The sequence below is a fragment of the Phytobacter sp. RSE-02 genome, from assembly GCF_040578655.1.
Lineage (GTDB): Bacteria > Pseudomonadota > Gammaproteobacteria > Enterobacterales > Enterobacteriaceae > Phytobacter > Phytobacter diazotrophicus.
Genome location: NZ_JBEULY010000002.1, coordinates 517,185 through 632,527, shown reverse-complemented (window position 1 = coordinate 632,527; position 115,343 = coordinate 517,185). Strand labels below are relative to the sequence as shown.

Here is a 115,343-nt window from a genome sequence, read left to right as displayed (position 1 = left end):
GACGAAACCTGGGTGACCGGCGTCAGGGAACGCCTGATGTCGCTTATCGACAACGTCATTGAAAATGCCGTGAAGTACAGCCCGCAGGGCGGACGGGTTGAGGTAGAGGTCCGAACACGCGATGAATCCACACAGTTACGTGTCTCAGACGCCGGCCCCGGTATTCCCGTTGAATTGAGGGAGCGCGTATTTGATCGATTTTTTCGCGATCCCAGGCAGATGCAAAGCGGAAGCGGCCTGGGCCTGGCCATCGTCAAGGCGGTTGCCCAGCAACACAACAGCAGCGTAAGCCTCAGTACATCTGCAGAAGGTGGACTGATGGTGACGATTGATTTCCCAACCCCCAGGGATGCCTGAAACACTACATCTGCTCCCTGCCTGGCGGAGGGCCTCTACCAGAACAATGGAGTTGAAAGTGAAATACCTGTCTCTGGCAATACTGTTCTTTTCAATCTTCATGAGCGGGTGCGCCATCACTGTCAGTGATTTAAAAAGCAGCCAGTCATCTTTTGATGGCAGTTTTACCAGCCAGACGGGGCCCTCCGATACCTATCGAACCTTACGGCACATGGCAAGGCAGTGCCTGGAATATGAGGCCTATTCAGGCAATCCGGTTATCGTATTAAGTGAGTTTGACGCGGAGCACAAAGAAGGTGAGATCAACCCAAAGTTCCTTGCGGATGGGCTGTTGATTAACAACACGCTTATTCAGGTGGAAAGCCAGGGTAGCGATAACGCGAAGGTCAGCTTATATACCACTAAGAACATCCTGAGTGTGGGGATCCGGTCGCCAAAAATAGGTGATATCAAGCGCTGGACCGGCGGGGATAAAACGTGTTAGCTCAACACGCTTGTAGAGATTCAGGCTTGTTCTCAGATGGCGTGGCGGGTCGTCATGCTGTGTTGACTTATTTAAACTCAACGGATTAACCCCGCCAGCAATATCAGGATCGCAAGATGTGCCCGGTTAATGAAAACAGATTTTGCCTATGCTGGTATTTCAGGAAGAAGAAAAATACCCGCAGAATATCCGCTTCTCGCTCATTTCTCCGCTGACATACGCCGGGCCAGCCAGGCACCCCAGAACAGACTGGAAAAGAAGCGAATCGGGGCCTCAAATCCGGCGCCAAAGAGTAAGGCAAAGACATCATCTTCTGACCGGGGTGGCTCTGCGCCCTTTCGCTTCGCCCAGCACGGCAGCGAGCATACATGCAGAAAGTTCGTGGCAGGCATCATATCCGGCCAGCGCAATCCGGCTTTGTTGTGCGTATTCCCCTGCGCGAGTGGCGTCGAATTTAGCAGCAGAATCTTGGGTCATGGCATCTCCAGGCAGTCATCCAGGTAGTAGGTCATTCTCTCTCGTTGACGTAGAATAAAAGATTCTGGGTAATAAAGTTCGGGAAAGACATGATTGAAAGTCTGAATGCTTCACTTTCAGTGAGCCAGTCAGAGTGCGTCATCCGGTGCGGCTGGTGGGCTATCCGGCTCCCAGGAAATAATATCGCCGGGCTGACACTGCAGCGCCTCACAGATTTTTGCCAGCGTATCAAACCGAATGCCTTTAACCTTCCCGGACTTGAGCAGCGAGAGATTCTGCTCGGTGATACCCACAAAGGCTGCCAGCGCTCTGGACGTCATTTTCTTCTCTACCAACACTTTGTCCAGATGAACCACGACAGCCATAATCAGATAAACTCCTTATTTTCTTCTTCCGCTCTGATCCCCTCGACCAGGGAGTGAAACGTCACAAGCAGCAAACCGCCCGCTAATAGCAGAACAATATCGCCAATCAGCAGGGTGACCTGGTAGAAATGTTCCGGCCACCAGACGACCAGAGGGATCAAAAAGCGGCACACTGGCAGGACGATCCCAAGACTTAGCATCACTATCGCAATTTTACGTACACTTTGCGCCAGCGCCTGAGTGAGGATCTGTTTTTGGCGTACCAGTTGCGTGACTTTCATACCTTGCCAGATAGCAAAAGCAAACAGCCCCGTCGGGAAATAGAGAATCACCAGCAAAAGTAGCTGGTTAAGTGACGATACCGTCGTGGTTGGCAAATTATCGCCCTGAATCTCGGCGAACCTGAGCATACTGGAAATAAAAAACGACGAACCCGTGAAGTACATCCACAGCGGCGTAATTACCGCCAGGATGAGAAATAGCGGTAGCACGCCTGTGATGAGCGCCAGGCTGATTTTATTTCTCGCACCTTTCACATTGAACCTTCCTGAATAATACGCACTATTTTAAGACCAGTATGCTAAAGCATGACATAAGCATCAGCGCGATAGCAATCTTGCTGGCGTTCAGACCTTTAGCGCCGCGTTTTAGCCAGGGGTTTGGCCATACGCGGTAGACACCAAAAGCGATATATGATGCCTGAATCGCCCAGGTCAGCATTCTGAATAAGTAACCCGGCTTACTGAGGTGCGTTATTGTCTGCATCATCTCCACGCAGTAAATAATAATGCCAACGGTCAGGATATAATTGACTAAGCGAAGTTTGTAATGCGAAGCCCAGTTTCCGCACACAAACAACATGGTCGAAGCAAAGGCGAGTATTGCCCAGAGAATATCAATCCAGTTCACGGTGTGCCTCTGTTTCAGAAGATGGCTGGGTGAGTAACAGCCGGACAGCCGGACCAATCACCGGCCATCCGGTGTCGGAGAGGATAACCACGGCGCTTTTACGCTGCGGATCCAGGGCGATAGCGCTGGCAAACCCCGAGGACTCGCCGTCATGCCAGGTGATATCGCGCCCATGTATGCGGGTTGTAAACCAGGCATAACCAATCCGTGAATCGGGATCGTCAGTGGCAAATCGCGGCGGCATCGCTTCGCTTCCTGCGAGTTTTCCTGCCAGTAACGCCTGCGCATAATTTGCCATATCGACAATGGTCGATCGTACTCCCGCGGCGGGGGTAAATGCGTGCAATACCCACGGCGCTTCGCTGAATCCGGAAACTGACCAGCCGTGGCTGAATGCGGGGGTGACGGGTGTCGAATCGTCTGCGATGACGGAGCTTTTCATTTGCGCTTGCGCAAAAACCCGTGTGTGCAACAACGTGGCAAAAGATTGATGTGATGCGCGCGCCAGCGCCAATCCCAGCAGGGCATAGCCGGTATTGGAGTAATCAAACTCGGCGGGTTTTTCAACGCGGGTGGTGTTCACCATCTCTATTAATGTCTCGTCATCGTAATTCCAGAAAGTGTCACGCAGGATGATGGCCTTAATCACCTGAATTTTCTGTCGTAATGATGTCGCCAGCGGCGGCAGGCCAGAGCGATGTGATGCCAGTTGCTCAAGTGTTATCTCGCTCGCCGGGCCAGTGATTTCCGGGACGAGTTCGCCTACACGGGTTTGTGCCGTTGCTTCGCCGCGTCGCTGCGCTTCAATCAGCAGGCTGCTGGTCATGGTTTTGGTCAGGCTGGCAATTTCATACTGTTTTGCATAATCACTGTTCCACAGCGCATATTGTACGCCTCGCGGGGTGATGAAGGCGGCGGCAACGCTGCCTCTTGATCCTTTCAGCAAAGGGGTTAAAAACGAAGCTACCGTTGCATCTCCCGTCTGATGCAAAGACGGTGAACTAAATCCGGGTTGCAGGTAGATCCCCGCCGCTATCAGCGACACAAAAGCAGTACCGGCGGCTAACAACCGCGTACGACTGCGCACAGAGTGCTTCTTCATTGTTGTCCGCCTCAGAATTCATACTGAATCAGTGATGACAGGGTGTACTGCATTCGGCTTTTGACCAACGGACTCTTACCCGCCTCATCAAACAAGTATGCCGCGCGACCACTCACCCCTGCGGCTACGTTTTCGCTAATGTGCCAGACCAGCCCGGTAGACACTCCACCAAGCTGGAAACCCGATGACGGGCGATAGACAGAAAAATTAGTGCGTTGCGCCTGGCTTGTGGTGACACCGTAATGGCGCTGCTGATAACCGCCGTTCGCCCAGGTGATATCGCCAGCGACCGAAAAATCGACATCCCGCCAGTGCCATAGCGTTGCCTTCACGCCACTGTTTAACGTCATGCCCGGATCCTGCGTTTCGCCCCCGTATCGGTGCTTTTGTGTTGCACTTAATGCGCGCAACCATACCATCCAGCCCTCACGTTGATACCGCAATTCCGCACCCGCCATGAGGATGTCGGAAAGGTCTCCCATCCCTTGCAAGTCACGGTTTTTTCTGCCGGAAAATGGGTAGTTGAACACCTCTTTTCGCCCCTCATCCGGTGTTAACAGCAGGCTCACGGCAAATGGGGAATCCGCTGGCAGCGTCCATGCCAGACCGTCTGTAGACAGATCCCAATATCCCCAGCCATCACTCTTGAGGCTTACGCCACCTTTGAGTAACGGACCTGGCGCAGCGTGCTGTGACCCCGAATAGACGGGGCTGACTGCAACGCCGAGACCCGCGTACCCGGACAGATCCGCGCTGTGTAAAGGAACACAAAGCATGATTCCCGCAAGCGAAACGCCATATTGCAGACTTCTTTTCATTCGATGCCTCTCCTGGCAAACGGTAGGTTGAAGTGTGTGCAGGCTAGCCTGGAGTTTATCGTTTTACAATAAATTTTTATTGTTTTATTTTAAGTAAACTGAGCGGAAAGATGATTTCAGGAAATGGCGATGCCACGGTGTACAGGTAAGAAATTTATTGTGACAGGCGCGACGCTACACATTGCGCCTGACGAGGCCCATTTGACGGTGCAGTGAGTGTTATCGCTGAAAACCGGTAGCTTAAAAATGGCTAAGCATATGATCCAGAAAAGCGCGTACCGCAGGATTGGAACGTCGACTTTCATGCCACACAGCCGACATATCATGCCGCTCCACCGCGAAATCACAGAGCAGCGAAACAAGCTTTTTGTCGCTTACCCGGGACGCCGCCATAAAATTCGCGGCCATACCGATTCCGGCACCGGCCACAATGGCGGCAATGACGGCTTCGCTGGTATCCGCAATGATCGTTGATGACGGCACAATGTCTATTTCGCGCTCCCCGACGCGAAACGGCCAGCGAAAAAGCTGCCCTGTATTTTGATAACGCAGATTAATCGTCGTATGCCCGGATAAATCATTGGGATGCAGCGGAGGGGCGCAGCGGGCTAAATAGTCAGGCGAGGCATAACAACCTATCTGATAGGGGGGAAGGCGACGCAACAGGAGGTTGGAATCCGCGAGCTCGCCAAGTCGAATGGCAATATCAATATTCTCATCAACGAGGCTTACTCGCTGGTCGCTCAGGCGTAGATCAATCGTCACTTTTGGATGAAGTGCGCAAAAGGCGGGAAGGAGAGGGGCAATCATATGGATACCCACCGGTAGTGACGCCGCAATGCGTAATATCCCTGCGGGCTCCGCGCGAGCGTGTTTCGCTATCTGTTCAATCTCCTCCGCATCCCGTAGCAACCGTAAAGCCCGCTCATGCAGTTCACGCCCTTCGGCAGTTAACACCAGTGAGCGTGTCGTTCGGGTGAATAAGGTAATGCCGAGCTGCTTCTCAAGGCGCTGAATACTTTTACTGATGGCTGAGGGGGAAACAGAAAGCGAACGGGCAGCGGCACTATAGCTACCCAGAGCGCCTGCGCGAGCGAATGCAATAAGACCCGTGAGTCTCTCAAAACCGATTTGTTCCTTCATGGCATAAGTAAAGCGAAATTCAGCCATATTATCAACCTGGGTTATTGATCCTATGCTCTGTCACCTGAGGTCTTTTAGCGCGAGATGATGATGACTGAGATGATGAAAGCGGTACAACTCCATGCGTTTGGCGGGCCAGAAAACCTGCTTTATGAAGATGCACCCAGACCACATGTGGGCAACGACGATGTCCTGGTGCATATGCAGGCGGCCAGCCTTAACCCGCCGGACTGGTATCTGCGCGATGGCTTTCGCACACTGCCACCGGAATGGCGTCCCGATCCCGTTTTTCCCCTTATTTTGGGCACTGACGTATCAGGCATCGTTGCCGCCGTCGGTAAAAATGTGACTGCGTTTCGCCCCGGAGATGACGTCTATTCGATGGTGCGTTTTCCTGAGAAGGTGATGATGGGCGGCGGCGCCTATGCAGAATATGTCAGTGTTCCTGTATCCGAACTGGCACTCAAACCCCAGGGGATTGGGCATGTGGAGGCCGCCGCCGCGCCAATGTCGCTGCTTACCGCCTGGCAGTTTCTTGTCGACACGGGGCATGATGCGGTTAATCCCTTCCAGCCTTTTCCTCATAAAGCCGTGCCATTAAAAGGCCGGACGGTGCTGGTCAATGGCGCTGGCGGCGGTGTGGGGCACCTTGCCGTGCAAATCGCCCGCTGGAAAGGGGCGAAGGTTATCGCTGTGGCCTCTTCGCGCCATGAGGCGGTGTTGCGTGAGCTGGGGGCCGACGAATTTATCGACTACACCACAACGGCAGCCGAGGCGGTGGTCAACAATGTTGATCTGGTTCTCGATGCGGTGGGCGGGGCGCATATGGAACGCTTTCTGCGTTGTATAAAGCCAGGCGGGGCTCTTTTTCTGGTTAACCCTTTGGGTTTTTCCGCAAGGGACGAGGCCGCGCAAAAAGCGATTACGGTCTCTTCCACCCAGGTACGCTCCAGCGGCGCGCAATTAAATGAAGCAGGCCGTCTTCTGGAAAATGGTCTTGTCCGGGTGGTTATTGACAGTACCTATCCGTTAGCCCAGGCCTGCGCTGCCCATCAGCGTGCCGCGATGGGCGGGATTCAGGGTAAAATTGTGCTGACAAACCTCTGATAATGACTCTCCTTACGAGTTAATGAATACATCGTAGGGCTATGCGTCACAGGGGCATGACCCTATACTTATCAACGGTTCAGGTCAGGCTATACCGGGTCTCTGTATCGCCTGGCCTCCTTGCGGCAACAGTGTGTGATGGTGAAAAACAGAAGATCTCAAGACTATGATAACAACCGATGAGATTCACTTTGCTGAATGGCAACTCTGGCCCCAGCTAAGGATTCTGTTGCACCGGGGTAAGCCGGTAAAAATTTCTGCCAGAGCATTTGATGTTCTGGTGGTTCTGATAAGGGCCGACGGTAAAGCGGTCAGTAAAGCGTCTCTCCTGACCCAGGTGTGGGGAAATGAAATCGTCGAAGAGAACAATCTTCAGGCGCAAATTTCAGCGCTTCGCCGCCTGTTGGGGCGAGACCGGCATCTCCTTGTTACTGAATTTGGCAGTGGCTACCGCTTTAACATCAAGAACGTACCGTTGCAGGCATCTCCCGACCCGGAAATACCGGTTCCGCCTGTTACCCCCTTTTTGAGCTCGATTTTAGGGCGCGACCAGGCGGTGCAGGAACTCTGTGCCCTGCTAAATCAGCACCCTCTGGTGACGATAACCGGTCCAGGCGGCGTGGGAAAGACGCGTCTGGCGTGGGAAGTGGTTAACCAGGCGCACCCGCAATTTCCCGATGGCGTCTGTGTGGCGGAACTGGCCCATATTACCGACGCATCCAGCGTGCTCTCCGTTATTTCTCAGGCGTTACATCTTCCCTTAGCCGGTCTTGAACAGGATGCCGATTTACGCCAACAGCTCGCGCGACGTCAGTGTTTGCTGCTTATTGATAACTGTGAGCACGTGACGAGCGAACTGGAACCGCTGATGACGCGGCTTCTGAGACTGGCTCCCCGGATCAAACTGTTATTGACCAGCCAGGTGGCGCTACAGGTTGCTGGTGAACAACAATATTTACTCCCGCCGTTGCAAGTCCCGCAAGAAGAGGGTGCCGATAACGCCACGTTAATCTCTTTTGCCAGCGTCCGTCTCTTTATTGAGCGTGTCCAGGCCAGTGCGCATGATTTCCAACCCTCAGCGCATGAACTGGTGTTGATTGGCGAATTATGCCGTCATCTTGATGGCTTACCCCTGGCTATTGAACTTGCGGCCTCCCGTCTGCCCTTTATGAGTGTGAGTGAGATTTATCAGCGGCTTGAGGACCGCTTCCCGTTATTGAGCAATACCCACCGTTCGCTGGAGCCCAGACATCAGAAAATAGTGACGACGCTGGAGTGGACTTATCAGTTACTCAACGCGCGTGAGCAGCGATTATTCAGAATGCTGGGCATCTTTACCGACACGTTTAGCGTGCAATCCGTCAGTGATTTTCTGCGAACAAAGGACAACCATAGCTGGCAGGTTATTGACGATTTGCAGCGCTTGTTGTCTCTGTCGCTGATTCAGGTCAGCAGCCAGGCGCCTGTTACGCGTTTTCGCCTGCTGGAAACCATGCGCCAGTTCGCCTGCGCGAAGCTCCGGGATGAGGATGAATATGTTGCGCTTGCAGCCGATTTTGCCCATTACAATAGCGTGCTGGTGGAACAGGCGCAGAGGGACTGGCTTAGCTTGCCAACGGAGCAGTGGCGGGAGCGTTATCGTCCCATCCTTAATGATTTGCGACGCGTTTTACAGCAAACATTAACTGAGGGGCGCGATCCCTCAACAGGGCTTGCGGTCTTACAGGCGATGACGCCGTTCTGGATTGAATACTCACTCTATGATGAGTGTCAGCGTCATATTTACCCTCTGCTCTATGAAGATAACGCGCGGGTCGTATTAACGTTACACCAGAGGATGCATCTGTGCGCCGCAGCAGGTAAGGCATCGACCTGGGCAAAAGGCCCGACATCTGAAACCTATTCGGCCTGGCAAACCGCACTGACGCTGGCGGAAAATCTCGACGACAAAGAGATACGTTTACAGGCGCACTATGGGTTATGGCTGTATTGCCTGCGCACGGGCGCTCCTGGTAAAGCGCGTGAACATGCGCAGTCTATGTGCGAACTGGCGCGATCTACCAATGATGCAGAAGCCCATGCCGCCGGGCTGCGTATTCTCGGTGTCTCCCTGCATTTTTTAGGTCAGCATAGCGAAGGCCGCCATTATCTGCTGCAATCTTTGGCCTGGTACGCGCAGGAAAGTATGAGCCACTCCTTCCGTTTTGGTCTCGATCAGGAGACCGCTGGCATGGCTTTTCTGTCTCGTTTGCTCTGGGTTCAGGGGGAGTATAAGGCCGCAAAACAGATGGCGTTGCGCGGCGTTAAAAAAGCCGCGCGTTTGCAGCATGCCTGTTCTCTTTGCTGTGCGCTCGCCGAGGGCGCCTGTATGACAGCGGCGCTTGAACGCCGTCCACGTTGGGTGGTCAGGGCCGCGAACTGGCTTGTTCAACTGGCAGAAAAACATGATTTGTATTTCTGGAAGACCTACGGCGAACTGTTTCTTGTCTGGGCCCAACAGTTCAGTCATATCGATGTCAGTCAAACCACACTGTTCAGTTCGCTGCGGGCGACGGGATTAGACTGGCAATACTCCCCTTTATTGTCAGAAATTGATGGCGCGCTGGCGCAGAAAATCGCCAGCGAGGGGCAAGATAACTGGTGCGCGCCAGAACTGATGCGTCTTTGCGCCACGCAATCACCAAGCCAGGGGCGACGTTTATTGCTGACACAAGCATTGGATAAAGCACGTCAGCAGCAGGCCCACGGCTGGGCTCTGCGTATTGCCTGTTCACTGGCAACCGTTCAGGCCGAAGCCGGGGAAAACGGGTCGGCTAAACAGTTAATTCAGAATGCCTTAAACGATGTCGATGGTTCACACAGGGCGACAGAGGTAAGAAATGCGCTGGCCCTGTGTGCCCGAATAGGGCGTTAATCTTTACGTCCCACGGCAATGAGCATCCCGCTGAGTACGAGAGCGGCCCCCGCAGCAGAAATCAGCGTCCAGCTTTGCGTTGCCTGCCATAACCCGGTGGCTGTCAGGGAACCACAGGCGCCACCAATAAACATAACGCACATAAAGAGGGTGTTCAGACGGTTTCTGGCATCCGGGCGCAACGCGTAAATGGTGTGCTGGTTCGCTATCAGTACACATTGTTCGCCCGCATCCAGCAACAGAATGCCCACCACCATCCCCGCCATACTGTTCCAGCCCCAAAAAACAATCCAGGCCAGCAGCATGAGAATGACGCCCAACATCACCATCCGGAAGGGGCCCTGACGATCGCTGAAACTACCCGCCAGCGGGGCACACAGAATGCCGATTAACCCCAGCGCCGCCAGCGTTCCGGTTACCCCCGCGCCGTAATCGTAGCGATGGGCTAACCAGAATGGGAGGACGGTCCACAGCACGCTGAACGAGGCAAACAGCATGGACTGTGTCAGCGTTGCCTTGCGTACCTGCGGTTCGCTTTTCCACAGTTGCCCGAGCGAACGCAATACCACCAGATAGTTAAATGTTGGCGCAGGCAACGACTGCGAAGGCAAAATGCGCACGATAAAAACGACAGCCAGCAGCGTCATGAGCGCGCCGAACAAAAAGACACCCCGCCAGTCGAAATACTGACCGATAAGACCGCCAATCGCCCGCCCGGCAAGGATACCGGCGAGAACGCCGCTCATCACGGTACCCACGGTTTTACCCCGGGATGACGGCCCGGCGAGAGAGGCAGCCAGCGGCACGATTTGTTGGGCCACGGTTGCAGACATGCCCGTAATAAAAGAGAAAAACACCAGCACGGTAGCCGTTGGGGATAACATCATGCCGAGCAGCGCCAGGAAAAGCACCTGAGCCTGGCGCAGGATCAGCCGCTGACGTTCAATATAATCGCCTAATGGAATGAGAAAGAATAAACCCGCCGCATAACCTAACTGGGTCGCCATGGGGATCAAAGAAACCGCATTCTGTTCATTGGGAAAGGCACCCGCAATCAAATTCAGAACGGATTGATTAAAATAAATATTCGCCACCACGATACAGCAAATAATAGCCAGCATCAGGATCCTGGCAGAAGAAAGCGCGTGGTTGTGGGTCTGCATTGACCACTCCTCACCCTGAATAAAATGTTGCCGCAGTATACGAAGAGGTGCTGCTTAACGCTTTGCGCGTTTTTTTCAGACGTCTGAATTCTGCTGCGCAAGCCCCTGAATGCATTATTTGTTACTCATATTCTTCATCTGGTCATTGTGTTTACTATGAGGAACAACACATGGATTTAAAACTGACAGGAAAAGTGGCCCTGGTCACCGGAGCCCGAACCGGCATTGGTTTTAGCATTTGCGAAGAACTGGCGGTAAACGGGGTGCATTTAGTCATGGTATCCAGACAAGAGTCTGCCCTGATCCTGGCCGCGAAGAAGATTGCCGATAAATATGGTGTTTCGGCGCTGCCTGTTGCCGGGGATGTGACCGATCCCCACCTCCCTGCACGGGTGGTTGAACACGCAGAAACGGTTTTTCAGGGAATTGATTTACTGGTCAATAATGCCGGAAGAGCGCATGCGGGTACTCTGCTCACCACCTCCGAAGAGGACTGGCAATTAATGACGGAGACCAAATTCTCTGCCATGCGGCGCTTTTGTAAAGCGGTTATTCCCGGCATGCAGAAGCGAAACTGGGGGCGCATTGTTAATATTTCTTCCATCGGCGGTATCTATCCAAACCCACAACTTACCGTCTCACATGCCCTGAGTGCGGCAATTAACAATCTGACCCGGAGCTTAGCGTTGAGCGTGGCGCCGGATGGTATCCTGGTCAATGCTATTGGTGTGGGCGCTGTCGCGACCGATAACTGGGCGCAGAATATGCTGCCGAATGTCCGCCATCGGCGCCCTGAACTGGCTGAAAAAACGGACGACGAGGTGATGGCACTGCTGGGTAAAGAGAAAACCCCGGTGGGGCGTTTTGGGCTCCCTGAGGATATTGCGGCGATTACGGCTTTCCTGCTCTCAGACAGAAATCAGTTTGTTACCGGGCAGACAATTGAAGCGTCAGGTGGGGCAGAGCGATTTATGTGATTTTTCCGCGTTTGGCTGAACCGCGCCGCAAAGCCGGGGCGGTTCGTCAGTCGGATGGGGGCAGTCAGTGCAACGTGAATAAAGAAAATCGTTGAGATAGTGCGTTATTTTAAATACGGCTACAATCTCAGGCGTTTCTCGTGCATGACTGACACGATGAATATTTTCGATAGTGAGCAGCAAAAAAGCTCACAGGATGATATTTAATAACATGCTGAACAGTAACCATCGCAATATCCGTAGATAACCAAATATATTATATCTTTTGTTTTTAAGCGTAGCAGGTTGGCCATAAATAACTTTGCAGGCTCATGATTATCACGATAAGAACACCGTAATATGCAGGGGCGTTCACATTATTTATGCAACAACCTTAATTTTCTTAGAATATATTTTCCTCGGATCTTTTTTTTGATTTTTTCATTAAATTAAATGGCATTGTTGACGATAAGTAACGTGATAGCCCACTTTTCTGACTCCTCAAAAAGAAATGAAAAATCGCAATCGAATAAGAAGTCAAAATGAAACTATTTTTTAAATATTAAAAAAGAACACTGAGGATACTGCTATGTCAAAGCTGTTACCGTCAATAAAAAATCTGCCTGTGGCTGCCAAACTTTTTGGCGGGTTTGCAGTTTTAATCGTCATTATTGTTTTGTCCTCACTTATCAGCATTCAACAGTCCGCGAGTATCCGTGAGCATGCCTTAAAAGGTAAATTAATCAATGAAATCAGCACCGAGCTCAATACGGCGCGACGTAACCGTTTAACTTATCAATTAAACCATGATGAGAAATCACTGCAGGCGAATAGAGTCGCCATTGATAAGATGGATCAAAAAGCGATTACGGGTCTCGACTTTACCTGGGACAGCGATGCCCGAGTTTTGTTTGATGAATTGCGCACGACTATTCCTGACTATGCCACCCACCGTGATACGTTCGTTAAACTCGAACAGGTGACGGTCGAAAAAGCGCAGAATTTAACCTCTCCAGCTCTCAAAACCCTGCTCGATAAATTCGGTACCCGCCTTGAGCAGCAGGAAACCATTTCAAAAGATGAAGTCGCGTTGTTCAATCGCCTCAATAACACCTGGGCGGCCGCTTATGCAATTCAGTCCTCTGCCGGTAAGCAGGGGATGGACACCTTCAAGACTCAATACGATGAAGCGGCGAAGCTTATTCATTCCGAAAATGTCACTTTTACAGCCGAAGATAAAGAGATGGCTCAGGCATTCCTGAATGGAATGCAGGAGAATGTCGTTGCCTATATTAATGCCCAGAAAGAGTCGCAGAGTGCCGCGACAGCGCTCACCGGCGTTGCAGAAAAAATTAATACCATTACGAATGATTTGGTAACTGGTCAGACTCAGAAAAATATCGATATTATTCAACGTGTGATGATCATTATGGGCATCGTCGCCGTTTGCGCAGTGCTGACAGGGTTACTGGTTGCCTGGCTGCTTACCCGCCAGATGACCCGCCAGATTAAACACAACCTGACGCTGGCGGAACGCATTGCCGAAGGCGACCTGACCGCGACCATTGAGCCGCAGTCAACCGACGAACTGGGCCGTCTGACAATGGCAATGGGCGTCATGAACGATAAGCTTCGTGACATGATCACCCAAATTAAAGAGTCGGTCATTCACGTGGCGAACGCCTCGTCGGACATCTCCGCAGGCAACACTGACCTTGCCTCCCGCACCGAAGAGCAGTCAGCCGCGGTGGTCGAAACGGCGGCGAGTATGGAAGAGTTGACCTCAACGGTTAAACGCAACGCAGACAATGCGCGTGAGGCCAGCCAGCTTGCAGGCGTGGCGGCAGAGCATGCGCGTTCCGGTGGCAAAATTGTCTGGGACGTGGTCAGCACCATGGAAACCATTACCGAAAGCTCCAACAAAATTACCGACATTATCAGCGTAATAAATGGTATTTCGTTCCAGACCAACATTCTTGCGCTTAACGCAGCCGTTGAGGCGGCGCGCGCCGGTGAGCAGGGGCGCGGTTTCGCGGTGGTGGCGGGTGAAGTAAGAAGCCTTGCCCAACGTAGCGCCCAGGCTGCCAAAGAGATCGAAGGATTGATAAAAGAGTCCGTACAACGTGTGACGACCGGCTCAGAGATGGCGAACAAAGCCGGTACCACCATGGAGCAGATTGTCTCCTCGGTCACCAATGTGAGTGGGATCATGAACGAAATCTCCAGCGCCTCGGAAGAGCAGAGCAGGGGTATCGATCAGATTGGTAAAGCGGTAACGGAGCTCGATTCCACAACCCAGCAGAATGCCGCGCTGGTTCAGGAGTCGTCTGCGGCGTCATTATCACTGGAACAACAGGCCGAACAACTGGCGCAACTGGTTTCCGTGTTCAAACTGAATTCAGAAACGGCGAAGCCAAAATACGCCCCAGCGGCAGCGCGCGCTAAGGTTAGCCTGCGACCCGCGGCATCAACAGCGAACGGCTCTGACTGGGAATCGTTCTGATAACCAGCCAAAAAACGGTGCCCTCTTGAGCGAAGAGGGCACGGCTTAACACGCAACGAGAAGCCCGGAAAACGCCGGGCATTTAACCACTGCGTTGCATCCATCGGCTGAACATACAGCCGGCATTCATCTCAGCTCGTCGGGCCACGCAATAGCGTAGCCAGTATCATTTCTGACAATGTTCGCAAACCCCCTCGGTCCCAGATGCATGCCCGCAATAAGCAGATTTTCACGCACGGCTTGTGCGAGGATTCTTTTGCGCGTGTCTTCGGCCAGCGCGGGGTCGGCATCAAACAAAATCGTCACGGCGGGCTGTGCCGTCTGAATATGCGGATAATGGACAATGTCGCCCCATATCAGCAGGCTTCTTTCATCCGCGTCAATGCGAAACCCGCAATGCCCCGGCGTATGACCCGGTAACCAGACCGGGGTAATGCCCTCTGCGATGTTGTCTGCGCTTAAAAAACGCACATTCTCTGCATAGGCATCCAGCGTTTGTCTGGCCAGACGGAAATTACGCTGGCCGTGCGCACTCGCCTTTTTTAATTTGTCATCATCGCGCCAGTGACTCGCTTCGAGAGGATGCAAAAAGAGTTCCGCATGTTCAAATACAGGCCGTCCTTCGGCATCAAGCAGGCCGCCAATATGGTCCGGATGGCAGTGTGTCAATAATACGCTGTCCACATCGTTATGATTGACGCCGCTAGCCGCGAGCCTGGCTTTAAGCTGGCCCCCCGCGTTGTTCAACCCGCCTGTACCGGCATCAACCAGCATGGTTCGCCCCCGGCCGCGAATAAGATAGCCGTTGATATGGATATTGCCGGGCTCAGCCATTCCGGCCTGGCGCTGAATGGCTGCGGCATCCGCTGCTGCAATGCCTGACAATAAATCCAGGCTGACAGACATATCGCCATCACTCAGCGCCGTTACCTGAAAATCGCCAATCTGACATGTTGGGAAGAAGGGCGCGTTCATCGGTATCTCTCCTGAGGATAAAATTCATTCCACTCTTGCTCGCTCTTTGGATCGGTATATGAGCACTCCACCAAATACAACATTGTCCTGCCTCCGCATGAGTACCAGCAGACAACCATTCACTCTGCTTAATGATTTTTCCTCATGCTATAAGGTGTTTTGTGGCCTGAAAATCGATAATATTTCACCAGTCAGTGATATTTACTCACTAAACGGCATGGTCAGTTGCGAAAGAGAGCACCTTATATGCGCAGAAAAATACCCAGTAGCACTTCCCTGCAGGCCTTTGATGCCGCCGCACGACACGGCAACTTTGCCAGGGCTGCCGAGGAACTCTCGCTGACGGAAGGGGCCATCAGCCGCCAGATAGCGCGCCTTGAATCGCTGCTCAACTGTAAACTGTTTGACCGGACAGGAAGCCGCGTAAAGCTTAATCCTGCCGGAGCACGCTATGCCCGGCATGTTCACGAAACGCTGGAGCGGCTCGAAAGAGACACCCAGTACATCATGGGGTTACCCGAGGGGGGCAAGAGTCTGGATATTGCCGTCCTGCCGACCTTTTCCAGCCGATGGCTGATCCCCCGTCTGCATAGCTTCATGTCGTTGTACCCGGACATAACCTTAAATATTGCCGCCAGCACCGACCCGTTTATTCTCACCGGAAGCGGCTTTGACGCCGTGGTTCATTTTGAACATCCCGCGTGGGCCGGCATGCGCACGCAGTTTCTGTTTCAGGAAACGCTGGTTCCGGTGTGTCACCCTTCGCTGTTATCGCAACAGGATATTTTTGAACAGTTAAACGCACTACCGCGCATTCACCGACGGCAAAATCCCGAGGCGTGGCATCTGTATGCCCGGGAAAAGGGGATAAACCTGGATAACCCAGGGCAGGGGGTTCGCTACGATCTGCACGAAATGGCAATAGCCGCCGTGATGGCAAGGCAGGGCGTGGCGCTGGTGCCGGGGATGTATGTTGAAAATGAGTTGAAGCGTGGCCTGCTGGTTTCACCCTGGCCAGAATCAACAACCCTCAGCAAACGCTTCTGTTTAGTCAAACCGAGCGAAACGGGAGTGAATAACGCCGCATTAGAGGATTTCGAGCGCTGGTTACTTGCTGAAATAGCGCCCCATCCAGACGCATTGGCGAAAAAGCTTTAACAGTAAAAGTCTCTGTCAGAAAGCGTGCAGGGCCGGTCTCTTAGCGTTGTGACACTACAAATATTAGGGATCGGGTGCGGGTAGCTTGCTGTTGACCTCAAGTTAACTTGGGCTTTTATGATGCTGCCACGGACCAAGAGGGAGTTATTCTGGATATGAAAGATATTGATGTTGGATTCACCCATGTTGCTTTTATGGTCAGGGACCTGGAGAAAAGTATTGCGTTCTATCGCCGCTATGCAGGTATGGAGGTCGTACATCAGCGCGAACCCGGCATTCCGGATGCGCGCAAGGTCGCGTGGTTAAGCGATCATACCCGTCCGTTTGCGCTGGTGCTGGTTCAGGCGGACACCGTAACGGATACGCCGCTTGGCCATTTTGGTCACCTTGGCGTTGCCTGTGCAACCCGCGAAGAGATTGACCGCAAAACCGAGATGGCAATCGCGGAAGGTGTATTAAGAAAAGCGCCGGAAAACCTGGGTGACCCCGTCGGTTACTATGTGTTTTTTGCCGACCCGGACGGCAATACGTTAGAACTGTCATTCGGCCAACGTGTTGGGCTTGAAGCGATCGCCTCTGTAGACAGTGGCGCCCAAACGCAGGAACGATAAACACAGATCGTACCGCCTCGCAGATTTTCGTTTGCGGGGCTTGCAACATATCGATGCGGCTCATCGCCCGGATAATTAACGATAAGAGAAGATGCATGACACAGGCGTTGCCGCTACTCACCCCGCGATTATTATTGCGCAAACTGACACCCGCTGATTTACCGCAGCTTGCGCGCTACCGTAACCTGCCCGAGGTCGCCCGGTTTCAGAGCTGGGATCAGTACACTGAGCATGATGCGCAGACCTTATATGCGCAGCAGTGTTCGCTGGCGTTCAACAGCGAGGGGACCTGGTATCAACTGGCCGTTGAGCGGCTGGACGTGGGGGCGCTCATCGGTGATATCGGTATCCATTTCTTTGACGAGGGAAGACAGGTTGAACTGGGGATGACCTTTGATGTGGCGTATCAGAAGCAAGGTTTTGCCAGGGAAGCAATGGGTACCCTCATCGCGATGCTGTTTAATGATTTTGCAAAGCACCGACTCACCGCTGTTGTGGATACCCGCAATACAGCGGCTGTGAACCTGCTGGAAAAACTCGGTTTTTGCCGCGAAGCACATTACCGGCAGAATATTTTCTTTAAAGGCGCGTGGGGTGATGAGTATCTCTATGCGCTGTTAAAGAGCGACTATAGGCAGGCTTCTGCTGCATCGTCCGTGTAAGTCACCGCCACGTCATCATTTTGTCCGGCACGCGTCTTCGATACCAGTACGTTGCCGGACACCCTGCTTACCGGCTGCGGGGCTCTGTTATTTCTCTGGCACAGAGATGCGCCGCTATGGTCATATGAGTCATTACTCATCAACAGAGCGAAAAGCATGCGTAATCTTCCACCTACTGCCACCTTGCGCGCGTTTGAGGTCGCCACGCGCCATGCCACCTTTACCTCTGCCGCCGAAGAACTTTTCATTACCCAAAGCGCCGTCAGCCATCAGCTAAAAAACCTTGAGGAACTCTGGGGGTTGCAACTTTTTCAGCGCGGTAAAACCCTGAGCCTGACACCTGCCGGTGCAGCGCTCGCGCCGCTGGTGCGCGAATTTTTCAGCAAACTGGATACGACCCTTGCCGATCTGCGTGAACAAAATGGTCGGGTAAGATTGCGTGTCAACACCACCTATTCGTTTGCGCTGAAATGGCTGTTGCCGCGCCTGCCCGCCCTGGCGCGGTTACATCCGGAGATTCTGGTGTCGCTGGACAGTTCGGATAAAGCCATCAATTTTGCGGGGAGCGAGTCCGATGTGGCCATTCGCTTTGGTCACGGTAACTATCCTGGGCTCTTTACCGAGTTTTTGTTTCGCGAGCAGATTTTTCCGGTCGCCAGCCCGTCACTTTTGCAGCGTTTTGGTACGCCTGCTGAACCCGCCGAACTGCTGCGCTACCCGCTGCTCACGCGTGACGGCGCTGACCTGGTGCCAAAATGGGACGCCTGGTTTGAGCAAACCGGCGTCAATATCAACGTCCTGCATGAGAGTGTGCGCTTCGCGGATACCAACATGACGATTGAAGCCGCGCTTCTCGGGCAGGGTATTGCGCTGGCGCGCAGCGGACATGTGGAAAAAGAGATTGCCGAGGGGACGTTGACACGGCTTTTTGATATCCGGTTTCCTTCACCGGCCGCCTATTACTTTGTCTGCCCGCAGGGGATTGAAACCCAGCCGCATGTTGTGAAATTCCGCCACTGGTTACTGGATGAGTCACTGCAGGCGCAGCGGCGGTATCGTTAAGGTATGAGTATTTATTCATGGCGGGATGACAACACTTCACTGTTCATCGTGTTCAGGGCTGTTTAGCATCAATGCATGTCTGTAACGATAATTTCGCTGACGCTATTTGCAGCCTTGCTGCATGCCACCTGGAATGCGCTCTTACACGGGGGCGCAGACAGGCTATGGTCGATGACCATCATGTGCGTTGCCATTGCGCTGGCAAGCGCAGCCGCTGCCCTGTTTCTGCCGCTACCCGCTCGCGCAAGCTGGACATATGCGCTGCTGTCCGCGCTGCTGCATGTGGGCTATAACTGGTGTCTGGTACGCAGTTATCAGCGTGGCGAGCTAAGCCAAACCTACCCGGTTGCACGAGGCTCTTCGCCGCTGCTGATCACCTGCGCGGCGGCGCTGTTCGCCGGTGAAAAAATCGCCTTTCATACTCTTTGCGGCATCGTACTCGTTTCGTCCGGGATCCTGATGCTGGCATTCAGACAGCGTCGGCTGGCAATGCCGGGGGTGAAACAGGCCCTGGCGACCGGGGTTTTTATCGCCGCCTACAGCGTGGCTGATGGTATGGGGGTACGGCTTTCCGGCAATGCGCTCTCTTATACCGTGTGGATGAGCATGCTCTGGGGGCTGCTGATGCCGGTGCTTTATATCATCCTGCGTGATAGCAAAAGTTTGCTTCGCTGGCAGCCAGGCTTGCTGAGTGCGGCGGCAGGCGGGCTGGTATCTCTGCTGGCTTACGGCATCATTATTTTCGCCATGGACGCCTCACCGATGGGCGCCGTTTCCGCGCTGCGTGAAACCAGCGTGCTGTTTGTGGCGGTGCTCGGTTACCTGTTTTTCGGCGAAGCGTTGACGTTTAGAAAACTACTGGCGTGCGTGGTGATTGTCACCGGCACACTGATCATGGGCTAAGTGAATCAGGAGAATCAACGATGTCAGAAAATCCGTCCATCGCGCTAATTGGCCCCGGTGCAATCGGCACAACCATTGCTGCCGTGTTGCATGAAGCAGGCCGCGCGCCGCGACTTTGCGGACGTACTGCGCATCCGAAGTTAGTGTTGCGTCACGATGAGGGTGAAATTGTGGTGCCGGGGCCGGTATTGACCGATCCGACGAAGATCGATCATCCCTGCGATCTGGTTTTTGTGGCGGTAAAAACAACCCAGAACGCTGACAGCGCTGGCTGGCTGAGCGCGTTGTGTGATGAAAATACGGTGGTCTGTGCGCTGCAAAACGGCGTGGAACAAAAAAACCAGCTTGCCCCCTGGGTCAATGGCGCAACGGTACTGCCCTCAGTGGTCTGGTTCCCGGCGCAGCGTGAAGCGGATGCCTCCGTCTGGCTGCGTGCGAGCCCGCGACTGACGCTGCCGGATGTCCCACAGGCAAACCGGGTCGTGGAGGCCTTGCAGGGGACGCGCTGCGCGGTTGAGCTGTCGGCAGATTTTCCCTCTGTCGCCTGGCGTAAATTGTTGCAAAATGCGGCGGCCGGTTTGATGGTCCTTGCCAATCGCCGCGCCGGAATGTTCTCCCGCGAAGATATCAGTGAACTGACGCTGGCGTATTTGCGCGAGTGCCTGTCCGTTGCCAGGGCGGAGGGTGCGGAGCTGGGCGACGCGGTCGCGCAGGAGATTCTGGCGGGTTTTAAACGCGCGCCAGCCGATTTAGGAACCTCGATTCTTGCTGACCGTCAGGCTAACCGACCAATGGAGTGGGATATTCGCAACGGCGTCATACAACGTTATGGTCACCTTCACGGTATTCCCGTTCCCATCAGCGATGTGCTGGTCCCTCTGCTGGCGGCGGGCAGCGAAGGGCCGGGCTGATCCGCGCCGGATTGATGATTGACCTCTGCAAGCGCCGCCTCTTTTAAGCCGTCTTCCCCGAAGACGGCCTGGCCGCGCGTCATCAGCGTGAGCTAAACGGCGCATAATCCATCCCGCTGCTGCGACCCGCAAGGGCAGCAGAACTAACCTGCACAGACAGACGTTATCGCCTTCCCCAAAAACTATCCTTTTCCTTTAAAATTATACTGGATATTTAACCAGGTAATTGTATACTAATTCTGCAAGTTGGTTGTTTTTTAGCATAAGTGGTGAACGCTATGGTGATTCCTTTGGACACTCTCAATTTGAACGATCGGTCGCCGAGGATGAGCAGCCGTGAAATCGCAAAGCTGACAGGGATAGCCCACAACGAAGTCAAACGCATGGTCAAAAGCCTCGAGACAACGCAGCGTTTGTCGCAACCGGTACAGATGCAGCTCTATGAACGGGAAGGGGAGATGCGTCAGGAGTTCCTGCTTAACAAGCGGGATTCCGTGTTGACCGTGGCGCGTATCTCACCCGGTTTTACCGCCGATATCCTGGACAAATGGCAAGAGCGCGAGCAAACCATGAATCTGCCGGACTTCACCAACCCTGCGGCGGCGGCTCACGCCTGGGCCGAACAGTATGAAAAGCGTCAGCAGGCAGAAGCGCAGCTCGCGCTGACACTGCCAAAGGCTGAGTTTTTTGACTGGTTCGTCAACGTCGATGAGTCGCTGGGTTTCCGCCAGCTTTGTAAAATGCTCAAGGCAAAAGAGCCCGAGTTTCGTCAGTTTTTGCTGGAGCGCAATATCATGCAGCGCGTCAGCGGGACGTTACTGCCAGCGAAGCAGTATAGCCAGGCGGGCTATTTTACGGTGCACGATGGCGTCGGTGAAAACCAGCGCACCTGGTCACAGGCGCGCTTCACCGCGCGGGGCGTGAAGTGGATTGCCGGGCTGTGGGCCGGGCATCTTGCCTCACGTCAGATAGATCTGCGCCCGCCTGAACGTACTGAACCCAGCGCGCCAGGCCGCAACTGGCTATAAGTGCTGCGCTGGGGTGTCCGTGCTTTTGTGAATGCCCATCGCCATTACCTGCGCCGGGTGGAATAGCGATAAGCTTTCCACCTGCGACAGAAGCAGGACTTTGCGGAAATCTACCGCCGTGCGCACGTCGATATCATGGGCGTCGTACCATGCGCTGTAGTTGTGCTCAACGTGCAGGTCCAGGGTTTCGCGGTCACGATAACCGCTCAGCATCGGGATCAGCACAATGTTATTGGCATCCGCGCTATCGAAGGTGGCGGTATGGATCATGCCAATATAGATGCGCTGCGACGTCAGGGTTATCCAGGCGAGATCGCCTTTCTCCATACACTGATAAACCAGCCCCTCAACGCCGTTGGCGCGGGACAAATGCTTATACAACTCCCTGCGCCCGCTGGTATCAAGGCGGGCGGTTGGCGACCAGTTAGAACGCCACAAACAAAAAACGACGGCGAAGGCCAGCATAATGACTACCGGTGCCTGGATGCCTAAAAAGGTCCAGTTCATAAACGTCATATGCCAGTGGTGATATTCCGGGCCAAAAATGCCGGGTAACGCATTGGTGACGAGTGAGCCTGTCAACAGCGCCAGCCATAAAACGGCGGTGGCCAGCATGCCCTGCAAAACGAACACGCAGCCATACAAGGCGACAAGGAAATAGACATCCCAGCCAAAGCTACGTTTGAATTTGAAACGGGTGGAGAGGTCATGCGAGCTGTACCAGTAACCACAGACCATCAAAACCATAAAAATCGCTGTGCCCATCCCTAAGCCCTCTTTAACGCATCGACATGCCGTTTGAAATCATCCTGCACCTTCTGGCAGTGGATATTCACCGACGTGTTACCATCTGCGTCAACAACGATCCGCTCGCCATCCTCAATGGCGTCCTGAATTTCACTGTGGCTCATCACCTGCAATAAGGCGTCCGGGCTGGCAAATAAAGATTTAAAAAACGTTCTCATCAAAAGACCTCCGGCACTAAGTATAGAGGCAAGTGAAAACTCTTCTGGTTGCAGCAGGCGTGAAGAAGAGGATGAGAAGAAAATCCAGATTATCGCTACCCGGCGAAAATACCGCTTTACTGGTCTTCTTCACGTTTGCGGCGCAGCGCCAATAAAGGCGTCACCGATATGCCATGGATAAATACGCTGAGGGTAACAACCGTAATGGCAATATCCGTCATCCTGTTTGCCTCGCTTCCCGCCAGGCCATGAACCCAGGCATAAGCGATATAGTTCAGACTACCGATGCCCCGGATACCGAGCCACCCGAGGCTTATGCGATGAAACAGCGATTCGTTTGCGCGCCATGTCAGGATGAATACCGCCAGTGGCCGGACGACCACAAAGATAATCAATGCCAGCATCAGGGCAGTGGCGTCCCAGTGTAATGCGAAGGTCACCCCCAGAACGATGACCAGCGTGGCGGCCAGCAAACGCTCCACCGTATCGCCAAAAGACAACGCATCGCCGATGACGAGACCGACTTGCTTTATTGGGTTGCGCTCTTCCAGCGCATGTCGGGTATGGGGATTCACCTGCATTTCCGCAGGTAAATCATGGTCGTCTTCCTCAGAATGGCGTTTCTGCACGCTCACTTCCGCACTACGCAAGCCAACACCTGCGGCAAACGCCGCCAAAAAACCGGACGCACTCACCGACATGGCCAGCGAGAAGCTCAGACAGATAAGGGAAAGCGCGATGAAATCGCTGGGGGCGACTTCCCCTTGCGCATGGCGGGAATGGGTGGCTGCAAGGCCAATGACTCTGCCAAGAAGAAAACCGATCGCTAACCCGCCAATCAGCGCCCAGACCAGATCGACACTCACCCAGCGTAGCCATTCATCGGCACCGATCGTACCGCCTGCTTTATACCAGACCACCGCCAGCATCAGAAACGGCAGGGCGGTACCGTCGTTCAGACCGGCCTCGCTGGATAACGCGATGCGCAGCCGGTCGCCATCGCGGGCGTCGTTGATTGCCACCAGACTTGCCAGCACGGGGTCGGTGGGGGCCAGGATAGCGGCTAACGCCAGCGAGAGGGGCCAGGAGAGATCTGCCAGAAAATGTGCCGCGACCATGATGCCTGCGATAGTTAACAGCATACCGGGCAGGGCCAGCATCCAGCCCATTTTCCAGTACGGGGAGCTGAGCGGCAGGCGAATTTTAAGGCCGGTAATAAACAACGAGGCCGCCATCGCAATCTCGGTTATTCGGCTGGTTAAGGAGGCGTGTTGGACGATATCAAGATTAATCAGGCCAAGACCCCAGGGGCCACAGCCGATACCGACGATAAGATACAGCCCAAAGACGGGGACCGGTACGCGGCTAATCCACCCATAGGACAACGACATCAAAAGTAATAAACCACCGGTTGCTGCGGTCCACGCCAGATATCCCATACACCTCCTCAATCCTCAGCACAGCGTCTGCTCATCGAAAGGGTATAGCCCTTAACCGGGCGTTCTTCCAGGGCGGACAGTGCGTACAAAGAACAAGCAATGACTTCATCTTTTTGAAAGTAAAGGGATTGTATGACCTGGATACTCCTAATTCTGGTTTTAAATACGCCTTATGTGAAATTTCCTAAGCTTTATTGACGCGAATTTACAAAAGAGGTGGGCTGTGTCACAGACTACATCGCCTTTATGGGCGCGCGTCACCGGTGTTCTGGTGACCCTTTTCGGACTCGCATTTTTGCTGCCCGGCGGCTGGCTGGCCTTTATTGGCGGTTCGCCCGGATATCTGCTTTTTGGCTGCGGCTTCCTGTTCAGCGGCGTGTTGTTGTGGCGAAAGCGTCTGGCCGGGGTCTGGATTTATCTTTTCACCTTTGTCCTGTGCGTCATCTGGTCTTTATGGGAAGTCGGCCTGGATGGCTGGCAACTGATGCCTCGTTTACTGCTGCCTGCGGTTTTGGGCGCGTGGGTAAGCATGCCCTGGGTGGTTCGCCCTCTGACGCTCTCTGCGCCAGCCAGACGAAATGGCAGCGCCATCGCCCTGGTGTATGTGGTCGCGATTATCGGCATTTTCTGGAGCGGCTGGCAGATTTCGGATGCGCGTTTTGTTCATCATCAGCCATTTCCGGCGGAGAAAACAACCGCCCTGACAGACGGCGAAAAGGACTGGAAATATTACGGGCGCACTGCTGAGGGGCAGCGATATTCACCGCTGGCGCAGATCACGCCTGCGAATGTCGCGCAACTGAAACTGGCGTGGCGCTTTGACTCTGGCGATGTCATGCAAAAGGGGGAAGACAAAGCCGGGCGTGAATTTAACCTTGAAGTGACGCCCATCAAGGTGGGTAATGCGCTCTATATCTGTACGCCCCATCGCCAGGTGATCGCGCTTAATGCCACGACGGGTAAGATGCTGTGGCGGTTCGACCCGCAGAACGATACCTCGGCCAATGAGTATCTGGCCTGCCGCGGTGTGGCATGGAGCGAAAATACCGATGATACAGTTTGCCCGCAAAAAATTATCACGACCACGGCGGATGCCCGTATGGTGGCGCTCAACGCACAGACGGGTAAGCCCTGTGCAAACTTCGGTAAGAATGGCTTTGTCAGCCTGACCGATCATCTGGGCGATGTGCCGCCCGGTTTCCATTTCATCACCTCACAGCCGATGGTGATGGATGGACGCATTGTGCTGGGGGGCTGGATATACGATAACCAGTCTACCGGCGAGCCCTCCGGCGTTGTCCGGGCCTATGATGTCAACAGCGGTGAACTGGCCTGGGCCTGGGATATGGGGCGTAATCCGCCCACCGCGCCGCTTAACCCCGGTGAGAACTATACGCGCGGGACGCCGAACGGTTGGGGAACCTATACCGCGGATGCTCAACTGGGGTTGATTTATATTCCGTTGGGCAATGCCACGCCCGATTATTATGGTGCGGGTCGACGCCCCTTTGATGACCGTTACTCCAGCGCCATTGTGGCGCTGGATATCCGCAGCGGGGAGGAGCGCTGGCACTACCAGACGGTACATCATGATGTCTGGGATTATGATGTGCCCATTGGCCCAACGTTAATTGACCTGCCCGCTGAGGGTGGTGAAACGGTACCCGCATTGGTGCAGACCACCAAAATGGGACAGTTGTTCTTGCTCGACCGACGAACGGGCACACCGCTGGCGCAGGTTAACGAAAAGCCCGTTCCACAGCATCCCTCGCTGCCCGGCGAGCGTTTATCGGCAACACAACCTGACTCCGTGGGGATGCCGGATCTCTCTCCGGCTGATTTGCGCGAAACCGATATGTGGGGTGCCACCCCGTTTGATCAGCTCTGGTGTCGCATCCAGTTCCACCGTTACCGCTATCAGGGTAAATTCACGCCGCCTGCACAAGGCACGTCCATTGCCTATCCGGCCTTTGACGGCGTGATTGACTGGTACGGCGCCTCTGTCGATCCGCGCCATCATGTGCTGATTGCCAATACCAGCTATATCCCGTTCACCATGCAGGTAATGAAGAGTGAAGAGGCGATTAAGCAGGGATTAATGCAGAAATGGGCCGGTTGGGGAAGTGGAAAACCCTATCCCAAACCGAAAGAGTTTTCCGTCGGGCCGCAATATGGCACCCCCTGGGCGGCCATCGTTAAACCCTGGCTGGGCGCACTGGATGCCCCGTGCAACGCGCCGCCGTGGGGGAAAATCTACGCCATCGACCTGGTGAGCAAAAAGATTATCTGGGAGCGTCCGGCGGGAACCACCCGCGATATGAACATTTTCGGCACCCATACCAATCTGCCCCTGCCGACCGGGATTTTCATGATGGGGGGAAATGTCATCACCCAAAGTGGGCTGATTTTTACCGGCGCCACAGCGGATGATTACCTGCGCGCGTTTGACGAGGCCAGCGGCAAAGAACTCTGGCGCGCACGGCTTCCGGCAGGAGGACAGGCAACGCCAATGACCTATCAGGGCGATGACGGCAAACAGTATGTGGTTATCGCTGCCGGTGGGCATGGGGGGCTGGGAACCCGCTCCGCAGACGCGTTAATGGCGTATGCCTTACCCTGAGTAAGCGTTTATCAGGCCGTCATCCTTTATTTTAATTCTCAGACCTGCTTATTCGGCAGGTCTTTTTTATCGGGCCAGAAAAGGGGGAACTATCGATGTAACTCTCTTTTCTGCTGGTATTATTTTCACAGAGTCTTCATGTAATACTTCAATAAGCGTAACGGTATTTAGGATTTAACATGGCGCTTGCCGCCTGGCTTATTTTCCGTGAGACCGTCTATAGTTAATCTCTTATTGAAAACAGGAGGCGGTTTTTATGCTGTATATTGAGAAAGATGATCCTCGTGAAGCACCAGAGTCTGGTGATAAAAAACCTGATCCGGATAAAAAATAGAAGAGTCTAAAGGCCACGCTGTGTGGCCTTTTATATTTTATAGTCAATGAGTTGTGACTTTGTCGTGAGCGGGCGTCTTACGTTTTTCTGAGGGTGAGCCTGTCTGCGCCATTTAGCTGATTCGGGCATCTATAATCAGATACATTTGCGCGGGAAAATAAACGGCATATTGATGCCATTACCGTAAGCCATTTTCTGTATTGCTCCGGGGCAATTTTACCGCTTCGTTTTGTAACGTTTGGTCATACTCTTTTTTAGAGCGACAATGTTTTTTTCACTACGATTTTTTCACAACAAACAGACAGACGGAATATTCCCGGCTTTGCCACTCGGTTTAGCAAAGACTCTTTTTAACTGCCATAACAGATACGCCACCCATGGCTTTAGTGAGGCGCGTTATTCATCAGGATAAGACGTAACGCATTTTACCAAAACGGGAGTGCGCGTACATGACTGGTCTGAGGAAGCAAAATGAGCCTGCAAAAATGTACCGTCATTTACGACGGCAAGGCCCTTGTCGGCCCGGCGGACATGCCGCTTATCGATTTTCTTGATGCCTGCCATATCACCTTGCCCCACGTCTGCTATCACCAGGCGCTGGAGCCGCTGCAAACCTGCGATGTTTGCTGGGTTGAACAGGAGGGGACGCTGGTCAGAGGCTGTACGTTGCGCAGCCAGGACGGGATGGTCATCAATAGCGCCGACCAACACGCGCGTGCCGCCAGAGAGGAGGGAATGGATCGCCTGCTGGCAAAGCATGAACTCTATTGCACCGTCTGCGAACACAATACCGGTGACTGTACGCTGCATAACACCATGGTGGACATGCATATCCCTATCCAGCGTTACCCTTTCGAGCGCAAGCCTTATGTGAAAGACGAATCCAATCCGTTTTACACCTACGACCCCGATCAATGCATCCTGTGCGGGCGCTGCGTGGAGGCCTGCCAGAACGTTGAAGTCAACGAGACGCTGAGCATCGATTACACGATGGAACATCCACGCGTGTTATGGGACGGCGGTAACCGCATCGCGGGCTCAAGCTGTGTCAGTTGCGGTCACTGCGTCACGGTCTGCCCGTGTAACGCGCTGCTCGAAAAAACCATGCAGCCCGATGCCGGTCCGTTCACCTCAATGCGCCAGTCCCTGAAACGTCCGCTGATTGATGTTATCAAAACGCTGGAGAATGCCACCGGGGCAGAAATTATTTCCGGCATTTCAGTTATTGATACCCATCTGCGACAGCCGGAGATCAAACGCACCAAGACGGTCTGTACTTACTGCGGCGTGGGGTGCAGTTTCGAAATGTGGACCCGCGACCGGCATCTCCTTAAAGTGCAGCCGGTGGTTGATGCGCCGGTGAATGGCATTTCGACCTGTGTGAAGGGCAAGTTCGCGTGGGATTTCATCAATAGCCCGGAACGCCTGACCACGCCGCTTATCCGCGAAAATGACCGTTTTCGCCCGGCAAGTTGGGAGGAGGCGCTCACCCTCGTCGCGCAACGCCTGCTGGCTATCCGTGATGAAACAGGGGCGGACAGCATTGGCTTTATAGGCTCCAGTAAAGGCAGCAATGAAGAGGCTTACCTGACGCAAAAAATCGCGCGACTGATCATCGGCACGAACAGTGTCGACAACTCATCGCGCTATTGCCAGAACCCGGCGACCGAGGGGCTTTTTCGCACGGTAGGTTATGGCGGCGATGCAGGCACGATACACGACCTGGAACAGGCGGAACTGATTGTGATTGTGGGCAGCAACACGGCAGAGAACCACCCGGTTATTGCCTCGAAACTGAAATCCGCCCGCAAACACCGTGGTCAAAAATTGCTGGTTGTCGATCCGCGCCGTCATGAGATGGCAGAACGCGCCGATCTGCATTTGCGTATCCACCCTGGCACCGACCTGGTATGGGCATCCGCGATGTCACGCTACATGTTTGACCATGGTTATGCCGACGAGGCGTTTCTTGCCGCACGCGTGAATGACGTGGAAGCGTATCGCCATTCGCTGGCCCCGTTTACCCTGGACTATGCCGCGCAAATGACCGGTATCCAGGAAAACACGCTGCGCGAAGCGGCGGAACTGATCGGCCAGGCGGGAAGCATGTGCATCCTGTGGGCGATGGGGATAACGCAACACAGTCATGGCGCCGATACCAGTACGGCGTTGTCCAACCTGCTGCTGGTGACCGGTAACTATGCCCGCCCCGGAACGGGGGGCTACCCCATGCGTGGTCACAACAACGTACAGGGGGCCAGTGATTTCGGCTGCCTGAAAAATTTCTATCCGGGGTACGAATCGGTCAGCGACCCGCAGGTGCGCGAGAAGTGGGCGCGGGCATGGGGCGTGGCACCAGAAAAACTCTCACTCGACGTGGGTGAGGACAATTTTATGATGGTCAAGCTGGCGGCCAGCGATCAACTTCGCGCGATGTATGTTATCGGTGAGGAGACCGCCTTTTCTGACGCGGACACAACCAATGTGCATCAGGGCTTTACGGAGCTCGATTTCCTGGTGGTGCAGGATCTCTTTCTCAGCCGCACGGCGCAGTTTGCCGATGTGGTATTGCCGGGGTGCCCGAGCGTGGAAAAAGAGGGCACCTACGTCAATACCGAGCGACGCATCCAGCGGTTTTATCCGGTGATGCCGCCGCTCGGCGACAGCCGACCGGACTGGCTTATCCTCACGCAACTGGCCGCGAAAATGGGGTATGGCTGGGGTTATACCCATCCGGGGCAGATCATGGACGAAGTGGCAAAGATTGCCGAAAGTTTTGCCGGGGTCAGCTACGCGCGTCTGGAAGGCTGGAAATCACAGATTTGGCCGGTGAGCCCTGAGGGCGTCAGTACGCTATTACTTTACACCGAGCGCTTTAAATTCCCCGACGGACGTGCCCGTCTTTATCCCCTGAGCTGGCAGCCGCCTGCGGAAGAGGTTGACGCTGAATTTGACCTTATCCTGAACAATGGCCGCATGCTTGAACACTTCCAGTCGACCAACCAGAGCGGCAGAGGAGGGCGGACGATCAGCCTCTCGCCGGAATGGTATGTGGAGGTGAGCCCCGAACTGGCGGCAGGACGCAGCCTGAATGACGGCGACTGGGTGAGGCTGAGCTCGCGCAGGGGAACGCTTGATGTCCCGATTGTCGTGACGGATCGGGTGCAGGGTAACGTGCTTTTCATCTCTATCCATCAGGGCAAGCCGGGGATTAATCAACTGACCGGCGAACATCACGATCCGGCGGTGAATACGCCTGCCTATAAAGAAATCGCCGTTCAGTTGCAGCCGCTGCAACGGTCTGCACACCCTGGCCCCTTACCCGCACATAATTTCCGCCACGGTAAACGCACCCCCATTAACAAAGTGCCCGTGGAGGAGAAATGGCGTCGTGATGATTATGACGAGCCACCGGCGCATGAACCACATCCGGAGAGATTCTGATGGCGAAATCGATAGAGTATCAGCCGGAACCGGCAAAAATCGGGCCGGACGCCCGCGACGAACTGGAACGTCTGCTGGAGACCCTGCACCAGCATGGTGTATTGCGTTTAGTCAACGATCTGGTGGCAGCGAATAACGAGGTCGCGCAGGTTCTGGTGAAGGGGCTGCAACGGGAAGGCACACTCAATGTTATCCAGAATGTGTCGGTCATTGTTCTGGCGCTCTCCTCTCTACCGCCGGATCGGGTCTATAAACTGGCTTTTGGCCTGCGGGATATGGCGGATGCGCTGAGCCAGCCTGAACAGACCCGGGAGCAAAAGGCGCCCGGCGTACAGGGGGTCTGGAAAATGTTGCAGGATGACGACCTGTGGCGCTCGTTGCAGCCTGTTCTTAACGGGCTTAAGGCCTTTTCCCGCCGGATGGAGGAGCAGGTCGATAAGCCCATCTCTTCATATACCGGCAAACCCAGCGACGCCTAGCATGAGCCCGGAAACCGCACTGCTGCTGGCACGTGGTCAGTTTGCGTTTACCATCGGTTTTCATATTGTGCTGGCCGCCTTTACCCTTGGGCTGGCGCAATTTTTGATGGTACTTGAAGGCCTGTGGCTCTGGCGAAAGCAGCAGGTCTGGCTGAGCCTGTGGCGCTACTGGAGCAAAATATTTGCCCTGAATGTGGCGGTTGGCGTGGTGACGGGTGTGGTGATGGAGTTTTCCTTCGGCACCAACTGGAGCGGGCTTGCCAGCCGCACGGGGGCCGTGCTGGGCCCGATGCTCTATATGGAAGTGCTGGTGGCCTTTTTCCTTGAGGCCGGATTTATGGGGGTTATGCTATTCGGGATGGGCAAGGTACGCCCGTGGGTCCACTTTATGGCGACCTCTATTGTGGCGCTGGGATCGTTTTTCAGCGCCTTCTGGATCCTCGCGGCAAATTCATGGATGCAGACACCGGATGGTTTTGCGATAGGTGCAGAGGGGCGTTTTGAGCCTGTCGACTGGTGGGCGGCTATCATCAACCCTTCGTTTCCGTGGCGGATGGCGCATATGGTCGCGGCCGCCATGCTCGGCACCGCCTGCCTGGTGGCGGCCTGCGGTGCGTGGCATTTGCTGCGCGATGCACGCCATCCGGCAGCACGCCATATGTTTTCTCTCGCCATGTGGATGCTGGTCGTAATGGCCCCCCTGCAAATCGTATTGGGCGATCTGCACAGTGAAAACACGCGCGATCACCAGCCGGTGAAGCTGGCGGCTATCGAAGGCAACTGGAACCCGCCGCCGCCGGGCGAGGGCGAACCGATGCGCCTGTTTGCCATACCGGATATGGCGGCCCGCCGCAACCACTATGAGGTGGCGATACCGGATGTGGGTTCCCTGTACCTGCGCCACAATTTGCAGGGAACAATTCATAGCCTCAATCAGTACCCCCAGGATACGTTGCCCTGGGTTCCTCTGGTCTTCTGGTCGTTTCGGGTGATGGTTGGGTTGGGGCTGCTGATGACCTTTGCCGGGGTTGCCGGCCTGGTGGTGCGCCTGCGCCGCCGTCTGTTTCATGCTCGCTGGCTGCTTCGCCTGATGGTGCTGATGGCCCCGGCGGGGTTTGTCGCCATGCTGGCCGGGTGGGTGGTGACCGAAGCCGGGCGACAGCCGTGGACTGTGTACGGTCTGCTGCGCACGGCTGAGAGCGCCTCGCCCGTATCGCCATCGCTGGTGCTGGGTTCTCTGGTATGTATTGTGACGGTCTATCTCGCGCTATTTGGGCTTGGGCTGTGGTTTTTGCTGCGCATTTTGTCACGCCCGCCGCAACGGGACGAAGAAGGGGCAATGCCGGATGTTGCCAGGCGTACAGGGCAGGGGGGCGCAGAATGAGTGAACTTCTGGGGCTTCCCTGGTTACAGACCCTCTCCGCTGCGGCGCTGGCGGGGAGCCTGTGGGTCTATGTTTTACTCGATGGCGCCGATTTAGGTACGGGCATGTTATGCGCATTCCAGCGCGATGCCGACGCCCGCCATCAGCTTAACCTCTCCTTATTGCCCGTATGGGATGGTAATGAAACCTGGCTGGTGCTGGCGGCAGGGGGCCTGCTGGGGCTGTTTCCGCTGGCCTATGCGATTATTCTTAGCGCGCTCTATGTGCCGGTCTTTATGATGCTGCTGGCGCTTGTGGCGCGCGGCATGGCCATTGAATACCGGCACTATGCGCCACGCCTCTTCGACACGATGCTGGTGGGCGGTTCATTACTGGCAAGTCTCTCTCAGGGCGTCATCGTTGGCAGTCTGATTATGGGGATCCCCAACGACGGTCAACAGTTTACCGGGACGGGGTGGGAATGGCTGAGCCCTTTCCCCCTCTTTTGCAGCATTGCCCTGATTACGGGCTACTGCCTGATGGGGGCGGGATGGCTGAACTGGCGTTGTACGGGCAGTCTGGAATACCGGGCAAGGCGCGCTATTCCCTGGCTTAGCGCCCTGACGCTGGTTCTTGTGACCGGGTTACTGGTCTGGACCTTTTTTCTTCATGAGACCTGGCGGCAGCATCTTCTGAACCCCTGGCTGTGGGGGCCGCTGTTAACCATTGCGGCTGCCGGGCTTGCGGTGCTGTGGATTGGTCTTTCAGGGCACTATACGTTCTTGCCGATGGCGGCCATTCAGATACTGGTCAGTTGTGCGTTCGCGGCGCTGGCCTTTACGTTGTTCCCTTTTATTGTGCCCGTGAATCTCCTGATTCAACAGGCGGCGGCACCGGTGAAGACGCAACAGTTTCTTCTCCTCTGCTTTGGCCTGCTGGCACCGATAACCTTAGCCTATAACACCTGGGTCTTTCGCGTATTTAGCGGCAAGCTACATTAGCTGCCCGCCAATAAAGAACAGACATTTTCGCCATGATGAATAAATAGGCTGATTATTTCAAAATATATTCCGCTGCGCTTGTTGTTTTTATTTTATTGTCTACGGAGAGGAACAATGAATGGAAACTTAATTTTTGTTCTATCCTTTATATTCTTAATGGGTAAATAAGATGGAGCGTAATCGATGCAGCCTTAATAAAAGGCGGCAGATAATTCAGATTAATACCTGACATTTACCGTTCTGTTTATTCAAAGCCGTTAATCAGGAGACGCGCCTATGAAAGCACTCGCCTATCATGGACCTCATAACGTTAAAGTGGATACGATGCCCGACCCTGGTCTTGAGGCCCCGGATGATATTATCCTGCGTGTAACCGCAACGGCTATTTGCGGCTCAGATTTGCACCTCTATCACGGTAAAATCCCGGGCACCCATCATGGTGATATTTTTGGTCATGAATTTATGGGCGAAGTGGTTGAAGCGGGCCCGGAAGTCAAAAATGTCAGTAAAGGGGACCGTGTTGTTATCCCGTTTGTGATTGCCTGCGGCGACTGTTTTTTTTGCCGACTGCAGCAATACTCCGCCTGCGAAAACACCAACAGCGGGAAGGGCGCCGCACTGAACCGTAAGAGCATTACGCCGCCCGCGGCCCTGTTTGGCTACAGTGACCTCTATGGTGGTATTCCTGGCGGACAGGCGGAGTATGTTCGCGTCCCGAAAGCTAACACCGGGCCGTTTAAAGTCCCCGCACATTTGCCGGATGAAAAAGTGCTTTTCCTCTCCGATATCCTGCCAACGGCCTGGCAGGCTGTGAAAAACGCGGAGATAAAAAAGGGGTCAAGCGTGGCCATCTATGGCGCCGGACCGGTAGGATTATTGACGGCGGCATGTGCGCGACTGAATGGGGCCGAGCAGATTTTTATCATTGATCACAATGATTATCGGCTGGCGTATGCCCAACAACGCTATGGCGCCATTCCCATTAATTTCGATAAGAATGATGATCCCGCCGCCTGGATCATTGAAAACACGGCGGGTCACCGTGGTGTCGATGCGGTGATCGATGCGGTTGGCTTTGAAGCGAAAGGTAGCCTGACCGAGACCGTCATGAGCAACCTCAAAATTGAAGGCAGTAGCGGCAAGGTCCTCCGGCAAGCCATCGCAGCCGTGCGCCGTGGCGGTATTGTCAGCGTCCCTGGCGTCTATGCGGGATTTATCCACGGATTTATGTTTGGCGATGCCTTTGATAAAGGGCTGACCTTCAAAATGGGGCAAACCCACGTCCATGCTTTCCTGCCTGATTTACTTGAACTTATCGACCAGGGGCATCTTTCCCCGGAAGAGATTGTGACTCACCATCTTCCCCTTGAAGAGGCGGCGCGGGGATATGAAATCTTCGATAAGCGCCAGGAGGAGTGCCGTAAGGTTATTCTGGTGCCGGGCCTGAGCGCGGAGAAAGCAACCCTTTGATGGCAAACGGCGGTCGCCTGTGCAACCGCCGTTTGCCAGTTGAATGACAGGAGGAAAATAATGACAACACCCGCTTTATCTATCGCCAACGAACTGGGGCGCTTGCTCACTGAAAAGAAGTTACGATTGACGACGGCCGAATCCTGCACCGGTGGGTTAATCGCCTCAGCGCTCTGTGCTTCTGACGATACGCCCTCGTTTTATGGCTGTGGCTTTATCACCTATACGGATGGCGCGAAAATCACGGTGCTGGGCGTCAAAGAAGAGACAATTTCAGCCCATACCGCGGTGAGTGAACAGACGGTGAAGGAGATGGTTTCCGGCGCTATCGCCCATTCCGGAGCGGATGTCAGCCTGGCCGTCAGCGGTTATGCCGGGCCGGATGGCGGTGAAGATGGCACACCGGCCGGGACGGTCTGGTTTGCCTGGCAACTTCCTGACAATGTTGTTGTTGCCAAAGTAAAACGATTTGAAGGTGACAGTGAATCAGTTATAAAGCAGGCGACAAGTTATTCTTTAGGCACCTTAATAATGCTATTAACGGATGAGCAGTAAGCGCTTCTCTTTCGTCAGGTATGCAGACCTGCCATCGTCATCAATAATTTAATCAGTGTGCTGGCGATAAATAATGCCAGCACACTGCCAAACCACAGTGAAATAAACCACATCACTTTTTTCACTGCGCCGCTTTGTTTGCTATTCATCAATGATAACCCTCCCCGTGCTCAATTTTTCCGCGAAACACATAATAGCTCCAGAAGGTATAGACAAGGATGACGGGAATAATCAGTAGCGCCCCCACCAACATGAATCCCTGACTTTGCGGCGGTGATGCCGCCTGCCATAGCGAAATATCAGGCGGAATAATATTTGGCCATATACTGATGCCGAGTCCGCTAAAACCCAGGAAAATTAACCCCAGGGTCAATATAAAAGGCAGGGTATGGTGTTGCGGGTTATGTAAGGTACGCCATAACCCCACGCTTAAAATCAGTACCAGCAACGGAACGGGCGCAAAAAACCAGAGGTTAGGGAAGCTGAACCAGCGCGTCGCGATTGCCTCGTGGGTGAGCGGTGTCCAGAGACTGACAATCGCCATGGCCAGCAGTAAACCGAGAAGTAATGTCCTTGCGGCCACCCGCATTTTTTGCTGCAACGCGCCCGCGCTTTTCATCACCAGCCAGCTTGCACCAAGCAAGCCATAGGTAATCACCAGTCCAAGACCGCAAAACAGGTTGAATGCCGTAAGCCAGTCCAGCGCGCCGCCGCTAAAGGTGCGACCCGTGACGGTAAAACCATTGATCACCGCGCCAACGACTACTCCCTGCGTAAAGGTGGCAAGTAAAGATCCTGCGAGAAAGGCTTTGTCCCAAAAGGGCTTATGGTGGGGTGTCGCTTTAAAGCGAAACTCAAAGGCCACGCCGCGAAAAATAAGGCCGATGAGCATCAGCGTCAGGGGAATAGCCAGGGCGTCGGTGATCACCGCGTAGGCGAGGGGGAATGCCCCAAACAGACCGGCGCCACCCAGCACCAGCCAGGTTTCATTGCCATCCCAGACCGGTGCGACGCTATTGACCATGATGTCCCGTTCCCCCTCGTCCGTGATCAGGGGAAAAAGAATGCCAATGCCAAGATCAAAGCCGTCCATCACGATATACATCAGCGTGGCAAAGACAATAATGACAAACCAGATAAGCGATAAGTCGATACCCATTATTTTCTCTCCCCGGTCTGTAAGCTTTCGCCTGCCACAGAGAGCGGGCGTGCAGGCCTGCCGTCGGTGGGGTGCTCATCCCACGGCTGCGGGCCTTTTTTAATCAGGCGTGCGATATAGCCATATCCCACACCGAAGACGGAAGTGTAGACGATAATAAATGTCGCCAGACTCAGGCTCATCTGCAATGTACTGTGTAACGAGACGGCGTCAATCGTACGCAGGAGGCCATAGACAACCCAGGGCTGGCGGCCTGATTCCGTTGTCACCCATCCGGCAAGCAGGGCGACAAGACCAGCCGGACCCATCCACAGCGAGAAATGCAGAAAGGGCCTTGAGGTATACAAGCGGTGTCGGTATCGCAGCCACAGCGACAGAATACCCAGCGCTATCATCAGCAGCCCCATCCCGACCATCAGGCGGAAAGACCAGAAAACAATAGTGGAGTTTGGCCTGTCAGCCTTCGGGAAGTCTTTTAGCGCCGGAACCTGGTCATGCAAGGAGTGAGTCAGAATCAGGCTGCCCAGCGCGGGAATGGCAACGGCGTAACGTGTGCGCTCTTCCTCCATATCCGGCAGGCCGAAAAGTAATAAAGGAGTGGCTTCGCCTGGCGGGTTTTCCCAGTGTCCTTCAATGGCGGCTATTTTGGCCGGCTGATGCTCAAGGGTGTTGAGCCCATGCATATCGCCCACAAAGGCCTGCACAGGGGCGACGACCAGCGCCATCCACATCGCCATTGATAACATCTTTCTGATGGCGGGGGTGTCATTGCCACGCAATAAGTGCCAGGCCGCAGAGGCACCGACAAAGAGGGCGCTACTTAAAAAGGCGGCAATCGTCATATGCAGTAAACGGTAAGGGAAAGAGGGATTGAAGATAACCTTAAACCAGTCGGTGGGCACTACCTGACCATTTACAATCGAAAACCCTTGTGGCGTGTGCATCCAGCTATTGGAGGCCAGGATCCAAAAGGTGGACATCAGCGTGCCGAGCGCCACCATACAGGTCGCGAAGAAGTGCAGACCGGGGCCTACCTTATTCCAGCCAAAGAGCATCACCCCTAAAAACCCGGCCTCAAGGAAAAAGGCCGTTAATACTTCATAGGTCAGCAAGGGGCCGGTAATACTCCCGGCAAATTGCGAGAAGCCGCTCCAGTTGGTTCCGAACTGATAGGCCATGACCAGACCGGACACCACCCCCATCCCAAAGTTAACCGCAAAGATTTTTAACCAGAAATGATACAAGGCGCGCCAGTCAGGGTTTTTGGTCTTTAACCATAACCCCTCCAGCACCACGAGATAGCTGGCAAGCCCAATCGTGATAGCCGGAAAGAGAATATGAAAAGAGACCGTAAAAGCGAATTGTATTCTTGCCAGATGAAAGGCATCTAATTCAAACATCACGATCCCCTTATCAAAAAAACACCCCTTGGCTAAGGGGTGAATAACACAGGCATGCGACTGCTGATGTTATTTGGGTTGTGGTTCCCCATTTCCGAGTTCGGCACCGGTTAGGGGGTCGACAGAAGGGTCGGATTGGGTACGTTTAGCCATGGCTTTCACCAGTGCCTGCTGCTCTTTGCTGAGCGTGACAGAGGCTAAACCATCGCCACCGTCAACGGCAGGCTGCGGATCGGCAACGTACTCAAAGTTTTCATCACTATTCCAACTGCCACGCGGGTCATCCCCTTCGGACATGTTGTAATAGACGTTGGTGTATTGTTCGATAGGCGGCAATTTGCCCGGCGGGAAATTATTGCGAATCGAATAGAGCGCTTTCTCAAAGGAGAGCATGTGCGCGGCTTCACGGGTCATTAAGAAGCTCAGCGCGTCTTTCACACCCGGATCATCAGTGACGTTAATCAGGCGCTCATAGATAATTTTAGCACGTGCTTCGGCCGCGATATTCGAACGCAGATCTGCCGTCACTTCACCAATGGTGTCAATATACGCCGCCGTCCAGGGATAACCCGCAGAGTTCGTTAAAGCCGGGCCGCCGCCGTAAAGCAGGGAGGTGACATGGCTGTCATTCCCGTTCTGGGTTAACGAACGGTAAAGCTCTGCTTCGTTCTCCGTCCCCTCTGCAAGCTCGCCCTTAGCGCCTTTATTGAGCATTCCCACGAGCGAGCCGATGATTTCCAGGTGGCTCAGTTCTTCGGTAGCGATGTCCATCAGCATCTCTTTGCGACCGACATCATCATCCCCCAGCCCCTGGGTAAAATAACGGCAGGCTGCGGCTAATTCGCCTTGCGGGCCACCGAACTGCTCCAGTAAAAGGTTGGCGAGACCGGGATTCGGCTCACTGACGCGAACGGTATATTGCAACTGTTTAACGTGTCGAAACATAGTCTCTCCTGATGTGTCGTGTTATTTTTTCGCTTCTACGCCGTCGGCGGCGTCACGCAGTAAAAATTGTTCGGTCACATCCGGCAGATGCTTAAGTGCCCAATCGGCCATGGCCTCTTCCTGGGCGAGGATTTGCTCAAAGGTCGCAACGCTTGCGGTATCGCCCACCTTTTTGGCCGCGCTGATTAATGAGGTATAACAGGCGATTTCGAACTGCTCGAAAACGTAGCTGCTAATTGCGCCTTTTACGATCTCATCAGAGGCGAACATGCCGCCCGCGGCCTGACCCATTGCGCTCATTTTACTGGTGGCATCTTTCATGATGGAGCGGTTGATGCCGTTGCGATCAAGCACCTCTTCAAGGAGGGTGATCTGCCCCTGAGTCTCCGTCAGGTGTTGTTCAATTCGCGCACGCAGATCCGGATAATTATCGATACGCTTGCTCATGGCGCTGAGCATTGACTCGGCCTGTTTTTCCATCGCGTGGGCATCGCGCAACCAGTCGTGATAATTCTCTTGTGGGGTCATGTTCTTTTCCTTTCATCGTCGTCATTTTTACTTACCAGTAAGTGAAATTAAGCGAATACATTACGAGGGCATCTATTTGCCTTCGGCTTTTTTATTAATCGATGAGGTGGCAATTTTTGTGAGAAGATTATCGGTGGTTTTTTCTTCTTCAAGCGTCGCGGAAAGCAGGTCATAGGCTTTTTTAAGCCCTAACTGGCTTGCCAGCGTACAGAGCGTGCCGTAAGAAGCAATTTCGTAATGTTCAACTTTTTGCGCAGCGGCAATAAGCCCGGTATCACGAACACTGCCTTTTTCTGTGGCTTCGATAACTTCATTTGCTTCGTCAATAAGCCCTTCCATCGCATGACACTTCATTCGCTTGAGCTTGATATTCGGTTCGGCTTCAATGAGCTGGTCGAGACGCTCAATTTGCCCCTGCGTTTCTTCATAATGTTTTTTAAACGCATCAGCGAGTTCAGCATTCGACGATTCGCGGGCAAGTTTCGATAATGCACGAGTGAGCTGCTTTTCTGCACTGTAAATATCAGACAGGCCATGGATAAAGAAATCAGTCAGTGAATTGATCTGCATAAATATTACCCTCGAGGTCAGCGAAAATAATAGCGAGCCGAAACCGACTCGCTATCTGTATCGCTATTAAACCAAACGTGAAATTTAATAAATCGGTGAAAAATTAGTTACCCGATTTGCGGCCGCCGCCATGGCTTTGTTGACCGCCTTTTTTACCTGCTTCAGAGGCGCGTTGCGGATCATTTTTAAAATTACCGCCGCTATGTTGACCACCTTTACGACCTGCTTCGGATGCTTTTTCACGATTTTCTGCGAAATTACCAGAACCGCCACGATGTTCAGCCATGTTATTTCTCCAGTTTCGTTGTTTAAATAAAACGACATATTTTGCATCTCATGTCGTCGGTGTTCGTATTCAAAACTAGCCGAGTACTGAAATTAGTCAAAGCGAAGCGGGAAACTTATTATCGAATGAAAATTAACCTGCTGGTTTTATTTTAAGCGATAGTGGTATTTATCATATATCTTTTCAAATAAGGGGGTTAAGTCAATGTTCAATGCAAAATCATTAATAACGGGCGTTACTATCTATTAAAACCAGGGATCCAGGTGACTTTTCTTGACATTAATTGACATTTCTCGCCTGTTTTTTGTCTGCGATTGATAACGTATTTTAATCATTTTAAGACTTATCTCAGTAGAGGGGGTGCCCAATAAATTACTGATAAATGACAAAGATACCTCTTTAGGGGTGGTTCATATCCTGCTCCGCAAAGTAAGCGAAACAGCAGAATTGGGTACGATCGCTAATAGAGGCACACAACCGCAGATGCAGAGGGATTTCCCCTGCATCTGGTGGTAATGACATGTTCCTTATGCTGATTAAGCAGGAAACTTACTAGCTGGTCGCATTCGGACAGTGCCTGAACCGGTCAGTAAGAGATAAATAAATGCGTGATGAGGCGCTAATCTGGTCCGGTATGCAATAAAACCAGGCCGTTACAGAATAATAAGGAGAAAGGGGGTGAGAAGAACGCTGAAAACCTGTTGCTTTTATTCTTCTTCATTGGATAGCTTACGATTGGCTAAACATCTCACCAGACGTAACTGCCAGGGGGCAAGACGAAGCGGTATATCATCGTTGTCAGAGTAATGAATAGTGATGATATCGGGTGATTTAACGGCAGTATTATCTGCGCTTACCGTTTCACCCTGTGGTGGCGTATCTTTTGCAGGCATGAAAAGCCCTCTTGTTTTTTACGATTTGGTTGCGTGTACATTGCAGTATCAGAGTCAATGACTTCATATTATAAATTCCTTGTTTGCAGAGGGTTAAGTGTGATCGGTAAAGTCGTCAGTAAGCTTCTAAAAAAAGTAAACGAGCCGTTGCCGACTCGTTTATTGACGCTCAATGAATATTAAGCGTGGTGATAAAATAAACACTATTTTTTATCACCGCTGTGGCTGTTCTGGCCACCTTTTTTACCGGCTTCAGAAGCACGTTCAGGGTCATTTTTAAAATTACCCCCCACTGTGCTGTCCGCCTTTTTTCCCTGCTTCTGATGCTTTCTCACGGTCTTCTGCGAAATTACCTGAGCCGCCTCTATGTTCCGCCATTCTATATCTCCCGTATGGGTTTTTGATATAATCGATACGACAACAAATACCGTATCAATCGCGTTCAGGAATTAACTCTAGCTGTTCGCGTAAATTCGTCAAAGCGCAGCGCAGAAACATTTTGTCGCAAAGAGAGGAGGGTAATTTATTTGATTTCTAAAAATAAAAAGTTGCAGCAAAAATAAAACATTATTGAATCAATAGAGTTGGCGAGAAATTTAATTCCGGAATTTTCATTACATCCGTTATTTGTTGTGGGATGTTGCTGTTTTTTTCTGCCATTAAAGCTGCATATATACAAATCTTTACAAATGTTGTGCGCACAAATTCTACGCTCAGTAAGAACTGTGTATTAAATCGATGGCTTATTGAATATGCCATTCTGCGTTTTTGACGTGTTACGCCTTTTTAGTACGCCGTGGCTGAGTGTGACATCGGAACATAAGAAGTTGATTTTGCGTGAAAGGGCGAATGTCAGATGACGTGAGTCGCTTATCAACATGAGGAGACGAATATGCATTCCGAACATCAAGACTGTATCGATGCCTGTTATCAGTGTGCCATCGCCTGCGAGCATTGTGCCGCAAGCTGTCTGAACGAAGACGACCTTGCGATGATGCGAAATTGCATCAAGCTGGATGTGCAGTGTTCCGCGCTGTGTCGCCTGGCAGCTCAATTTATGACGCTGGAAAGCGATCATATTATGCCGCTTTGCCGTATTTGCGTGGATGTTTGCAGAGCCTGTGCGGAAGAGTGTGGCAGGCATCAGCACGCGCATTGCCAGCAATGCGCACAGGCCTGTCGGGCCTGTGCGCAAGCGTGCCTGCAAATGGTCGCCTGAGATCCCGATATTAAGTTATTCAGGAACTGTGCCTTCCCCTTGTTGGGAAGGCCATTTCCAGTTTTGCACCTCAGGAAGATCCTCACCATATTCCCGAACATATTGATGGTGCGCGGCAATCTTCTGTTGTAACGCCTCCAGAATATCCTCCACATTTCCCTGCAAAGACGGTATGCGCAAAAGTGCCTCCTGGGCCAGATGGAAACGGTCGAGCCCGTTAAGCACCGTCATATCAAAGGGTGTCGTGGTGGTACCTTCTTCCATAAAGCCGCGAACATGGAAATTTTGATGGTTGTTACGCAGGTAAGTGAGGCGGTGAATCAGACTTGGATAGCCGTGAAAAGCGAAGATAACCGGTTTATCACGCGTAAAAATCGCATCAAAAGCCTCTTCACTCAGACCATGCGGGTGTTGCTCCTGCGTCTGTAGCGCCATTAAGTCCACCACATTCACCACCTGGATACGCAGTTCTGGCAGATAGCTACGCAGAAGGTCGACGGCAGCAAGTGTTTCCATTGTCGGCACATCGCCCGCACAGGCCATCACCACATCCGGCGCTTCGCCTTCCGATACCGTACCAGCCCAGTACCAGATGCCCATCCCGGCGGCACAGTGTTTTGCCGCACCATCCAGCGTCAGCCACTGCGGGGCGGGCTGTTTTCCGGCCACAATGACATTAATGCGATCCCAGGTTTGCAGGCAGTGCCCGGCTACGCACAGTAACGTATTGGCATCCGGCGGCAGATAAATACGGACAATCTCGGCTTTCTTGTTGGCGACATGATCGAGAAAGCCCGGATCCTGATGGCTGTAACCGTTATGGTCCTGTCGCCAGACATGGGAAGAGAGCAGGTAGTTGAGGGAGGATATCGGCGCGCGCCAGGGCAGATGGCGCGACACCTTCAACCATTTGGCATGCTGATTGAACATGGAGTCGACAATATGAATAAAGGCTTCATAGCAATTGAACAGACCGTGACGTCCGGTCAGCAGATACCCCTCAAGCCACCCCTGACACTGATGTTCGCTGAGGATTTCCATGACCCGGCCATCGGGCGCAAGTTGCTCATCATACGATTTAAGCGGTTCCAGCCATGTGCGGCTGGTGACGTCAAAAACACGGCTTAGCCGGTTCGATGCGGTCTCATCCGGGCCGAACAGGCGAAAATTATCCGGGTTACGCTGAAAAATACCTGCAAGCCACGCTCCCAGTGCGGCGGTGGATTCTGCCTGGCTATCGCCCGGTGAGGTGACCTCTACGGCGTACGGTGCCAGCTCAGGTATAATCAGGTCTTTGCGCAGCCGACCGCCATTCGCCCAGGGCGAGGCTCCCATCCGTTTATCCCCTGTCGGGGCAAGGGCACGCAGTTCTGGATGCAGGCGTCCCTGCTCATCAAAGAGATCGTCGGGATGGTAGCTGCGCATCCAGTGTTCCAGGATGTGTCGGTGTTCTTCATTTTCGCGGCACGATGAAACCGGAACCTGATGCGCGCGCCAGAAATTCTCCACTTTTTTACCGTCAACCGTTTGTGGACCGGTCCATCCTTTGGGGCTGCGAAGGATAATCAGCGGCCAGCGCGGCACGGACGCTGCGGCACTGCCGCTTCGCGCCGCGTGTTGGTAATCACGAATGGTATCCAGCGCGTCGTCCAGCACTTGTGCCATTTGGTGGTGCATGATTTTTGGCTCGTGGCCGCTAACCAACAGCGGTTCGTAACCATAGCCACGGAATAACTGGCGCAGGTCTTCATCGCTGGCGCGACCGAGAATGGTCGGGTTAGCAATTTTATAGCCATTGAGATGCAGTATGGGTAGAACCGCGCCATCGCGGGCGGCATTGAGAAATTTAATACCGTGCCAGCTTGAGGCGAGTGGCCCGGTTTCTGCTTCACCGTCACCAATGACACAGGCGGCAATCAGCGTTGGGTTATCGAAAACGGCACCGAAAGCATGGGAAAGCGAATAACCCAGTTCGCCCCCTTCGTTAATGGAACCGGGCGTTTCCGGTGCCGCATGGCTGGGGATACCGCCGGGGAAGGAAAACTGGCGAAACAGCTTTTTCATGCCTTCGCCATCGGGGGTAACGTCGGGGTAGATTTCGCTGTAGGTGCCTTCAAGCCAGGTATTGGCCACCATACCTGGCCCGCCGTGTCCGGGGCCGCACACATACAGCATATCGAGATCGCGCTGACGAATGGCACGGTTCAGGTGGGCATAAATAAAGTTCAGACCCGGCGTGGTTCCCCAGTGTCCCAACAGGCGGGGTTTGATGTGTTCTGGTTTGAGGGGCTCGCGTAAGAGCGGATTGTCCATCAGGTAGATTTGCCCGACGGAGAGATAATTGGCAGCTCGCCAGTAACGGTCAAGCAAGGTGAGATCATGGTCAGTAAGTGAGTTTATCTGGGTCATGCAGTTCTCCATGCAAGGGGTTATGCGTGCCACGCAGATTCAGACGCAGTACAGGCCAAGTATAGACAGGGGGATTTTGGCGACGGCATCACGCCGCAAGGATGGAAACATCCGCACCGATGTGCGGATTTGAACGAGGAGAGCTAGCGGTGAGGAAGTTTCGGCTTAAAAGCGGTCAGACGATACTCTGAAAGCCCATCTGCTGAATGGCCTGGTCGCCGGTATTAAGCTGCTGTTGTACCGCATCGATATCTTTTTTCACGTCGCGGTCATCTTTGTCTTCATCACGCATTTTGCTTTTGATCATCGACAACAATGAGCGCAGTTCACGCACGACATCTTTTAATAGCTGCGCATCTTTATGCCGCGAGTCGCTCTCCTGCAACTGTTCACGGATACCACCAGAAAGCGATTGCGTGAGGCCAGCGCTATCACTGGTTTCGCTGTCATCACTCGCTAACTTGTGGTTTTCCTGGTCGTCGTCGGAGGCGTGTTCAGCGGCCACAGCGTCAGTTTTGCTCCCGGCATTGCCGTCTGCCAGGGACTGAATCGCACTGTACGCCGCCGTACCGCTGTTTGTTGTGTCGACGCTATTGCTTGTACTGGCGCTGTCACTTTGCCCGAGTTGCGATGCCGCCTGACCCATCTGGGCCGAGAGTTGTTTGAGCTGTTTAAGGACGTAAGCAGAGGCATTGCCAAAACGCATCAGCAAGGCCTTAAGACGCTCAATTTCTCGCTTTATCGCTTCCAGTTTGGCGCGCGCGTCGGCTTTGCGTGAGGCGGCGCTGAACTCATTCAACCGGTTAACGGCTTCAAGGTCGTTCTGCAGGTTGTTGTAGTAATCTTTCGCCTGTTGGCTTAACGAGACCGTGCTATCCACGGTGGCCGTTGCCTGCTGTGGCAGCGCGGACACTGGATTTTGTTCGCGGTTTCGGGACGTCGTGTCCGATGTCGCGGTGGATAACGAAAAGCTGGCATTACCTGTGAGGGTTGGTCGTAGCATGCGTATCACTCCGGAGGTCCATTCTTTCTATTAACGGCACGCTTTGCGGAATGCTTTAACACTATTCACACCCTCTCAGGGCGTTGCGCCAGAAGAGGATGCGAAAAGGCGGGGAGTCAGGGTTGTGGCGGAAACTGACCTAACTGCATGAACAGTCCGAGCCAGTCCTCCATATGCCAGGTGGCCGTAATACGCTCACCGTTAAGCTGATGCATCTCATGCAGGCGAATGCTCACTTTTTTACCCGTCGCGGCAATCCCCATAAAGGTGCCTTTATGCGTACCGGTTATCTCGGCGCGCACGGCAATCTGTCCCGGTACCTGGATGACGTCATGAATAACGATACGAACATCCGGGAACGCCGCGGTAAACATCGCTATGATTGGCTTGAGTCCTTCCGGTCCTGGCTGCTGGCCGGGCGCTAACGGGATATCGGACCAGTCTGCGGTAACGGCCTCATTAACTAAATCCGGCTGTTGCAGGCTAAAGGCCTGGTAGAGCGTTTCGACGGCTTTACGTTCTGTCAAAAGGCGATGGGCGATTTCTTCATGGTCTGACATGGTTTTACCTCTGGCTGGGACGCTTTTTGGGGAAATGCTTTAATGTGCCGCCAGTATCCCATCGGCAGGTGGTATAAATGAAATAGATAACAGATATAGAGGAATATTCGTTCTATGGATTTTAGAGGGCTTGATCTGAATCTGCTGGTGGCCTTTGATGCGCTGATGGAAGAGCAGAATGTCACCCGCGCGGCTATTCGGGCCTCGGTGAGCCAGCCTGCGATGAGCGCGGCACTGTCGCGCCTGCGAACCCATTTTGCCGACCCGCTCTTTATTCGCAGCGCCTCTGGTCTGGTGCCGACGGCCAGGGCGAAGGAGATTGCGGTCCATGTGACGAAAGCGCTGCAGGAGCTGACAAACCTGCTGACGCCGGATGACGCCTTCACGCCGCAGGAGAAAAAAATCGCCTTTACGCTGGGGATGTCTGAGTACCCAACGCTGGTGTTGCTGCCGGGTATTATGCGCGCTATCAGCCAGCAGGCGCCTGGGGTGACGATCCATGTGCATACGTTTGTTGATCGTGATGAAGCGGTGTCGATGCTGGATGCCGGCAAAGTTGATCTGGTCATCGGCATCGCGCCTACCCAGTCAGAAAGCCGCATCCTCTCACAGCCGCTTTTCAGCGATGAGTTTGTCACCCTGGTGCGGCGTGACAGCGATGCGGCACGCGATGGCATGACGCTCGAAACCTATCTCAGCATGGGGCACATCCTTGTCTCCCCGGAGGGGAGCTATTATGGCCTTGTAGACGAGTGGCTCAGGGCCAAAGGGTTACGCCGGGAGATCCGCCTGACCTTACCGGTCATGGTTGCTGTGTCCTCCATTGTTCAGCAGACCCATTATGTCGCGACGGTGCTCAGGCGTAGCGTGCTCGCCAGCGAGCAGAGCAGGGACGTGGTAATGCTGACGCCGCCCGTTGGGCTGCCCGCCATTGAGTTCAATTTGCTCTGGCACCGCCGTTCCGACGGGGGGAGCGCGCAAAAGTGGCTGCGTAAGCTGATATGCGCCTGTACCAGCGAACTGATGTAACAAAAGGGGGATTACCCCCAGTCCAGTCCGCGCGGTGAGCTGGAAAAACCGATCTCCCGCAGCAGGGTAAAGAACGGCATCTGGCGTACAGGCGTGTCGTTAATCTCTTCCAGCGTGAAGTGCAGACGCGACTCCCGGCGCAGCGCAACCGCCAGCGCACGGAAGACCTGCCCGGCGATGGCCTCGTCATCGTCCATCCAGACAATCATTTTTTTGCCGCCCTGAGCAAGGTAGAGGCGCAGTATGCCCCCGGCAATCACAATCAGCGCGCCATTGCGGCGAGTCGGCACCAGTGAGGAAGCATGGGATGGCCACGGCAGTTGCGTACCGAAGGGGTTCGCCGGATCGCTGGCAGACAGCGCGACAGGCGTGAAGACGGCTTTCTCAGGTTGTGTCGTCGACAGCTCGCGCAGACGGTCAATGGTCAGCCGTTCGGCAAATTGCGTGCCGCCCATCCCGTCTACAAAACGCCCGCGCAGAATACGCCCGGCATCTTCCATATTGCGATAGACGGTCTGCATTGCCGGAAAACCGCCAGGCAGGTTCTCCATCATCACCGCCCGTCGGCTGACTATGCCGTAGCGGTCGAGCATATTGTCTGCCAGCGCAAGTAACCATTCGGTGTCACTGAGTTTATCGGCGAGCAACAACGACCAGCGCCCGGCAAGCGTCGGCGTACTGAACGACATATGCACCGCCCTGGCCGGGTGGGGCGCCAGCGCCGGACGCCCGCGTCGGCTTCGAACGCGACGCTGAGATGACGGGCGGGACGTGCTCCCCGCGCGGGATAATGCGCGCAGAGGCGACCATATATCGGTGGTGATATACCCCAGCCAGACCAGCCCCCACAGCGCTTCATGCAGGGCATCCGGTGTCAGCGTCTCATCGCCTGGGGCGCGGTGCGAATCAATAAGCGCGCTAAGCTGATGGGCGAACCAGGCTCCGCCGTTGGCAAGTGCCGCCAGAATGTCCCGCTGTAGCGGAGAGAGAACCGCGCTGTCTGCGTGCGGCACGCTCAGGGTTTCCGCTGCATACTCCTGGATATGCAGGGCGACCAGCCCGTCATCATCACCGAGTTTTTTCTGCCCGGACCAGATCACTTCGCCCGTTGAAAGCAGTTCATCAAGCATCTCCGGGGCGTAGTCCCGCACGCGCGCGGGTAAAATCTGGCTTTCCCATAGCGTAGCCGGTAAGCCCAGCCCGGCCAGTTGCTCGATAACGCGCAGGACGCCGTCAACGCCTTCAAACACGCCGCCGGATAAGTTGCTATGAAACGCCGGGCTGCCATCAGACCCGGCAAGCAACCCCTGGCGCTCCAGCAGCAGGCGGGTAAAAGCCGTCGCCGGGACCGGACGTGTCGCTTCGCGGGCCGCCTGCAGCGAGCGGATACGCAGGCGACGGAAAATCTCTTCGCCCACCCAGTCTGAGGCGGAGCGCGCGTCTGGCTGTGCGGGTTTCCCGGCGCGCAGGCGCATCACTTTGCCCTGGTCGCGCAATTTTTCCAGCGCCTCTTGCGCCACGGCGACGCCAAGGCCGAAGGCGTGGGCGATCTGCTGGACGGTAAACAACGTGTGGGTCTGAACATAGCGCAAAAATAAGTCAGCGAGCGGGGTCGCCACCGGATTAAGCCAGATGTCGGGCAGAGCCGCAGGCAACCGCACCCCCAACGCATCCCGAAGGCGTGCGGCATCGTCCATAGAGGCGATGCGCTGGCTTTCGCCAATCGTGACCACAAAGGCGCGCCGTTCCGCCAGCAGTTCCTCCAGCCAGAGGTTAACCGCATCGCGGCTCTCCCGGTGGCGCGCGGCGAGATCGTCTGGACTCATCGGGCCCAGTTCGCGCAGCAGGTCAAAAAGGCCTTCTTTGCCACGGGCTTTGCGATCGGGGGTCAGACGCTGCAACTCATCGTCGATCTGTCGAATGACCAACGGATCGAGCAGTTCACCGGGATCGGCCTGGCCCAGCAAGTTACCCAGCAGTTCGCTATCCAGAGACAATACAGAGGCCCGGCGTTCGGCGAGCGGGGCATCGGACTCATACATAAATTCTGCCACATAGCCAAAGAGCAGGCTGGCGGCGAAAGGCGACGGGGTGGTTGTAGTCACCCCGGAAATCTGCACTTCCCCGGTGTTCAGGCGGCGCATCAGCCTGTCCAGCGCGGGCAGGTCGTACACGTCCTGCAGACACTCGCGTACGGTTTCCAGCAAGATGGGGAAATCCGCATAGCCGCGTGCGATCTCCAGCAACTGACCCGCACGCAGGCGCTGTTGCCAGAGGGGGGAGCGACGGCCAGGTGTGCGCCCAGGCATAAGCAATGCGCGCGCGGCGCACTCGCGAAAACGGGCGGCAAATAACGCAGAGTTGCCCACCGCATCCCGGACAAGTCGGCCTAATTTTTCGGGTTCGAAAAGAAATACGTCGGCGTCCGGCGTTTTTCCCTCGGTATCCGGTAGCCTGGCGACGATACCGTCATCACTGGCGACAATGGAGGCGTCTGCCCCCCATAACGCGTGAAGACGTCCGGCGATCGCCAGCGCCCAGGGCTCATGTACCCGACGGCCATACGGCGAATGCAGGATGACGCGCCAGTCGCCCATTTCATCGCGACAGCGCTCCAGCACCAGATGTCGGCTGCCCGGAATGATCCCCGTGGCGCTGCGTTGCTCCTCAATGAGCCCTTTGATGTTGGCAAGCGCGTTTTCATTGTGGCTTAACCCCGGCAAGGCGAGCGCGTTGGGTGAGGTGAGAAATGCCTCGTCGGCAAGGGCATGCATAAAATCGCCGATCAGTTCGCCGAGTTCGGCGGGACGCCCATTCCCTTCGCCGCGCCAGAACGGCAGCCTGGCGGAGCGACCGGGGGCCGGGGTCACTATCACCTGGTCGTGAGTGATTTGCTGGATGCGCCAGGAGGTGGCCCCCAGGGTGATGATGTCATTGACGCGTGACTCGTAGACCATCTCTTCATCAAGCTCGCCCACCCGCCGGGCACCAGGCTGTTCCTCCCCTTCCGGGAGCAGGACGCTGAACATTCCCCGGTCAGGGATGGTGCCGCCGCTGGTTACCGCCAGCAGATGCGCGCCGGGGCGGGCGGTGAGTTGACCGCTCTCCCGCTGCCAGATAATCCGTGGCCGGAAAGCAGAGAAATCACCGGAAGGATAGCGTCCCGCCAGCATATCGAGCGTGGCGTCAAAGACATCCCGTGGCAGCTCTTTCCACGGCGCTGCGCGACAAACGGTGGCATACCAGTCATCCACGTTCAGCGCATCCATGGCAACGGCGGCGACAGTTTGCTGGGCCAGCACATCAAGGGGATTTCGCGGCGGGGTCAGGGTCTCAAGTTTACCCGCCAGCATACAGTCGACCACGACCGTGGAATCAATCAGCTCACGCCGGGTGCGTGGATAGAAAAGGGCTTTCGATATACCGCCCACCTGATGTCCGGCGCGGCCGATACGCTGTAAGCCGCTGGCAACGGAAAGGGGGGAGGCAATCTGAATCACAAGGTCCACTGCCCCCATATCAATTCCCAGTTCGAGGCTTGATGTGGCGACCACGCAGCGCAATTCCCCGGATTTCAGCGCCTGTTCCGTGATGGCCCTTTGTTCTTTTGACACGGAGCCATGATGCGAACGGGCGATAAACACCTGCCCGGTTTGTGCACGGTTGGATGTCGCCCCCGAGGACGAAACAAAGTGCGCTGAGTCGCTTTGTTCTTCGGGCGCTTCTGCCATGCGTGAGGCATAGAGTTCATTGAGCCGGGCAGTCAGTTTTTCCGCAAGACCACGGGAGTTGGTAAACACAATGGTCGAGTTGTGGCTGAGTACCTGGTCGAGGATACCGGATTCGATATGCGGCCAGATGGAGCCTTCTCTGCCCGCGTGGCTGATTTCCCCGGTTCCGGCGCTGGTGGAGAGGACGTCATCGAGATTGGCAACGGGCACCACAATACGAATATCCGGATGGCGAAGGGCCGGTGGGTTGACCACGGTAACCGGACGATCGCCCCCCAGAAACTGCGCAACATCGCCCGGTGAACGCACCGTCGCGGACAGGCCAATACGCTGGGCTGGTCTGGCAAGCAGGGCATCCAACCGCTCCAGGCTGAGGGCCAGATGCGCGCCACGTTTGTTGCCCGCCACCGCATGGACTTCATCGACGATAACCGTTTCGACACCGCGCAATGTTTCGCGTGCCCTGGAGGTGAGCATCAGGTAGAGCGACTCCGGCGTGGTGATGAGGATATCAGGAGGATGGCGCACAAGCGTTGCCCGCTCCTGAGAAGAGGTGTCGCCTGTGCGCATCGCCACGCGGATTGCTACTTCCGGCGCACCGCGTTTTTTTCGCTGTTCGCTGATGCCCTGTAACGGGATCTGTAAGTTGCGCTGAATGTCGCTGCCCAGGGCTTTTATCGGCGAGATATAGAGAATGCGCGTGGTTTTTTTTCTCTCGACCGCCTCCTCAGCGGGGGCGTCACCTTCACGATAAAGTTGGTCCAGGGCGTAGAGAAAGGCCGCCAGCGTTTTCCCTGAACCGGTAGGCGCGATGGCGAGCACATGTTCCCCGGCATTGGTTGCCGCCCATGTCTGCGCCTGTACCGGCGTGGGGTGCTGAAACGCGCAGACAAACCAGTCGCGGGTGGCGGGCGAAAAGATCTCAGCCAGTACGGAGGATAAAATGGTTTTCTTTGACATCTTTCCTGCTCCCTGTGATGTCTGCCGCGGCCGGAATAGTAATTAGGGTAGAAGGATAAGTGTAACGCAGACGCCGGGGGTTGAGCCGATGGGTTTTTGCCCTTAATAACAATGACGTGATGCTTTACGCAGAATTTAATATACCCGGATAGACATTGCGGATATCGTAAATACGGCGTTTATTCGGGATGAGGGTTGAGATGAAGATCTACTGGAGTGGCAAAGATATTCCGGAGCTTGTGGGGCTGCCTGCCAGCGTCGGCCATAAAAATTACAAAGAAGCCCGATCGCGTGCCAACAGTCATGTGGAGACCTGGCTGGGGGGTGTTGTTTATTTAGGGGTGATGGTGGGGCTTTCTGTCGTTTTTGATCGCGTTTTCCCGGGTAAAGGGACATTCGCACACAGTTTTGTGACCATTATTTGCGCGTTGCTGCCTGCCACCTTTATCTGGAATCAGATCACGATTTATGTCATGCGCAAATATTACACGAATATCCTCGTACGCAGGTCGGCGGCGTGCGGAGAGGTAGAGAAAGCGGCGGAACGGCTGATGGATGAAGCTGATGAGCGTGAGTTTCAGCAATGGCGCGTGCTGCGGCGGTTTGGTCGGGGGGCGCTGTTTATCGTGATGCTGGCGGCTATCTGTAGTCTGGCGACATCGGTGTAGCGATACGGCACCCGGATGGCGGCGCACGCGCCTGATCCGGGCTATCACAAGCGTGAAGGTGAGCAGCTAGCCCCGGTAAGCGGTAGCGCCACCGGGGAGTTTCTTGCAGGGCGAGGTTAGTGACCAACCAGCAGAGCGGAAAGACGCGCCTGCACATCGACGCAACCGGCCAGCACCAGATTGCCATTGATCAGCCCGTTGTCGGCGAGAAACGCATTACTGGTACCGCCTGCTTCAACGATAAGCAACAACCCCGCCAGCGCATCCCAGCTATTCATATGCTCCTCATAATAGGCGTGCACCTGCCCGGTGGCGACGTGGGCCAGCATCAGCGCCCCGGCACCAAACCGGCGATACTCCATACCGGCATTGATCACACGGGCAATCGTGCGGGTATAGTTTTCCACCGGCGCGCGGCTGGAGCGCCCCATCCCAATAATCACCGTATCCGGATCCGGTTCGCGCAACGCCAAACGCTGCTCGTTAAGAAACGCTCCCTTGCCACGGCGGGAAAAGAAAAACTCATCACGATCCGGGGCATAGACAATCCCCAGTTCAATCACGTTTTGGCGAACATAAGCCAGCGAAATACACCAGTAATCCATCCCCTGAATATAGTTGGTGGTCCCGTCGATAGGGTCGAGCACCCAGGTACCTTGCTCACCCCCTTGCAGACCACTCTCTTCCCCGAGGAAACCGTCCTGTGGACAGTGGCTGTTCAGCCAGCTTTTAACCTCCTTTTCGACAAACAGATCCGCATGAGACACAAAATCCTGGCGGGCCTTTTTATCGACCTGTAATCCCGCATTACGTAATGCCTGCGCCTGTGCGCCCAACTGGCGAATCAATGCACATAATGACTGCTGCTGTTCTTCCGTCATGGCCTGCTCTTATTGAGATAATGGCGACGTGCGCCGATAAATTAATTGCACATCCACCCATGTCGTGCGCGAAGGCTGTTGCGGATCGTCGGCCCGTTCCAGCAGGCGGGTTAAGGCCTGGCGGGAAATTTCCGCAACATCCTGATGCAGGGTGGTCAGTTGATAACTGTATTGCGCCGTTTGTGGCGTATTGTCAAAACCAATGAGCTGAAAATCGTCCGGGGCGTGTCTGCCGCGCTGGCGCATCCCGTCAAGAAATCCGCAGGCGAGCTGCGCATTGGCACAGAAGATGCCCTCAAGATTCGCATCTGCACTTAAAGCCGCCTGAACACCCCCGTCGTACCCCTCCGTAGGGGCGATGAGCGCCTGCAGATCGTGCGTGGTATCCACACCGAGTGCCTGCAACGCCTGATAAAACGCATCGCCACGCATCCGCCCGGCCCAGGTGGAGTGAGACGTATTGAGCCAGCCGAAACGTCGGCAGCCGTTGCCGACCAGTTGCCCGGCGGCGAGCGTCGCACCGCAGACATTGTCGGAGCAGACATAATCCACAAACGGGATATCCGGCTGACGGTTGATACCCACCACCGGGATCTGTTGTGAAACGCACTCGTTGACCAGTGACTCCGGTGGTTGCCCGGAGGTGACGATGACCCCGGAGACGCGAAACTGGGCAAAGCGGCGCAGCGTGCGGGCCAGATCCTGCTCGCTGCGAATTTCGCTCACCAGTGCCTGAAAACCGCGACGCTGGATCTCGCCAAGCAGAGCGTCAAGCAAACTACTGCGAAACGGATCGCTGATGCGCGAGACCATGACCCCAATCAGATGACTGCGGCGGCGATTCAGCCCCTGGGCGAGGAAATTGACCTGATAGCCGAGCTCCTCTGCCGCGCGCAATACACGCTCACGGGTGTCGGGAGAGATACTGCCGTTATTGCTGAGCGCGCGGGAGACCACCGCCCGCGAGACGCCCGCCCGGAGGGCGACATCCTGCGCGGTCACGCTCTGTTTGCGAGGCAGTGCGCTCATGCCGGGCGTTCCTCACCGTCAATCTGAGACGTATCCAGCGGCAACTGGAGGCCGTCGTGACTGACGAACAGGCCATCCCAGGGCTGACAGGCGGTCTTAAGGTCATCGAGTATCGCGTCATAGCAGTGGTAGAGCCCAAAAGCCGGGATAGCCAGTTGCCGGAAAAGTGCCAGACAGGAGGGGAAATCACCGTGGGAGGCATCGTCGCTGAGCGCGGTCAGTGAGGCACACTCCTGAAAGGCGAGGTCGGCCCCGGCCATTAACGCGATGGATGCCGCCGTCGGGCGACCGTCGCCGCTATAAAACAGCGTCCGTCCGCCAAAGGTAATGCGAATGGCGCGGTTGGTCAGTTCATGCCGGGTTTCGGCGGTGCGAATATGCCAGTTGTGCCAGTGCCATGCGTCGGTGGTGTCGCGCCAGTCGAGATCGAAACTCAGGGTAGTCTGCGGCCAGTTAGCCAGCGCCGCCAGTTGCATCAGTACCGGGCGCTGCTGTGGCTGACAATAGATAACCAGCGGTTTCTGGCGCGAGAAGCTTTTCCAGTAGTTCAGCAAAGCCGTCAGCCCGACGCAGTGATCCGGGTGGACATGGGTGAAATAGATAACGTCGATATCGTTGCTATCCCCTCCGCGCTGCCAGAGTGCACGGGGGATAGTGGGGCCGCAGTCAATCAACCATTGCCGGTTCGCCTCGTCAATGACCCGCAGCGCAGAGGTATTTTGTTCACGGGAGAAAGCGCTACCGCAGCCAAGAACATCGATTTTCATTTTTCCCTCACCAAAAATTTTTTAGGCTTCTGAGCACTGCCCTGGGCCAAACGGACAAATAAAATAGCCTGATGACCAGAGTCTTAATTAAATTGTCACAAATACCCGACAAAGTAGGCTCACATAATGTCGAGTCAACATTGCATTTTTTTTACATTCGAATGAACACGTGTTCATCGGCGTGAAAAAATAAGCAGCGATTTTTTGGGTAGCAAATATGAGTTATTTACAGATAAGCGGTCTTAAAATTAGCTATGGCGATAAGGTCGTACTGCATAATATCGATCTGCAGGTCGAAAAAGGGGAAATGATTGCCCTGCTGGGCCCGTCGGGCTGTGGAAAAACCACTCTGTTAAATGCGCTGTGCGGTTTTATTCCGGTACAAAGCGGGGAGATTGCCGTTGCCCATCGCGATATTACCCACAGTGCGCCAGAGCAGCGCAATATCACCATGGTGTTTCAGAGCTACGCGTTGTGGCCGCATCTGACGGTGGCGCGCAATATTGGCTACGGGTTAAAGCTGCGCAAATGGCGCCGCGACGACATTGACCGCCGGGTTACGGATCTGCTGAACATTGTCAATCTCACCGGCCTTGCGGATGTGAAGGTGACAGAACTTTCCGGCGGCCAGCGCCAGCGTGTCGCCCTGGCCCGTGCCCTGGCGATCGAACCCGACGTGCTGGTGCTCGATGAACCCCTGTCGAACCTCGATGCCAAAGTCCGCCTCAATGTGCGCCATGAAATTAAGGCGCTGCAAAAACGCCTCGGATTCACCTCATTAATTGTTACCCACGATCAGCAGGAAGCGCTGGTAATGGCCGATCGGATTGCAGTGTTAAATAATGGCCGAATCGAGCAAATAGGCACCCCGGAGGATATTTATCAGCGTCCGGCAACGCCTTTTGTGGCCGATTTTATGGGGGCCGATAATAAAATTTCCGCAAACGAACTCTTTGCCGTGCAGGATATTTCCCTGCGTACCCAGGGGAAATATTCAGCCGACGATTTCCGTGACCGCACTCTTTATTTTCGCAGCGCCGATGCGGCGCTCAGTGCATTAAGTCCGGGCACCCCAGAAGAGGGGTTAACGCTCAATGGCGTTGTCGAGCAAAGTGCGTTTCTTGGCAATTTATATCGCCACAGCGTGCGTTGCCATGATCGACTGTTACTGGCGGATTCAACACAGTGCTGGCCCGCGCAGTCAACCGTCCGGCTCCACGTCCCGGCACCCGCGTTACATATTTTTCCATCATCACAAGCAAGTTGACATCATCGTGTTCATTTTGGGGATAGACCATGTTTATTAAAACGAAAGCTGCGGTAGTGACTGCATTATTTCTGAGCTACGGCGCACAGGCCGACACCATCCTGAACGTTGCCACAGCAGGCGATCAGAATATGGTGGATTACGTAAAAACCTGGCTGGGGCCGAAATTTGAAGCGGCGCATCCAGGCGTCAAAGTTCAGGTGGTGGGCACCGGTCCGGGCGATGCCGGTTCGAACAAAATCATTGAGAAACTGACCGCGCAAAAAGAGAGCGATGCGAAGACCTGGGATATTGATGTGGCGGTCGTTCACCAAAAAGCCGGTGGCGAACTGGTGGAAAAAGGGCTGCTTGCGAAATACCGTCAGCAGATCAGCACCGGCAGCATGGTGAGCGCGGATAACGCGAAAAATGCCCTCGGCGTGAATGTCGACGGTTACGTAATGCCGATGTTTTTAAGCCAGACCGCCATCGCCTGGAACAGTGAGGCGATCAAAACCCCGCCTGCCTCCTACGATGAGCTGGTGAACTGGGCGCAGAAAAACCCGCAGGCCTTTGGCTATAACGGGATCAAGAATGGCATGTCCGGCGTGAGCTTTGTGGTGGGCTGGATGTACGCCTATGGTACGGATGCTCAGCGTCTGTCCGCACTGCCTTACGACAAAGGCGTGGAGAAAAACTGGAGTCAGGCGTTCGAGAAGTTAAAGGCATTCAACAAGAACGTGACCTTCACGCCAGGCAATGCCGGGACCCTCGATATGCTCAGCCGTGGCGAGATCACGATGGGGCCGGTGTGGGTGGATATGTTCTATAGCTGGAAAGATCAGGGCAAACTGCCGCCGTCCATCAAACTGACGCTGCTTTCGCCGGGTATGCCAGGGCAACCGATGTACTACGTCACCCCGGCAAAGGCGGCAAATCCGCAGCTTGCGCGTGAGTTTATCGAGCTGGCAACCAGCCCGGACGTACAGGCGCAAGGCATTGTGAAACAGTTTAACTGGTATCCGGGTATTGATGCCGAACATGTGAAGCCGAAGCTGGATCCGGCGACCTGGCAGAAACTGTTTGCGGAAATCTCACCGAAAGCGCTGGCGGATTACGGCAAAAGCTTCCCGATTACCCCTTACTTTGACGACATAAAAGAGGGCTATGAAAGCCAGGTCGCCAATTAATCATACCCGTCATACTTCAAGCTGCAGGTGCGTTGGCTACACGCGTTCACCCGAATCACTTACCGGCGTAAGCGCATCGGGATTTACTCGTTTGCCGCCTGCCTGCAACTGGAATTATTTAGGGTATACCGTCAATGTTCAGGTGCGACACGACGTCGCCCTGAGCTTTTTTTCTGACACCAGGTTTTGCTATGCGCCGTTCGTTGAAAAATGTGTTACTGGTCGCGCCTGCCGCGCTGATGATCGCCGTACTCTTTTTATATCCGCTTGGGTTCTCGCTGATTGCCGCGTTTACTGACGATGCCCGAAAGCTAACGCTGGCCCATTTCAGTAAAGTCTACGCGCTCTATTCCAGCGATATCGCCTTTACGCTGGTGATTGTGCTGGTTTCAGTCGCGCTGCTGGCGGTGATTTCCATCACCCTCTCGGCGGTGATCACCTTGTCACCCTGTCGGCCCATCGTGCGGATGCTGGGGTTTTTGTACCGCCTGCCGCTGTTTATCCCCTTTATTGTGGCCGCGCAGATGATGCGCACTTTTCTGGCGAAAAACGGCCTGATGAACAATGCACTGGTGGCAACCGATCTCTTTACGCCGCTGGAGACCGTCTCCTGGCTGGGCTGGAAAGGGATCATCATCACCTTTGTCTGGAAACAACTGGCGTTCGCCACACTGCTTATCTGCGGCGCGATGGCGGCGCTGGAGCAGTCACAGATACTGGCCGCCCGAAATCTTGGAGCCTCGCGTCCACGTATTCTGTTCGACATCATCCTGCCGCAAGTATTACCCGCCATCGGCGTGGCGCTGGTGCTCTCGACCGTGACCATGATGTCGGTGCTGTCCGTGCCGCTGATGATCGGTGTGGGGACGCCAACCATGATGACCGTGGATATGGCGTTTCGCGTTAACTCCTACGGTGACTATGCCGTGGCAAACGCGCTTGGCGTGGTGTCGCTACTGATTTGTGGCGCGCTGTCGTGGTTCTATCTGCGCCACAGTCTGCAACAGAAGGGAGGCGAATGATGAAAGAGGCAACAATGACATTACCGGAAACATGGCTTACGAAAGGGCGCAGGAAACTGAGCGCCAGCCTGCCTCTGCAAACGCTGCTGTTACTTTTTATGCTGCTGGCGATGTTTGGCCCGTTATTGAATTTACTTATCTGGACGGTGGCGGAGAGTTGGTTTTTCCCTCATACGCTGCCCAGTCAGTGGGGACTCAAATACTGGTATCAGGTGTTCAGCCCCTACAGTGATGTCTCCGGCTCACTGCTCACCAGCGTGTTTATCGCCGTGTTGTCGGTGGCCGTCTGCCTGCTGATTTCGGTCCCGGCGGGGTATGCGCTCTCACGGCGCGGGATGCCGCTGCGGGTGCTGTTTATGCTGCTGTTTTTGATTCCGCAGGCGTTCCCGAACCTGACGGTATATATGAATATCGCCCGGCTGTTCTATCAGTGGGGGCTAAATGGCACGGTAGCCAGCGTGGTGCTGGTGCACAGCGTACACGGCCTGATGTACTCGGTATGGATCTGCGTGGCGGCGTTTTCCACCGTGGATCCGCTGCTGGCGAGGGCGTCACGGAACCTCGGGGCCGGGCCAGTCTACACCTTCTGGCATATCGTGCTGCCGCAGGCCTCGCCGGGCATTATCGCCGCCAGTATTTTTGTCTTCCTCGAATCGCTCGATGAGTTTACCGGCACCTTTTTCGTTGGTGCGCCGGACATCACCACCTTACCGCTGCTGCTGTATAACGCCAGTATGTCGGGAAATTATCAGGTGTCGTCCATTACCGCCCTGATTTTGCTGGTGCCGTCGCTGCTGTTTATGCTGGTCATTCATAAATTTATGCGCCCGGAGATGTTGTCAAAACTGGGGAAAGGGTAAGCCCGAAATGGCCGGGCGGGAAACGGCCCGTGCCATTGCGCCTTCATCAAATAAATCACTACAATGCAAAATTATTATCGACGACAAATTGAGAATTTATGGAGCGTATCAGTGACATTTCGCTTTTCCTGCGGGTGGTGGATTTAGGCTCCATCAGCGCCGCCGCACGCAGTGAAAATCTCTCTCTGGCGGTGGCCAGCAAGCGAATACAGCGCCTGGAGGAGAGCCTGGGAGCCAGGCTCCTCAACCGTACAACCCGGCGTCTTTATCCCACCCCGGAAGGGGAATTGCTGGCATCACAGGGGCGGCCGTTGATTGAGGCGTTAAATGCCCTTGGCGAGAGTTTGCATACCAGCCGCTCCGAAGTGACCGGGACTATCAGAGTCACGATGTCAGCGTCCTTCGGGCGTTTATACATTTCGCCGCTGCTGGCGGAATTTCAGTCGTTACATCCGGACGTCAATTTTGTGGCGCACCTCAGTGATGAAGTGGTCGATCTGGTAAAAGGGGGGTACGACCTCGCTATCCGCATTGGCAATCTTAAAGACTCAAGCCTGGTCGCGCGACGGATCGCGCCAAACCGGCGCGTGCTGGTGGCGTCGCCGTCCTATCTGGCGCAACGCGGTGTGCCGCAGCATCCTGCCGATCTCGAAGCGCATGACGGATTGCTGATGACGGACGCCGACGGGAAGCGGGATATCTGGACATTGCTCCCCCCTGGTGAGGGAACGTTTCGGGTAAAAATAAACAGTAAGATCGAGAGCAACTTCGGTGAACTGTTACGTGACGCGGCGGTATATGGACGGGGGATCTCACTCCAGTCTGTCTGGCATGTTGCCGATGATCTCAAGGCTGGACGCTTGCAGATTGTCCTGCCTGATTATCTGGTGCAGGAGAGTTTTATCCACGCCGTCACACCCACACGGCTGATGCAGACGCCGCGCATTAAGGCCTTTATTGATTTTCTGCTGGAGAAGTTTGCCGAGCCTGCCCCCTGGGAGCGATAAGTCGGGGACAAAGCCAGACTGATTTCGGGTAATAACGCGCTAAATTGCCACGTTTGTCTATTTCTCTTTCTGGATGCGTCAGTCATGGCCCATCCAGACACCTTATTATTTTTGTCACCATAAAACCGATAAAAATAAACTCCCGCTCAACATTCCCTTAAGTCAAATTAAAAAACAATGGCGTTAAAACCTACCAAAAATAAGTAAGTCGTTGTTAAGATTAATCTTAGAGTTAATCGTGAAGCGAATCTCTGTTAGAGATGCCATTATTTTTGACGTAAATTTATTTATAAAAATTATGTTACAAATTCTACGAATTTCTTCACAACAAAGGATGTTTGGCTCATGAAGAGTATAAAACCTGGCGTATTACTGACAGCCTTATTTCTGACCGCATGTGGCGGCGGTGGCGGCGGTGGCGGCGGCGGTGGGGGCGATGACAGAGCGCCTGCGCAAACCACGACACCGGTTCAAACCGATAACGGCAATACCAATACCGGCAGTACACCTGAAACCCCTTCCCAGGCTCCCGCGAGTCTTGCAACCGGCGGGACCCTTTCTGGTTATACCTACACCACGCCGCAAGGGTTTGCCTATACCATGCGTGGTACGGGGATCTCCGCAGGCTATGTGCAAACCCAGAGACTTGTACGCACGGACGGTACGCCCGTTTCGGCAACATCCTGGTGCTGTGGTCGTATGAGCTACACTACATTCGGTACCTGGACAAGTTTCGAAACTGGTCAACATGATGTTTTCTACACCGGTGATGCGACCGCGGTCGCCAATGTACCGACACAAGGCACGGCAACGTACGTTGGTAACGGCCTGCGTGAGAGCAATCGTAGCGATGCCACCTTCAATATTGATTTTGGCGCCAAAACCATCAACGGAAACATTGCCGCCAGCGATACCTTCGGCAGTGCAGTGACGATGCAGGGCAACATCGCTAACGGTGGTTTCTCTGGCAATGCGCAATCAGGCGGGCAGAACGGGACGTTTGTTGGTCATTTCAACGGCCCGGCAGCACAGGAATTGGGTGGTCTTGCCCAGTTCGCCGACAGCAGCAAAAACGCCTCCTTTGGTGCAACACGCCAGTAAATGTGTTTCCGGCCAGCCCGCCTGGCCGGTGATTTCCTGATGGTAAGTAATTTATGAATGTCTTGCGTATTGGGGCACTGAGTGTGCTTTGCCCATTTGGTGCCGCCTTTGCCGCACCGCCAGAAACGAACGCTATTCCCGCCGCTCCCCATTTTGAACGTCTGACGACACCGGATACCTCCACACCATCCCGTGGAAAGACGCGGCATGTGACAAACGTTCAACTGGCTGAACAGCCCGCGCTGGCGATGGCGTTGCTCGATCAGGCCGTGCGGGACGGGCAATGGCAGGTAGTCAGCGCGATTTTGTCGGTTTACGAGGCATCGCCAAACCCGGATAACACGCTGATTCACTTCGCAAAAGCGGGGCTTGCCCGCAGTCAGGGCAATTATGCTCAGGCCATTGACCATTACCGTGCCATTCTCAGCCTGCACCCTGAATTTGCCGCGGTGCGGCTCGATCTGGCACGCGCGATGTTTGAAAATCATCAGTATGATGCGGCGGAATATCAATTTCGTCGGGTACTGCAAAGCAGCCCACCGGATAATATTCAACGTGTTATTGCGCAATATCTTGAACGCATTCAGAAAGGCAACGCGCTAACGGGGACGTTGAGTGTCAGCTATCTCAACGACAGTAACGTGAACAATGCGTCTTCAGGCAAAACGATCCGCGTTGGCGACCGTCTGTTTATCCGTAATAAAGACAGCTTCCCGCAACGGGGAGAGGGGCTGTGGTTTAGCGGTGCGATGCAAAAGGATGTGCAGCTTTATGATCAACACGGGCTGCGCTTTCTGGCTACCGTGAACGGGAAAAGCTATTGGAATAACCACAAGTTTGATGACATCACCAGTCGTCTCTATGCCGGATATCAGTGGCGCGATTTCCGCCAGCAGTTTGCGCTGCTGCCCTTTTATGAAAAACGCTGGTACGGCACCGAGAATTACTCCTCTGGTCCGGGCGTGCGTGCAGAGTACAGCTATCTGTTGTCGCCCACCTGGCAGGTGAGTCAGGCGCTTGAGTATCAGAAATTGTCTTACGATGATGATGCTTACCGTTTTCTTCGCGGCTATAACCGTTACACATCAACGACGTTATCCCATGCATTAAGTAGCCGGGTTTCCACCTATGCGGGCATCGATTTTCTCGATCAACAAACTTTTGTTAAAAGCGAGTCCAGTCACCGGGTGGCCATACGTGGCGGGATACAGGTGGATTTACCCTGGCAGCTCTCGTTTTCTGCCGGTTCAGCGTTTGCGCGCCGGGACTACCAGGCCGACAGCGAAATCTTTGCTACCCGCCGTAAAGATAGCGAACAGATCTATAACCTCTCGGTCTGGCATCGCGATCTCTATTTCTTTGGGGTGATGCCGAAGCTGAATTTCAGCTATAAACATGTGGACAGTAATATCGACTTTTATGACTATCGCCAGCGAAATGTGACGCTGTCACTTGATAAAAATTTCTGAATATCAGCAGGTTAAATGGTAATAGCGGCCACATCATCGCTTGCGCAGAGGCCGCCACAGATTCTGGCAATCGGCTTAACAGGTACACTATTCTCTCCCCGGTAAGCGCCGGGGAACCGGCCAGGCGTTTTTCACCGTCACGGTGAGAAGGTGAGTTTTACAATACCTGGCCGGTAAAAAATAATGTCGCGCCCATACTGGCAATAACAGCATGCTTCTTATTAGCGATTGGCTAATCCCATAATCTCGAAATTTTGTGATGTGTGTCGGTAATACAGAAAATGATTTCCTCCCTATAAAATGATTGCCCCCTGATATGTCGCAACATTCCTATTTCAGTAAAGCGTTAGCAAAGAAGCCCACGATTTCAGGTGCTGAAACGTGTAATTCATGAGTCCCGGAATGAATAATCCTCTGGAGTGCATAGCCACCGGTAATGCCATCATCACCATGACCTGTACAGACTGACTGCATCCCCGGCCTGTCTGGGATTTGAGGCGGTTGGCGTTATTTCTATTGTGGCGTAATGATATTTTTTTATTTTCTTATGGCAAAATTAAAATAGTGAGGCTAACGTTTGTAAGCATTTTTATTTATTTTATTGCTTGTCATGGTTTGCATTTTAATAAATAAAAATAGGAGAAAAGTATGATATTTTATTATTTCGTCATGCATTTGTAGGTCTGGTGTATTTATTAATTTTTCGTCATATTGCGGCAATAAATTAATGAAATGCTCACTTTCGATATAAAGGTGCAGGGATGGTTATGGTTACTCTTCATCGGCGTGTTAATTCAGTGAAACGGTTTAAATCAGGAACCTGCTTATTTGCGGTGAGCATGATATTGCCATTTTTCGCCTATGGCGCGAACCCTGCCTACGATGAGCTGATTATTCAGGCACGAAAAGGGGATCGCCAGCCGCTGCTAACGTATCTCAATGCCCGTGAGCAAACTGCGCCGCTGACGCCAGAGCAAGTTGCCGACTGGCTACAGGTATCCGCTTGGGCAGATAACGATGCACAGACGCTGGAAGTATGGGGCCGCTATCAGGACAAAATGGTCATTCCGGTCCGCGGACAAATCGCCGTGGCACGCGCCTTGCGCAATCTGAAAAAGTGGGATGAATCACTGAATGTCTGGGAGCGCGTTTTACGTGAGGAGCCCAACAACAATGACGCGCGAACCGGATGGATAATGACCCTCGCCGATGCCCGGCGTAACGAAGAGGCCATTACCGCCGCACAGCAGTGGGCAGAGCAGTCTCCGGGGCCAGAACGCGATGCGCTGCTGGCTTATGTTTACAAGGCGCAGGGTAAAAACTGGGATGCGTTACTCGCCGCGACCCGCGTTGATTCGGATTCACCGGCAAGCAAAAATGTGGTGCCGACACTGTTGTCCGCTATGACGGCTAACCGGATAGCCGGCCCCGCGCTGTCGCTTTCCGAGCGTAACCCGCAGTCCGATGCGATCACCCGCCAGCTTGAACTCGATGCCGCAGCCCAGACAGTACGCGCGGCGTTTACGCCCGCCCGCAACGAAGAAGAGCGCTATCTGGTGGCCGATCAAGCGCTTGCCCGCTATGACGGCTTCATCGCTGCCTGGAAAGAGAATCCCGAGGCGCAAAAGGATGTACGGCGCGCCAGAATCGACAGACTGGGTGCCCTGGTGATTCGCAAACGCAGTGCTGAGGTCATTGCCGAGTATGAAGCGCTGGAGGCCGATGGACAACACGTCCCCAATTATGCCCGGCGTTGGGTTGCCTCTGCCTGGCTTGCCGAGCGACAGCCTGATAAAGCGGAATCAATGCTGGAAGCGGTTTTCTACCCGCATGGCCCTGTCGCGGTGATGCCGCTCACCATGGATGACCAGCAAGACCTTTTCTATGCACGTCTCGACAATAATCACTTCGATGAAGCAAAGCAGCAACTGGACACCTACATCAGTAAAAGCCCTTACTTCATCTATTTCGAGGGTTCACCCACACCGCAACCTAACGATAACTGGCTGCTTGGTCAGTCATTGCTTATCGACTATTTCACGGCAACCAATGACTTAGCTGCCGCACAAAAACAAGCGCAAACACTGGTGAGTAAAGCCGCGGGTAATCAGGATCTGCGTATTGCTTTAGCGTCGGTCTTGCTGGCGCGGGGCCTCCCGCACGCGGCAGAACGCGAACTTAAGCTTGCTGAGGTCATTGAACCCACCAACCTGGCGCTGGAGAGACAGCAGGCCTCGACGGCGCTGGAATTGCAGGAGTGGCGGCAGGCCAATGAACTGACCAGTGATGTGGTCGCACGCAGTCCCGATGATTTCGCCACCCGTCAGCTCGAACGCCTTCTGGCGGTACACAATAAAGCGGAGCTGCGTATCAGCGGCACGCAGGGGATTTCGTCGGACAGCCCCATTAGCGGCAAACATGATTTCACCCTGAACACCACCCTGTACAGCCCGCCCATAAACGATAACTGGCGACTCTTTGCGGGCTATAACTTTGCCAGCGGTGAGTTTGAAGAAGGCAAGGGGATTAACCGCGATATCGGCGCCGGTGCGGAGTGGACCTCACGGGATAACTGGGCCGAACTGGAAGTGTCCGGGCATAACTACGGCGACGGGCAGAAAGTCGGTGGACGCCTGTCTGCCTGGCACGATTTTAATGACAACTGGCGGGTGGGTGGTTCGGCGGAGCGGTTATCGCGTAATACGCCGCTGCGTGCGTTACGCAATGGCGTAAGTTCCAACGGCGGCGACCTTTGGCTGCGTTGGTATCACAACGAACGTCGCGAATACCAGTTTTCACTGGCGGGCGCCCATTTTACGGATGGCAATGATCGCCTGGAGTACGGCATCAGCGGCAAAGAGCGGCTGTGGACCCGGCCGCGTTTTACGCTGGATTTCATCCCCGCCATCAACGGTAGCCACAACAGCAAAGACAATGCGCCTTATTACAACCCCAAACGTGACGTTTCAGCCGTTGCGGGCCTGCGCGCGGAGCACGTGATGTATCACCATTACGATACCGTCTGGAAACAGCAGTTTATCGTGGGTGCGGGGGGCTACTGGCAACAAGGACACAATAGCGGTGCCATTACTCAGCTTGGCTACGGGCAGCGCATTCAATGGAATAACGTAGTGGATGCCGGGGTGACGCTCTCCTGGGACAAACGTCCTTACGATGGCAAGCGTGAGCGAAATATCGCCCTCGCTTTTGATCTGAATGTCAGATTTTAAGGACACGCATGTTTAAACACTGGCTACGCATCGTCATTGTGATCGCAGGGTGGATACTGGCAAACGTGTGTGCCAGCGCGCCAGCGCCACGCTACCTTTCCCCCTCCGCGCGGGCGCCACTCTACGCGGAACAGCCCTGGCCAAAAAACAGCTTCCTGGTGCTGGCGTACCACGACGTGGAGGATAACGCCGCGGATCAGCGCTATCTTTCCGTGCGCACCAGTGCGCTTAACGATCAGTTTGCCTGGCTGCATGTTAATGGCTACCACCCGATAAGCGTGCAGCAGGTGCTCGATGCTCACGCCGGCAAGAGTGTCCTGCCGCCAAAAGCAGTACTGCTGACCTTTGATGACGGTTACAGCAGCTTTATCAAACGTGTTTTACCGCTGCTCAAATCCTATAAATGGCATGCCTTATGGGCACCTGTCGGCATTTGGGTAGATGCGCCAGCCAATGTTCCGATTGATTTTGGTGGGCTAAAGACGCCACGCGATAAATTTGCGACCTGGCAAATGGTACGCGAAGCCAGCCAGTCGTCGCTGGTGGAGATTGGCGCACACACCTGGGCTTCGCACTATGGGCAACAAGCGAATCCGCAGGGCAGCCGCGAGCCTGCCGCGGCAAATCGCGGATTCAATGACGCCACCGGGCAGTACGAAACGGATAGCCAGTTTGAGCAACGCATGAGCGCTGACCTTGTGCATATCAGCCGGAAAATTACCGAGGTGACGGGACATTCACCGCGCGCGTGGGTCTGGCCGTATGGTGCGGCGAGTGGTACCACGTTGAGGCTGGCGAAGCAGCAGGGTTATCAGATGGCTTTTACCCTCAATCAGGGCCTGGCCAATGCGGCAAACCTGGACGACATACCCCGTATGCTTATCACCGGTAATCCATCGCTTCGTGAGTTTGCCGATCAGGTCGCGCAGGTCAGAGAGCCTGAATCTATGCGGGTTATGCACATCGATCTGGACTATGTGTATGACAAAAACCCCGCGCAGCAGCGTAAAAATATCGATGCGCTCATTCAGCGCGTCTTTGATATGCATATCACGCATGTATTTTTGCAGGCCTATGCCGACCCGAAAGGGGATGGCAATGTGCAGGCGCTCTATTTCCCGAACCGCTGGCTGCCGATGCGCGCCGATTTATTCAACTTTGTCGCATGGCAACTCCAGACCCGCGCGGCTGTGAGTGTCTATGCCTGGATGCCGGTGCTGGCTTTCAATCTTGATGCCTCTGTTCCACGTGTGATGGCATGGTCGCCGGCCGCCGGGCGGACAGTGCCTGACAGCAGGCACTATGTGCGGCTTTCACCCTGGAGCCCCGTGGCCCGTAAGCGGATCAACGATATCTACGAAGATTTGGCTCGCCACGCCAGCTTTCAGGGCATTTTGTTCCACGATGATGCGTTTCTGACGGACTATGAAGATGCCTCTCCGGCAGCGCTGGACGCGTATCGCGCTGCCGGGTTTCCTCACGACATCGCGCAAATTCGTGCCAATCCCCAGCTACTTGAGCGCTGGACGCGCTTTAAAAGCCGGGCGCTGATTGATTTCACCGAACAACTCACGCAAACCGTTCGATCCATACGCGGCCCGCAGGTGAAAACGGCGCGCAATATCTACGCGATGCCGGTGCTGGAGCCAAAGAGCGAAACCTGGTTTGCCCAAAATTTGAATGATTTCCTTGGCACCTATGACTGGACGGCACCGATGGCGATGCCGTTGATGGAAGATATTTCGCCGAAAGACGCGAACGACTGGCTGGACAGGCTGGTCGGGCGCGTGGCCCGTTACCCTGGCGCAATGGAGAAAACGGTCTTTGAGTTGCAGGCGCGTGACTGGCGCAAAGGGGCAGGGCAGGACGGCATCAGTGATGAAATGCTTATCGGGTGGATGCAACAACTTCGGTTGAGCGGCGCCAAAAACTACGGCTATTACCCGGATGACTTCATCAACGATCAACCCCGGATGGCGGAGATACGCCCCGCTTTCTCATCATACTGGTATCCACAAAAATGACCGATCGCATCATCGCATTCCTGATCCTTTGCCTGATGTTCAGTTTTCCGCTCGGTGTGGCGGTGGTCTTTACGGGTGAAGTGATTCTGGATTTCGTCTTTTTCTGGCCGCTGTTTATGTCTGCGCTTTGGATGAGCGGTGGCCTCTATTTCTGGTTTCATCGTGAGCGTTACTGGCCATGGGGGGAAGGGACACCTGCGCCAACGCTTGCGGGAAATCCGCTGATTTCCATTCTCATACCATGCTTTAACGAAGGGCTGAATGCGCGGGAAACCATCGAAGCCGCCCTGGCCCAGCGTTACGACAATATCGAAGTCATCGCCATTAACGATGGTTCGAAAGACAACACGGGGGCTGTGCTGGATCAATTGGCCGAAGAGTATTCGCGGCTGCGGGTCATCCATCTGGCGGAAAACCAGGGCAAAGCGGTAGCGCTTGCGGCCGGAGCCGCCGCGGCACGCAGTGATTTTCTGGTCTGTATTGATGGCGACGCCTTGCTGGATAAAGATGCGGCGGCATACATGGTCGCGCCGTTGTTAAATCATCCGCGCGTGGGCGCGGTGACCGGTAACCCGCGTATTCGCACGCGATCAACGCTTATCGGACGGGTGCAGGTCGGTGAGTTCTCATCAATCATCGGGTTGATCAAGCGAACCCAACGTGTCTATGGGCAGGTTTTTACTGTTTCCGGTGTTATTGCCGCGTTTCGTCGTCGTGCGCTGGCTGAGGTGGGCTACTGGAGCCCGGATATGATCACCGAAGACATTGATATCAGTTGGAAGTTGCAACTGCGCCACTGGTCTATCTTTTTTGAACCCCGTGCGCTGTGTTGGATCCTGATGCCTGAGACGTTAAAAGGGCTCTGGAAGCAGCGTCTGCGCTGGGCACAGGGCGGTGCCGAAGTCTTTATTGTCAATATGCGTCGCCTCTGGGGCTGGGAATATCGACGCATGTGGCCGTTGTTTATTGAGTTTTGTATGTCCAGCGTGTGGGCATTTGCCTATGCGATGACGATTGTGCTGTTTCTCATCGGGCTTGTCGTCCCTCTGCCTGATTCACTGCATGTTCAGCATCTCTTTCCACCCGCATTTACTGGCCTGATGCTTGGCGTCGTCTGCCTGCTGCAATTCGCGGTCAGCCTGTTTATTGAACGGCGCTATGAAAAAGGCATTGCAGCGTCGTTGTTCTGGGTTATCTGGTTTCCGGTGGTGTACTGGATGTTGAGCCTGTTCACAACCCTGGTGGCTTTCCCGAAAGTGATGCTGCGGCGCAAACGCAGCAGAGCGCGTTGGGTCAGCCCGGACCGCGGTATCGGGAGAATTGAACCATGATCGAACCGTTAATTTTTACTGAACAGCGTCTTTTTCCGCGCATGCTTGATGTGTTTTTAACGCTTGTTGCCTGGCTGGGATTTTGCTGGCTGATCTATAGCGGGCTGGTGGTGGCGATAAAACATGATCCCTTTATGGGCGTCAGACCGTTTTATACCACGCTCAGCACCCTGAGTGTCTATCTGCTGGTGGCCTGTATGATCAGTCTGACACTTATCGGCTGGGCTAAATATAACCAGCTACGTTTTCGCGTTGAGCGTCGTCGGCGTCGCCCCGGCCTTGAAGAGCATGAAGTGGCGGCAAGCTTTAATATCACACCTGAACTCGCGCAGGCGATGATTCGGGCCCAGGTATTTACCCTTGCCCATTATGACACCGGTGCGATTGACCGTGTGTGGATGGCAAAAATGCTGGCAGAAAACTAGGGCAGTCTTGTCGGGAGAATAGATCCACGCCGAAGCGTGGATCTATTCTCAGTGGCCTGTGCCGTTATACGCTAAATGCCGCTAAGTCAGAGCGCGCCTTCGCCTTCGTAAGCCTGACGATAAAGCTCGATGACCTGCTCTTTCGTCGCTTTTCTTGGGTTGGTTAACTGGCAAACATCTTTTTTGGCGTTCTCCGCCATAATGGCGAAGTCTTCCGGTTTAACCCCCAGGCTTTTCAGATCGGCAGGAATACCGACCTGTTTGCTCAGGCGACGAATAGCGGCAATCGCCCTCACGGCGGCTTCATCGGTCGACAGACCGGCGACTTTCTCCCCCATGGCTTCGGCGATATCACGGAAGCGATTAAGATTGCCGATAAGGTTAAATGATTCAACATAGGGCAGAAGAATCGCGTTGCACACGCCGTGAGGAAGGTTATAGAAGCCGCCTAACTGGTGCGCCATCGCATGAACATAACCCAGTGACGCGTTGTTAAACGCAATCCCGGCGAGGTACTGGGCATAGGCCATATTGTCCCTTGCCTTCATATATTCACCGTTGGCTACCGCTTTGGGCAGGTATTGCGTGATCATTTTAATGGCTTGCAATGCGGCGGCATCGGTTAACGGATTCGCCATTGTCGACACGTAGGCTTCAATAGCATGCGTCAGCGCATCCATACCGGTTGCAGCGGTAAGGGAAGGGGGCATGCCGACCATTAATTCCGGGTCGTTGATGGAAATTTGCGGTGTGACGCGCCAGTCGACAATCGCCATTTTCACCTTGCGTTCCGTATCCGTAATGATACAGAAGCGGGTAATTTCAGAGGCGGTACCTGCCGTGGTATTAATCGCCATCAGCGGGATCATATCGTTACTGGATTTATCCACCCCTTCGTAATCGCGAATATTCCCGCCGTTTGCCGCAACCAGGCCAATACCTTTGGCACAGTCATGGGAGGAGCCGCCACCGAGTGAAACAATCCCATTACAGCCATGTTCACGATAGCATTCGATGCCTGCCGCGACGTTTTTATCCGTGGGGTTTGGCTCTGCGCCGCCAAAAATATGCACATCAATACCGGCTTCTTGATAAATCTTCGCAACATTATCAACCATGCCGCTTTTTGCCAGAAATGCATCCGTGACAATAAGGATTTTTTTCACATTTAACGTTTTTGCCAACGTACCGGCTTCCTGAACACTACCTTCCCCAAATACATTGCGTGTTGGTAGAAAATAATATGTCGACATTGATCATCCCCTGTTCATAAATGTGATTGTTTGAGTGTCCATGACTGCTTTTAAACTCCTGGCAACGTATCCCTCTCTCAGATTAACGATACTCTGCTGATGCGAATAAAAGCGCTGACTGAACATGCGCAGGCAATGTTAAGGAAAAGCTGACAGGGAACAGTGAACAACCTCACAAAACGCAGGGCTTTTTAACAAAAAGCATCAATTTTATTTACAGAGAGGGTTTCTAACTATCACTTTTTGTTATTAACTTGTTGTAAAAGAATGGAGTGAAAATGCCTGTTAGCCGGGGGTTTTCTCTTTGCGATCAGAGTGCTTGCGGGTTTTGTTTAACATCGCAGAGAAAAGTTAAACGGGGCGACCAGACGGTCGGTGTGGTGATGCGAGGGTTAGTATAATGCGCTTCGCTGGCTGCTTTAGTCTGCTGAGCGGTTCTGTCGGGAGGTGGAGAAAGTAGGGCCTGGTCGCGTTTAAGTCAATGTGAAGACGTTTGTTTTAATTGCGGAGCAGTGAAAGGCGCTAATTGAGACAAATGGGCGCTCTGCGCAAGGAAATGCATTTCCAAAAAACGCCAAAGAATACATGATGTATACATTGAATGAGATAAATCGATCCTGTTATTTTTCTGCGTTATAAGCCTGTTCGTTACCGGTGCCCATATTGAGCTTGCTTATTATGGCGTGGGGTTGAAACAGTGATTATACGCTGAGGGAATATCACCGTTTTTATTGATCGTGGCGGGGGCAATATGAATAAAACTCACTGGGATGAAAGTGGCTTATTTCAGGCAATCCTCGACAAATGTCCCGTCGGAATAGCGGTAATTGATTATGACGGGCATTATCTGACTGTTAATCCCGCTTATTGCGATATCTATGGCTACACCCAAAGTGAGATGCTGAATCACTCTTTCACCATGATTTTTCCTGCCGCAGATAAACAGGCTGTTCTGCAACGTCATTATCAATTTATCAAAGAAGGCACCCGCCTTGGCGGAGAGTGGCCTGTTCTGCATCATGATGGTTCGCAAATGACGGTCTTTTCGGAGTCCGTGACCTTTTATCCGGCCCAGGGAATGCCCGCCAGGCTGGTCTATGTTCAGAACATCACCGAACGCATAAAGGCGCAGGAGCAAATGAAAATTGCGGCAGCCGTGTTTGAGGCGAGCCAGGAAGCCATTGTCGTGACCGACTGCGACAACAATATTATTAGCATTAACCCGGCTTTTACCATCCTGACGGGATGGTCTTTGGAGGAGGTGAAGGGGCACAATCCTCGGGAATTTAAGTCGGGCCGCCATCCACGTTCTTTTTATACCGAGATGTGGCAGACATTAAACGACACCGGGCAGTGGATGGGGGAGGTATGGGATCGGCATAAAGACGGCACTGAATTTCTCAAAGAGCTGAGCATTTCGGTGATAAAAGATCCTGCGGGCAATGTGATTAATTACGTTGGCATGTTTTCCGACATTACCCTACGTAAAAAACAGGAAGAACTCATCTGGCAACAAGCAAATTATGATGCGGTCACCGGTTTGCCCAACCGTCATTTGTTTCAAAGCAAGCTTGAACAGGCGGCCCGCCACGCCTCGCGCACCCACCGTATCATGGCGCTGATGCTCATCGACCTCGATCAATTTAAATCGGTTAATGACAGTATGGGGCACCGGGCGGGCGATGAATTATTAGGCCGCGTGGCTATGCGCTTACTGGAATGCGCCAGTAATGCCGAATGTATCGCGCGCCTCGGTGGCGATGAGTTTGCGATTATTATCTCGGATATTAACGACCCGTCCGAATGCACGGGTATTGCCCGCAACATTCTCAGGAAGCTGGAGGCGCCTTTTATAATTAACGGCGAGACCATGTTTGTCTCAGCCAGTATTGGCATTTCTCTTTATCCAACTGATACAGAAAACCTCGAAGATTTATTCAAGAACGCCGACCAGGCGATGTATGCGGTTAAAAACGCGGGGCGTAAGAATTTCCGCTACTACTCACGCGCCCTGCATGATGCGATTCATGCGCGTCTGCGGATGATGAGAAATTTAAGAAAGGCGCTCGAAGAGAACCAGTTTGTGGTCTATTACCAGCCGATTGTCTCGCTCGCTACGGGGCAGATTACCCGAATGGAAGCACTGGTTCGCTGGCTCCACCCGGTACAGGGGATTATTAGCCCGGATGTCTTCATTCCGCTGGCCGAAGATACCGGTCTTATCGTCCCACTGGGCAACTGGATCGCAAAAAAGGCTATTACACAACTGGCTTACTGGCGGCAAAAATATGATCCTCAACTCAAAATGGCTATTAATCTGTCACCGATACAGTTACGCAGCCAGGAATTTGAAGACATTCCCTGGATTCAGGATTTGCAGGCCAACAAACTCACGGGTGATGCGATCACCATAGAAATTACCGAAGGGTTGCTGCTTAATTCGGAAACACGCGTCAACTACAATTTAAAAATGATGCACCAGATCGGCATTCAGATTGCCATCGATGATTTCGGCACCGGCTATTCATCGCTGGCCTATCTGAGAAAATTTAATATTGATTTTCTCAAAATTGACCGCTCCTTCGTGGAAGATTTAAAAGGGGTTGGTTTTGAACTCTGTACGGCCATTATTGCGATGGCGCACAGTCTGGGACTCGGCGTGATTGCGGAAGGCGTTGAAACAGAGGAGCAGAAAAAATTGCTGATGGACCTGGGGTGCGACGCTATGCAGGGGTATCTGTGTTCGAAACCCTTGCCCGCCGATGAGATCGAAAAACTACTGGCGCCGCCTTATGTCCGATAAGCCTTCTGTTTCAAAAGGGGCCGCATTATGCTCACCCCCCGCAATGTGAGGAATCTCCACAAAAATGCGAGCACGAATGGTCCCCTCTCCCTGAGGGAGAGGGCCAGGGTGAGGGGGGAAATGCGGCTCTGATGGTCATTCCGTTCACCTTATGTTCCTTGCGTTTCTGTCGCATAAGTGTATGTGTCACGGCTGATGGACAGCCGCGATACCCTGAGCATTATGATTTAACGTAGTCGCTGTAGGCGTTTTGCAAAACAATATGATCGGCAATATATTTCGCGTCATGCCATACGCCGTAAATAAACGAAGAGGCACGGTTGACCAGATTCGGCAGGCCAAGGAAATAAATGCCACGCTCTGCTGAAATACCGCGTTTATGGAACGGCAGACCTTTTTCGTCGAAGGCATCCACCTGCAGCCAGCCGAAATCAAATTTAAACCCCGTCGCCCAGATAATGGTGGTAATACCGGCAGCGGCAATATCTAATTGCGCCAGCGGGTTGAGCAGGCATTCCGGGTCCGGCAGTAACGCCCACGCCTGCGGCTCCGGTGGCAGGTCCAGCCCGTTGCGTTCGATATAAGCGTCCGCATCGCGCAGTACATCAAAATAGGCGTTATCGCCCGCAGCGATATTCTCCGCCAGCCCCTCGGCAAAGCGCAGCACACCGTTATCCCAGCTTTGGGTGATGCCCACCAGCGTAATACCGGTATGCGCCAGGCGTCGAAAATCGACGGTTTTGCCCCCTTCATAACCGCTCACGGCAAAGGCAACGTGTTCTTTCTTCGGCTTTATTTTCACCTCATCCCACAGGCCCAACGCGCCCAGCCACCAGCAGTAATCACGGTCGCGGTAAGTGCGCGGTGGACGATAATGTTCACCGACTGACAGATAAACGTCACGCCCCGACTGGCGCAGCTCCTCGGCAATTTGCGTACCGGACGCGCCTGCTCCAACAACCAGTACGCCGCCTGCGGGCAGTTGCTGCGGATTTTTGTAGACCGAGGAGTGGATCTGATGCAGCCCGGCGCTTTCCGGGACGATCTGCGGAAACGACGGTTTTTGAAACGGGCCGGTGGCGGCGACCACATTGGCGGCTTCAAATTCTCCGCCAGAGGTCACCACGTTGAATCCGCTGCGTCCTGCCAGGCGAGTAACCTGATGCACGTCAACGCCCGTGCGCACCGGGGCATTAATCATCCTCGCATAGTCTTCAAAATACTGTGCCATGCGCTCTTTGGGTGGGAAAGCTTCCTGGGAGATATTGTCGAATTGCAGCGACGGAAAGCGGTCATGCCACGCAGGCCCGTTCGCCACCAGCGAATCCCAGCGTTCAGAGCGCCAGCGCTCAGCAATACGGCTGCGCTCCAGCACGACATGGGGCACGCCCATTAATGTCAGATGCTCGCTCATGGCAATACCGGCCTGACCTGCACCGACAATCACAGTATTTATTTTTTCTGTTGGCATAGTGAATCCCTAAATATAAGCGACCCTCGATATTTTTATCGCTACGCGGCATCGGGGCGGTATGAATGATAAACAGGCATTTTTAAATGCAGCGTGGCGCAATAGCCCGCGTACATTTATTCACGGTTTATTAATGTCTGGCTTCAACATTTAATATTTTCCCCAGACCTAAAAACCTATTGGCGATAATTAACATCGCGGCGGTGACGGCAATATAGATGACCGACAGGGCGGCGAGTGTTGGATCGGCAAATTCACGCACATAGTTGTACATCGCCACCGGCAGGGTCTGCGTTGCCTGGGTCGTAATAAACAACGATGCGGTAAATTCGTTAAAGGAGAGGATCGCGGCAAACAGCCAGCCGCCAAACAGGCCCGGTAAAATCAGCGGCACGGTAATGGTCCATACCACGCGCAGCGGCGACGCCCCCAAACTTGCCGCCGCCAGTTCAATGCGCTGCTCCAGGTTTTTTAACGACACATAAACACTGCGCAACACAAACGGCAGTACCAGGACGATGTGGCAGAAAATCACCAGTGGGTAACCGCGCCCGAGGTTGAGTTGCGACACCAGCATCAACAGCCCCAGGCCAATGGTGAAGTGGGGAATAAAGAGCGGTGACAGCAAAATGCCTTCCAGCACCTGCTTGCACGGAAAAGAATAGCGTTCAATGACAATGGCCAGCGTGGCGCCGATGATCACCGCCAGCGACGACGCCCACGCGGTGACAATCAGCCCGGCGTAAAAACCGTGGCGGAAATCGTCATAACTCACCGCCCGCTCGAACCAGCGTAGCGACCAGCCTTTTGGCGGGAAAAACAACACGGCGGTGCTGCTGAACGAGGAGATAAACACCACGATGGTCGGCAGCATAACGAAGACCAGAATAGCGGCGACCAGCAGGCGGCCTGCCAGTATCGTCAGTTTGTCGTTAAGTGAACGGGTCATATCAGTGTTCTCCCATCGCGTGAAGGAATCGGGTCATGCGTTTTAGCGCCATCAGCAACAGAATGGTCAGGATTAAACCGGCGATGCTCAGCGCGGCTGCAAACGGAAAGTTCATCGAGGAGAACCCCAGTTGATAGACCATTGTGGCGACGGTGCTGACGCGTCCCCCGCCAATCAGTTGCGGTGTGGCAAAAGCGCTAAACGTCCAGGCAAAAGCGGTAGTCAGGCTGGCGACGATGCCGGGGATGGACAGGGGGATCGTCACGGTCAGCAGGGCGCGGATTGGTCCCGCGCCAAGACTGGTAGCGGCTTTCTCATAATCGGGATTGATGTGCGATAGCGCGGTTGCCAGCATCAGCACCATGATCGGCATGGTGACATGCACCAACGCCAGAACCACGCCCGTTTGCGTAAACATAAACTGAATGGGGGTGGAGATAACACCCAGCGCCAGCAGCAGGCTATTGAGGAAGCCGCTGTTACCCAGGACGATAATCCATGAGTAGGTGCGCACCACTTCGCCGAGAAACAACGGCGTGATCGCAATAATCAGAATCGTGGATTTGACCCAGATTGTCCGGGTGCGCACCAGGGCAAACGCCAGCGGATAACTCATCAGCAGGCCAAAAAAAGCGGTTTTGGCGCTCAGCATAACCGTGTTGATAAACGCATCGGCATAGATGCTTTTGAACAGACCGCTAAAGTTTGCCAGCGTAAATCCGCCCACGTCGAGCGAACCGGGGATATAAGCGCGCACGCTGAACTGCATCACCGCCAACATCGCGATAACCAGCCCGATGGCGGTTAGCGTCGCGGGAATAATGAACCAGGGTAAAAATGTCGGTTTTCTCGTCATAACGTGCTGCCTGAGTAATGTGCTGCCGCCAGAACCAGGGCGACGTGCTCGTCGCCCGGCAAATCAATGAGACATGATGTTTTCAGAGAACCACTGACGCCACTGCGCGGTTTTCTCCGCACGCAGTTGTGGATCGGTATTGATGGTGGCATTCCACTGGGCGGGTGTGGTCAGCATGCCCGGCAGCTTTGCCAGTTCAGGATCGATATGGGCGTTGGTTACCGTTGGGCTACCGTGATAAATCTTCGCCACCTGCTCCTGTATTTCGGGCTGTAAGGCAATATTGATAAACTTATAAGCCAGTTCGCTGTGTCGGCTGCCTTTGTTGATCCCGATGGTATCAACGCCCAAAATCGCCCCCTCTTTTGGCATCGCCAGTTTGACGTCGACTCCTTCGGCCATCATGTTGTAGGCGTTCATCGAGAGCATCACCTGTACCGGTGTTTCGCCAGTGGAGATCAACTGCTGACTGTTGGCATCATCGGTATAGAAGGATTTGATATTCGGGATCAGCGCCTTAAGCTTCGCCTGGCCTTGCTCCCAGTGCGCTGTGTCGCTGCCGGAGAGTTTGGCGGCCACTGCAATGATGTGGCTCGGATCCCAGTCAGGCAGCGCCAGCGTGCCCTTGAGCTCAGGTTTCCACAGATCGTTCCAGCTCTCGAAGGTTTCGCCTTTGGGGACTAAATCCGGACGGTAGCCGATGGTGTAAACGTAACCCCAGACGCCGAGGTGATAGGGGCTGACTTTGGCCTGTTGGACAAGGTTCGCGGCGTTGGGGATTTTGTTCATATCGAGTTTTTCAAACAGGCCGGAATTAGCATACAGATAGCCCACGTGCGCAGTCGTAAAGGTCACGTCAGTTTCCGGTGACCCGCCGGCCAGTTTGGCTTTATTAAGGCGATCGATGGTGCCGCCGGTAACAAACTGCACTTCCACGCCGGTCTCTTTGGTAAAGGCTTTCGCGATGGTTTCATCGATCAAATCTTTGAAGCCGCCGCCCCAGGTGCTGACAATCAGTTTGTCCGCGGCCATCGCATTTCCTGCGCTTAGCACACATGTGGTCAACAACGTTAAGGCACGAATCTTACGCAACATATTCTTATCCCCATCTATGAAATGGCTGTTGTGGCAGTCTGAAACCCGGCGCGCCAGAACGGTGCAAGCGGTGTTCCCTGGTGTGAAAGCGATAATGACGTGGTGAACGGATGGCGTAAAACAGCCTTTTCCTCGCCGTTGCATCGGAATTTCTGAGGCTAAAAAAGGCGCTGCTTTGCAACGGATTTTCTTAACCAGTAATAAGGATGAAGAGAAGAAGGGCACAACAAAACCAGGGGATTATGCTGTTATTTTTCATTTGGCATGATAACTGCATAAAAATTAGCACTATTAGAATGACTGGCGCGACATGATCGCGTCGGCGATCTCAGGAGAACCTGCATGCTCAGTCGCATTACCCAGCGTCAGCTGGAATATTTTGTCGCCTCCGGGGAGGCGGGCAGCATCATTGGTGCCTCAGAACGTATCCATGTTTCATCACCGTCGATCTCTGCTGCCATCACCCATATCGAATCTGAACTGGGCGTACAGCTCTTTGTGCGCCATCATGCGCAGGGCGTTTCGCTGACTGCCATCGGTCATCAGGTTCTGAAAGAGGCAAAGCTCATTCTGGAGCAGATGATGAATCTTTATACTATTGCCTCGGAGTCCATGAACAATGTGCGCGGCCCGCTGCGGGTAGGCTGTCTGGATACGCTGGCACCGATGCTGACGCCTGAACTGGTATTCGGCTTTGGACGCGCCTTTCCCGGCGTGCGCATTACGCTTGTCGAAGGCAACCATGAACAGTTGCTCAAACAGTTGCGCACCGCCGATATCGACATCGCGCTGACTTACGATTTAGTCCCCGCCAGTGATATCGACTTCACCGCACTGGCCCAATTGCCGCCCTATGTGATGGTGGGGGAACATCATCCGTTCGCGACGCACTCAGCGGTGACCATTGAGGATCTGGCGACCATGCCGATGGTCTTGCTGGATATGCCGTGGAGCCGCGAATATTTCCTGGGGCTGTTCAGCGAGGCGGGCGTTACGCCCAATGTGGTGATGCGCTCCAGTAATATGGAGGTGGTGCGCTCGATGGTGGCAAATGGCGTGGGATTTGGTATCGCCAACGTGCGGCCAAAAGCGCATTTATCCCAGGATGGCAAACGTCTGATTCGCGTGCGGCTGGCAGGAGCGAACAGGCCGATGCAACTGGGTTACGCGACCGCAGCCCACACCCAGCATTCAATGGTGGTTAACGCTTTTGCTGAGCGCTGCCGCATTTTTATCTCCGATCAGTATATTCCCGGCATGGCGGCGCCGAGCTATTTCGATCCGCAGGTGGTACGCGTGGCGTGATACAGGGCGTGGCGACAACTTAGTAGCCACGCGCCGGGAAAACCTGGCCGGTCACCGGCTCGCCGCGTGCGGCGCGCTGGATGTTGTCCGCCACCTGTTGTGCGGCGCTGGCCGGAATGGCAACGGAGGCCAGATGCGGCGTGATGAGCACGTTGTCCATGCGCCATAACGGATCGCCCGGCGGCAGCGGCTCACGCTCAAACACATCCAGCGTGGCCTGCGCGATCTGTCCTGAGCGCAACGCCGCTGTCAGTGCCGCCTGATCGACAATCGCACCGCGTGACACATTGATAAACGCGGCGCCACAGGGGAGGCGAGAGAGTCGGTCTGCGCTGAGCAGGCCCGCCGTCTGTGGCGTGAGAGGCAGCATCACCACCAGAATGTCGCTCTGGCTGAGAAAATCATTCAGCGAGGCCAGTCCGCTGCGACAGTGAATACCGTCGATGGCTTTAGGTGTCCGCGACCAGCCGCGCACGTCGAACCCCTGGCGTGCCAGTTCCCGTGCCGTATACGCGCCCAGTTCCCCCAATCCCAACACCCCGACGCGAATACCAGAAGGGCTGCGCGGGTGGAGGTAATGCCAGCGCTGTTCACGCTGCGCGCGCTCGAATGCCGGGATATCACGCGCGTAACGCAATACCGCAAAAAGCACGTAGCCTGCCATCATGCGTGCCATATCAGGATCGGAGAGACGAACAATCGGAACCGGCGGCAGATCGTCGCGCCCCACCAGTGAATCGACCCCCGCGCCGAGATTGACCAGTAACTTAAGATGGCGGTAGGGCGCAAAGAACCCGTGTGGCGGCTTCCATGCCAGCGCATAGTGCACCTCATCGGGGTTTTGCACTGTTTCGGCGCGGCAAATCGTCACGCCGGGCAAACGTGGCGCAAGAAGGGCCGACCATTCTTCGAAACTATCGAATTCGCTGTAAAACACTAAGGTGCTCATGCGCTGTGTGTCCCCATCAGATTGACCACCGCGTCAATGGCCAGCTCGTAGCCCACCGCGCCCAGTCCGGCAATCACACCGGTTGCCGCTTTGGAGACCAGCGAGTGATGGCGAAATGGCTCACGCTTCCAGATGTTGCTCATGTGCGTTTCAATGATCGGGCCATCAAACATCAGTAACGCATCCAGAATGGGGACAGAACTGTAGGTCAACCCCGCGGCGTTGATAATTAACCCTGCGGCGTGCTGACGCGCCTCCTGGATCCAGTCAACCAGCACGCCTTCGTGGTTGCTCTGGCGAAAATGCAAAACCACACCGTGTGTCCCGGCGCGGCGCTGGCAGCGTTCGCCAAGACTGGCAAAGCTTTCGCTGCCATACGTGCCGTTTTTATCCAGACCATATAAGTTGGCGTTCGGCCCATTAAGAAAGTAGATCTGCTGTGACATGCACACTCCTGATTAAACGTGCGGATGGGTAGCGGTCATCGCCGGATGCGTATCGAAGAGGGCAAACCAGGCGGCGGTAAGCGGGTGGCTGGCACGCCAGTTGAGCTCGGCAAAGCGAAAGTCGAGATAACCGAGCGCACAGCCGATGGCAATAAGCCCGATATCGTCGGGTTGAGCGCGAAAACTGCTGACCTGGTGTTCAATCTCTGCCAGTGCGGCGGTGACTTTTTTCAATTGGGCGTCGGCCCAGCCCTGCCACTGCTTTTCAGGCGGGCGCGCGGTGAACTCGTAGCGCGCCAGTAATGCGGCATCGATAATGCCGTCGCCCAGCGCCTGGCGTGCCAGACTTTTCCAGCGTGCCTCGGCGTTTTCCGGGTATAAATGGCCCTGCGCACGCGTATTGAGGTATTCACAAATGACCCGGCTGTCATAAAGACAGAGCCCGTCTTCGGTACGCAGCGCCGGGACTTTTGCCAGGGGGTTAAAGAGGGCGATACGTTCGTCACGCATCACCGGGTGTGCGGCGGAATCCAGCCGTTCTATCTCCTCAGCAAGCCCCAGTACGGTTGCGCACACCATCACTTTGCGAACATAGGCGGAGGTGGTGGCAAAAAAGAGTTGCATCATGACGCCACCCGCAGCAGCACTTTGCCAATGTTGGCGTTGGCTTCCAGAATGCGATGGGCCTCTGCGGCCTGGGCTAAAGGCAGGGTTTGATAAATGCGCGGCGCGATTTTCCCGGCGGCGATCAGTGGCAGCAGATGTTTACTGATGCCCTGCGCCAGGCGTGTTTTCTCGGCCAGGCTTTTGGGGCGCAGGGTGGAAGAGGTCAGACTCAGCCCTTTGCGCATCACCTGTTGCAGGTCCAGTTCAATCTTTGCCCCCTGCATAAATGAGAGACTGACGTGGCGCCCGCCCGTCGCCAGCACGCTGAGATTGCGTGCCACGTACTCGCCCCCCACGTTATCCAGCACCACATCCACACCACGCTCCCCGGTTGCCGCCAGAATGACGTCGACGAAATCCTCGCCGTGGCGGTCGATGGCGCGCCATACTCCGAGCTGTTGCAGCGCGGCAATTTTTTCCGCGCCGCCTGCGGTTGCTACCACGCGCGCGCCGCACGCCTGTGCGCACTGAATGGCAAATGTTCCTACGCCGCTGGCTGCCCCGTGAATCAGCACGGTTTCGCCCGGCTGCAGGCGACCCAGTTCAAACAGGTTGTGCCACACGGTAAAGGCTGCTTCCGGCACCCCTGCCGCCTGCGGGAGAGGCAGATTTTCGGGAATGGATAAACAGAGTTCGGCACGCGCTACACAATACTCTGCATACCCACCGCCGTTGAGCAAGGCCATGACCGGGCTACCTGGCGCGGGGGCGTCAACGCCCGCACCCAGCGCGATGACGGTGCCTGAGACCTCCAGCCCCAGCACATCGGTGACACCCGGCGGCAGCGGCATGCCGTTGCGTTGCAGAATATCGGGGCGATTGACCCCGGCACTGGCAACGCGAATCAACACTTCACCTGCGCCCGGTTGCGGCACCGGGCGCTGCACCTGTTCTAAGACCTCCGGGCCACCTGGTCGGCCCGCAATTATGGCATTCATCATTTCAGGTATCATGCGCGTTTATCCCGGTCTGCCGCGCTAAATGCGCAGACACCTTCATCATCAACGTTAATACCCACCAGGCTACCGACGGGCCAGCGTGTCAGCGCATGAAGACCGGACTGGCGTGCAAAGAGCGTGGCGCTACCCAGCGCAGGCACATCGAGATGAACATCGACATGATCGCCCTGAAAGACATGGGCAATCACCGTGGCGCTGAGCAGTGACTGCGGACCCAGGGCGGCCAGTTGAATATTTTCCGGGCGAACAAAGACATCCAGGCGTTCGCCAATCGTGGCATGTACGCGCTCCGCTGGCAGGCGAAGCACACTGCCGCCCAGTTCCAGCATCGCCACGCCATCGCGACCGGAGTAACGACCCGGCAGAATGTTCACATCACCCACAAACCCTGCAACAAAGGGATCCTGCGGACGACGATAAATCTCATCCGGCGTGCCTATCTGGCGAACATGCCCCGCCGACATCACCACCACGCGATCGCTCATGCTCAGCGCTTCGCCCTGATCGTGCGTCACGAAGACAGTGGTGACGCCAAGCTTGCGCTGAATGGCTTTCAACTCAACCTGCATCGACAGGCGCAGGTTTTTATCCAGCGCGGAGAAAGGTTCATCAAGCAACAGGACTTTGGGGCGGATCACCAGCGCACGCGCCAGCGCCACACGCTGCTGCTGTCCACCCGAAAGTTCCCGTGGTTTGCGATGGCCGTAACCGGCAAGTTTTACCAGCGCCAGTGCCTGTTCAACACGTTCAGCGATTTCGGCTTTGGGTACGCCGCGCATGCGCAGACCATAACCCACGTTCTTTTCGACCGTCATATGCGGGAACAGGGCGTAGTTCTGAAACACAATGCCGATTTCACGCTGCCAGGGCGGGGTATCTGTAACCAGATCACCATCAATGAAAATTTCGCCGCCATCCGCGCCGGCGAAACCCGCCATCAGATTCAGCAGCGTGGTTTTGCCGCAGCCGGACGGGCCGAGCAGCGTGATAAATTCCCCTTCTTCAATCATCAGGGAAATTTTGTGTAAGGCGATGGCGTCGCCAAAGCGTTTGAGTACGCCATCGAGCCGTACGGCAACGTGCCTGTTGCTCATGTCGGGTTGCAGCGTTGCGGGCTGCGGGAACGGGGTGACTTCTGCACTGACCATGTAATCTCCAGAAAGGGGCTATCAAATGCCTGAAACCAGCATACGGCTTAAACGCCGAAGACGCGGTTAGTGCTTCCCGAAGCTGGTGTTTGGAAAAGGTAAAGCAGAGATAACGCGAAGCAGAGGGATGCAGGGCGAGCCGGCGCACGCCCTGCAATGAAGGGAACCTCAGAGGGGATGATGTCGCGACAGTGTCAGCTTTTTTGACACATCCAGGTCGCAAGGCGGCGTAGCAGGGCGTCACAGGCGTTTAGCTGTTCGATGGTAATGAACTCATCCGGCTTATGGCCCTGCGCCATACTGCCTGGCCCGCATATCACGCTGGGAATACCGGACTGATGGAACAACCCGCCTTCGGTCCCGAAGGCGACGGTGCTGAATTTTTCCGATCCGGTGAGATGGGCGACCAGCCGTGCGGCGGCGCTTTGCGCGGCGGTGTACAAACCGGGGTAACTACTGATGGGATAAAAGCGGATCGCGGCGTCACGATTTACCGCGCGCATTGTGGGCAGGAGTTCGCGCTGTGCGTAACTTTCCAGCTCACGGGCCACCTCCTGCGCATCATCCTGCGGCAATGTTCGCACCTCAAAGTCAAAGGTACAGTCGGCGGGCACGATATTCAGCGCCCGGCCACCCTGGATAAGACCCGTTTGCACCGTGGTAAAAGGGGGATCAAAACGCCCATCATGATGTTCCGGCGCGGCCAGCCGCTGGCCGATTAGCGTCAGATGATGGATAAGCGTTGCGGCATATTCGATGGCATTGACACCCTGCGGCGCATAAGCCGAGTGGCAGGCGGCGCCCTGTACTTCACAACGCATGCCGAGTTTGCCTTTGTGACCAAGAATCGGTTGCAGTTCAGTGGGTTCGCCAATCAGGCAGATAGCGGGCTTGTCCGCACGAGCGGAGAGCGCATCCAGCAAAGTCCGCACCCCGAGGCATCCGACTTCCTCATCATACGAAATGGCCAGATGCAGCGGTTGCGCCAGCGGCTGCGCAAGAAAGTGGGGGATGGCGGCGAGAATGCAGGCAATAAAGCCTTTCATGTCCGCTGTGCCACGACCATACAGTTTGCCATCGCGCTCCGTCAGGGCGAAAGGGGGAACGCTCCAGTTCTGCCCGTCCACGGGCACTACATCGCTGTGGCCCGATAGCATAACGCCACCGTGACCTGGCGGGCCAAACCGCGCATACAGATTGGCTTTGCTGCCTTCGGCGTTGTGAATCAATTCGTAATCAACGCCGAGCCCGGTTAAATAGCGCCCGACAAATTCGATCAGCGCCAGATTAGATTCGCGGCTGGTGGTGTTAAACGCCACCAGTTGTTCCAGCATTTCACGGCTGGTCATCATCAGATCTCCTTGCCGTTACTCATCGCCGGGTACGCCGTAACCCGGCGCGCTACGGGGATCGAGCGCCCGCGTTAAATAGTCCTGCATCTGGGGTTGGTAAGCCTGCCAGAGTTTGCCGAGTTCATCGATGGGGGCGGCGTCAGCCCAGTCGACGCGCAAATCCACTATCGGCCAGACGTGAGAATCCACGATCGACAGCGCCGCCGAATGCAGCGGACCGGCTTCCCCGCCTGCGCGCAGGCCCGCTTGCATGGCGGCAATGAGCCTGTCAGCAAGATGGCCGGATTGCTGTTCGAACGCGTTTATCATCGCGACAATGACATTGGGATCCGCGAGCATGTTGCCCGCCGCCACGCAGTTCTCGCCGCTCAGGGCGTTGTTAACCCCCAGGGTTTTTTCGCCGCTGTAGAAGGCGCTTTCACCCCCGGCGGTTAGCACGGTCACTTGCCGATACAAAGAATAGTCATCCGTGTCCAGGCCGCTTTTCAGCGCGGTTTCGACACTCTCGCCCTGTTGTAATCTGTCAAGAATACGCGGCCCCAGCGCCGGTAAGGTGATGTTTTGGGTTGAGACCGCGCCAACCTTGCTGCGCAGCCAGGGGCAGCGAGCGCCCACCGCGATACTGGATGAGCTGATGGCAATGCCCAACTGACCGGTTTGCGCGCAGCGACCAATAATCGATATCGTCATGATCTTATTCTCCCCCAGGGGTTTGCCATTCGTCCGGAATCACCGCGATAACATCGATTTCCATCAGCCACTGCGGCTGACCCAGCGCGGAAATAACCAGTCCGGTTGAGATGGGATACACCCCCTTTAGCCATTTGCCGACAACCTGGTAAACCGGCTCGCGATAGCGGGGGTCGATGATATAGGTGGTTGTTTTGACGATGTGCGACAGATCGCTGCCCGCCTCTTCCAGTAGCTGTTTTACGTTCTTCATCGCTTGCTCAGCCTGGGCTGCCGGGTCGCCAAGCCCCACCAGATTACCGTCGAAATCGGTGCCAATCTGGCCGCGCACGTACACGGTATTGCCTGCACGAACGGCCTGGCAAAGATCGTTATCCAGTGACTGATTGGGGTAGGTGTCTTTGGTATTAAATTTGCGAATGCGGGTATGTGTGCTCATCGTGTCCTGCCAGTAAGTGGGTTCCCCGCAAGGTATACCCGCCCAGGCAAAACAAACAAAACAGCATAATCCGAGGCTTTAGTTTAGAAAATGCGAACACCCGTCCAGGCCTTGAGCGACGGGTGTCAGGGAGACTGTTTTCGTCACTTACTGCCCGCTATACCTGGTTGCGCTTCTGATGGGAATGAGCAAAGGCAGGATGCAAAGCACCAGCAGCGCGACAAGAATTAAGGTGTGTTGTACCCCCATCACATCGCCTGCCATACCGTAGATGACGGGCATCAGGGCACCACACCCCAGTGACGCGGTATAGAAAATGGCAAACGCGCGGGTTTGCTGTTGCGGGCGGGATAGCTCGGCAACACTGCCATAGAGAATCGAGGAGGTGCCGTTCAGCGCCACACCCAGAGGAATCAACAATAACCAGATAACGTGCAGCGGGGCAAATGCCATCCCCAGCACGATAGCGGAGGTGATTATCTCACTGGCCGCGACGCTTTTGATGATACCAAGCCGGGTCGACAATATTCCGCAAACCAGTTTACCAAATGCCCCGCCAATAAAGATTAAGGTCAACGCAAAGCCAATTTGCGTCGCCGAAGCCCCGCGGGCGGCCATCAAAAAAGGCAGAAACGTCAGCGTGCCCGTGCGCGTTGCGTTATCAATACTGCCGATCACGCATAGCGCGGCGAAAGCCCTTCTACGTAAGGAGTCGGGAAGATGTAGCGCCTGTTGATGAGGCTGGCTATGTGTCTCTTTGGCGGCGAGCGGCTTTGCCTGCGCGGCCTTGCTGCCAACCGGCAATAACAGGTACAGGCCCAGGGTGACGAGGAAGCCAAAGAGAGCAATCCACTGCAGGGCGCTTCCCCAGGAGATGATGAGCAGGCAGGCCGACAGCGTACTGGGAATCACCCCTTTGCCGACATCACCAAAGAAGTTATATGTGCTAAGTGCAATACGGGACTGCTTCGCGGAATAATATTGCGTAATAAAACTGGACGATAAGGGATGCTGAACGCTGGCGCCCAGACCACCGATGACAATCAATACCATGAGCTGTATCAGCGTTGATGAGGTACCGTAGAGGAGCAGCGCGACGGTCAAAAGCAGGGTGCCAGCCATTAAGACTTTACGTTCGCCATACTTTCGACCTAATTCCCCTGCGGGGATCTGAAAGGCTGACATCGCGCCGGAGAACAGCATTTTAAGCAGGCCTATCTGAGCCATGGAAAGCCCGAATTGCTGCTGCCAGATAGCAAAAAGGACATAGTGCAGGTCGGTGGCGCCGTCATGGAAAAGGTGAGCAAGACTGGTTGCTCCAAGAACTTTGCGGCTTTGTGACTTTTCGACGCTAACCGGATGCGTGTTATCGGGGGGACCGGACGTCAGGCTCATGCATTCGCTCCACGGTACAAAAGAGTATCTTTACATTAAATTTCCCCTGGCGAAAATAACGTTTGAAAGTTTATTTTGCATAAGCATTCGGGGTTCTGCTCTGTTAGGGCGGTTTTTTATTTTATTGCCGTGTGGTCCGACTCTTTTTTGCAGACATCATAAGGGTTAAGATTCAGAACGGCTAAACAGGTTTGCACCCTGACTTATGTACTATTTTAAATAAGGTTACTATATCAATTTAAATATTAACCAGTGTGTTACTTGAATTTTCTCGCGATAAGTTAACAGCCGCGATTCACTTATCGCATTTGTAATGTTGCGTCACGCAAACTTATTGCACATTCACCGTTTGTTGCGCAACTTGCAAGTGAGATGATTTGCCTGCTTTTTTGATGAAATTGAGAATCGATACAGTATGCGGGTACTTAAACGGGGGCATCAGGCGCCGGTTTCACAGCGCACTCTCGATATTGTTACGATGCATGTTCCTATTTTATTTTGCCTTTTCTGATGACATACTATGCGCGTATGTGATTGGACAGATTTCTGCATGCTCTGGTGTTTTTTTAGTTGCAGGTATGGGTAAGCAACATGAAGAAAAAGAAATTATTTATATCACTGGTGGTCACGGTTGCTTTCCTTATCGCTTCAGTTTTATTGACATTCCAGATGTTCTCTGCGCGTACTCAGACTATAAATGAGCTTAATATAAATGTCATAAACTTAAGTCGCACGCTTGATACTTATTCGGAAGGCATTATTCGTCAAGGTGAGATGCTTATAAAAACCATTTCCAGCATGACAGAAATCTATGGGCTAAATCATCAGAATATCTCACGCATTCGAACACTCTTGTCGGAACAAACAATATTTCTTGAACAACTGAATAATATCGTCATTTACGATGAAAATGGAGGGGAGATCCTTGCCATGCGTGATATCCCCAAGGGAAGCAGAAATGGCGCAGACAGGTCCTTCTTTATCTATCATCGTAATAATCCCTCTAAAAATATCTTTATTGGTCCTCCTGTTGTCAGCAGAACAACGGGTAAGTGGGTTATTACCATCAGTAGAAGGCTGGAGGATGCTAATGCCCTGTTCAGAGGTGTGGTCGTTTTAACGCTGAACGTTGAAAATTTTCTGGAAACATACGGCAAATTAGATATTGGCAAAAATGGTTCAATATCGCTGATTAGCGATTCAGGAACACTTATGGTCCGCTTTCCGTTCAGTGAGGAATATATCGGAAAGGCGTTCTCTGATTCGCTTCTGTTCACGCATTATTTGAAAGAGAGTGACTCAGGAACGGCAACCGTGGTTTCTCGTGTTGACCATATTGAGCGTATTTTCGCTTTTCAGAAAAATAAGCGTTATGGGTTAGTCACAACGGTTGCGGTAAGTACAGATGAAGCCTTAAATTCATGGCGGCATCACGCTGAGATTCTGAGCGCGACCATTATATTCCTTGTTGGATGTGCTTGCTTTTCAGGCAGTTATGTTTTTAAAGAAATGAGCAGACGTGTGCAGCTTAATAAAGAACTTACAAATGCAAAAGAGTCATTGATGTCTGCTAATGCACAATTAAAAGAGATGGCTTCGGTTGACAGTTTAACTGGTCTGGCTAACCGCAGGGAGTTTGATGATATTTTCCCTCAAACAATTTCGGATTGTGCGAGAAATAAAAAATCGATATCACTATTGCTGATCGATGTTGATTTTTTTAAAAATTACAATGATAAGTATGGCCATGTGGCCGGAGACGACTGTTTACGCAATGTGGCGGCAATAATAAAAGCGAGTTTAACAGAGTTTAATGCTGTGACAGCCCGGTATGGCGGAGAAGAGTTTGTGGTTATCTTACCCGAAATAGAACCAGAATTAGCAAAGAGAATTGCCGGGTCGATTACGCGTAATATCATCAGCGAAAGAATAACCCATGAAGCCAGCCCCTTTGGGGTGGTGAGTGTCAGCATAGGTGTTTCACATGCACGCGCGACAGATCTGGACGATGACGGAACGTCACTTATTGAAAGTGCCGATACGGCACTTTATCGTGCGAAGTTTTCCGGCCGCAACCAGATTAGCATGATCTGACAGCTTCTTACTGAATTGGCTCGCTTTTCTGGATTGTTTTTAAAACCGTTGAATAAATGCTATCGAGCAAATAGATTAACGGTTCGTGGTCACCACAGGATTGACCTGACTTCCGCTGTAATGCTTTTCCTTCACCCAAAGACGATATTGCCCGGGCGTGCGATGATAATGTTCGCGAAACGCGCGACAGAATGTTGACTGCTGTCGGTAACCCAGATGCATGGCAATATCGGTGATTGAATGGCGGGTATCGTGGAGTAAATCGCGGGCAATAACCATTTTTCGATAGCGTATATATACGCCAGGAGTCATACCCGTTATTTTTTTAAATCCCCGCTGGAAATGCCAGGCAGAATACCCAGATTTTTGCGCCAGCACCTTGAGTGGCAAAGGCGTTGCAATATTGCACTCTATCCAGTCGATAATGTCCTTTATCGTTAACCTCATCAGGGATAATGCGCTTTCCTTTGTCATATCAACACCTTTTATTGGCAGCATCAGGGGAGCCACCGTCATATAGCAGCGTCCCCCGACAGAAATAATAATCGCTTTCTCCGGGCCGGCTGAGAGCAAATCTTCGCGTGTCCGTTTATTGCATCAGCAGTCTTCAATAATCAAATAGACTGCGTTCAGCGGCCCGTGAACGCCAACGACTTTAATCAGTTCAATATCCGCCGTTGAGCTTGGCCCGGCGATGAGATTGATACAGGAGGGCAGTGTTTCGCCTGACTGCACCCGCTGGCGAAGGATCTCAGCCAGTTGCGTGACGCCAGCCAGTAACCGGCTCTTGTAGATAACAAACAATGTCGTCGGGGGAAGCAGGCTGATGGAACGCCCTTGCAAGGGAGAGGAAAACAGCACGACGCCGCCTGTTTCACAAAGACCGTATTCGGCAAAGACCACACCGATATTTGCCGCAGCGGCGTTACGCAAATTGTCTTCTCTTTCCGGCGAGGTCCAGCAGTGTGTCGGGAACGTCTTCTGCAAGTGCGCTGTAATACCCGCGTTTACCAGCCGGGCATCGCCGCTTATCAGTACCGGACCGCCGCCATAATGTTTACAGAGACGTTCGGCAACCTGTGGCAGGGTGGCAAGGGAGGCCCGTTCGCAGTGAGCCTGCATGACCTGTGCGGCAAAGGCCATAAAACTGTCGCAAGGTTGCTGTGCTATCTTCTCGGCATAGCGGCTTCTTAGCGGCGCTGCATGCGTCGTGGGCAATGGCTGAGGGATGCGGCGCGGTTCACGGCCGAGCTGCCGGGCAATGTTTAGCATGAAGGCATCACGGTTTTCCATTATGCGTCCTCCCCATTTTTACGTTGCTTTTGATGCGTTTTGAACCAGCTTCGGAAACTTTCTCCATCCGCCTGTGGCAGATCCCGTGCTTCCGTCCATTTGCGGATAGCGGCGATGCTAAAAGGCATCTTCCCGTTGCGAATCATCAGTTGCGCGGCGCGTGCGCCCGCCACCATACCGACCTTCCACAGAGCGTGATGACGGTTAGCGTAATTGAACAGATGCACGGTGTGACGTTCCATCGCGGGGGTCATTCCGCTTTCAGCCAGCGTCCGGCGGTGCTCAAGAATTAATGAAGACAAGGGAATACGAACCGGACAGACGTCATCGCAGGCCGTACATAACGAGCAGGCATAGGGCAGGTGTTTGAAATCCTCATAGCCACCGAGCAGCGGCGAGAGTACCGCGCCAACAGGGCCAGGATAAATGGAACCGTAGCCATGTCCACCAATATGGCGGTAGGCAGGACAGGTGTTCATGCAGGCGCCGCAGCGTATACAGCGCAAGATATCCTGAAAAGGCGAACCCAGCACCTGCGAACGACCATTGTCGACAATCACCAGATGGAACGCCTCAGGCCCGTCGCTTTCTGCGGGACCACCGGGGCCCGTAAGCCAGGTGTTGTAGCCGGTCAGGCGGGCGCCCACGGCGCTGCGAGCCAGCATGGTCAGCATAATGTCCAGTTCTGCAAATGAGGGCACCACGCGCTCCATCCCCATCACGGCAATGTGCGTTCGCGGTACGGTGGTGCAGAGTCGGGCATTGCCTTCGTTGCTCACCAGGCTGAGCGTCCCGGTTTCTGCGACCGCAAAATTGCATCCGGTAATGCCGATATCGGCGCTGAGGAAATCTTCGCGGATCTTCTGGCGAATAAAGCGTGTCATCGCTTCCGGGGTTTCGGCGCCCTCGTAACCCAATTTCTCCCGCAAGACACGCTGAATTTGATGGCGGTCTTTATGTATGGCAGGAACAACCACATGGGAAGGGGCGTCGTTGGCCAGTTGCAGGATATACTCGCCCAGGTCGGTTTCGACAACCTCAATACCTGCCGCCTCCAGCGCGGCATTCATGCCGATCTCTTCGGTCACCATCGACTTCGATTTCACGATTTTGCGGGCCTGCTTCTGCTGCGCAACCTGCAAAATGTAGCGGGTGGCATCTTCGCGCGTGTTGGCAAAGAAAACGGTGCCGCCATTCGCGGTGACTTTTTCACTGAGCTGATAGAGGTACGCATCCAGATTTTCGAGAACATGGGCGCGAATATCCGCAGCGCGGGTACGCCAGTCGGGCCAGTTCTCAAGTTCGTCGATCATTTTCTGGCGATTAATGCCAATGCGGTCCTGCGCGTTCGCGACCGCATGACGCATCACCGGATCGTCGATTTGCTGCTGTACCCGATCATAAAAGGGCAGGTTACTGGTTTTAAGAAACATAGGGATTCCTTAGCGGCTCATCAGCACATCGGCGATGTGGAGTACACGAACGTTGTGGCCTTCGCGCTGCAAGCGTCCGCCAATATTAATCAGGCAACTGGCATCTGCGCCGATCACATAATCCGGCCTGGCTTCCATAAGATGCGCCACCTTTTCCTTCACCATCTCCCCGGAGATTTCGGCCATCTTGACCGAGAAGGTGCCGCCGAAACCGCAACAGGTTTCCTGAGCGGCAAAAGGGATGATTTCCAGTTCGCGAACGCTACGTAACAGGGTCAGAGGTTCATCGCGTACCCCAAGCTTGCGAAACAGACTGCACGAAGGATGATAGACAGCCCGCCCCGGCAGGCGCGCACCGACGTCCGTGACACCAAGCTGGTTTACGATAAACGAGGTCAGATCAACCATTCGGCTGGCAATTTTCGCCGCGCGCATTGCCCAGTCTGGTTCATCGCTCAGCCAGTCCTGATAGTGGCGAATCGCGTTCATACACGACCCGGCGGGTGAAATAATGGGATCGTCGTTGATCTCAAGGGCGGTAATCTGCGCTTTCATGCCCGGCAAGGCATCGGTAATGTAGCCGCTATTGATAGCTGGCTGACCACAGCACCCCTGATGTTCAGGAAACTGGACACGACACCCCAGTTGCTCAAGCAACAGAACACTGTTTCGGGCCATCCGTGATTTAAGCGCGTCGCCAATGCAGGTGACAAAGAAATTAACATTCATATTATTTTGCTTCCGGAAAATGTAATGACTCGCGTCTTTTTTAAATAAGACAGTCAGTGATGGTGTTGTTAGTCACCTTATTAAATTATGTATTTAGCGAGCTACGCGCAGCCCGCCGGAGACGCCACGGCTTAGTACCAGTTGCCAGAGTTGAATATTTCTGGCGCGAAATGCGCCCGCACAAGCGGTGAGGTAATAGTTGAACATACGCTGAAATTTCAGGGAGTAGTTTCCTGACAATTGCGGCCAGGCCTTATTGAAGCGACTATGCCATGCCATCAGGGTCTTATCATAATCAGCGCCGAAATTATGTAAGTCTTCTATGACGAAATAAGGTTCACAGGCCTGCGCGACTTGTTTTACGGAGGGCAGGCAGCCATTAGGGAAGATATATTTATTGATCCAGGCATCAACGTTATATTGGGTTTTATTCGAACCGATGGAATGCAGTAAAAAAAGACCATCAGGTTTCAGGCAGCGATCTACCGCCTTAAAATAGGTGGCGTAATTTTTCGGCCCTACGTGCTCGAACATGCCGACAGAAACGATACGATCGTACTGTTTATCCAGATCGCGGTAATCCTGGAGCAGGATGCGCACATCCTTTCCGGCACTGAGGCTCTCGGCGTAGGCTTTTTGCTCTGCGGAAATCGTAATGCCTTCCACCCGCACGCCATAGTGGTGCGCCGCATACTCTGCTAAACCGCCCCAGCCGCAGCCAATATCCAGCATTGTCATGCCGGGTTTAAGCTGTAATTTTTCGCAAATCAGTGCCAGCTTGTTTTCCTGGGCGACAAATAACTCATCGGCGTCTTTCCAGTAGCCGCAGGAGTATTGCATGTGGGTATCGAGCATGCGGCTAAACAGATCATTACCCAGATCGTAATGCACTTCGCCGACTTGCCAGGCGCGTTTGCGTGACTGTGGGTTAACAAGGCGGGCAAACGCGATACGCAGAAGATCGGAAAAACGGGCGGGGCGTTGTTCGTCCAGGTGGGCGCGGAGCAATTTATCAAAAAAGATATCAAGCCGTTTGCAGTCCCACCAGCCTTCCATATAACTTTCGCCAAGACCGAGCGAACCCTGCTGTAAAACGCGTTTAAAAAAACGGGTATCGTGTACCCGGATATCCCAGGGTTCAGCGCCATTAATTTCAATTCCCGCCTGTGATAGCAGTTCTTGCACAATGCGCAGCCAGTGGTTTGGTTTGCTGATCACATCAACGGTACATTCATTAGCCATCATCTCTCCTTTAACGTAGCGTGCAGCCAGCCAGAAAATATCCCTGTCACGCCAGTCAATGTTTGCGAAAAGGCTTATCCCTCAGGCAGATGGCTGGTAAATTATTCATGACGGGTGAACCAGATTTATGACCGCTTCATTATTCAGTAAACCCGCCTCGTCTGCGCTGTGCTATCAAGACAAACTTCATCGAATAGAGGCCAGGTGCTTATGTGCTCTACGTTAGTGTTACCGCCGAGTCAGCCGGTGAACGGCCAGCCCGCCCCGGTGCTGATGGCATTGCCGCGCGCGGTTTACTTTCGCAGCTACCCCTTGATGGGCGATACGGGCGTGGACATGCATGAGCACCCCTTCGCTGAATTCCTCTATGCGCGCAACGGCAGTATGCGTGTGGAAATCGAAGGCAAGACGCTGGTGGTTCCCGTTCTCTATGGCGTGTGGATCCCGGCTCATGTGCCGCATCGTATTCTTGCCACGAGCGACGTGCTGCTGGAAAGTCTCTATGTTGAAGCCGATTTCGCCACCATCGCTTTCAGTGGCAGCAAAGTGGTGGTGGTCAGCGATTTCGTGCGTGAGTTTATTCACTACGCGACACAAAATGTGCCGGAGCTGTATGACGATAAAGGGGAGGATGGGCAACTTGTGCAAGTGCTGATTTCGTTACTCAGACGGTTGCCGGATGCCGGTCTGGCCATATCCTGGCCGGGCTCACCTTTACTGATGAAGGTCTGCCGCCAGATCCAAAAAACACCGGGTGACGCGCACAGCATTGAGAAGTGGGCCTGCGATAGCGGCATGTCGGTGCGCACTTTTTCACGTCGCTTCAAAAAAGAGACCGGCGTGGCGTTCAGTGAATGGAAAAAACGCGTGCGCTTGCTGGAATCCGTTGTGATGCTCAAAAACAAGCGTAGCGTTACACAGGTTGCCCTTGACCTGGGCTATTCAAGCCCGGCCGCATTCACCTTTGCTTTTCGCGCCATGTTCGGCGTGCCGCCGACACGGTATTAGGTTGTTTACTGGGTAAACCGTCTGCACTCAGATTGCCCTTGTGTTTAAGTCCCTCAGAGAGCAGGGCACAACCGCGCTGCGTTTACTTTTCACTCAGCATCGACAAAAAACGTTTCACCGTTCGCGAGCGTTCGAAACGTCGCCAGCACAGCGCGATCTCGGTATAGAGCGTCGGTGAGATAAGCGGATGATGAGTAACATTCGGCGGAGAAATGACCACCATCGACTGCGGCACCAGGGCAAAACCGCTGCCTGCGGACACCATGCTGATGGACGACGAAAGCTGTGAGCACTGTAGCGCGTTTTGCATATCAATTCCGCAACGTGCGCAGCAGGAGTAAACGCGATCATATAAACACGGAGCAATCTCCTGTGGGAACAAAACCACTGGCGTATCCCGGAGCTGTTCAAGCGACAGCGAACCGCTTGCTGCGAGAGGGTGATCGCGATGCAGTACCACCACCATGGGTTCCCGGTCCAGTATCTTTAATTCGAACGCTTTACTGCTCTCACAAGGCAGCCGGACGAATGCAATGTCCAGTTCCCCCTCCGACAGCATCGTTGTAAGAGAAGACATGTTGGCTTCCAGTTGATGAATCTTCACCGCCATGTTCTGCAACTGAAAATGGCGAATAAGCGTGAAGATCATCGGATGAAAAGCGTCTGAGCTGGTAATCCCGATCGACAGATTGCCGTTGAGCCCACGAGCAATACCCCGAACTTTTTCGACTGCTATGTCGCTCAACGCCAGGATCTCACACGCGTCTTCATAGAAGGCTTTTCCCGCTTCGGTCAGCTCCACGCCACGCGTCAGGCGTCTGAACAGCGGTGTACCCACTTCCTCCTCAAGCCGCTTGATTTGCTGGCTCAGGGGAGGTTGCGAAATTCCCAGCGCTTTAGCCGCCTTAGTGAAATGTCTCTCGCGTGCAACCGTGACGAAATACCGCAGATAACGAAGTTCCATATCTAAAACGTCTCAAACCAGCATGGTTTCTATATTGGAACTCCCGGCTGAATCGGGTCAACATTTATTTAACCTTTCTAAAAAAAGTTGAAGAGGACGAGCATAATGATGCATTCATCGGCATGCGACTGTGAGGCCAGCCTGTGCGAGACCGTACGTGGGTTCTCTGCCCGGCACCCTGACAGCGTGATCTATCAGACATCGCTAATGAGCGCCCTGTTAAGCGGCGTATATGAGGGAAACACCACCATCGCCGATTTGCTGGCACAAGGTGATTTTGGTCTGGGCACCTTTAACGAACTGGACGGCGAACTGATTGCCTTTAGCAGCCAGGTGTACCAGTTACGCGCCGACGGTAGTGCCCGCGCCGCGAAACCAGAGCAGAAAACGCCGTTCGCCGTGATGACCTGGTTCCAGCCGCAGTATCGCAAAACCTTCGATACGCCGGTCAGCCGTCAGCAGATCCACGACGCGATCGACCAGCAAATCCCTTCCGATAACCTGTTCTGCGCGTTGCGTATTGATGGCAACTTCCGCCACGCCCACACTCGCACGGTTCCGCGCCAGAAGCCGCCTTACCGGGCGATGACCGACGTCCTGGACGACCAGCCGGTGTTCCGCTTTAACCAGCGCGAAGGGGTGCTGGTCGGCTTTCGCACGCCGCAACATATGCAGGGTATTAACGTGGCCGGTTATCACGAACATTTCATCACCGACGACCGTCAGGGTGGGGGGCACCTGCTCGACTATCAGTTGGAGAACGGCGTGCTCACCTTCGGTGAAATTCACAAGCTGATGATTGACCTGCCCGCCGACAGCGCGTTTTTACAGGCCAACCTTCACCCAGGCAATCTGGATGCGGCTATCCGTTCCGTTGAAAACTAACAGGAGAACCATCGTGAACAGTGATAAACAGGTTCGCCAGTGGGCGCACGGCGCCGATATGGTTGTCGGTCAACTGGAAGCGCAGGGCGTTAAACAGGTTTTTGGTATTCCGGGTGCGAAAATCGACAAAGTCTTTGATTCCCTGCTGGACTCCTCCATTGAGATCATCCCCGTACGCCATGAGGCGAACGCGGCGTTTATGGCGGCAGCGGTAGGACGGTTGACCGGCAAAGCCGGGGTAGCGCTGGTCACCTCCGGGCCGGGTTGTTCAAACCTGATCACCGGCATTGCTACCGCCAACAGCGAAGGCGACCCGGTTGTGGCGCTGGGCGGGGCGGTGAAGCGGGCGGATAAAGCGAAACTGGTGCATCAGAGCATGGATACCGTCGCGATGTTCAGCCCGGTCAGCAAATATGCCGTCGAGGTCAGTTCCCCGGACTCGATTGCCGAAGTTATCTCAAACGCGTTTCGTGCCGCCGAGCACGGCAGACCGGGGAGCGCGTTTGTCAGCCTGCCGCAGGATATTGTCGACCAGCCCGCCACTGGCACCATTTTGCCTGCCAGCGGCCCGGCGATGATGGGCCCGGCACCCGAATCGGTGATTAACGATGTGGTGAAGCTCATCGACAATGCCAAAAATCCGGTCATCCTGCTGGGTCTGATGGCGAGTCAGCCTGCCAACAGCACGGCGCTGCGTAAGCTGTTGGAGAAAAGCCGTATTCCGGTGACCAGCACCTACCAGGCCGCCGGGGCGGTAAACCAGGAACACTTCACCCGCTTCGCCGGGCGCGTCGGCCTCTTTAACAACCAGGCGGGCGACCGGCTCCTGCATCTGGCGGATCTGATTATCTGTATTGGCTACAGCCCGGTGGAGTATGAGCCGTCCATGTGGAACAGCGGGGATGCCACGCTGGTGCACATTGATGTGCTGCCCGCGTATGAAGAGCGTAGTTATGTGCCTGACATCGAACTGGTAGGGGATATCGCCGCCACGCTGAACCAGCTTGCCAGTCGGATTGACCACAAACTGGAGCTCAGCCAGCGCGCGTCAGAAATTCTGGTCGACCGCCAGCATCAGCGGGATCTGCTCGATCGCCGCGGCGCCTCGCTCAACCAGTTTGCCTTGCATCCGTTGCGTATCGTAAGAGCCATGCAGGACATCGTAAATAACGATGTGACGCTCACCGTGGACATGGGCAGCTTCCACATCTGGATCGCCCGTTATCTCTACAGCTTCCGGGCGCGTCAGTTGATGATCTCCAACGGTCAGCAGACCATGGGCGTCGCGCTGCCATGGGCGATTGGCGCCTGGCTGGTGAATCCGGGGCGCAAGGTGGTTTCCGTCTCCGGTGACGGCGGCTTCCTGCAATCAAGTATGGAGCTGGAAACCGCGGTGCGTCTTAACGCCAACGTGCTGCATATCATCTGGGTGGATAACGCCTACAACATGGTGGCCATTCAGGAAGAGAAAAAATACCAGCGACTTTCCGGCGTGGCGTTCGGCCCGGTCGATTTCAAAGTCTATGCCGACGCTTTTGGCGCGAAAGGTTTTGCCGTGGAGAGCGCCGATGCGCTTGAGCCCACACTTCGTGCGGCGATGGATGTCGATGGCCCGGCCGTGGTGGCCATTCCCGTTGACTATAGCGATAACCCGCTGCTGATGGGCCAGCTCCATCTCAGCCAGATTTTATGACTCACTATAAGGACAGAAAAATGAAAAAAGTTGCTCTTGTAACCGGCGCAGGCCAGGGGATTGGTAAAGCGATAGCGTTTCGTCTGGTAAAAGACGGCTTTGCTGTTGCCATTGCTGACTATAACGATGAGACGGCGAGCGCCGTTGCCGATGAAATCAACCGTAACGGCGGCAGTGCCATCGCCGTGAAGGTGGATGTCTCTGACCGCGATCAGGTGTTTGCGGCAGTCGAGAAAGCCCGCACAGCGCTGGGCGGTTTCCACGTTATCGTCAATAACGCCGGGGTTGCGCCCTCCACGCCCATCGAATCCATCACGTCGGAGATTATTGATAAGGTTTATAACATTAACGTGAAAGGGGTGATCTGGGGGATTCAGGCGGCGATTGAGGCGTTTCGCAAAGAGGAGCACGGCGGCAAGATCATTAACGCCTGCTCTCAGGCGGGTCACACCGGTAATCCGGATCTGGCCGTCTACAGTTCCAGTAAGTTCGCGGTTCGCGGTTTAACCCAGACGGCCGCACGGGATCTTGCTCCGCTTGGGATCACCGTTAACGCTTACTGCCCGGGTATCGTTAAAACGCCGATGTGGGCGGAGATTGACCGCCAGGTGTCTGAGGCTGCGGGCAAACCGCTCGGTTACGGTACCGAAACCTTTGCCAAACGCATTACGCTTGGCCGCTTGTCCGAACCGGAAGATGTTGCCGCCTGCGTCTCGTACCTTGCCGGGCCGGATTCCGATTATATGACCGGCCAGTCTCTGCTCATCGATGGTGGGATGGTGTTCAATTAAATTAGACGATACCCGTCATGCTTCACGTTGCCTGTGCGCTCGGCTGGTCACGTACTTACCTACGTTATTCAGACTCGCGGCGTTCATGTAACACGAATTATTAAGATATAAGCTCTGACATGAGTTTTCCCCTGCACCCGTGCAGGGGCTTTTTTTGCAATAAAATAGGGGGGCAGACACAATGCAGGCGTGGCGTGCATGGTTATTGCGACTAAACCCGTAGATTTGTCGCCTTTGAACGAGGCACTGTAGGCCATATGTGAAATGCAGCACGGGCATGTGGCAGATAATCACTTTCATTCGAATGGCTGGCACGCCCGTGAATGATAAAGTCATTATCAGCGTGCTTACGGGCCGCTTTCCAGGCGTTTTAAACAGAGCGTACTGGTTTAGAGATATTGGGTCCCCTTCGCTGCGGCTTCCGCAGCACAAAATCCGCGAGCTGTAATGTCAAAAAGAAACTCAATATCCGTTTGCTCAATATTCATCTTTTGACGGAACAACGCCTCAGTGTATGCGACACGCCATGTATTCATAATAATGGTGGCGAGCAGATGCGCCGTAGGGTCTGTCTCTGGCTGCCCGGCATCTGACGCCAACATTTTTCCAAGTTGTTTGCAAATAATATCAAATTGCATAATGCCAAAGGTGCTCAGCGTTGTGCTGTCCGCAACAACCTGCCAAAATTTAACGACATTCTGGTTAATCATAAAAACTTTATGTTTTTGTTCAAGCAATTCAGCCGTCAGCCCCTTCAATTTGGCGAGCGGGGACCGCTCGTTACGGCTCTTAAGGCTTTCCTCCAGTAATTCCGTTATCTCGCCCATGCGGTCAAATAGCAGTTCTTCCTTACGCACAAAATAGTTAGACACTGTCATCTTCGATACATTTGCCGCCTGCGCAATATCACTAATGGTCACGTTATCAAAACCATATTGGATAAAAAGCTGAGTGGCTTCATTGGAAATGTGTTGCCGGGTAAGTCTCTTCTTCTGTTCTCTCAGTCCTTCCGGTTTGTTTGTCTTCATTATTTTCCTCTCTCACCGATCAGCGGACAAATTCCCCTTGATCTTTTATTTGTTATAAATTTATACTCGATACAACTTTTTATCAAGTAAAACTAATGGTCGAAATCAATTATGGACAACATCATAAACCCAGGTTGTCGGGTTAACTCACTGTTTTCTTTCACATCCATCTATCTGGAAAACCGGGTCGATACACATCGGAGACTACCATGCTATTGATAACATCAGCGATCACGCCTGCCTCTGTAGCACAGGGGAACGGTGAACATGCCAGCACAGGTGGTGTGGGCCAAAAACGGGGCATTTTACGTATGGCCTTTCTTGCCTTTATTGTTTTTGCTGGCATTTGTACCTGGTGGATAGTCAACGGTTGGTACATCGAAGAAACCGATGACGCTTTTATCAAAGCGGACAGTGTCTCCATTTCATCAAAAATCGGCGGATATGTTGAGGAAGTCCTGGTGACGGATAATCAAAGAGTACATAAGGGAGAGCCACTGCTTCGTCTTGATAGTCGCCATAGTCACGCAGCGATCGATAAAAAAGTAGCTGATATCGCCAGGTTTGAAGCGGACAAAGCACAAGTGCAGGCGCAAATCGCGCAACTGGAAGCGCAGCTCATCCAGGCCGATGTGCAGCAACAAGCCGCTCGCCTGGCCGCGCAACATGCAGAAAATGAATGGGCCCGCTATCAACCACTGGTAAAGACAGGGGCGACCACACCACAGCAACTTGCCGACAGGGATAACGCCCGTCAACAAGCCTGGGCGCAATTACATGCCCTGGAAGCCGGAGTAAAAGCTGCCCGGGCAAAAATTGTCGAGTGTCACGCCGAAGAACAAGGATATGAGGCCCAGTTGCAGGGCGCTAAAGCCGACCTGCAAAGTAGCAACCTGGATTTAGAAGATACCGTTTTGCAAAGTATGCAGGATGGAATGGTGGGAGATGTGGGGGTCAGAGCAGGCCAGTACATCCAGGCAGGTTCACATTTAATGTCGATAGTGCCAACCAAAAGCATGTACGTTATTGCCAACTTTAAAGAGACCCAGGTTGGTCGCATGCAGCCCAATCAACCCGTACGTTTACATATAGATGCTTTCCCCGGAAAAACTTTTGCAGGCCATATTGAAAGTCTTGCGCCTGCAACCGGATCGGAATTCGCATTATTGCCACCGGAAAATGCGACCGGCAATTTCACGAAGGTTGTGCAGCGGGTTCCGGTTCGAATTCGTTTCGATAATCAAGACATGCCATCAACGGTGATTGCAGGCCTGTCAGTAAGAGTTGAAGTTGATACACGCCAGGAACCTCAACATCATGGCTGAGCAAATCAAACCCAAAAATAACGCAACACTGACGGACTGGATCGCTGTTGCAGCAGGCGCGGCCGGTGCCCTTATGGCGACACTCGATGTCTCGATTACTAACTCGGCCTTACCGCAAATTCAGGGCGCAGTAGGTGCTACGGGAACAGAAGGAACCTGGATTACCACCGGCTATATGATGTCCGAAATTGTGATGATACCGCTGGTGGCATGGCTGACAAAATGGCTTGGGCTACGTAACTTGCTGGTTATGAATGCAACACTGTTTATTGTTTTCTCTTTTTTGTGTGGCTTTTCCTCCAGTTTGCCGTTTTTGATTGCGGCCCGCGTGGGGCAGGGGTTCTGTGGCGGAGCCATGATCCCTACCGCGCAATCGATCGTCCGAACGCGTTTACCGTTACATCAGCTTCCGGTCGGGATGACTGCATTTGGCCTGACAGTCATTATGGGGCCATTGTTGGGGCCTGTTGTGGGGGGCTGGCTTACCGAAAATGCAAACTGGTCATGGTGTTTTTTTATTAATGGGCCAATCTGTCTCGTCATGTTAGTCATGCTGCTTTGCGGGTTACCTGCAGAGAAAATTAAATCGCACGAGTTTGTTAAAGCGGATTGGTTAGGAATCGCGGGTCTGGCGCTAGGCCTCAGTACATTGATAGCGATTCTGGAAGAAGGACAGCGAGAAAACTGGTTTGAATCAACAATGATTTGCAGGCTTAGCGTGATTTCGGTGACAGGCTTGTTGATGATTATCATGTCGCAAATATATGTTGAAAAACCCGTGTTAAATCTCAGGTTATTTAGAAATAAAAGTTTCTCCTCAGTCACCATCATTATATTCGTTACCGGGATTGTGCTTTATGGCATTGCCTACCTGGTGCCGCAATTCCTTTCACATATCGCAGGTTATAATGCTGAGCAATCCGGTGGCGTATTATTGCTTGCCGGGATACCCGCCTTATTATTAATGTATATTTTGCCCCGTCTGGTGACGAAAGTGGATATCAGGCTGATCGTTATTCCTGGCCTGGTGCTTTTTGCAATAAGTTGCTTTATGGATACATCGCTTAGCATACAAAGCTCAGGAGATAGTTTTGTCTTTTCACAACTGGTTCGCGGCACCGCGCAAATGCTCTGTATGATGCCACTAAACCAGGCGGCAATGGCAGCGGTGACGAAAGAAGAGTCGGGTGATGCCGCTGGTTTATATAATATGGCGCGTAACTTAGGTGGGGCAATAGGTCTTGCGCTGATAGGGACATTTTTAGATAGAAGAGAAGTCTTCCATAATACTGTACTCAGAGAATCTGTACATGCCAGTTCTCCGGTGGCTCAGTCTAAGTTCGAGGCGCTTGCAGGAGCCTCCGTTGGCGGGGATAGCCACGTAATATCGGCGGCTCAACTGGTAAAAATGATCGCGCAGCAGTCGTCTGTATTGGCCTATAATGAAACATACTTTGTGTTGATGGTGTCGATTTTGTTGTGCATACCGATGGCGTTTTTGTTAAAACGGCCGCAGAAAAAGTAATCGCCACTCTATTGTCATTATTATCTTGTTTTATCGCTTAAGTATCTTTGAGACTATCCTGGCAAAATATTTTGTCTAATGTTATCGGTTGAAACTATAAATTTAACGCCAGGCTTATGTGCTTTTATCATCCGCTCGCACACTATTTCCATGGAAGGAGATAGCTTTCTTGTCTTTGCCAGAAGAACCAGTAACCAGCATTCCCGGTTGAGAGGTAGAGTACTTAATTTTTATTATTTCGACGAATTACGCAGAATATCCGTTATCCGTATCATTGCTTCAAGGTCTTCTTCGCTTAGCCATTTTGCAAAATGTTCATAAATCCCGTTTTGATGCACGGGCTGGGCTACGGAGAGCTGAAGACGACCTTTATCTGTCATGCTGATAAATGAACTATTCCCACCCTCGCTTTTTTTCTCGATTAATCCTCGTGTTTCCATGCGGGACAATTGATGAGACAAACGTGTCTTATCCCATTCAAGAAAAGTTTGTATATCGCACTGGCGCTGTTGTTTATCGCCATTCATGCTGAGTTGCATCAGGATCGTAAAATCAGCGGATGATAATCCCGTTTTTTGTGTTATTTCGCGGCCTATACGAGAGGCAATCACTTCGCCCATTCGGCGAAACCCCCGCCACGCATTCATTTCACTTTGGGTCAGATCTTCTTTTTTCATAGGGTAGCCATTATTAAACAAAGTTGACATATCAACTTTGCCATTGTAAAGGTTGATATGTCAACTTAAACCATCACCAGGATGTACCTGGTCACCATAACGTCGAAGGATTTATGGTTCGACCATGCTCACGTTGCCTTGAGTAACGGGAGAGCCTGCGTCCGTCCAGGACCTTACTCTCTTAATCATTGACTATTTATTTGCCTGATTTTAATGAATAAAGAGGAACACAGTATGACCGAATCGCATGAAATCGCCATTGTCGGTGGGGGCATTGGTGGACTGACACTGGCTCGCATTCTTCAACAAAACGGCTTAGACGCTGTGGTCTTTGAACGGGATGCATCACGCTATGCACGTGACCAGGGAGGGACACTGGATATACACGCTGATTCAGGGCAGGTTGCGATAAAAGCGGCGGGTTTAGAAGAAAAGTTTCACGCCCTTGCAAGGCCGGAAGGGCAGCAAATGCGCATTGTGGATAAAACGGGTCACTGTTTTTGGGAGGAATCGGTTGCGGAAGATAATTTTGATCGTCCGGAAATAGACCGCAAGCAACTGCGGGATCTGTTGATTGATTCTCTGGAGCCAGACCGCATACGCTGGGATCATCGTCTTGTCAGTACGCAACCTGCGGCAAAGGGTAGCCATTCGCTCTTTTTTGAAAATGGTATGCAGGTCCGGGCAAATGTTCTTATCGGCGCGGATGGCGCGGGTTCACGGATCCGCCCGTTATTGACCTCTGAGGAGCCTTTCTATTCAGGTGTAAGCTTTATAGAAACAGAAATACTGAATCCAGACAGTGCATACCCGATTATTTCTGCAATGGTGGGTAAGGGGAGTTTTATGGCGCTTTCTGATAATAAAGGGCTGATTGCGCAGCGTAATGGCGATAATAAAATCCGTCTGTATATCGCTTTACGATTACCCGAAAATAGCGATCAAAGAAATGTCCAGTCACTCTGCCCGACAGAAACACGTGAGGCGCTGGAAACCCTCTTCGTTGACTGGGCCCCTGCGCTGAGAAATTTCATTCATGCGAGTGAAGGGGCATTTTTACTACGCCCCATTAATATGCTTCCTGTAGGGATCCAATGGGAAAATAATGCCAATATTACACTGCTGGGGGATGCTGCACATCTTATGTCACCCTTTGCGGGTGCTGGCGCCAATCTGGCTATGCTCGATGCGTCAGAACTGGCCTGCGAGTTAGTGTCGGGTAACAATCCTGCTGAGGCTATTAAGCGCTATGAGGCAAGAATGTTCGCGCGTGCACGATCCGCAGCACAAGAAAGCGCACGTAATCTTGAACTTAGCATTGCGATGAACGGCGCGGAAAATATGGCAAAATTAATCAATTCATATTTACCCGGCTGTCAGGACTCACCTGGTTTTCTGTGTGGCGGTTTCTGAATTAAATTAAAGTTTTTTGTTGCGCTAATTTAATTAGCGCTTCTTCAGGAGTCCCATATCCAAAGACAATGTCAATGTCTGGAATATATGTCAGGATTCAGACGGTTATTTAATCCTCTGTCTGACCTGACGTTAAACTTCGATTACCCGGATGCCAATTTTTTGTGCCATTTTTATACACTCCGCTGTGTCCTCTCCGCCAGGAAAGGCCAGCAGTACGTCAGGGCGACTGTCTTCCAACATAAACAGATTACGCCTGGTTTCCGCATATTTTCCATGTAGCATCCAGTTTGCCGGGTAGCGAATAACATGAACATCGGTCTCGCGTGCCCAGGTTTCAATGATGCTGCCCAGTGCCTGGTGACCTCCGTGGATAAGCACCTCTATCGTCTGCGTTCGGGCATATAAATCCAGTACGCGAGTGAGGGTATGGATGTCGGCATAAAACCGACCTGAGCAGATTAAAACTCTCACTATTTTCTTCCTTACGTTGTTTTCCTTGAGAAGGCGGTTATGTACACCATAGCGGCCCTGTTCTACAGGGCCGGAGGCGTTTTAATAAACTGTGGGGACTCATCACCAAGGCGCTCAATGACCGGATATGCGACGGCGGCGATGTGGTGATGCACGCGGCGGTAATCCCGTAACACGCGCTGGAAGATATCGCCGGATTCCGCCCAGGCATTTTTATCCTCACGCAGCTTTTTGAAATGCTCGCGGCTGGCGGCAGCCTCGAGCTGACGAACGGTTTCCTTACGCTGCACCAACTCATAGGCGGCCGATAAGTCTTCACGCATAAATGCAGCTATACCGAGGCGCAAACTGGTAAGGATCTCTTCGTGAAACAGGCGGATATTGTGTAACTCAAAATAACTAAACACCTCCCCACGGCGTGCGCGGCGAGTTGCCAGTTGGGCCAGGTTGCTGGAAAGAATATCTCCCGCATGCTCAACATTGATAATGAACATCAGTATCTCCTGCGCACGGTCGGCATCTGCATCATTCAGTCCATCCTGACCAATATCAGCGAGGTAGGCGCGAACCGCCGCGCTGAGCAGATCGACCGATTGATCAAGCTGATGGATATCCTCGGTAGCCTGTTTCTCCTGTGTCACGAACAGTATCAGCAGGCGGTCCAGCATGGTCGTTAGCATATCTGCAGCCCGCAGTGACTCACGAACCGAGTTAGACAGGCCTATATAGGCGACCTCCAGTCCTGCGGCGTCCAGATACATCGGCATGCCAGGGTCGTCAGGATGCTCTTTCTCCGGGAAAATTCGCTCCAGGATGTGGGCCATTTGTGCAGTCAGGCCAATAAAAAGCAGTGCGAGCATGGCGTTAAAGGCCGTGTGAAACCAGACCACCAGTTGCGGTGTGCTCAGTCCGGATTCATGTACATAATCAGTGAGCAGTGGCAGCAGCAGTAATGTCAGAGCACATCCAGACAGGCGAATGATCAGGTTGCCAATCGGCAGACGACGCGCCACGCCAGAACCTGCGTTCAGAATCGGTGGCAGCGCATTACCTATGTTTGCTCCAAGCACTAACACCATTGCTGTCGCTGGTGTCATCGCGCCGGTGGTGGCAAGAGATGCTATCAATAACACAATGGCTACGCTGGAGTGGCAAATCAGTGTCAGGAGCGCGGCGACCAGCAGAGCGATAAAAATATCTCCTTGCAGCCCCTGCATGACGGCATGGAAAACCGGTGTGACTTCAATTTCTGCCAAAGCACCACCAAGCAGATGCAGGGCAAGCAGCATCAAACCAAGCCCAATTAGCGCGCAACCCACGCTCTCGAAGTTGGAGTGGTCGCGCAGTTTAAAGACCACAAACCCGATCAACAGCAGCAATGGAATAGCGATTTCAGTGTTAAAACTCATCACTTGCACGACGAGCGTGGAGCCAATGTTGGCGCCCAGCATCACGGCAAGGGCGGGGGCCAGACCGAGCGTTCCGGCGGCGGTAAATGATGTGGCCATCATACTTACCGCGGTGCTGCTTTGCAGAATACCGGTAATGCCAATGCCTGATAGCAGGGCGGTGAAGCGGTTAGTGAGGTGGCGCCCCATCCAGTTGCGCAGCGGCGTGCCAAAGCCACGCTGAAGTGCTGTAGCGATCATATGGCTGCCCCAGAGCAGCAAAGTAATGGCACCAGCCAGGTTAATTAACAGCGTCGTTCCGGACATCATTAACTTTCCTTCTTATTGACGGGTGTAGTAACAAAGCGCAGTAGCCTTATCGAAAAACGATTCAGGGTACTGGCGAAAGTGAGTAACAATTTTGTGTGTCGATAGCTAATTCTCCCCCCGGCGTACCATGCCAAAGCATGTATTCGCGAAGTGCGGGTTATTTTCATTAAAAATAAGGTCACCAATACAATGGTCTTATTTTTAATCAGGAAAATAAGGGAAGGTTGTTTTTGCATAATGCTTTCCAGCTTGTGTTGCCTGCCTGAAAAGTGCCGCCGAAGCGGCACGGTACGACTCTGGTTAACGCAGCGTCAGTGCCACTGTTTAAAGCGACGCATGTAGATCACTTTCATGCCCTGCGCCACGCAGCAGTAGGCAAGCAGGGTGCCTGCCAGCCATGGGAAGTATTGCCATGGTAGCGCCTGGAGCCCAACCAGTGGCCCGAGCGGAGAGAAGGGCACATAAATACCAATCGCCATAACTAATCCGGTCATCATCATCACCGGCCAGGCAGCGGTGCTTTGAATAAACGGTATTTTCTGGGTGCGCAGCATATGGACAACCAGTGTCTGTGACAGCAATCCTTCAATAAACCAGCCAGACTGGAACAGGGTCTGCATATGCTCACTGTTGGCGCTGAACACAAACCACATCAGGGCGAACGTGGTCATGTCAAAAATGGACGATGTCGGACCAATCCAGACCATAAAGCGTCCAATGTTTTTTGCATCCCACTTGCGCGGCTTGCTCAGGAACTCTTTGTCTGTTTTGTCCCACGGCAGCGCAAGTTGGGAGATGTCGTACATCAGATTTTGCAGCAGCAATTGAATTGCAAGCATGGGCAAAAAAGGTATAAATGCGCTGGCGACGAGTACCGAGAACACGTTGCCGAAGTTAGAGCTGGCGGTCATGTTCAGATACTTCATGATATTACCAAAGGTCTCCCGGCCTTTAATTACGCCTTCTTCCAGTACCATCAGGCTCTTTTCAAGCAGGATGATATCGGCGGACTCTTTGGCGATATCGGTGCCGCTGTCGACCGAGATGCCTACATCGGCATCGCGCAGGGCGGGAGCATCGTTAATACCATCGCCAAGGAAGCCGACGGTATGGCCATTGGCCTGCAAGGCTTTTAGTACCCGTGATTTCTGCAGCGGTGTCAATTTGGCAAACACGGTGCGCTCTTCCACCAGTTGCTGGAGAGACGCATCGTTAAGTTGTTCAATCTGCGTGCCGAGTACCGGCTCACCGGGCTCCAGTCCAACCTGGCGACAAATGCGCGTGGTGACGATAGCGTTGTCGCCAGTCAGTACTTTTACCGCTACACCAATGTCCATCAGTGCCGTGATAGCAGGGCCCGCGCTCTCCTTCGGTGGATCGAGGAAGGTGAGGAAGCCACGGATGATCAGGTCGTGCTCATCCTCAGTACTGTACTGTTTTTTCGCCTCGCCATGAGGTATGTCGCGCGTGGCCACAACGAGTACGCGGAAGCCGTCTTTGTTGTAGTCGTTTGCCATCGCAAGCATCTTGTCACGGCGCTGGATATCCAGTGCCACAACCTTGCCGTTTTCTTCCATGTGCGTGGCGATGCTCATCATCTCTTCTACTGCGCCTTTGCATACCAGCAGATGATTGCCCCGGCTGTCCTTCACCACTATTGAAAGGCGGCGGCGAACAAAATCAAACGGCATTTCATCGACCTTACTGTAACCTTGAGGTTTGACGAAATCCGGCTCATTTTCAGAGAAGTAAATCACCGCCTGATCCATCAGGTTCTTGATGCCGCTTTGATGGTGGCTATTGAGCCAGGCCAGCGCCAGCACAGACTCGTTTTTCTGACCGTGCGTGTCGACGTGATGTTCGAGGATGATTTTGTCCTGCGTCAGCGTACCGGTTTTGTCGGTACATAACACATCCATGGCCCCCAGGTTCTGGATAGCATTAAGACGCTTCACGACCACTTTGCGTTTCGCCATGGCCACCGCGCCTTTTGCGAGGTTTGCACTGACGATCATCGGCAGCATTTCCGGCGTCAGGCCAACAGCGACAGCCAGAGCAAACAGCAGAGCATCCCACCATTCGCCTTTCAGCAGGCCGTTAATCAGGAACACCACCGGCACCATCACCAGCATAAAGCGGATCAGTAACCAACTGACGCTGTTAACCCCGCGGTCAAACGCCGTTTTCGCCCGGGTACCGACAATAGCTTTTGCCAGCGAACCGAAATAGGTTCGTGGCCCGGTAGAAACCACCACCGCCTGCGCGGTTCCGCTAACCACATTGGTCCCCATAAAGCAGATATTAGGGATATCCAGAAGATTTTCAGTTTCGCGCGCTTCGTCATGCGCAGACTTTTGTGCAACGGCGCCGAGGGTATCGTACTTCTCAATCGGCAACGCTTCACCAGTCAGGACAGCCTGGCTGATAAACAGGTCGCGTGATTCAATCAGGCGAATATCCGCCGGGATCATATCCCCCGCATAAAGCTGCACAATATCGCCCACGACCAATTCACGCATCGGGATCTCACGGGGCGTACCTTTTTGCCCCGCGTGATCGCGACGCACTACCGTTGCGGTTGTGCGCACCATCGCTTTCAGCGCTTCGGCAGATTTCGCTGAGCGGTGTTCCTGCCAGAAGCGCACCAGGCCGCTGAGGGCTACCATAGTGCCGATGATGATAACGGTGGTGAGGTCACCTTCCTCGCCATGGCTGGTTGGCAACCAGTAATCGGTAAAGAAGCTGATCCCTGCCAGAATAGCCAGCACGTAGATAAACGGGTTATTGAACGCCATCAGCAGTTGGATCAGCGCATGAGGCGGCTTGTCGTGAGCGACTTCGTTCATGCCATCCCGCGCCAGGCGGGCACTGGCTTCGATTTCCTGTAGCCCTTCCCGGGTGGTGTTGAGGTTGACCAGGGTTTGCGCAATGCCATTTTTGGCTTCCTGGGCGGTACGCAGAGAAGGCATGTTTTTTTTATTACGGTTCTTGGTTTGTACTGTCATGGTGGTGCTCCTGTCGCCGGACGGCAGCAAGCTTTTTACGGTGAATGCCGGATTATGGGCAGCCGGAAATAGCCCGATGGCGCATAAGCGATCGGTTTTAAATTAATTTCGCACAGGGCTTCCCTCTATTTATTTTCATAAATAAACAGATGAGAAATTTATTTTTCTTTTAGCTGGACGTGATTATTCGCGCTGATGTTTCTGTTTGCACACATCAGGGAATAAACAGGTACCAATAGCAATGCAACTCGGCATGACACTCGGGCACAGGCCGCGGCATAGCGCACCGATACCCTGAACAGCATCATGGCTGAATCAGGCGATGAAGGGTCTACTTTGTGGGTCTTCGCTTTCAGAAAAGCTGGAACGACGCTCCAACTGACCGGTGACAGGACTGACACGCCAGTTAGTGATGCGTTTGTTCAACTCACTGATTTTCGCAGAGAAAATTGAGCTGGATGTTTTTTTACGTGCAGACGCCACCCTGTCGTGGGGCGTTCGGACACGCAGTGTTGATGTCACGGTTTTGACATCGGGTAAAAGGGTAGATTTGAAGTTCATAACACACCTCGGGACCGTGACGACTCTGGTCGAGGTTGCACAACGCAAGAGCCTCAGGCTCCGGCGAGACACACCAAAACGAAGAAGTGATCACAATCGATTTCATGTTTACTTACCCGAACAGCCACGGTGGCATTATTCGGGCAGCGACTAAATTCAGTATCCATTTGTCTCTTATGTCAGGTTAGGAAAGGCCTCAACTTAGGCACGTGGAATCTACCCAGAGCAAATATTATTGTCAACCCACCAATAGAAATTAAATTCCCTCGTTTATATTCTGTATAGAAATATTCATGTTCAGGATATTGATGGCGCATAGCAGGTGCGACTGCGACCAATAGTCTCCTTGCTTTTTGGGCCGCATCTCGCGTTGGTGCCCTGGTGAGGTTCAGATCGACCAACCGCCATCTCTTTTTGCTGGGGCATGTATATCACTTTAAAAAATATAAACAAAATATCTTAGGTTACATTTTTATGACGAAAGACTTTTCCAGGTGATCCCGAAAAACTGTTGACAAACTCAACGGCAAAGATAAATTTGAGCAACTGCTCTAATTTTACGTAATCCTTTGAGGTAGCGTAAAAGTCATTCTCAGGGATTAATATAAACACGCTATGGCCAGGGGAGATCCGCCATGTCACATTTTTTCCAGACAACGAAGTTAAAGAAAACAGATAGGTTAACCGTGGCGTTTGCTTTTGCTATTCTCACCGCCCCGACCTTAGCAAATGCTGCTACGTCAAAGAGTTATAATGTCGCCGTTTATCGGGGCCAGGCGGGATGTCCGGGGTGTTCCGAAATGGTTGTTAAATCTCTTATTGGCACTGGTTTGCCACTGCATATTTCTTATGTGGGTGAAAAAGAAAAGTTAAAACTCAATGAGCAAACGCTAAAAAAGTTTGATATCTATATTCAGCCTGGCGGCGGTCAGGATATACCTGGTTCTTATGAGGTTATTGGCGATGAAGGTGCTGAGGCTATTCGTCAATTCGTGAAAAATGGCAAAGATTTTATTGGTATTTGCATGGGGGCCTACCTTGCTGATAAAGACTGGATAGGGCTCATTGACGCTCCTCTTGAGTCAGAAGTGGGAAGACCTGATTCACGCGCGAGGGATGAGGGAGATTACACCTTGCAAATCAAATGGAATAATAAGCAAGAAGCTTTTTATTTCCAGGATGGCCCCTATCTCAACAACACCACCTCAGGCAATGGGTTCCAGCCGATCGCGTATTACGAGAATGGAGATATAGCCATCGCCAGTTATAAATATGGCAAAGGAAATGTCATATTATCAGGGCCGCACCCCGAAGCCGATGAGACCTGGATAGACACTACCGCTGCAGGTAATACCACAGCGGGAAGTAAGATGCAGCGAATTCTTGGCTATTTTGGTATAAAAAAGAACTAATTTCTACAGCACGTTTTCATATGTGCTCAGGAGAATTTTCCAAGGATTTTAAAAGAAAGTTCAGATATTTCATCAAGAAAATTACTTCTCTTTTTCTCTGAATAGTCGAGGATCAGCATACTGGAATATCCATCTATTAATGCATTTATTTGTCTGGCTGATACAGAGGCGTTTACCGAAAGGAATTCGCCTTCATCAAGGCCATAGCCGATGATTTCTTCAAGGATATTGATCCATTGAAGAGACTGATTATGCACCAGGTTGGCATAATCAGCATCACGCGCAGCCATCGGCCAGAGTTCAAGGTAGAGCAGCCAGTGTGCTGAGGGGGCGTCAGGTAATAGCGTACTGATATAGAGCTTAACTCTGTCGGTAGCGCTCATCCCTGGCGAGGCTTTCAGGGTTTCCTTGCACTCTTGTATATCACCGTCAAACATATATTCAACAGCCGCTTTTTTTAACGTTTCCCAGTCGCGGTAATAATGATAAATGTGGCTTCTGGAAATATTAAGTTTTTGTGTTAAATCACGCGTGGAAACATTGCTGAATCCTTTTTCTCTGAAAAGCTGTAGAGCGGCTATCTTTATCAGTTCGGAAAAATTTGCCGTTTTCAAGATTTAACCTTTTTCAACGCATAAAATGAAATTATAACATAAGTGCTATAATCCTGCACGCTTTCAAGCGCTTAACTGCTGTGTGCCACAGCGCGAACGAGCGATATATATTTTATTTGATTACCACAGAGTCGATTGAAAACAAAAGACATATCTTGTTTTTAAATATCGTAGCCCTGGGTGCTACGCCATTTTTCCCATTTCATCCTGAGGCTTTTTTTATCAATGCCAATTTTTTCGTTGAGCACAACAATATTCAACATGCGGTCAGCACGGAAATGGCGGAAGACTGGTTTCTCCTCACACCATGCGATGAGCAAGCAATGCGTCAGGTCATATCCTAATATGATCGGCCAAATAATCCTTTTCGATATCGTGCCATCTGCGGCACGGTACTCCAGAAAAATTTTCCGGCTATCGCGTATCGCCGCCCGGATTAGGCGAGTGTCTACTTTCTCGATGCCAGAGTTTTCGGGTTTTACGGCAACGGCTGCGTCATTTAAAAAACGCATCAACTTGTCAGGAATCACCGAAGCTATTTTAGACAGGACATCATTTGCATTGTTAGCAAGGGTGGCATCCGGCAGGTGTTTCACTAATTCAACCCCCAAAAAGACCGCCTCTAGTTCTTCTGCGGTAAACATTAAAGGGGGCATATCGTAATCTGAGCTCAGTATGTATCCTGTTCCCGCTTCTCCCTCTATAGGAACCCGTTGCCCGGCCAGGTCGGCAATATCCCGATAAATCGTGCGCTTAGATACCTCAAGTTCTTCTGCCAGCCTTGCAGCAGTAACCGGAAGCTTTTTCCTGCGAAGTATTTGGATTATCTGGAAAAGCCTGTCCGCACGTCTCATTTGTTTTTTCCTGTTGCCACCACGGTGTCAGTAGAGATGAATGATGATACCTCCTGATGCTGTTCCTGCCGCAACCTGGAGAATATTGTATGAAATTAGTTTCTACCCGACTCATTGTGCAAGACATCAAGACAGTTGTTGAGTTTTATGAACTCATTACAGGTTTTAGCGCTGACTGGCTTGCCCCGGTTTTTGCCGAAATTGTAACCCCAGGGGCCGTAATAGCCATTGGAAGCGAAGAAACGGTGGCATTGTTTAAGGAAGGGTGCGCAAAACCAGCCGCGAACCAATCCGCAATCCTTGAGTTTCTGGTAGAAGATGTAGACCATCAATTTAACAGATTAAAAGAATACGGTGTGGCGTTTGTCCATGAGCCAAAGGATATGCCCTGGGGGAACAGGACACTACAATTCCGCGACCCGGAGGGCACCCTCGTGTCATTCTTCACACCTGTAACGGATAGCGCCAGACAGCGATTTAATCGGTAATTGTGGTCATAATTCCCTTAAGGCGCGACAAAAAGAAAATCCACGCGATGGCGTGGATTTTGTTAGAGGGTAGTTGGGCCAGGTATGAGCGGATTTACCCCTTGTTTCGGTGACAGTCGGG

General features: G+C 53.5%; 102 protein-coding genes and 1 pseudogene (1 of these 103 only partly in view). 47 read left to right on the top strand and 56 right to left on the bottom strand.

Translation table 11 applies throughout. The features are described from left to right. Positions 1–357, top strand: the 3' portion of a protein-coding gene (locus ABU190_RS06570) for a HAMP domain-containing sensor histidine kinase (RefSeq protein WP_354690777.1). 1,032 nt of this gene lie to the left of the window's left edge; 357 of the gene's 1,389 nt are visible here — the last part of the coding sequence; its start codon lies beyond the left edge, outside the window; it ends in the stop codon at positions 355–357. A gap of 46 nt (positions 358–403) precedes the next feature. Further along, positions 404–841, top strand: a complete 438-nt coding sequence (locus tag ABU190_RS06565) for a hypothetical protein (protein ID WP_354690776.1) — start codon at positions 404–406, stop codon at positions 839–841. A 306-nt stretch (positions 842–1,147) separates the two neighbouring features. Here ABU190_RS06565 and ABU190_RS06560 read toward each other — a convergent pair whose 3' ends face one another. The 7 genes from ABU190_RS06560 to ABU190_RS06530 all read right to left on the bottom strand — a co-directional run bounded on the left by ABU190_RS06560 (position 1,148) and on the right by ABU190_RS06530 (position 5,655). Next, positions 1,148–1,318, bottom strand: a complete 171-nt coding sequence (locus tag ABU190_RS06560; protein ID WP_354690775.1) for a hypothetical protein — start codon at positions 1,316–1,318, stop codon at positions 1,148–1,150. Between the two features lie 128 nt (positions 1,319–1,446). Next, positions 1,447–1,683, bottom strand: a complete 237-nt coding sequence (locus ABU190_RS06555) for a helix-turn-helix transcriptional regulator (RefSeq protein WP_039079320.1) — start codon at positions 1,681–1,683, stop codon at positions 1,447–1,449. Between the two features lie 2 nt (positions 1,684–1,685). Beyond that, entirely contained in the window at positions 1,686–2,219 is a 534-nt protein-coding gene (locus tag ABU190_RS06550) for a DUF2975 domain-containing protein (RefSeq protein ID WP_354690774.1), read from the bottom strand. A 25-nt stretch (positions 2,220–2,244) separates the two neighbouring features. After that, complete coding sequence (locus ABU190_RS06545; protein ID WP_071194867.1) at positions 2,245–2,592, bottom strand: hypothetical protein; 348 nt, start codon at positions 2,590–2,592, stop codon at positions 2,245–2,247. Further along, complete coding sequence (locus ABU190_RS06540; RefSeq protein WP_354690773.1) at positions 2,579–3,694, bottom strand: serine hydrolase domain-containing protein; 1,116 nt, start codon at positions 3,692–3,694, stop codon at positions 2,579–2,581. The genes ABU190_RS06545 and ABU190_RS06540 overlap by 14 nt, the downstream gene beginning before the upstream one ends. Before the next feature lie 11 nt (positions 3,695–3,705). Continuing rightward, positions 3,706–4,512 carry a MipA/OmpV family protein gene (locus ABU190_RS06535; RefSeq protein WP_354690772.1) on the bottom strand — a complete coding sequence of 269 codons (807 nt, stop codon included), beginning with the start codon at positions 4,510–4,512 and terminating at the stop codon, positions 3,706–3,708. Positions 4,513–4,752: 240 nt separating this feature from the next. After that, positions 4,753–5,655, bottom strand: coding sequence for a LysR substrate-binding domain-containing protein (locus tag ABU190_RS06530; protein ID WP_354690816.1), 903 nt, complete (start codon positions 5,653–5,655; stop codon positions 4,753–4,755). Positions 5,656–5,745: 90 nt separating this feature from the next. On the opposite strand from ABU190_RS06530, the gene ABU190_RS06525 reads away from it, so the two are divergent. Continuing rightward, a complete protein-coding gene (locus tag ABU190_RS06525; protein WP_354690815.1) occupies positions 5,746–6,762 on the top strand; it encodes an NADP-dependent oxidoreductase in 1,017 nt (338 codons plus the stop codon). A 166-nt stretch (positions 6,763–6,928) separates the two neighbouring features. Continuing rightward, positions 6,929–9,676, top strand: a complete 2,748-nt coding sequence (locus ABU190_RS06520) for a winged helix-turn-helix domain-containing protein (protein WP_354690771.1) — start codon at positions 6,929–6,931, stop codon at positions 9,674–9,676. Here the strand turns inward: ABU190_RS06520 and ABU190_RS06515 are convergent. Further along, on the bottom strand, positions 9,673–10,839 hold the full coding sequence (locus ABU190_RS06515; RefSeq protein ID WP_354690770.1) for an MFS transporter: 1,167 nt from the start codon (positions 10,837–10,839) through the stop codon (positions 9,673–9,675). The genes ABU190_RS06520 and ABU190_RS06515 overlap by 4 nt on opposite strands. Positions 10,840–11,009: 170 nt before the next feature. Between ABU190_RS06515 and ABU190_RS06510 the strand changes: the two genes are divergently transcribed. Continuing rightward, on the top strand, positions 11,010–11,816 hold the full coding sequence (locus ABU190_RS06510; protein ID WP_354690769.1) for an SDR family oxidoreductase: 807 nt from the start codon (positions 11,010–11,012) through the stop codon (positions 11,814–11,816). Between the two features lie 568 nt (positions 11,817–12,384). After that, positions 12,385–14,298 (top strand): methyl-accepting chemotaxis protein, encoded by a 1,914-nt coding sequence (locus ABU190_RS06505; RefSeq protein ID WP_354690768.1) that lies wholly within the window; start codon positions 12,385–12,387, stop codon positions 14,296–14,298. 126 nt (positions 14,299–14,424) lie between these two features. Here the strand turns inward: ABU190_RS06505 and ABU190_RS06500 are convergent, their stop codons facing one another. Further along, entirely contained in the window at positions 14,425–15,273 is an 849-nt protein-coding gene (locus tag ABU190_RS06500) for an MBL fold metallo-hydrolase (RefSeq protein WP_354690767.1), read from the bottom strand. Between the two features lie 246 nt (positions 15,274–15,519). Here ABU190_RS06500 and ABU190_RS06495 point away from each other — a divergent pair, with 246 nt between their 5' ends. From ABU190_RS06495 to ABU190_RS06465, 7 genes are all read left to right on the top strand, one after another. Further along, positions 15,520–16,431, top strand: a complete 912-nt coding sequence (locus ABU190_RS06495) for a LysR substrate-binding domain-containing protein (protein WP_354690766.1) — start codon at positions 15,520–15,522, stop codon at positions 16,429–16,431. Between the two features lie 155 nt (positions 16,432–16,586). Then, positions 16,587–17,042, top strand: a complete 456-nt coding sequence (locus tag ABU190_RS06490; RefSeq protein ID WP_354690765.1) for a VOC family protein — start codon at positions 16,587–16,589, stop codon at positions 17,040–17,042. 95 nt (positions 17,043–17,137) lie between these two features. Next, positions 17,138–17,704 (top strand): GNAT family protein, encoded by a 567-nt coding sequence (locus ABU190_RS06485; RefSeq protein ID WP_354690764.1) that lies wholly within the window; start codon positions 17,138–17,140, stop codon positions 17,702–17,704. A gap of 156 nt (positions 17,705–17,860) precedes the next feature. Further along, a complete protein-coding gene (gcvA, locus tag ABU190_RS06480; RefSeq protein ID WP_039079306.1) occupies positions 17,861–18,766 on the top strand; it encodes a transcriptional regulator GcvA in 906 nt (301 codons plus the stop codon). Between the two features lie 75 nt (positions 18,767–18,841). Beyond that, positions 18,842–19,669 carry a DMT family transporter gene (locus tag ABU190_RS06475; RefSeq protein WP_354690763.1) on the top strand — a complete coding sequence of 276 codons (828 nt, stop codon included), beginning with the start codon at positions 18,842–18,844 and terminating at the stop codon, positions 19,667–19,669. Between the two features lie 20 nt (positions 19,670–19,689). Further along, positions 19,690–20,580 carry an oxidoreductase gene (locus tag ABU190_RS06470; RefSeq protein WP_354690762.1) on the top strand — a complete coding sequence of 297 codons (891 nt, stop codon included), beginning with the start codon at positions 19,690–19,692 and terminating at the stop codon, positions 20,578–20,580. 278 nt (positions 20,581–20,858) lie between these two features. Further along, positions 20,859–21,608, top strand: coding sequence for a phage antirepressor KilAC domain-containing protein (locus ABU190_RS06465; protein WP_039079303.1), 750 nt, complete (start codon positions 20,859–20,861; stop codon positions 21,606–21,608). On the opposite strand, the gene ABU190_RS06460 is transcribed toward ABU190_RS06465, so the two are convergent. The 3 genes from ABU190_RS06460 to ABU190_RS06450 all read right to left on the bottom strand — a co-directional run bounded on the left by ABU190_RS06460 (position 21,603) and on the right by ABU190_RS06450 (position 24,012). Further along, positions 21,603–22,373 carry a hypothetical protein gene (locus ABU190_RS06460; RefSeq protein ID WP_354690761.1) on the bottom strand — a complete coding sequence of 257 codons (771 nt, stop codon included), beginning with the start codon at positions 22,371–22,373 and terminating at the stop codon, positions 21,603–21,605. The genes ABU190_RS06465 and ABU190_RS06460 overlap by 6 nt on opposite strands. Positions 22,374–22,375: 2 nt before the next feature. Then, the gene (locus ABU190_RS06455) at positions 22,376–22,573 is read right to left on the bottom strand and encodes a hypothetical protein (RefSeq protein ID WP_039079301.1); all 198 of its coding nucleotides are present in this window, start codon (positions 22,571–22,573) and stop codon (positions 22,376–22,378) included. A gap of 116 nt (positions 22,574–22,689) precedes the next feature. After that, positions 22,690–24,012 carry a cation:proton antiporter gene (locus ABU190_RS06450; protein WP_354690760.1) on the bottom strand — a complete coding sequence of 441 codons (1,323 nt, stop codon included), beginning with the start codon at positions 24,010–24,012 and terminating at the stop codon, positions 22,690–22,692. A gap of 223 nt (positions 24,013–24,235) precedes the next feature. Between ABU190_RS06450 and ABU190_RS06445 the strand changes: the two genes are divergently transcribed. From ABU190_RS06445 to ABU190_RS06410, 8 genes are all read left to right on the top strand, one after another. Further along, positions 24,236–26,632: a membrane-bound PQQ-dependent dehydrogenase, glucose/quinate/shikimate family gene (locus ABU190_RS06445; RefSeq protein WP_354690759.1), complete on the top strand. Its 2,397-nt coding sequence runs from the start codon at positions 24,236–24,238 to the stop codon at positions 26,630–26,632. Positions 26,633–26,888: 256 nt separating this feature from the next. Next, entirely contained in the window at positions 26,889–26,966 is a 78-nt protein-coding gene (locus ABU190_RS06440) for a hypothetical protein (protein ID WP_223878803.1), read from the top strand. A gap of 471 nt (positions 26,967–27,437) precedes the next feature. Then, positions 27,438–30,410: a formate dehydrogenase subunit alpha gene (gene fdhF, locus ABU190_RS06435; protein WP_354690758.1), complete on the top strand. Its 2,973-nt coding sequence runs from the start codon at positions 27,438–27,440 to the stop codon at positions 30,408–30,410. After that, positions 30,410–30,889, top strand: a complete 480-nt coding sequence (locus ABU190_RS06430) for a DUF1641 domain-containing protein (protein WP_354690757.1) — start codon at positions 30,410–30,412, stop codon at positions 30,887–30,889. The genes fdhF and ABU190_RS06430 overlap by 1 nt, the downstream gene beginning before the upstream one ends. Position 30,890: 1 nt before the next feature. After that, positions 30,891–32,273 carry a cytochrome ubiquinol oxidase subunit I gene (locus ABU190_RS06425; RefSeq protein ID WP_354690756.1) on the top strand — a complete coding sequence of 461 codons (1,383 nt, stop codon included), beginning with the start codon at positions 30,891–30,893 and terminating at the stop codon, positions 32,271–32,273. Further along, complete coding sequence (locus ABU190_RS06420; RefSeq protein WP_354690755.1) at positions 32,270–33,253, top strand: cytochrome d ubiquinol oxidase subunit II; 984 nt, start codon at positions 32,270–32,272, stop codon at positions 33,251–33,253. Before ABU190_RS06425 ends, ABU190_RS06420 begins: the two co-directional genes overlap by 4 nt. Before the next feature lie 276 nt (positions 33,254–33,529). Continuing rightward, the gene (locus tag ABU190_RS06415) at positions 33,530–34,723 is read left to right on the top strand and encodes a zinc-dependent alcohol dehydrogenase (protein WP_354690754.1); all 1,194 of its coding nucleotides are present in this window, start codon (positions 33,530–33,532) and stop codon (positions 34,721–34,723) included. A gap of 60 nt (positions 34,724–34,783) precedes the next feature. Next, positions 34,784–35,278 carry a 2-oxo-tetronate isomerase gene (locus ABU190_RS06410; protein ID WP_354690753.1) on the top strand — a complete coding sequence of 165 codons (495 nt, stop codon included), beginning with the start codon at positions 34,784–34,786 and terminating at the stop codon, positions 35,276–35,278. A 14-nt stretch (positions 35,279–35,292) separates the two neighbouring features. Here ABU190_RS06410 and ABU190_RS06405 read toward each other — a convergent pair whose 3' ends face one another. The 9 genes and pseudogenes from ABU190_RS06405 to ABU190_RS06365 all read right to left on the bottom strand — a co-directional run bounded on the left by ABU190_RS06405 (position 35,293) and on the right by ABU190_RS06365 (position 41,437). After that, the gene (locus tag ABU190_RS06405) at positions 35,293–35,427 is read right to left on the bottom strand and encodes a DUF2474 domain-containing protein (protein WP_082027085.1); all 135 of its coding nucleotides are present in this window, start codon (positions 35,425–35,427) and stop codon (positions 35,293–35,295) included. Next, complete coding sequence (cydB, locus tag ABU190_RS06400; RefSeq protein ID WP_354690752.1) at positions 35,427–36,437, bottom strand: cytochrome d ubiquinol oxidase subunit II; 1,011 nt, start codon at positions 36,435–36,437, stop codon at positions 35,427–35,429. The genes ABU190_RS06405 and cydB overlap by 1 nt, the downstream gene beginning before the upstream one ends. Beyond that, complete coding sequence (locus tag ABU190_RS06395; RefSeq protein WP_354690751.1) at positions 36,437–37,837, bottom strand: cytochrome ubiquinol oxidase subunit I; 1,401 nt, start codon at positions 37,835–37,837, stop codon at positions 36,437–36,439. The genes cydB and ABU190_RS06395 overlap by 1 nt, the downstream gene beginning before the upstream one ends. Before the next feature lie 69 nt (positions 37,838–37,906). Further along, positions 37,907–38,782 carry a manganese catalase family protein gene (locus tag ABU190_RS06390; RefSeq protein ID WP_039079290.1) on the bottom strand — a complete coding sequence of 292 codons (876 nt, stop codon included), beginning with the start codon at positions 38,780–38,782 and terminating at the stop codon, positions 37,907–37,909. A gap of 21 nt (positions 38,783–38,803) precedes the next feature. Beyond that, entirely contained in the window at positions 38,804–39,310 is a 507-nt protein-coding gene (locus ABU190_RS06385; protein WP_090084865.1) for a DUF892 family protein, read from the bottom strand. A gap of 72 nt (positions 39,311–39,382) precedes the next feature. Continuing rightward, positions 39,383–39,880, bottom strand: a complete 498-nt coding sequence (locus tag ABU190_RS06380; protein ID WP_354690750.1) for a ferritin-like domain-containing protein — start codon at positions 39,878–39,880, stop codon at positions 39,383–39,385. A 103-nt stretch (positions 39,881–39,983) separates the two neighbouring features. Further along, on the bottom strand, positions 39,984–40,166 hold the full coding sequence (locus ABU190_RS06375) for a general stress protein (protein ID WP_047370655.1): 183 nt from the start codon (positions 40,164–40,166) through the stop codon (positions 39,984–39,986). A gap of 707 nt (positions 40,167–40,873) precedes the next feature. Further along, a complete protein-coding gene (locus ABU190_RS06370; protein ID WP_354690749.1) occupies positions 40,874–41,059 on the bottom strand; it encodes a hypothetical protein in 186 nt (61 codons plus the stop codon). A 203-nt stretch (positions 41,060–41,262) separates the two neighbouring features. Then, positions 41,263–41,437: pseudogene (locus ABU190_RS06365) on the bottom strand (general stress protein). A gap of 514 nt (positions 41,438–41,951) precedes the next feature. On the opposite strand from ABU190_RS06365, the gene ABU190_RS06360 reads away from it, so the two are divergent. Then, entirely contained in the window at positions 41,952–42,278 is a 327-nt protein-coding gene (locus ABU190_RS06360; RefSeq protein ID WP_039079286.1) for a four-helix bundle copper-binding protein, read from the top strand. A gap of 15 nt (positions 42,279–42,293) precedes the next feature. Here the strand turns inward: ABU190_RS06360 and ABU190_RS06355 are convergent, their stop codons facing one another. The 3 genes from ABU190_RS06355 to ABU190_RS06345 form a co-directional block, all read right to left on the bottom strand. Continuing rightward, positions 42,294–44,687 (bottom strand): phosphoketolase family protein, encoded by a 2,394-nt coding sequence (locus tag ABU190_RS06355; RefSeq protein WP_354690748.1) that lies wholly within the window; start codon positions 44,685–44,687, stop codon positions 42,294–42,296. 175 nt (positions 44,688–44,862) lie between these two features. Continuing rightward, the gene (locus ABU190_RS06350) at positions 44,863–45,690 is read right to left on the bottom strand and encodes a hypothetical protein (RefSeq protein WP_354690747.1); all 828 of its coding nucleotides are present in this window, start codon (positions 45,688–45,690) and stop codon (positions 44,863–44,865) included. A 116-nt stretch (positions 45,691–45,806) separates the two neighbouring features. After that, a complete protein-coding gene (locus ABU190_RS06345) occupies positions 45,807–46,250 on the bottom strand; it encodes an ester cyclase (RefSeq protein ID WP_296433086.1) in 444 nt (147 codons plus the stop codon). 114 nt (positions 46,251–46,364) lie between these two features. Between ABU190_RS06345 and ABU190_RS06340 the strand changes: the two genes are divergently transcribed. Further along, positions 46,365–47,279 (top strand): LysR family transcriptional regulator, encoded by a 915-nt coding sequence (locus ABU190_RS06340; RefSeq protein ID WP_354690746.1) that lies wholly within the window; start codon positions 46,365–46,367, stop codon positions 47,277–47,279. 11 nt (positions 47,280–47,290) lie between these two features. On the opposite strand, the gene ABU190_RS06335 is transcribed toward ABU190_RS06340, so the two are convergent. Then, on the bottom strand, positions 47,291–51,970 hold the full coding sequence (locus ABU190_RS06335; RefSeq protein WP_354690745.1) for an ATP-dependent helicase: 4,680 nt from the start codon (positions 51,968–51,970) through the stop codon (positions 47,291–47,293). 200 nt (positions 51,971–52,170) lie between these two features. Between ABU190_RS06335 and ABU190_RS06330 the strand changes: the two genes are divergently transcribed. After that, positions 52,171–52,638: a hypothetical protein gene (locus ABU190_RS06330; RefSeq protein WP_354690744.1), complete on the top strand. Its 468-nt coding sequence runs from the start codon at positions 52,171–52,173 to the stop codon at positions 52,636–52,638. A 116-nt stretch (positions 52,639–52,754) separates the two neighbouring features. On the opposite strand, the gene ABU190_RS06325 is transcribed toward ABU190_RS06330, so the two are convergent. From ABU190_RS06325 to ABU190_RS06315, 3 genes are read right to left on the bottom strand one after another with little or no spacing between them, the layout of a single operon-like run. Beyond that, the gene (locus ABU190_RS06325) at positions 52,755–53,519 is read right to left on the bottom strand and encodes an inositol monophosphatase (protein WP_354690743.1); all 765 of its coding nucleotides are present in this window, start codon (positions 53,517–53,519) and stop codon (positions 52,755–52,757) included. Positions 53,520–53,528: 9 nt separating this feature from the next. Next, positions 53,529–54,548 carry a LacI family DNA-binding transcriptional regulator gene (locus ABU190_RS06320; RefSeq protein WP_354690742.1) on the bottom strand — a complete coding sequence of 340 codons (1,020 nt, stop codon included), beginning with the start codon at positions 54,546–54,548 and terminating at the stop codon, positions 53,529–53,531. Further along, entirely contained in the window at positions 54,545–55,315 is a 771-nt protein-coding gene (locus tag ABU190_RS06315) for a ribonuclease Z (RefSeq protein WP_354690741.1), read from the bottom strand. The genes ABU190_RS06320 and ABU190_RS06315 overlap by 4 nt, the downstream gene beginning before the upstream one ends. Positions 55,316–55,532: 217 nt before the next feature. On the opposite strand from ABU190_RS06315, the gene ABU190_RS06310 reads away from it, so the two are divergent. The 11 genes from ABU190_RS06310 to pgaD all read left to right on the top strand — a co-directional run bounded on the left by ABU190_RS06310 (position 55,533) and on the right by pgaD (position 70,220). After that, positions 55,533–56,582, top strand: a complete 1,050-nt coding sequence (locus ABU190_RS06310; protein WP_354690740.1) for an ABC transporter ATP-binding protein — start codon at positions 55,533–55,535, stop codon at positions 56,580–56,582. 29 nt (positions 56,583–56,611) lie between these two features. Then, positions 56,612–57,751, top strand: coding sequence for an extracellular solute-binding protein (locus ABU190_RS06305; protein WP_039079275.1), 1,140 nt, complete (start codon positions 56,612–56,614; stop codon positions 57,749–57,751). Positions 57,752–57,942: 191 nt separating this feature from the next. Next, complete coding sequence (locus tag ABU190_RS06300) at positions 57,943–58,773, top strand: sugar ABC transporter permease (protein ID WP_335255147.1); 831 nt, start codon at positions 57,943–57,945, stop codon at positions 58,771–58,773. Next, positions 58,773–59,633 (top strand): ABC transporter permease subunit, encoded by an 861-nt coding sequence (locus ABU190_RS06295; protein ID WP_354690814.1) that lies wholly within the window; start codon positions 58,773–58,775, stop codon positions 59,631–59,633. Before ABU190_RS06300 ends, ABU190_RS06295 begins: the two co-directional genes overlap by 1 nt. Positions 59,634–59,731: 98 nt before the next feature. Beyond that, a complete protein-coding gene (locus ABU190_RS06290; RefSeq protein WP_354690739.1) occupies positions 59,732–60,640 on the top strand; it encodes a LysR family transcriptional regulator in 909 nt (302 codons plus the stop codon). 345 nt (positions 60,641–60,985) lie between these two features. Further along, the gene (locus ABU190_RS06285; protein ID WP_354690738.1) at positions 60,986–61,741 is read left to right on the top strand and encodes a Slam-dependent surface lipoprotein; all 756 of its coding nucleotides are present in this window, start codon (positions 60,986–60,988) and stop codon (positions 61,739–61,741) included. Between the two features lie 53 nt (positions 61,742–61,794). Further along, a complete protein-coding gene (locus ABU190_RS06280; protein WP_354690737.1) occupies positions 61,795–63,210 on the top strand; it encodes a porin family protein in 1,416 nt (471 codons plus the stop codon). Positions 63,211–63,971: 761 nt separating this feature from the next. Next, the gene (pgaA, locus tag ABU190_RS06275) at positions 63,972–66,440 is read left to right on the top strand and encodes a poly-beta-1,6 N-acetyl-D-glucosamine export porin PgaA (protein WP_354690736.1); all 2,469 of its coding nucleotides are present in this window, start codon (positions 63,972–63,974) and stop codon (positions 66,438–66,440) included. Between the two features lie 8 nt (positions 66,441–66,448). Next, positions 66,449–68,464: a poly-beta-1,6-N-acetyl-D-glucosamine N-deacetylase PgaB gene (pgaB, locus tag ABU190_RS06270; protein ID WP_354690735.1), complete on the top strand. Its 2,016-nt coding sequence runs from the start codon at positions 66,449–66,451 to the stop codon at positions 68,462–68,464. Next, entirely contained in the window at positions 68,461–69,795 is a 1,335-nt protein-coding gene (pgaC, locus tag ABU190_RS06265; protein ID WP_193795931.1) for a poly-beta-1,6-N-acetyl-D-glucosamine synthase, read from the top strand. Before pgaB ends, pgaC begins: the two co-directional genes overlap by 4 nt. Beyond that, entirely contained in the window at positions 69,792–70,220 is a 429-nt protein-coding gene (gene pgaD, locus ABU190_RS06260) for a poly-beta-1,6-N-acetyl-D-glucosamine biosynthesis protein PgaD (RefSeq protein ID WP_354690734.1), read from the top strand. The genes pgaC and pgaD overlap by 4 nt, the downstream gene beginning before the upstream one ends. A gap of 86 nt (positions 70,221–70,306) precedes the next feature. Here pgaD and ABU190_RS06255 read toward each other — a convergent pair whose 3' ends face one another. After that, positions 70,307–71,473, bottom strand: a complete 1,167-nt coding sequence (locus ABU190_RS06255) for an iron-containing alcohol dehydrogenase (protein WP_354690733.1) — start codon at positions 71,471–71,473, stop codon at positions 70,307–70,309. A 751-nt stretch (positions 71,474–72,224) separates the two neighbouring features. Between ABU190_RS06255 and ABU190_RS06250 the strand changes: the two genes are divergently transcribed. After that, positions 72,225–74,276: an EAL domain-containing protein gene (locus tag ABU190_RS06250; protein ID WP_354690732.1), complete on the top strand. Its 2,052-nt coding sequence runs from the start codon at positions 72,225–72,227 to the stop codon at positions 74,274–74,276. 220 nt (positions 74,277–74,496) lie between these two features. Here the strand turns inward: ABU190_RS06250 and ABU190_RS06245 are convergent, their stop codons facing one another. The 4 genes from ABU190_RS06245 to ABU190_RS06230 form a co-directional block, all read right to left on the bottom strand. Beyond that, positions 74,497–75,747, bottom strand: a complete 1,251-nt coding sequence (locus tag ABU190_RS06245; RefSeq protein WP_354690731.1) for an NAD(P)/FAD-dependent oxidoreductase — start codon at positions 75,745–75,747, stop codon at positions 74,497–74,499. A 130-nt stretch (positions 75,748–75,877) separates the two neighbouring features. After that, a complete protein-coding gene (locus ABU190_RS06240; protein WP_354690730.1) occupies positions 75,878–76,696 on the bottom strand; it encodes an ABC transporter permease in 819 nt (272 codons plus the stop codon). Position 76,697: 1 nt separating this feature from the next. Next, positions 76,698–77,552, bottom strand: a complete 855-nt coding sequence (locus ABU190_RS06235; protein ID WP_354690729.1) for an ABC transporter permease — start codon at positions 77,550–77,552, stop codon at positions 76,698–76,700. A 63-nt stretch (positions 77,553–77,615) separates the two neighbouring features. Next, positions 77,616–78,647, bottom strand: coding sequence for an ABC transporter substrate-binding protein (locus ABU190_RS06230; RefSeq protein WP_354690728.1), 1,032 nt, complete (start codon positions 78,645–78,647; stop codon positions 77,616–77,618). Positions 78,648–78,989: 342 nt separating this feature from the next. Between ABU190_RS06230 and ABU190_RS06225 the strand changes: the two genes are divergently transcribed. Beyond that, positions 78,990–79,952: a LysR family transcriptional regulator gene (locus ABU190_RS06225; protein ID WP_039079263.1), complete on the top strand. Its 963-nt coding sequence runs from the start codon at positions 78,990–78,992 to the stop codon at positions 79,950–79,952. Between the two features lie 19 nt (positions 79,953–79,971). On the opposite strand, the gene ABU190_RS06220 is transcribed toward ABU190_RS06225, so the two are convergent. From ABU190_RS06220 to ABU190_RS06180, 9 genes are all read right to left on the bottom strand, one after another. Next, positions 79,972–80,901, bottom strand: a complete 930-nt coding sequence (locus ABU190_RS06220; protein ID WP_071194907.1) for a glyoxylate/hydroxypyruvate reductase A — start codon at positions 80,899–80,901, stop codon at positions 79,972–79,974. Then, the gene (locus ABU190_RS06215; RefSeq protein ID WP_039079261.1) at positions 80,898–81,347 is read right to left on the bottom strand and encodes a type II 3-dehydroquinate dehydratase; all 450 of its coding nucleotides are present in this window, start codon (positions 81,345–81,347) and stop codon (positions 80,898–80,900) included. The genes ABU190_RS06220 and ABU190_RS06215 overlap by 4 nt, the downstream gene beginning before the upstream one ends. A gap of 12 nt (positions 81,348–81,359) precedes the next feature. Continuing rightward, entirely contained in the window at positions 81,360–81,974 is a 615-nt protein-coding gene (locus ABU190_RS06210; RefSeq protein WP_354690727.1) for a glutathione S-transferase N-terminal domain-containing protein, read from the bottom strand. Beyond that, positions 81,971–82,954 carry an NAD(P)H-quinone oxidoreductase gene (locus tag ABU190_RS06205; RefSeq protein ID WP_354690726.1) on the bottom strand — a complete coding sequence of 328 codons (984 nt, stop codon included), beginning with the start codon at positions 82,952–82,954 and terminating at the stop codon, positions 81,971–81,973. Before ABU190_RS06205 ends, ABU190_RS06210 begins: the two co-directional genes overlap by 4 nt. Positions 82,955–82,962: 8 nt before the next feature. Further along, positions 82,963–84,120: an ABC transporter ATP-binding protein gene (locus ABU190_RS06200; protein ID WP_354690725.1), complete on the bottom strand. Its 1,158-nt coding sequence runs from the start codon at positions 84,118–84,120 to the stop codon at positions 82,963–82,965. A gap of 194 nt (positions 84,121–84,314) precedes the next feature. After that, the gene (argE, locus tag ABU190_RS06195; RefSeq protein ID WP_354690724.1) at positions 84,315–85,472 is read right to left on the bottom strand and encodes an acetylornithine deacetylase; all 1,158 of its coding nucleotides are present in this window, start codon (positions 85,470–85,472) and stop codon (positions 84,315–84,317) included. Between the two features lie 15 nt (positions 85,473–85,487). Continuing rightward, entirely contained in the window at positions 85,488–86,162 is a 675-nt protein-coding gene (locus ABU190_RS06190) for a DUF1028 domain-containing protein (protein WP_354690723.1), read from the bottom strand. Positions 86,163–86,166: 4 nt separating this feature from the next. Beyond that, positions 86,167–86,601 (bottom strand): RidA family protein, encoded by a 435-nt coding sequence (locus ABU190_RS06185; RefSeq protein WP_039079255.1) that lies wholly within the window; start codon positions 86,599–86,601, stop codon positions 86,167–86,169. A gap of 147 nt (positions 86,602–86,748) precedes the next feature. Next, positions 86,749–87,996 carry an MFS transporter gene (locus tag ABU190_RS06180; protein ID WP_354690722.1) on the bottom strand — a complete coding sequence of 416 codons (1,248 nt, stop codon included), beginning with the start codon at positions 87,994–87,996 and terminating at the stop codon, positions 86,749–86,751. Between the two features lie 591 nt (positions 87,997–88,587). Here ABU190_RS06180 and ABU190_RS06175 point away from each other — a divergent pair. Next, positions 88,588–90,090, top strand: coding sequence for a sensor domain-containing diguanylate cyclase (locus ABU190_RS06175; protein WP_354690721.1), 1,503 nt, complete (start codon positions 88,588–88,590; stop codon positions 90,088–90,090). A gap of 75 nt (positions 90,091–90,165) precedes the next feature. On the opposite strand, the gene ABU190_RS06170 is transcribed toward ABU190_RS06175, so the two are convergent. The 5 genes from ABU190_RS06170 to cfa all read right to left on the bottom strand — a co-directional run bounded on the left by ABU190_RS06170 (position 90,166) and on the right by cfa (position 94,787). Further along, entirely contained in the window at positions 90,166–90,564 is a 399-nt protein-coding gene (locus ABU190_RS06170; protein WP_354690720.1) for an AraC family transcriptional regulator, read from the bottom strand. Positions 90,565–90,687: 123 nt separating this feature from the next. Continuing rightward, positions 90,688–91,383 carry a lactate utilization protein C gene (locus ABU190_RS06165; protein WP_354690719.1) on the bottom strand — a complete coding sequence of 232 codons (696 nt, stop codon included), beginning with the start codon at positions 91,381–91,383 and terminating at the stop codon, positions 90,688–90,690. Further along, positions 91,383–92,816, bottom strand: a complete 1,434-nt coding sequence (locus tag ABU190_RS06160) for a LutB/LldF family L-lactate oxidation iron-sulfur protein (RefSeq protein WP_354690718.1) — start codon at positions 92,814–92,816, stop codon at positions 91,383–91,385. Before ABU190_RS06160 ends, ABU190_RS06165 begins: the two co-directional genes overlap by 1 nt. Before the next feature lie 9 nt (positions 92,817–92,825). After that, positions 92,826–93,545, bottom strand: a complete 720-nt coding sequence (locus ABU190_RS06155; protein WP_354690717.1) for a (Fe-S)-binding protein — start codon at positions 93,543–93,545, stop codon at positions 92,826–92,828. Between the two features lie 93 nt (positions 93,546–93,638). Continuing rightward, positions 93,639–94,787, bottom strand: a complete 1,149-nt coding sequence (gene cfa, locus ABU190_RS06150; protein WP_354690813.1) for a cyclopropane fatty acyl phospholipid synthase — start codon at positions 94,785–94,787, stop codon at positions 93,639–93,641. Between the two features lie 210 nt (positions 94,788–94,997). Between cfa and ABU190_RS06145 the strand changes: the two genes are divergently transcribed. Then, positions 94,998–95,795 carry a helix-turn-helix transcriptional regulator gene (locus ABU190_RS06145; protein WP_039079249.1) on the top strand — a complete coding sequence of 266 codons (798 nt, stop codon included), beginning with the start codon at positions 94,998–95,000 and terminating at the stop codon, positions 95,793–95,795. Between the two features lie 82 nt (positions 95,796–95,877). On the opposite strand, the gene ABU190_RS06140 is transcribed toward ABU190_RS06145, so the two are convergent. Beyond that, positions 95,878–96,759, bottom strand: a complete 882-nt coding sequence (locus tag ABU190_RS06140) for a LysR family transcriptional regulator (protein WP_354690716.1) — start codon at positions 96,757–96,759, stop codon at positions 95,878–95,880. A 105-nt stretch (positions 96,760–96,864) separates the two neighbouring features. Between ABU190_RS06140 and budA the strand changes: the two genes are divergently transcribed. From budA to ABU190_RS06125, 3 genes are read left to right on the top strand one after another with little or no spacing between them, the layout of a single operon-like run. Continuing rightward, entirely contained in the window at positions 96,865–97,644 is a 780-nt protein-coding gene (gene budA / locus ABU190_RS06135) for an acetolactate decarboxylase (RefSeq protein ID WP_169039450.1), read from the top strand. Next, the gene (gene alsS / locus ABU190_RS06130; RefSeq protein ID WP_354690715.1) at positions 97,616–99,337 is read left to right on the top strand and encodes an acetolactate synthase AlsS; all 1,722 of its coding nucleotides are present in this window, start codon (positions 97,616–97,618) and stop codon (positions 99,335–99,337) included. Before budA ends, alsS begins: the two co-directional genes overlap by 29 nt. A gap of 20 nt (positions 99,338–99,357) precedes the next feature. Then, on the top strand, positions 99,358–100,128 hold the full coding sequence (locus ABU190_RS06125; RefSeq protein ID WP_354690714.1) for a (S)-acetoin forming diacetyl reductase: 771 nt from the start codon (positions 99,358–99,360) through the stop codon (positions 100,126–100,128). 389 nt (positions 100,129–100,517) lie between these two features. Here ABU190_RS06125 and ABU190_RS06120 read toward each other — a convergent pair whose 3' ends face one another. Next, positions 100,518–101,156, bottom strand: a complete 639-nt coding sequence (locus ABU190_RS06120) for a TetR/AcrR family transcriptional regulator (protein ID WP_354690713.1) — start codon at positions 101,154–101,156, stop codon at positions 100,518–100,520. A 209-nt stretch (positions 101,157–101,365) separates the two neighbouring features. Between ABU190_RS06120 and ABU190_RS06115 the strand changes: the two genes are divergently transcribed. Both ABU190_RS06115 and ABU190_RS06110 read left to right on the top strand, forming a co-directional pair. Continuing rightward, positions 101,366–102,481, top strand: a complete 1,116-nt coding sequence (locus tag ABU190_RS06115; protein WP_354690712.1) for an HlyD family secretion protein — start codon at positions 101,366–101,368, stop codon at positions 102,479–102,481. Next, entirely contained in the window at positions 102,474–104,006 is a 1,533-nt protein-coding gene (locus ABU190_RS06110) for a DHA2 family efflux MFS transporter permease subunit (RefSeq protein WP_354690711.1), read from the top strand. Before ABU190_RS06115 ends, ABU190_RS06110 begins: the two co-directional genes overlap by 8 nt. Positions 104,007–104,239: 233 nt before the next feature. Here ABU190_RS06110 and ABU190_RS06105 read toward each other — a convergent pair whose 3' ends face one another. Then, positions 104,240–104,683 carry a MarR family winged helix-turn-helix transcriptional regulator gene (locus tag ABU190_RS06105; protein WP_354690710.1) on the bottom strand — a complete coding sequence of 148 codons (444 nt, stop codon included), beginning with the start codon at positions 104,681–104,683 and terminating at the stop codon, positions 104,240–104,242. A gap of 213 nt (positions 104,684–104,896) precedes the next feature. Between ABU190_RS06105 and ABU190_RS06100 the strand changes: the two genes are divergently transcribed. Then, complete coding sequence (locus tag ABU190_RS06100) at positions 104,897–106,096, top strand: NAD(P)/FAD-dependent oxidoreductase (protein WP_354690709.1); 1,200 nt, start codon at positions 104,897–104,899, stop codon at positions 106,094–106,096. Positions 106,097–106,228: 132 nt separating this feature from the next. Here ABU190_RS06100 and ABU190_RS06095 read toward each other — a convergent pair whose 3' ends face one another. The 4 genes from ABU190_RS06095 to ABU190_RS06080 form a co-directional block, all read right to left on the bottom strand. Beyond that, complete coding sequence (locus ABU190_RS06095) at positions 106,229–106,570, bottom strand: DUF2493 domain-containing protein (RefSeq protein ID WP_354690708.1); 342 nt, start codon at positions 106,568–106,570, stop codon at positions 106,229–106,231. A gap of 62 nt (positions 106,571–106,632) precedes the next feature. Further along, positions 106,633–108,285 (bottom strand): Na/Pi cotransporter family protein, encoded by a 1,653-nt coding sequence (locus tag ABU190_RS06090; protein WP_354690812.1) that lies wholly within the window; start codon positions 108,283–108,285, stop codon positions 106,633–106,635. A gap of 314 nt (positions 108,286–108,599) precedes the next feature. Continuing rightward, positions 108,600–111,293 carry a magnesium-translocating P-type ATPase gene (gene mgtA / locus ABU190_RS06085; RefSeq protein ID WP_354690707.1) on the bottom strand — a complete coding sequence of 898 codons (2,694 nt, stop codon included), beginning with the start codon at positions 111,291–111,293 and terminating at the stop codon, positions 108,600–108,602. A gap of 315 nt (positions 111,294–111,608) precedes the next feature. After that, positions 111,609–111,854 (bottom strand): hypothetical protein, encoded by a 246-nt coding sequence (locus ABU190_RS06080; RefSeq protein ID WP_354690706.1) that lies wholly within the window; start codon positions 111,852–111,854, stop codon positions 111,609–111,611. A 635-nt stretch (positions 111,855–112,489) separates the two neighbouring features. On the opposite strand from ABU190_RS06080, the gene ABU190_RS06075 reads away from it, so the two are divergent. Continuing rightward, positions 112,490–113,266, top strand: coding sequence for a BPL-N domain-containing protein (locus ABU190_RS06075; protein WP_354690705.1), 777 nt, complete (start codon positions 112,490–112,492; stop codon positions 113,264–113,266). A 26-nt stretch (positions 113,267–113,292) separates the two neighbouring features. Here the strand turns inward: ABU190_RS06075 and ABU190_RS06070 are convergent, their stop codons facing one another. Next, a complete protein-coding gene (locus ABU190_RS06070) occupies positions 113,293–113,880 on the bottom strand; it encodes a TetR/AcrR family transcriptional regulator (protein ID WP_296432968.1) in 588 nt (195 codons plus the stop codon). A gap of 161 nt (positions 113,881–114,041) precedes the next feature. After that, positions 114,042–114,734 (bottom strand): YafY family protein, encoded by a 693-nt coding sequence (locus ABU190_RS06065; RefSeq protein ID WP_354690704.1) that lies wholly within the window; start codon positions 114,732–114,734, stop codon positions 114,042–114,044. Between the two features lie 89 nt (positions 114,735–114,823). On the opposite strand from ABU190_RS06065, the gene ABU190_RS06060 reads away from it, so the two are divergent. Then, positions 114,824–115,222: a VOC family protein gene (locus tag ABU190_RS06060; protein ID WP_354690703.1), complete on the top strand. Its 399-nt coding sequence runs from the start codon at positions 114,824–114,826 to the stop codon at positions 115,220–115,222. Positions 115,223–115,343: the final 121 nt, after the last annotated feature.

Bases quoted from the DNA above. Each gene is read 5' to 3' on its own strand.
- pgaB (WP_354690735.1), top strand. From the start codon at position 66,449: ATGTTTAAACACTGGCTACGCATCGTCATTGTGATCGCAGGGTGGATA.
- ABU190_RS06300 (WP_335255147.1), top strand. From the start codon at position 57,943: ATGCGCCGTTCGTTGAAAAATGTGTTACTGGTCGCGCCTGCCGCGCTG.
- ABU190_RS06340 (WP_354690746.1), top strand. From the start codon at position 46,365: ATGGATTTTAGAGGGCTTGATCTGAATCTGCTGGTGGCCTTTGATGCG.
- ABU190_RS06390 (WP_039079290.1), bottom strand. From the start codon at position 38,782: ATGTTTCGACACGTTAAACAGTTGCAATATACCGTTCGCGTCAGTGAG.
- ABU190_RS06250 (WP_354690732.1), top strand. From the start codon at position 72,225: ATGAATAAAACTCACTGGGATGAAAGTGGCTTATTTCAGGCAATCCTC.
- ABU190_RS06350 (WP_354690747.1), bottom strand. From the start codon at position 45,690: ATGCTACGACCAACCCTCACAGGTAATGCCAGCTTTTCGTTATCCACC.
- ABU190_RS06145 (WP_039079249.1), top strand. From the start codon at position 94,998: ATGTGCTCTACGTTAGTGTTACCGCCGAGTCAGCCGGTGAACGGCCAG.
- ABU190_RS06140 (WP_354690716.1), bottom strand. From the start codon at position 96,759: ATGGAACTTCGTTATCTGCGGTATTTCGTCACGGTTGCACGCGAGAGA.
- pgaD (WP_354690734.1), top strand. From the start codon at position 69,792: ATGATCGAACCGTTAATTTTTACTGAACAGCGTCTTTTTCCGCGCATG.
- ABU190_RS06405 (WP_082027085.1), bottom strand. From the start codon at position 35,427: ATGAATAGCAAACAAAGCGGCGCAGTGAAAAAAGTGATGTGGTTTATT.
- ABU190_RS06335 (WP_354690745.1), bottom strand. From the start codon at position 51,970: ATGTCAAAGAAAACCATTTTATCCTCCGTACTGGCTGAGATCTTTTCG.
- ABU190_RS06065 (WP_354690704.1), bottom strand. From the start codon at position 114,734: ATGAGACGTGCGGACAGGCTTTTCCAGATAATCCAAATACTTCGCAGG.
- ABU190_RS06190 (WP_354690723.1), bottom strand. From the start codon at position 86,162: ATGACGATATCGATTATTGGTCGCTGCGCGCAAACCGGTCAGTTGGGC.
- ABU190_RS06380 (WP_354690750.1), bottom strand. From the start codon at position 39,880: ATGCAGATCAATTCACTGACTGATTTCTTTATCCATGGCCTGTCTGAT.
- ABU190_RS06490 (WP_354690765.1), top strand. From the start codon at position 16,587: ATGAAAGATATTGATGTTGGATTCACCCATGTTGCTTTTATGGTCAGG.
- ABU190_RS06420 (WP_354690755.1), top strand. From the start codon at position 32,270: ATGAGTGAACTTCTGGGGCTTCCCTGGTTACAGACCCTCTCCGCTGCG.
- budA (WP_169039450.1), top strand. From the start codon at position 96,865: ATGATGCATTCATCGGCATGCGACTGTGAGGCCAGCCTGTGCGAGACC.
- ABU190_RS06125 (WP_354690714.1), top strand. From the start codon at position 99,358: ATGAAAAAAGTTGCTCTTGTAACCGGCGCAGGCCAGGGGATTGGTAAA.
- ABU190_RS06355 (WP_354690748.1), bottom strand. From the start codon at position 44,687: ATGACCCAGATAAACTCACTTACTGACCATGATCTCACCTTGCTTGAC.
- ABU190_RS06410 (WP_354690753.1), top strand. From the start codon at position 34,784: ATGACAACACCCGCTTTATCTATCGCCAACGAACTGGGGCGCTTGCTC.
- ABU190_RS06235 (WP_354690729.1), bottom strand. From the start codon at position 77,552: ATGACGAGAAAACCGACATTTTTACCCTGGTTCATTATTCCCGCGACG.
- ABU190_RS06470 (WP_354690762.1), top strand. From the start codon at position 19,690: ATGTCAGAAAATCCGTCCATCGCGCTAATTGGCCCCGGTGCAATCGGC.
- ABU190_RS06180 (WP_354690722.1), bottom strand. From the start codon at position 87,996: ATGAGCCTGACGTCCGGTCCCCCCGATAACACGCATCCGGTTAGCGTC.
- ABU190_RS06155 (WP_354690717.1), bottom strand. From the start codon at position 93,545: ATGAATGTTAATTTCTTTGTCACCTGCATTGGCGACGCGCTTAAATCA.
- ABU190_RS06375 (WP_047370655.1), bottom strand. From the start codon at position 40,166: ATGGCTGAACATCGTGGCGGTTCTGGTAATTTCGCAGAAAATCGTGAA.
- ABU190_RS06165 (WP_354690719.1), bottom strand. From the start codon at position 91,383: ATGGAAAACCGTGATGCCTTCATGCTAAACATTGCCCGGCAGCTCGGC.
- ABU190_RS06120 (WP_354690713.1), bottom strand. From the start codon at position 101,156: ATGAAGACAAACAAACCGGAAGGACTGAGAGAACAGAAGAAGAGACTT.
- ABU190_RS06295 (WP_354690814.1), top strand. From the start codon at position 58,773: ATGAAAGAGGCAACAATGACATTACCGGAAACATGGCTTACGAAAGGG.
- ABU190_RS06185 (WP_039079255.1), bottom strand. From the start codon at position 86,601: ATGAGCACACATACCCGCATTCGCAAATTTAATACCAAAGACACCTAC.
- ABU190_RS06100 (WP_354690709.1), top strand. From the start codon at position 104,897: ATGAATAAAGAGGAACACAGTATGACCGAATCGCATGAAATCGCCATT.
- ABU190_RS06425 (WP_354690756.1), top strand. From the start codon at position 30,891: ATGAGCCCGGAAACCGCACTGCTGCTGGCACGTGGTCAGTTTGCGTTT.
- ABU190_RS06450 (WP_354690760.1), bottom strand. From the start codon at position 24,012: ATGGGATATCTGGCGTGGACCGCAGCAACCGGTGGTTTATTACTTTTG.
- ABU190_RS06230 (WP_354690728.1), bottom strand. From the start codon at position 78,647: ATGTTGCGTAAGATTCGTGCCTTAACGTTGTTGACCACATGTGTGCTA.
- ABU190_RS06315 (WP_354690741.1), bottom strand. From the start codon at position 55,315: ATGAAAATCGATGTTCTTGGCTGCGGTAGCGCTTTCTCCCGTGAACAA.
- ABU190_RS06555 (WP_039079320.1), bottom strand. From the start codon at position 1,683: ATGGCTGTCGTGGTTCATCTGGACAAAGTGTTGGTAGAGAAGAAAATG.
- ABU190_RS06415 (WP_354690754.1), top strand. From the start codon at position 33,530: ATGAAAGCACTCGCCTATCATGGACCTCATAACGTTAAAGTGGATACG.
- ABU190_RS06080 (WP_354690706.1), bottom strand. From the start codon at position 111,854: ATGAACTTCAAATCTACCCTTTTACCCGATGTCAAAACCGTGACATCA.
- ABU190_RS06500 (WP_354690767.1), bottom strand. From the start codon at position 15,273: ATGAACGCGCCCTTCTTCCCAACATGTCAGATTGGCGATTTTCAGGTA.
- fdhF (WP_354690758.1), top strand. From the start codon at position 27,438: ATGAGCCTGCAAAAATGTACCGTCATTTACGACGGCAAGGCCCTTGTC.
- ABU190_RS06360 (WP_039079286.1), top strand. From the start codon at position 41,952: ATGCATTCCGAACATCAAGACTGTATCGATGCCTGTTATCAGTGTGCC.
- ABU190_RS06495 (WP_354690766.1), top strand. From the start codon at position 15,520: ATGCGCAGAAAAATACCCAGTAGCACTTCCCTGCAGGCCTTTGATGCC.
- ABU190_RS06325 (WP_354690743.1), bottom strand. From the start codon at position 53,519: ATGACGGAAGAACAGCAGCAGTCATTATGTGCATTGATTCGCCAGTTG.
- ABU190_RS06385 (WP_090084865.1), bottom strand. From the start codon at position 39,310: ATGACCCCACAAGAGAATTATCACGACTGGTTGCGCGATGCCCACGCG.
- ABU190_RS06320 (WP_354690742.1), bottom strand. From the start codon at position 54,548: ATGAGCGCACTGCCTCGCAAACAGAGCGTGACCGCGCAGGATGTCGCC.
- ABU190_RS06240 (WP_354690730.1), bottom strand. From the start codon at position 76,696: ATGACCCGTTCACTTAACGACAAACTGACGATACTGGCAGGCCGCCTG.
- ABU190_RS06285 (WP_354690738.1), top strand. From the start codon at position 60,986: ATGAAGAGTATAAAACCTGGCGTATTACTGACAGCCTTATTTCTGACC.
- argE (WP_354690724.1), bottom strand. From the start codon at position 85,472: ATGATGACCAGCCGTGAAATGCTGGAACAACTGGTGGCGTTTAACACC.
- ABU190_RS06290 (WP_354690739.1), top strand. From the start codon at position 59,732: ATGGAGCGTATCAGTGACATTTCGCTTTTCCTGCGGGTGGTGGATTTA.
- ABU190_RS06090 (WP_354690812.1), bottom strand. From the start codon at position 108,285: ATGTCCGGAACGACGCTGTTAATTAACCTGGCTGGTGCCATTACTTTG.
- ABU190_RS06535 (WP_354690772.1), bottom strand. From the start codon at position 4,512: ATGAAAAGAAGTCTGCAATATGGCGTTTCGCTTGCGGGAATCATGCTT.
- ABU190_RS06160 (WP_354690718.1), bottom strand. From the start codon at position 92,816: ATGTTTCTTAAAACCAGTAACCTGCCCTTTTATGATCGGGTACAGCAG.
- alsS (WP_354690715.1), top strand. From the start codon at position 97,616: ATGCGGCTATCCGTTCCGTTGAAAACTAACAGGAGAACCATCGTGAAC.
- ABU190_RS06455 (WP_039079301.1), bottom strand. From the start codon at position 22,573: ATGAGAACGTTTTTTAAATCTTTATTTGCCAGCCCGGACGCCTTATTG.
- ABU190_RS06505 (WP_354690768.1), top strand. From the start codon at position 12,385: ATGTCAAAGCTGTTACCGTCAATAAAAAATCTGCCTGTGGCTGCCAAA.
- ABU190_RS06440 (WP_223878803.1), top strand. From the start codon at position 26,889: ATGCTGTATATTGAGAAAGATGATCCTCGTGAAGCACCAGAGTCTGGT.
- ABU190_RS06485 (WP_354690764.1), top strand. From the start codon at position 17,138: ATGACACAGGCGTTGCCGCTACTCACCCCGCGATTATTATTGCGCAAA.
- ABU190_RS06205 (WP_354690726.1), bottom strand. From the start codon at position 82,954: ATGATGAATGCCATAATTGCGGGCCGACCAGGTGGCCCGGAGGTCTTA.
- ABU190_RS06540 (WP_354690773.1), bottom strand. From the start codon at position 3,694: ATGAAGAAGCACTCTGTGCGCAGTCGTACGCGGTTGTTAGCCGCCGGT.
- pgaC (WP_193795931.1), top strand. From the start codon at position 68,461: ATGACCGATCGCATCATCGCATTCCTGATCCTTTGCCTGATGTTCAGT.
- ABU190_RS06560 (WP_354690775.1), bottom strand. From the start codon at position 1,318: ATGACCCAAGATTCTGCTGCTAAATTCGACGCCACTCGCGCAGGGGAA.
- ABU190_RS06370 (WP_354690749.1), bottom strand. From the start codon at position 41,059: ATGCCTGCAAAAGATACGCCACCACAGGGTGAAACGGTAAGCGCAGAT.
- ABU190_RS06515 (WP_354690770.1), bottom strand. From the start codon at position 10,839: ATGCAGACCCACAACCACGCGCTTTCTTCTGCCAGGATCCTGATGCTG.
- ABU190_RS06175 (WP_354690721.1), top strand. From the start codon at position 88,588: ATGAAGAAAAAGAAATTATTTATATCACTGGTGGTCACGGTTGCTTTC.
- ABU190_RS06220 (WP_071194907.1), bottom strand. From the start codon at position 80,901: ATGAGCACCTTAGTGTTTTACAGCGAATTCGATAGTTTCGAAGAATGG.
- ABU190_RS06110 (WP_354690711.1), top strand. From the start codon at position 102,474: ATGGCTGAGCAAATCAAACCCAAAAATAACGCAACACTGACGGACTGG.
- ABU190_RS06105 (WP_354690710.1), bottom strand. From the start codon at position 104,683: ATGAAAAAAGAAGATCTGACCCAAAGTGAAATGAATGCGTGGCGGGGG.
- ABU190_RS06525 (WP_354690815.1), top strand. From the start codon at position 5,746: ATGACTGAGATGATGAAAGCGGTACAACTCCATGCGTTTGGCGGGCCA.
- ABU190_RS06225 (WP_039079263.1), top strand. From the start codon at position 78,990: ATGCTCAGTCGCATTACCCAGCGTCAGCTGGAATATTTTGTCGCCTCC.
- ABU190_RS06075 (WP_354690705.1), top strand. From the start codon at position 112,490: ATGTCACATTTTTTCCAGACAACGAAGTTAAAGAAAACAGATAGGTTA.
- ABU190_RS06255 (WP_354690733.1), bottom strand. From the start codon at position 71,473: ATGTCGACATATTATTTTCTACCAACACGCAATGTATTTGGGGAAGGT.
- ABU190_RS06520 (WP_354690771.1), top strand. From the start codon at position 6,929: ATGATAACAACCGATGAGATTCACTTTGCTGAATGGCAACTCTGGCCC.
- ABU190_RS06430 (WP_354690757.1), top strand. From the start codon at position 30,410: ATGGCGAAATCGATAGAGTATCAGCCGGAACCGGCAAAAATCGGGCCG.
- cfa (WP_354690813.1), bottom strand. From the start codon at position 94,787: ATGGCTAATGAATGTACCGTTGATGTGATCAGCAAACCAAACCACTGG.
- ABU190_RS06530 (WP_354690816.1), bottom strand. From the start codon at position 5,655: ATGAAGGAACAAATCGGTTTTGAGAGACTCACGGGTCTTATTGCATTC.
- ABU190_RS06310 (WP_354690740.1), top strand. From the start codon at position 55,533: ATGAGTTATTTACAGATAAGCGGTCTTAAAATTAGCTATGGCGATAAG.
- gcvA (WP_039079306.1), top strand. From the start codon at position 17,861: ATGCGTAATCTTCCACCTACTGCCACCTTGCGCGCGTTTGAGGTCGCC.
- ABU190_RS06475 (WP_354690763.1), top strand. From the start codon at position 18,842: ATGTCTGTAACGATAATTTCGCTGACGCTATTTGCAGCCTTGCTGCAT.
- ABU190_RS06245 (WP_354690731.1), bottom strand. From the start codon at position 75,747: ATGCCAACAGAAAAAATAAATACTGTGATTGTCGGTGCAGGTCAGGCC.
- ABU190_RS06215 (WP_039079261.1), bottom strand. From the start codon at position 81,347: ATGTCACAGCAGATCTACTTTCTTAATGGGCCGAACGCCAACTTATAT.
- ABU190_RS06200 (WP_354690725.1), bottom strand. From the start codon at position 84,120: ATGGTCAGTGCAGAAGTCACCCCGTTCCCGCAGCCCGCAACGCTGCAA.
- ABU190_RS06210 (WP_354690727.1), bottom strand. From the start codon at position 81,974: ATGATGCAACTCTTTTTTGCCACCACCTCCGCCTATGTTCGCAAAGTG.
- cydB (WP_354690752.1), bottom strand. From the start codon at position 36,437: ATGGGTATCGACTTATCGCTTATCTGGTTTGTCATTATTGTCTTTGCC.
- ABU190_RS06060 (WP_354690703.1), top strand. From the start codon at position 114,824: ATGAAATTAGTTTCTACCCGACTCATTGTGCAAGACATCAAGACAGTT.
- ABU190_RS06170 (WP_354690720.1), bottom strand. From the start codon at position 90,564: ATGACAAAGGAAAGCGCATTATCCCTGATGAGGTTAACGATAAAGGAC.
- mgtA (WP_354690707.1), bottom strand. From the start codon at position 111,293: ATGACAGTACAAACCAAGAACCGTAATAAAAAAAACATGCCTTCTCTG.
- ABU190_RS06395 (WP_354690751.1), bottom strand. From the start codon at position 37,837: ATGTTTGAATTAGATGCCTTTCATCTGGCAAGAATACAATTCGCTTTT.
- pgaA (WP_354690736.1), top strand. From the start codon at position 63,972: ATGGTTATGGTTACTCTTCATCGGCGTGTTAATTCAGTGAAACGGTTT.
- ABU190_RS06305 (WP_039079275.1), top strand. From the start codon at position 56,612: ATGTTTATTAAAACGAAAGCTGCGGTAGTGACTGCATTATTTCTGAGC.
- ABU190_RS06465 (WP_039079303.1), top strand. From the start codon at position 20,859: ATGGTGATTCCTTTGGACACTCTCAATTTGAACGATCGGTCGCCGAGG.
- ABU190_RS06115 (WP_354690712.1), top strand. From the start codon at position 101,366: ATGCTATTGATAACATCAGCGATCACGCCTGCCTCTGTAGCACAGGGG.
- ABU190_RS06345 (WP_296433086.1), bottom strand. From the start codon at position 46,250: ATGTCAGACCATGAAGAAATCGCCCATCGCCTTTTGACAGAACGTAAA.
- ABU190_RS06510 (WP_354690769.1), top strand. From the start codon at position 11,010: ATGGATTTAAAACTGACAGGAAAAGTGGCCCTGGTCACCGGAGCCCGA.
- ABU190_RS06565 (WP_354690776.1), top strand. From the start codon at position 404: ATGGAGTTGAAAGTGAAATACCTGTCTCTGGCAATACTGTTCTTTTCA.
- ABU190_RS06460 (WP_354690761.1), bottom strand. From the start codon at position 22,373: ATGGGCACAGCGATTTTTATGGTTTTGATGGTCTGTGGTTACTGGTAC.
- ABU190_RS06330 (WP_354690744.1), top strand. From the start codon at position 52,171: ATGAAGATCTACTGGAGTGGCAAAGATATTCCGGAGCTTGTGGGGCTG.
- ABU190_RS06280 (WP_354690737.1), top strand. From the start codon at position 61,795: ATGAATGTCTTGCGTATTGGGGCACTGAGTGTGCTTTGCCCATTTGGT.